Source organism: Stenotrophomonas sp. CFBP 13725 (genome assembly GCF_014841935.1).
GTDB lineage: Bacteria > Pseudomonadota > Gammaproteobacteria > Xanthomonadales > Xanthomonadaceae > Stenotrophomonas.
This window is the reverse complement of the sequence record NZ_JACYUV010000007.1, coordinates 1-114,998: the sequence shown is the minus strand read 5'-3', so window position 1 is coordinate 114,998 and position 114,998 is coordinate 1. Positions and strand designations below refer to the sequence as shown.

At 66.2% G+C, this 114,998-nt stretch carries 96 protein-coding genes, 2 tRNA genes and 1 pseudogene (1 of these 99 running past the window's edge); 51 read left to right on the top strand and 48 right to left on the bottom strand.

All coding sequences use genetic code 11. From position 1 onward, the window contains the following. Both pmbA and IFT65_RS13490 read left to right on the top strand, forming a co-directional pair. Positions 1–1,075, top strand: partial view of a metalloprotease PmbA gene (gene pmbA / locus IFT65_RS13495; protein WP_192081865.1) — the 3' portion only. The gene continues 299 nt to the left of window position 1, outside the view; only the last 1,075 of its 1,374 coding nucleotides appear in the window; its start codon lies beyond the left edge, outside the window; it ends in the stop codon at positions 1,073–1,075. An 85-nt stretch (positions 1,076–1,160) separates the two neighbouring features. Next, positions 1,161–1,544 carry a DUF4870 domain-containing protein gene (locus IFT65_RS13490; protein WP_188326664.1) on the top strand — a complete coding sequence of 128 codons (384 nt, stop codon included), beginning with the start codon at positions 1,161–1,163 and terminating at the stop codon, positions 1,542–1,544. Positions 1,545–1,865: 321 nt separating this feature from the next. Here the strand turns inward: IFT65_RS13490 and IFT65_RS13485 are convergent, their stop codons facing one another. The 5 genes from IFT65_RS13485 to IFT65_RS18885 form a co-directional block, all read right to left on the bottom strand. Continuing rightward, positions 1,866–2,666 carry a MipA/OmpV family protein gene (locus IFT65_RS13485; protein WP_192081864.1) on the bottom strand — a complete coding sequence of 267 codons (801 nt, stop codon included), beginning with the start codon at positions 2,664–2,666 and terminating at the stop codon, positions 1,866–1,868. 123 nt (positions 2,667–2,789) lie between these two features. Continuing rightward, entirely contained in the window at positions 2,790–4,109 is a 1,320-nt protein-coding gene (locus IFT65_RS13480) for a HAMP domain-containing sensor histidine kinase (RefSeq protein WP_192081863.1), read from the bottom strand. After that, a complete protein-coding gene (locus tag IFT65_RS13475; protein ID WP_192081862.1) occupies positions 4,106–4,801 on the bottom strand; it encodes a response regulator transcription factor in 696 nt (231 codons plus the stop codon). Before IFT65_RS13475 ends, IFT65_RS13480 begins: the two co-directional genes overlap by 4 nt. A gap of 6 nt (positions 4,802–4,807) precedes the next feature. Next, entirely contained in the window at positions 4,808–5,803 is a 996-nt protein-coding gene (locus tag IFT65_RS13470; RefSeq protein ID WP_192081861.1) for an aspartyl/asparaginyl beta-hydroxylase domain-containing protein, read from the bottom strand. Beyond that, complete coding sequence (locus IFT65_RS18885) at positions 5,800–6,084, bottom strand: efflux RND transporter permease subunit (RefSeq protein WP_192081860.1); 285 nt, start codon at positions 6,082–6,084, stop codon at positions 5,800–5,802. The genes IFT65_RS13470 and IFT65_RS18885 overlap by 4 nt, the downstream gene beginning before the upstream one ends. A gap of 172 nt (positions 6,085–6,256) precedes the next feature. Here IFT65_RS18885 and IFT65_RS13460 point away from each other — a divergent pair, with 172 nt between their 5' ends. From IFT65_RS13460 to IFT65_RS13450, 3 genes are read left to right on the top strand one after another with little or no spacing between them, the layout of a single operon-like run. Then, positions 6,257–6,889, top strand: coding sequence for a TetR/AcrR family transcriptional regulator C-terminal domain-containing protein (locus tag IFT65_RS13460; RefSeq protein ID WP_188326667.1), 633 nt, complete (start codon positions 6,257–6,259; stop codon positions 6,887–6,889). Between the two features lie 39 nt (positions 6,890–6,928). Then, entirely contained in the window at positions 6,929–8,026 is a 1,098-nt protein-coding gene (locus IFT65_RS13455) for an efflux RND transporter periplasmic adaptor subunit (protein WP_192081859.1), read from the top strand. Then, positions 8,023–11,088: an efflux RND transporter permease subunit gene (locus IFT65_RS13450; protein ID WP_192081858.1), complete on the top strand. Its 3,066-nt coding sequence runs from the start codon at positions 8,023–8,025 to the stop codon at positions 11,086–11,088. Before IFT65_RS13455 ends, IFT65_RS13450 begins: the two co-directional genes overlap by 4 nt. Before the next feature lie 80 nt (positions 11,089–11,168). On the opposite strand, the gene IFT65_RS13445 is transcribed toward IFT65_RS13450, so the two are convergent. Both IFT65_RS13445 and IFT65_RS13440 read right to left on the bottom strand, forming a co-directional pair. Then, on the bottom strand, positions 11,169–11,948 hold the full coding sequence (locus IFT65_RS13445) for a response regulator (RefSeq protein ID WP_192081857.1): 780 nt from the start codon (positions 11,946–11,948) through the stop codon (positions 11,169–11,171). Next, positions 11,945–13,069 (bottom strand): histidine kinase, encoded by a 1,125-nt coding sequence (locus tag IFT65_RS13440; RefSeq protein WP_192081856.1) that lies wholly within the window; start codon positions 13,067–13,069, stop codon positions 11,945–11,947. Before IFT65_RS13440 ends, IFT65_RS13445 begins: the two co-directional genes overlap by 4 nt. Positions 13,070–13,294: 225 nt before the next feature. On the opposite strand from IFT65_RS13440, the gene IFT65_RS13435 reads away from it, so the two are divergent. Further along, positions 13,295–13,651 carry a hypothetical protein gene (locus tag IFT65_RS13435; protein WP_192081855.1) on the top strand — a complete coding sequence of 119 codons (357 nt, stop codon included), beginning with the start codon at positions 13,295–13,297 and terminating at the stop codon, positions 13,649–13,651. Between the two features lie 600 nt (positions 13,652–14,251). Here IFT65_RS13435 and IFT65_RS13430 read toward each other — a convergent pair. From IFT65_RS13430 to IFT65_RS13390, 9 genes are all read right to left on the bottom strand, one after another. After that, positions 14,252–14,698 carry a nuclear transport factor 2 family protein gene (locus IFT65_RS13430; RefSeq protein ID WP_192081854.1) on the bottom strand — a complete coding sequence of 149 codons (447 nt, stop codon included), beginning with the start codon at positions 14,696–14,698 and terminating at the stop codon, positions 14,252–14,254. 48 nt (positions 14,699–14,746) lie between these two features. Then, the gene (locus IFT65_RS13425; protein WP_192081853.1) at positions 14,747–15,865 is read right to left on the bottom strand and encodes a nuclear transport factor 2 family protein; all 1,119 of its coding nucleotides are present in this window, start codon (positions 15,863–15,865) and stop codon (positions 14,747–14,749) included. Between the two features lie 69 nt (positions 15,866–15,934). Beyond that, positions 15,935–16,972, bottom strand: coding sequence for a helix-turn-helix domain-containing protein (locus IFT65_RS13420; protein ID WP_192081852.1), 1,038 nt, complete (start codon positions 16,970–16,972; stop codon positions 15,935–15,937). A 127-nt stretch (positions 16,973–17,099) separates the two neighbouring features. Further along, a complete protein-coding gene (locus tag IFT65_RS13415; protein WP_192081851.1) occupies positions 17,100–17,978 on the bottom strand; it encodes a farnesyl diphosphate synthase in 879 nt (292 codons plus the stop codon). Beyond that, the gene (locus IFT65_RS13410) at positions 17,968–18,228 is read right to left on the bottom strand and encodes an exodeoxyribonuclease VII small subunit (protein ID WP_192081850.1); all 261 of its coding nucleotides are present in this window, start codon (positions 18,226–18,228) and stop codon (positions 17,968–17,970) included. The genes IFT65_RS13415 and IFT65_RS13410 overlap by 11 nt, the downstream gene beginning before the upstream one ends. A gap of 36 nt (positions 18,229–18,264) precedes the next feature. After that, on the bottom strand, positions 18,265–19,554 hold the full coding sequence (tilS, locus tag IFT65_RS13405) for a tRNA lysidine(34) synthetase TilS (RefSeq protein WP_192081849.1): 1,290 nt from the start codon (positions 19,552–19,554) through the stop codon (positions 18,265–18,267). Between the two features lie 2 nt (positions 19,555–19,556). Further along, the gene (locus IFT65_RS13400) at positions 19,557–20,852 is read right to left on the bottom strand and encodes a DNA-processing protein DprA (protein ID WP_192081848.1); all 1,296 of its coding nucleotides are present in this window, start codon (positions 20,850–20,852) and stop codon (positions 19,557–19,559) included. Then, complete coding sequence (locus tag IFT65_RS13395) at positions 20,849–22,927, bottom strand: DEAD/DEAH box helicase (protein WP_192081847.1); 2,079 nt, start codon at positions 22,925–22,927, stop codon at positions 20,849–20,851. Before IFT65_RS13395 ends, IFT65_RS13400 begins: the two co-directional genes overlap by 4 nt. Before the next feature lie 121 nt (positions 22,928–23,048). Continuing rightward, positions 23,049–24,755, bottom strand: coding sequence for an alkaline phosphatase (locus IFT65_RS13390; protein WP_192081846.1), 1,707 nt, complete (start codon positions 24,753–24,755; stop codon positions 23,049–23,051). A gap of 152 nt (positions 24,756–24,907) precedes the next feature. On the opposite strand from IFT65_RS13390, the gene IFT65_RS13385 reads away from it, so the two are divergent. The 7 genes and pseudogenes from IFT65_RS13385 (at position 24,908) to IFT65_RS13355 (ending at position 32,239) form a co-directional block, all read left to right on the top strand. Further along, on the top strand, positions 24,908–26,239 hold the full coding sequence (locus IFT65_RS13385; protein WP_192081845.1) for a dicarboxylate/amino acid:cation symporter: 1,332 nt from the start codon (positions 24,908–24,910) through the stop codon (positions 26,237–26,239). A 344-nt stretch (positions 26,240–26,583) separates the two neighbouring features. Beyond that, entirely contained in the window at positions 26,584–27,081 is a 498-nt protein-coding gene (locus IFT65_RS13380; protein WP_342365894.1) for a hypothetical protein, read from the top strand. Between the two features lie 20 nt (positions 27,082–27,101). Then, complete coding sequence (locus IFT65_RS13375) at positions 27,102–27,701, top strand: hypothetical protein (protein ID WP_249405165.1); 600 nt, start codon at positions 27,102–27,104, stop codon at positions 27,699–27,701. Positions 27,702–27,743: 42 nt separating this feature from the next. Further along, positions 27,744–29,276, top strand: a complete 1,533-nt coding sequence (locus tag IFT65_RS13370) for an adhesin (protein WP_192081842.1) — start codon at positions 27,744–27,746, stop codon at positions 29,274–29,276. Positions 29,277–29,418: 142 nt separating this feature from the next. Next, positions 29,419–30,123: pseudogene (locus tag IFT65_RS13365) on the top strand (C39 family peptidase). A 57-nt stretch (positions 30,124–30,180) separates the two neighbouring features. Continuing rightward, positions 30,181–30,888: a hypothetical protein gene (locus IFT65_RS13360; protein WP_192081913.1), complete on the top strand. Its 708-nt coding sequence runs from the start codon at positions 30,181–30,183 to the stop codon at positions 30,886–30,888. Positions 30,889–30,931: 43 nt separating this feature from the next. Further along, a complete protein-coding gene (locus IFT65_RS13355) occupies positions 30,932–32,239 on the top strand; it encodes a transporter (RefSeq protein ID WP_192081841.1) in 1,308 nt (435 codons plus the stop codon). A 970-nt stretch (positions 32,240–33,209) separates the two neighbouring features. On the opposite strand, the gene IFT65_RS13350 is transcribed toward IFT65_RS13355, so the two are convergent. From IFT65_RS13350 to IFT65_RS13340, 3 genes are all read right to left on the bottom strand, one after another. After that, the gene (locus IFT65_RS13350; protein WP_192081840.1) at positions 33,210–34,547 is read right to left on the bottom strand and encodes a sigma-54 dependent transcriptional regulator; all 1,338 of its coding nucleotides are present in this window, start codon (positions 34,545–34,547) and stop codon (positions 33,210–33,212) included. A 231-nt stretch (positions 34,548–34,778) separates the two neighbouring features. Beyond that, a complete protein-coding gene (locus IFT65_RS13345) occupies positions 34,779–35,555 on the bottom strand; it encodes a C40 family peptidase (RefSeq protein WP_223202999.1) in 777 nt (258 codons plus the stop codon). Between the two features lie 132 nt (positions 35,556–35,687). Then, positions 35,688–36,236: a C40 family peptidase gene (locus IFT65_RS13340; protein ID WP_192081839.1), complete on the bottom strand. Its 549-nt coding sequence runs from the start codon at positions 36,234–36,236 to the stop codon at positions 35,688–35,690. 112 nt (positions 36,237–36,348) lie between these two features. Here IFT65_RS13340 and IFT65_RS13335 point away from each other — a divergent pair, with 112 nt between their 5' ends. From IFT65_RS13335 to IFT65_RS13305, 7 genes are all read left to right on the top strand, one after another. Beyond that, positions 36,349–36,828, top strand: a complete 480-nt coding sequence (locus IFT65_RS13335; RefSeq protein ID WP_188326686.1) for a peptidylprolyl isomerase — start codon at positions 36,349–36,351, stop codon at positions 36,826–36,828. 473 nt (positions 36,829–37,301) lie between these two features. Then, entirely contained in the window at positions 37,302–38,558 is a 1,257-nt protein-coding gene (locus IFT65_RS13330; RefSeq protein ID WP_192081838.1) for a DUF418 domain-containing protein, read from the top strand. 87 nt (positions 38,559–38,645) lie between these two features. Continuing rightward, entirely contained in the window at positions 38,646–40,013 is a 1,368-nt protein-coding gene (gene gorA, locus IFT65_RS13325; protein WP_192081837.1) for a glutathione-disulfide reductase, read from the top strand. Between the two features lie 223 nt (positions 40,014–40,236). Next, complete coding sequence (locus IFT65_RS13320; protein WP_192081836.1) at positions 40,237–41,154, top strand: DMT family transporter; 918 nt, start codon at positions 40,237–40,239, stop codon at positions 41,152–41,154. Continuing rightward, positions 41,118–41,489 (top strand): MGMT family protein, encoded by a 372-nt coding sequence (locus tag IFT65_RS13315; RefSeq protein WP_342365892.1) that lies wholly within the window; start codon positions 41,118–41,120, stop codon positions 41,487–41,489. Before IFT65_RS13320 ends, IFT65_RS13315 begins: the two co-directional genes overlap by 37 nt. A gap of 92 nt (positions 41,490–41,581) precedes the next feature. Further along, positions 41,582–42,250, top strand: a complete 669-nt coding sequence (locus tag IFT65_RS13310) for a rhomboid family intramembrane serine protease (protein ID WP_188326691.1) — start codon at positions 41,582–41,584, stop codon at positions 42,248–42,250. 97 nt (positions 42,251–42,347) lie between these two features. Next, a complete protein-coding gene (locus IFT65_RS13305; protein ID WP_192081834.1) occupies positions 42,348–44,018 on the top strand; it encodes an SDR family oxidoreductase in 1,671 nt (556 codons plus the stop codon). Positions 44,019–44,051: 33 nt separating this feature from the next. On the opposite strand, the gene IFT65_RS13300 is transcribed toward IFT65_RS13305, so the two are convergent. The 4 genes from IFT65_RS13300 to IFT65_RS13285 all read right to left on the bottom strand — a co-directional run bounded on the left by IFT65_RS13300 (position 44,052) and on the right by IFT65_RS13285 (position 53,626). Continuing rightward, complete coding sequence (locus IFT65_RS13300; protein WP_192081833.1) at positions 44,052–46,058, bottom strand: M13 family metallopeptidase; 2,007 nt, start codon at positions 46,056–46,058, stop codon at positions 44,052–44,054. 159 nt (positions 46,059–46,217) lie between these two features. Then, complete coding sequence (locus IFT65_RS13295; protein WP_192081832.1) at positions 46,218–48,323, bottom strand: M13-type metalloendopeptidase; 2,106 nt, start codon at positions 48,321–48,323, stop codon at positions 46,218–46,220. Positions 48,324–48,536: 213 nt separating this feature from the next. After that, a complete protein-coding gene (locus IFT65_RS13290) occupies positions 48,537–51,404 on the bottom strand; it encodes a TonB-dependent receptor (RefSeq protein WP_192081831.1) in 2,868 nt (955 codons plus the stop codon). A gap of 191 nt (positions 51,405–51,595) precedes the next feature. Further along, a complete protein-coding gene (locus IFT65_RS13285; RefSeq protein ID WP_192081830.1) occupies positions 51,596–53,626 on the bottom strand; it encodes a prolyl oligopeptidase family serine peptidase in 2,031 nt (676 codons plus the stop codon). A 188-nt stretch (positions 53,627–53,814) separates the two neighbouring features. Here IFT65_RS13285 and apbC point away from each other — a divergent pair, with 188 nt between their 5' ends. Then, on the top strand, positions 53,815–54,669 hold the full coding sequence (apbC, locus tag IFT65_RS13280) for an iron-sulfur cluster carrier protein ApbC (protein ID WP_188326697.1): 855 nt from the start codon (positions 53,815–53,817) through the stop codon (positions 54,667–54,669). A 111-nt stretch (positions 54,670–54,780) separates the two neighbouring features. Then, positions 54,781–55,353: a dCTP deaminase gene (gene dcd / locus IFT65_RS13275; protein ID WP_188326698.1), complete on the top strand. Its 573-nt coding sequence runs from the start codon at positions 54,781–54,783 to the stop codon at positions 55,351–55,353. 50 nt (positions 55,354–55,403) lie between these two features. Here the strand turns inward: dcd and IFT65_RS13270 are convergent, their stop codons facing one another. From IFT65_RS13270 to IFT65_RS13260, 3 genes are read right to left on the bottom strand one after another with little or no spacing between them, the layout of a single operon-like run. After that, positions 55,404–55,571, bottom strand: a complete 168-nt coding sequence (locus IFT65_RS13270; RefSeq protein WP_188326699.1) for a DUF5668 domain-containing protein — start codon at positions 55,569–55,571, stop codon at positions 55,404–55,406. A gap of 16 nt (positions 55,572–55,587) precedes the next feature. Continuing rightward, on the bottom strand, positions 55,588–56,010 hold the full coding sequence (locus IFT65_RS13265) for an HIT family protein (protein WP_188326700.1): 423 nt from the start codon (positions 56,008–56,010) through the stop codon (positions 55,588–55,590). Beyond that, positions 56,007–56,681: a dienelactone hydrolase family protein gene (locus tag IFT65_RS13260; protein ID WP_192081829.1), complete on the bottom strand. Its 675-nt coding sequence runs from the start codon at positions 56,679–56,681 to the stop codon at positions 56,007–56,009. Before IFT65_RS13260 ends, IFT65_RS13265 begins: the two co-directional genes overlap by 4 nt. Before the next feature lie 197 nt (positions 56,682–56,878). Here IFT65_RS13260 and rimO point away from each other — a divergent pair, with 197 nt between their 5' ends. Both rimO and IFT65_RS13250 read left to right on the top strand, forming a co-directional pair. Next, positions 56,879–58,252, top strand: a complete 1,374-nt coding sequence (gene rimO / locus IFT65_RS13255) for a 30S ribosomal protein S12 methylthiotransferase RimO (RefSeq protein WP_192081828.1) — start codon at positions 56,879–56,881, stop codon at positions 58,250–58,252. A 108-nt stretch (positions 58,253–58,360) separates the two neighbouring features. Next, on the top strand, positions 58,361–59,176 hold the full coding sequence (locus IFT65_RS13250; protein WP_192081827.1) for a DUF3025 domain-containing protein: 816 nt from the start codon (positions 58,361–58,363) through the stop codon (positions 59,174–59,176). A 272-nt stretch (positions 59,177–59,448) separates the two neighbouring features. Here the strand turns inward: IFT65_RS13250 and greB are convergent, their stop codons facing one another. Continuing rightward, positions 59,449–59,955, bottom strand: a complete 507-nt coding sequence (gene greB / locus IFT65_RS13245; RefSeq protein ID WP_192081826.1) for a transcription elongation factor GreB — start codon at positions 59,953–59,955, stop codon at positions 59,449–59,451. Beyond that, the gene (locus IFT65_RS13240) at positions 59,955–61,460 is read right to left on the bottom strand and encodes a helicase HerA-like domain-containing protein (protein ID WP_192081825.1); all 1,506 of its coding nucleotides are present in this window, start codon (positions 61,458–61,460) and stop codon (positions 59,955–59,957) included. Before IFT65_RS13240 ends, greB begins: the two co-directional genes overlap by 1 nt. A 134-nt stretch (positions 61,461–61,594) precedes the next feature. On the opposite strand from IFT65_RS13240, the gene IFT65_RS13235 reads away from it, so the two are divergent. Further along, complete coding sequence (locus IFT65_RS13235) at positions 61,595–63,199, top strand: transglycosylase SLT domain-containing protein (protein ID WP_188326707.1); 1,605 nt, start codon at positions 61,595–61,597, stop codon at positions 63,197–63,199. Between the two features lie 243 nt (positions 63,200–63,442). Here IFT65_RS13235 and IFT65_RS13230 read toward each other — a convergent pair whose 3' ends face one another. The 3 genes from IFT65_RS13230 to cysS are packed head-to-tail and all read right to left on the bottom strand — an operon-like array spanning position 63,443 to position 66,568. Continuing rightward, positions 63,443–64,690: an MFS transporter gene (locus IFT65_RS13230; protein ID WP_192081824.1), complete on the bottom strand. Its 1,248-nt coding sequence runs from the start codon at positions 64,688–64,690 to the stop codon at positions 63,443–63,445. Beyond that, positions 64,687–65,139, bottom strand: coding sequence for a SufE family protein (locus IFT65_RS13225; protein WP_188326709.1), 453 nt, complete (start codon positions 65,137–65,139; stop codon positions 64,687–64,689). Before IFT65_RS13225 ends, IFT65_RS13230 begins: the two co-directional genes overlap by 4 nt. Before the next feature lie 52 nt (positions 65,140–65,191). Further along, a complete protein-coding gene (gene cysS / locus IFT65_RS13220; protein WP_192081912.1) occupies positions 65,192–66,568 on the bottom strand; it encodes a cysteine--tRNA ligase in 1,377 nt (458 codons plus the stop codon). A gap of 174 nt (positions 66,569–66,742) precedes the next feature. Between cysS and IFT65_RS13215 the strand changes: the two genes are divergently transcribed. The 10 genes from IFT65_RS13215 (at position 66,743) to proB (ending at position 76,744) form a co-directional block, all read left to right on the top strand. After that, positions 66,743–67,300 carry a hypothetical protein gene (locus tag IFT65_RS13215; RefSeq protein ID WP_192081823.1) on the top strand — a complete coding sequence of 186 codons (558 nt, stop codon included), beginning with the start codon at positions 66,743–66,745 and terminating at the stop codon, positions 67,298–67,300. Between the two features lie 296 nt (positions 67,301–67,596). Then, positions 67,597–68,607 carry an N-acetylornithine carbamoyltransferase gene (locus IFT65_RS13210; RefSeq protein WP_188326712.1) on the top strand — a complete coding sequence of 337 codons (1,011 nt, stop codon included), beginning with the start codon at positions 67,597–67,599 and terminating at the stop codon, positions 68,605–68,607. A gap of 60 nt (positions 68,608–68,667) precedes the next feature. Continuing rightward, positions 68,668–69,864, top strand: a complete 1,197-nt coding sequence (locus IFT65_RS13205; protein WP_192081822.1) for an argininosuccinate synthase — start codon at positions 68,668–68,670, stop codon at positions 69,862–69,864. 90 nt (positions 69,865–69,954) lie between these two features. Further along, positions 69,955–71,043: an acetylornithine deacetylase gene (locus IFT65_RS13200; RefSeq protein WP_192081821.1), complete on the top strand. Its 1,089-nt coding sequence runs from the start codon at positions 69,955–69,957 to the stop codon at positions 71,041–71,043. A 73-nt stretch (positions 71,044–71,116) separates the two neighbouring features. Then, a complete protein-coding gene (locus IFT65_RS13195) occupies positions 71,117–72,445 on the top strand; it encodes an acetylglutamate kinase (RefSeq protein ID WP_188326715.1) in 1,329 nt (442 codons plus the stop codon). After that, the gene (locus IFT65_RS13190; RefSeq protein ID WP_192081820.1) at positions 72,442–73,044 is read left to right on the top strand and encodes a GNAT family protein; all 603 of its coding nucleotides are present in this window, start codon (positions 72,442–72,444) and stop codon (positions 73,042–73,044) included. The genes IFT65_RS13195 and IFT65_RS13190 overlap by 4 nt, the downstream gene beginning before the upstream one ends. Next, on the top strand, positions 73,041–73,997 hold the full coding sequence (gene argC, locus IFT65_RS13185; protein WP_192081819.1) for an N-acetyl-gamma-glutamyl-phosphate reductase: 957 nt from the start codon (positions 73,041–73,043) through the stop codon (positions 73,995–73,997). The genes IFT65_RS13190 and argC overlap by 4 nt, the downstream gene beginning before the upstream one ends. Positions 73,998–74,038: 41 nt before the next feature. Beyond that, the gene (gene argH, locus IFT65_RS13180) at positions 74,039–75,334 is read left to right on the top strand and encodes an argininosuccinate lyase (protein ID WP_192081818.1); all 1,296 of its coding nucleotides are present in this window, start codon (positions 74,039–74,041) and stop codon (positions 75,332–75,334) included. Next, positions 75,334–75,597 (top strand): YciI family protein, encoded by a 264-nt coding sequence (locus tag IFT65_RS13175; RefSeq protein ID WP_188326719.1) that lies wholly within the window; start codon positions 75,334–75,336, stop codon positions 75,595–75,597. Before argH ends, IFT65_RS13175 begins: the two co-directional genes overlap by 1 nt. Before the next feature lie 7 nt (positions 75,598–75,604). Further along, positions 75,605–76,744, top strand: a complete 1,140-nt coding sequence (gene proB, locus IFT65_RS13170; protein WP_192081817.1) for a glutamate 5-kinase — start codon at positions 75,605–75,607, stop codon at positions 76,742–76,744. 44 nt (positions 76,745–76,788) lie between these two features. On the opposite strand, the gene IFT65_RS13165 is transcribed toward proB, so the two are convergent. Next, the gene (locus IFT65_RS13165; protein ID WP_192081816.1) at positions 76,789–78,225 is read right to left on the bottom strand and encodes a hypothetical protein; all 1,437 of its coding nucleotides are present in this window, start codon (positions 78,223–78,225) and stop codon (positions 76,789–76,791) included. A gap of 319 nt (positions 78,226–78,544) precedes the next feature. Between IFT65_RS13165 and IFT65_RS13160 the strand changes: the two genes are divergently transcribed. Beyond that, on the top strand, positions 78,545–79,792 hold the full coding sequence (locus tag IFT65_RS13160) for a glutamate-5-semialdehyde dehydrogenase (RefSeq protein WP_192081815.1): 1,248 nt from the start codon (positions 78,545–78,547) through the stop codon (positions 79,790–79,792). A gap of 236 nt (positions 79,793–80,028) precedes the next feature. On the opposite strand, the gene pgaD is transcribed toward IFT65_RS13160, so the two are convergent. From pgaD to IFT65_RS13110, 10 genes are all read right to left on the bottom strand, one after another. After that, on the bottom strand, positions 80,029–80,523 hold the full coding sequence (gene pgaD, locus IFT65_RS13155) for a poly-beta-1,6-N-acetyl-D-glucosamine biosynthesis protein PgaD (protein WP_192081814.1): 495 nt from the start codon (positions 80,521–80,523) through the stop codon (positions 80,029–80,031). After that, positions 80,520–81,770 (bottom strand): poly-beta-1,6-N-acetyl-D-glucosamine synthase, encoded by a 1,251-nt coding sequence (gene pgaC / locus IFT65_RS13150; RefSeq protein WP_192081813.1) that lies wholly within the window; start codon positions 81,768–81,770, stop codon positions 80,520–80,522. The genes pgaD and pgaC overlap by 4 nt, the downstream gene beginning before the upstream one ends. Before the next feature lies 1 nt (position 81,771). After that, on the bottom strand, positions 81,772–83,664 hold the full coding sequence (pgaB, locus tag IFT65_RS13145) for a poly-beta-1,6-N-acetyl-D-glucosamine N-deacetylase PgaB (RefSeq protein ID WP_192081812.1): 1,893 nt from the start codon (positions 83,662–83,664) through the stop codon (positions 81,772–81,774). 7 nt (positions 83,665–83,671) lie between these two features. Continuing rightward, complete coding sequence (gene pgaA, locus IFT65_RS13140) at positions 83,672–85,708, bottom strand: poly-beta-1,6 N-acetyl-D-glucosamine export porin PgaA (protein ID WP_192081811.1); 2,037 nt, start codon at positions 85,706–85,708, stop codon at positions 83,672–83,674. A gap of 231 nt (positions 85,709–85,939) precedes the next feature. Continuing rightward, on the bottom strand, positions 85,940–87,175 hold the full coding sequence (locus IFT65_RS13135; RefSeq protein WP_192081810.1) for an MFS transporter: 1,236 nt from the start codon (positions 87,173–87,175) through the stop codon (positions 85,940–85,942). 217 nt (positions 87,176–87,392) lie between these two features. After that, positions 87,393–87,469, bottom strand: a tRNA-Pro gene (locus IFT65_RS13130). Between the two features lie 83 nt (positions 87,470–87,552). Continuing rightward, a tRNA-Pro gene (locus IFT65_RS13125) sits at positions 87,553–87,629 on the bottom strand. A gap of 54 nt (positions 87,630–87,683) precedes the next feature. Continuing rightward, on the bottom strand, positions 87,684–87,800 hold the full coding sequence (gene cydX / locus IFT65_RS13120; protein ID WP_188326728.1) for a cytochrome bd-I oxidase subunit CydX: 117 nt from the start codon (positions 87,798–87,800) through the stop codon (positions 87,684–87,686). 45 nt (positions 87,801–87,845) lie between these two features. After that, positions 87,846–89,000 carry a cytochrome d ubiquinol oxidase subunit II gene (gene cydB / locus IFT65_RS13115; RefSeq protein ID WP_188326729.1) on the bottom strand — a complete coding sequence of 385 codons (1,155 nt, stop codon included), beginning with the start codon at positions 88,998–89,000 and terminating at the stop codon, positions 87,846–87,848. 15 nt (positions 89,001–89,015) lie between these two features. After that, complete coding sequence (locus IFT65_RS13110; protein ID WP_192081809.1) at positions 89,016–90,602, bottom strand: cytochrome ubiquinol oxidase subunit I; 1,587 nt, start codon at positions 90,600–90,602, stop codon at positions 89,016–89,018. Between the two features lie 192 nt (positions 90,603–90,794). Between IFT65_RS13110 and cydD the strand changes: the two genes are divergently transcribed. Both cydD and cydC read left to right on the top strand, forming a co-directional pair. Continuing rightward, the gene (gene cydD, locus IFT65_RS13105) at positions 90,795–92,618 is read left to right on the top strand and encodes a thiol reductant ABC exporter subunit CydD (protein WP_192081808.1); all 1,824 of its coding nucleotides are present in this window, start codon (positions 90,795–90,797) and stop codon (positions 92,616–92,618) included. Next, positions 92,615–94,321 carry a thiol reductant ABC exporter subunit CydC gene (cydC, locus tag IFT65_RS13100; RefSeq protein ID WP_192081807.1) on the top strand — a complete coding sequence of 569 codons (1,707 nt, stop codon included), beginning with the start codon at positions 92,615–92,617 and terminating at the stop codon, positions 94,319–94,321. Before cydD ends, cydC begins: the two co-directional genes overlap by 4 nt. Positions 94,322–94,360: 39 nt before the next feature. On the opposite strand, the gene IFT65_RS13095 is transcribed toward cydC, so the two are convergent. The 4 genes from IFT65_RS13095 to IFT65_RS13080 all read right to left on the bottom strand — a co-directional run bounded on the left by IFT65_RS13095 (position 94,361) and on the right by IFT65_RS13080 (position 97,451). Beyond that, entirely contained in the window at positions 94,361–94,714 is a 354-nt protein-coding gene (locus IFT65_RS13095; RefSeq protein ID WP_192081911.1) for a DUF1294 domain-containing protein, read from the bottom strand. Between the two features lie 53 nt (positions 94,715–94,767). Then, on the bottom strand, positions 94,768–95,880 hold the full coding sequence (locus IFT65_RS13090) for a homoserine O-acetyltransferase (RefSeq protein ID WP_192081806.1): 1,113 nt from the start codon (positions 95,878–95,880) through the stop codon (positions 94,768–94,770). A gap of 81 nt (positions 95,881–95,961) precedes the next feature. Then, positions 95,962–96,804, bottom strand: coding sequence for an archaetidylserine decarboxylase (gene asd, locus IFT65_RS13085; protein WP_192081805.1), 843 nt, complete (start codon positions 96,802–96,804; stop codon positions 95,962–95,964). Continuing rightward, complete coding sequence (locus tag IFT65_RS13080; protein WP_188326735.1) at positions 96,801–97,451, bottom strand: SCO family protein; 651 nt, start codon at positions 97,449–97,451, stop codon at positions 96,801–96,803. Before IFT65_RS13080 ends, asd begins: the two co-directional genes overlap by 4 nt. 127 nt (positions 97,452–97,578) lie before the next feature. On the opposite strand from IFT65_RS13080, the gene prmB reads away from it, so the two are divergent. The 8 genes from prmB to IFT65_RS13040 all read left to right on the top strand — a co-directional run bounded on the left by prmB (position 97,579) and on the right by IFT65_RS13040 (position 105,629). Beyond that, on the top strand, positions 97,579–98,508 hold the full coding sequence (gene prmB / locus IFT65_RS13075) for a 50S ribosomal protein L3 N(5)-glutamine methyltransferase (RefSeq protein ID WP_192081804.1): 930 nt from the start codon (positions 97,579–97,581) through the stop codon (positions 98,506–98,508). Continuing rightward, on the top strand, positions 98,505–99,608 hold the full coding sequence (gene aroC, locus IFT65_RS13070; RefSeq protein ID WP_192081803.1) for a chorismate synthase: 1,104 nt from the start codon (positions 98,505–98,507) through the stop codon (positions 99,606–99,608). Before prmB ends, aroC begins: the two co-directional genes overlap by 4 nt. Beyond that, a complete protein-coding gene (locus IFT65_RS13065) occupies positions 99,601–100,638 on the top strand; it encodes a D-glycerate dehydrogenase (RefSeq protein WP_192081802.1) in 1,038 nt (345 codons plus the stop codon). The genes aroC and IFT65_RS13065 overlap by 8 nt, the downstream gene beginning before the upstream one ends. An 82-nt stretch (positions 100,639–100,720) precedes the next feature. Beyond that, on the top strand, positions 100,721–101,749 hold the full coding sequence (locus tag IFT65_RS13060) for an aspartate-semialdehyde dehydrogenase (RefSeq protein ID WP_192081801.1): 1,029 nt from the start codon (positions 100,721–100,723) through the stop codon (positions 101,747–101,749). A gap of 102 nt (positions 101,750–101,851) precedes the next feature. Then, positions 101,852–103,759: a FimV/HubP family polar landmark protein gene (locus IFT65_RS13055; RefSeq protein ID WP_192081800.1), complete on the top strand. Its 1,908-nt coding sequence runs from the start codon at positions 101,852–101,854 to the stop codon at positions 103,757–103,759. A gap of 31 nt (positions 103,760–103,790) precedes the next feature. Beyond that, positions 103,791–104,153, top strand: a complete 363-nt coding sequence (locus IFT65_RS13050) for a VOC family protein (protein WP_192081799.1) — start codon at positions 103,791–103,793, stop codon at positions 104,151–104,153. Positions 104,154–104,205: 52 nt separating this feature from the next. Beyond that, positions 104,206–104,976, top strand: a complete 771-nt coding sequence (gene truA / locus IFT65_RS13045; RefSeq protein WP_192081798.1) for a tRNA pseudouridine(38-40) synthase TruA — start codon at positions 104,206–104,208, stop codon at positions 104,974–104,976. Continuing rightward, entirely contained in the window at positions 104,973–105,629 is a 657-nt protein-coding gene (locus IFT65_RS13040) for a phosphoribosylanthranilate isomerase (RefSeq protein WP_192081797.1), read from the top strand. The genes truA and IFT65_RS13040 overlap by 4 nt, the downstream gene beginning before the upstream one ends. Positions 105,630–105,767: 138 nt before the next feature. On the opposite strand, the gene IFT65_RS13035 is transcribed toward IFT65_RS13040, so the two are convergent. After that, positions 105,768–106,664, bottom strand: a complete 897-nt coding sequence (locus IFT65_RS13035) for a LysR family transcriptional regulator (protein ID WP_192081796.1) — start codon at positions 106,662–106,664, stop codon at positions 105,768–105,770. A gap of 95 nt (positions 106,665–106,759) precedes the next feature. Between IFT65_RS13035 and trpB the strand changes: the two genes are divergently transcribed. The 4 genes from trpB to glmM all read left to right on the top strand — a co-directional run bounded on the left by trpB (position 106,760) and on the right by glmM (position 111,557). After that, positions 106,760–107,977: a tryptophan synthase subunit beta gene (gene trpB / locus IFT65_RS13030; protein WP_188326745.1), complete on the top strand. Its 1,218-nt coding sequence runs from the start codon at positions 106,760–106,762 to the stop codon at positions 107,975–107,977. 199 nt (positions 107,978–108,176) lie between these two features. Next, a complete protein-coding gene (gene trpA, locus IFT65_RS13025) occupies positions 108,177–108,986 on the top strand; it encodes a tryptophan synthase subunit alpha (RefSeq protein ID WP_192081795.1) in 810 nt (269 codons plus the stop codon). 325 nt (positions 108,987–109,311) lie between these two features. Beyond that, entirely contained in the window at positions 109,312–110,193 is an 882-nt protein-coding gene (gene accD / locus IFT65_RS13020) for an acetyl-CoA carboxylase, carboxyltransferase subunit beta (protein ID WP_188326747.1), read from the top strand. Further along, the gene (glmM, locus tag IFT65_RS13015; RefSeq protein ID WP_192081794.1) at positions 110,193–111,557 is read left to right on the top strand and encodes a phosphoglucosamine mutase; all 1,365 of its coding nucleotides are present in this window, start codon (positions 110,193–110,195) and stop codon (positions 111,555–111,557) included. Before accD ends, glmM begins: the two co-directional genes overlap by 1 nt. Positions 111,558–111,852: 295 nt before the next feature. Here glmM and IFT65_RS13010 read toward each other — a convergent pair whose 3' ends face one another. Continuing rightward, a complete protein-coding gene (locus IFT65_RS13010) occupies positions 111,853–113,712 on the bottom strand; it encodes a sulfatase-like hydrolase/transferase (protein ID WP_192081793.1) in 1,860 nt (619 codons plus the stop codon). 179 nt (positions 113,713–113,891) lie between these two features. Between IFT65_RS13010 and IFT65_RS13005 the strand changes: the two genes are divergently transcribed. After that, entirely contained in the window at positions 113,892–114,827 is a 936-nt protein-coding gene (locus tag IFT65_RS13005) for a 2-oxoglutarate and iron-dependent oxygenase domain-containing protein (protein ID WP_342365890.1), read from the top strand. Positions 114,828–114,998 lie beyond the last annotated feature (171 nt).

The following is a 114,998-nucleotide window of genomic DNA, read 5'->3' as shown; positions in this document are numbered from 1 at the left end:
CTGCGCCATTGCCCGCCACACCGAAGATGACGTCGCGTCCGGTCTGGCTGATGCCGAGCTGATGGCCCGTGAATTCCCGGATCTGGATGGCTGGCACCCGTGGGCGCTGCAGGCCGAGCACGCCATCGACCTGGCGCTGGCCTGCGAAGCGGCTGGCCGCGAGAGCGATGCCCGCATCAGCAATACCGACGGCGCCTCGGTGTCCACCGGCCAGAGCCTGTCGGTGTATGCCAACTCGCACGGTTTCTTTGGCCGCGAGCGCGGCACCCATCATTCCATGAGCGTGGCCCTGATCGCCGGCCACGGCGATGGCATGCAGCGGGACGGCTGGTACACCAGTGCGCTGGCCCGTGAGGACCTGGAGGACGGCGCGGCCGTTGGGCGCAAGGCGGCCGAGCGCACCATCGCCCGATTGCAGCCGCGCTCGTTGGCGACGGCCAGCATGCCGGTACTGTTCGCCCCGGAAGTGGCGCGCAGTCTGATCGGCCACCTGCTGTCGGCGGTGTCCGGTGGGGCGCTGTACCGCGAAGCCAGCTTCCTGCTGGACAGCGTGGGCACGACGCTGTTCCCGTCCTGGATGCAGATCGACGAGCTGCCGCACCTGCGCCGTGGTCGCCGATCGGCCGCGTTCGACGGCGACGGTGTGGCCACCCGCACCTCGGCCATCGTGCGTGATGGCGTGCTGCAGCGTTACATCCTGGGCAGCTATTCGGCACGCAAGCTGGGCCTGCAGACCACCGCCAATGCCGGCGGCGTGCACAACCTGCAGATCGCGCCCAGCGAAGCGGGCCTGGATATGCGGTCGATCGCCCGGCAGATGGGCAATGGCCTGCTGGTGACTGAGCTGATGGGGCAGGGCGTGAATGCCGTGACCGGCGACTACTCGCGCGGCGCCGGTGGCTTCCGCGTGGAGAACGGCGAGATCCTATACCCGGTGGACGGCATCACCATCGCCGGTAACCTGCGGGAAATGTTCCAGTCCATCGAGGCGATCGGCAGTGACATCGACCCCCGCTCGCACGTTTCGATGGGCTCGCTGCTGGTCGGAAAAATGACGGTGGCCGGTAACGATTGATGTCGTGAATGGCGTACTCTTGCCGGGCTGTGACGGCCTGCGGGGAGCGGGCCGCGCTGACCCATTACCTTAAAAGGAGTTTTCCATGAGCGAATTCGACAACGTCACCGCCCCGCCGCCGCCGCCGACCAGCCTCGACCCGGCCCCGGCCGATCAGCGCACCATGGCACTGGCTGCCCACCTGCTGGGTATCTTCACCTGGTTCATCGGCGCGCTGGTCATCTGGCTGATCAACAAGGATGACGCCAGCAAGGCCTTCGTCACCGACCAGGCCAAGGAAGCGCTGAACTTCCAGATCACCATCGCCATCGCCATGGCGATCTGCGTAGTGCTGATGATCGTCTTCATCGGTGCGCTGTTGATGCCGGTGGTCGGCGTGCTGAACGTGGTGTTCTGCATCATCGCTGCAGTGAAGGCCAACAACGGCGAAGCGTACCGCTACCCGTTCACCCTGCGCCTGATCAAGTAATCCTGTTCCGGTGGAGCAGACGACGCCCGGCACTGCCGGGCGTTTTTTTGCCCGCAGCCCCAGCTACACGTACCCCCGGCTACACGCAGCCCCGGTCACCCAGCCCCGGTCATGTACCCTCGGTCACGTACGCCCGGTCACGTACGCCCGGTAACGTATGCCCGGTAGAGCCGACTTCAGTCGGCTGCCGTTGCTGCCGTTGCGTTACCCCCGATGGGCGGCGCTGGTTAGGCGGTGATCTGCAATGAGCAAAGCCCCGCGCATGCGCCGGGACAGCGCCGGCTTGCCGCCAGCGCCGGAGAGAACGCGCGCGGTCCCGCCTCAGAATCCGCGCGAGAACCCCACGAACACGGACGCGGTGCCCTTGGTATCGCGCTCCAGCAAGGGACTGTTCTTTATGCTGCTGGGGAGACGGCTGTACTCCGCGCTGGCCCGCAGCGACCATGTGCGCCCGACGGGACGGAAGTAGCTCAGGCCGATCTGCGGCAGGGTGGCAGCACCCGGCCGGTAGTCGACCACGCCGCGGGCCACTTCGCTGTCCAGCGTGCCGTAATAGTAATTGGCGGTGTCCTTGGACATCCAGGTGATGCCTACGTTCGGCGACAGCGTGCCCTTGCCTACCGGGATGGGATAGCTGTACTGCAGCGTTGCCTGTTGGCCGCCGCTTTTGTCGGTGACGTCGGCCAAGAGCTCCAGTTCCAGCTCGCCCGCTGTACCGGCCCAGCTGACGCCTAGTCCCCCATCAAGTGCGATCTTGCGGTCTTCCAGCAGACGGAGGTCTATTCCATTGCGTCCCAACTCCGCGCGGCCCAGGTCCTTGACCTCGAAACCGTCAAAGCGTGCCTTCAGCAGCGCAGCGACTTCCCAACTGTCGTTCTGCACGAAGCGCCAGCCCGCGGCGATTCCCCGAAAGTAGAAACGCTCGCCCTCGTAGGTGACCAGGGGAACCGGTTGCACGCGTGTGCCCTCACCCGCGTACGGGCTGTCAGAGACGATCGCCGCCAGGCCCACGCTCCAGCGCGGTGGCTCTTGTTCGGCGGCTTCGACCGGGTCAGGGGTGTTCTGCGCAGCGGCGCTGAAGGAGAGGCCGGAAAGCAGAAGGGGCAGGTAGTATTTCGACATGGGGGAGCCTCATCAGGAGTGGGGTGTTCGCCTGCAGGGCCGGTGGATGCCTCCGGTTGCAGTGGTCCGATGCAGGATGGGCGGCGGATGTCGCGGAAATGTCGGGCACCGGCGGCGTTTGGCTCAGCGTTCTTCGATCACGCTGGCCCGCACGTCCAAAGCGGCACGGGTGCCGCCCATCGCGGTGCTGTCGATGGACAGTTTCCAGCCGAAGCGGTCGCAGATGCGTCCGATCAGGAACAGGCCGATGCCCTGTCCACGCGCCGGCGCGCCATGGCGCAGGCTCTCGCGGTAGCGTCGCGCGGCTTCAACCGGATCAAAGCCGCTGCCACTGTCGGTCACGCAGATGATGCCGTCGCGCAGGGACAGCTCCACATACCCGGTATCGGTGTTTTCGATGGCATTGCGGGTCAGGTTGCTCACCGCGATACGCACCATGGCTTCAGGTGCGGCCACGATGGTGGGGTCCAACTGCCCGATACGCAGGGCGGTCGTGGCCTGGCCAAGCAGATGCTGGTGGTCTTCCACGACGCGAGGCAACAGCTCGTGCAGGACTGATACCTCTTCCGGTCCGCTGCCCGCTTCTGACTCACGTGCCAGGAAAAGCAGGGCAACCATGGTTTCAGACAGATCCGAGACGGCCAGTTCCATGCGCTCCAGTACCGCCTGAGCGGGCGTGGGAAGGGATTGCTGCTTCAATACGTCCACGGCGCCGGCAATGACCGCGATGGGAGTGCGGAACTCATGACTGGCCTGATCGAGCAGGCTGCGTTCGCGCTCGACGAAGCGCTCCACCCGTTCCAGGTGCGCATTGCTGGCGTGCGCGATGACCTGGATCTCGGCGTGGCGGTAATTGGTGGGTATCCGGGCGCCACGGGACTGGGGGTCGATCAGCCGCATGTGCGCGGCCAACTCCCGTATCGGTCGAACCAGATTGGCGTGCAGCCAAGCAATCACGCCTGCGATGAGCAGCGCCAGCAGTACGCCGAACAGGGCGGTGATGACCGAATCCCGATTCTGTTGGTCCTCCAGATCGTTGATGTTGATCATCGTGATGACCCGCCCCGGTGGGGCATCCGCCACCAGGGCGTGGTAGCTGTCGCGTGTCGACAAGTGGCCGTGGTCGCCTTCGGATGAGTAGTAGCCAGGGGGAACAGTGCGCAGGTGGGGCGGCACCTGTGATGTGTCCGTGCCCGGTCCCACGTACCACGAACGGATGATGCCGCTGGCCGGCAGCGACGTGCCACGGTCGGCTTGCAGACGCGCTACATGATCGGCCGATACTGCCTGCAGAATGCTCTGCCACGTGCTGTGTTCGACCAGGTCCTGGCTGCGGAAGGCCTGGATGGTCATTGCCATGAGGATCAAGCTGCCGAAGGCAACAAGCGCGATGCTGGTCAGCCAGTGGATGCTTCGCGAGGGCGGTACGGGTGTGCCCGTCATGTCGGCTCACACAGGCGGTAGCCGGCGCCGGACACCGTCTGCAGCAGGGGTTGCTCACCGTCGACCTCGATGGCCCGACGAAGCAGGTACATATGCGAGCGCAGCAGGTCAGTTCCGGGGACGCTGTCACCCCACGCCGCGCGCTCCAGCCGTGCACGGCTCACCACCTTCGGGGTCTCGCGCATCAGCAGTTCCAGCAGGCGCCGACCAGTTCGCGTCAAGGGCACGCGGCGACCCCCGCGATAGGCCACCAGATTGCCCAGATGAAAGCGCAGGTCACCGATGCGCAGCTGTTCGTCTGGCGCGCCGGCATCGCGCAGGCGCCGTACCAGCGACCGCAGTCGTGCCTCGATCTCGGGCAACGCGACCGGCTTCACCAGATAGTCATCGACGCCGGATTCGAAGCCATCCATCTTGTCTGCAAGCTGATCACGTGCCGTCAGCATGATGACGGGCACTTTCTTCTGCGATTCGCCCCGCAGGCGCCGCAGCACAGTCAGGCCGTCAAGACGGGGCAGGTTCCAGTCGAGCACGATGGCGTCGTAATCATTGGCCGTTGCCAGGTGCAGGCCGGACAGTCCATCCGGTGCAGCATCCAGCCGATGGCCGCAGCCCTCCAGGTAGTCGTAGAGGTTCGCTGCAAGCTGGGCATTGTCTTCAACGATGAGGATGCACAACGATTCTCTGTTCATGGGCCCTCAGTTCAACCCGCCCAGAACCGACTGGCCTGCACGTTCGGCGGACTGTAGCACGAGGTACAGAAGACCAAAGGCGGCAGACAGGATGGCGGCATTGAGCAGGTATTTGAGCAGCAGGTAGAGGCGGCGGCGTTGCGCCTTGAGCTTCAGCGCGGTGATCCGCCACGGCGCGACAAGGGCATACAGTGCATTGAGCGCCCCCCTGTTGTCTTCGTGGGTGTTGGGCACGCGCAGCGCACGAGGGAGCACGGAGTACAGCGCGTTGAACGCCCGCCCCAACCGGTTCATCGGTCGCTCCACGTCGCACATCAGGATCAGTCGCAGCGACCCGGTGTCATTTCGTGCGAAATGTGGATAGGTCTCATCGAAAACGAAATCCTGTCCGTCGTGCCACGAGAGAGGGACGCCGTCCACGTTGATGAAGCAGTCGTCCGAACCGGGCACCTGCAGGCCGAGGTGATAGCGCAGCGAGCACGCCATGGGGTCGGCGTGCAGGGTGAGTTCCGCACCGGGTGGAAGAATGGAGAACATCGCGCCGCGAATGGCAGGAACCTGGCCCAGCAGCTGGACCGTGCGCGGGCATGCACGTTGCGCAGAGACATGCGCGGGGCCATACCAGCTCAGGTAGAACTTCCGCCAACCGCGCTTGTAGAACGTACGGAACCCTGCATCGTGGTAGCCGGGAGATCCCGGGATCGCGGTGGCCTCGATCTCGCCCGCATGGTGCAGCGCCAGCGCCTCATCGCGTATTTCCTGCCAGTGCGAGCGGATGAGCGCGATATCGCGCAGGTAATCAGCGCTGATCACGGCCGTGCGTGCAGACGGACGCGTGGTCATGTACAGCACGCAGTTCAGCGGAGCGAATACCGGCCAGCTTTTGCGCAGGTACTGCGAGAAGCGTCGGTAACGTACCCGCCCGCGCAAGCGGTAGACATACAGCACCGAAGCGCTGATGTAGACCAGGGCGAGCAGGAGCATCCACAGGCTCGCGCTCATCGCGTCTGCTCCCCCGCACGGCGGAAGGGCGTCATCGCTGAAGGATCCACTCGCGGACTGCGCCAGCGCCGTAGTGCGTCCATCACATCATCCACCATGCTGTAGGCAACGGGCACGGCAAGCAGGCAGAGCAGGGTCGAGGTCATCAGGCCCCCGATCACCACGATCGCCATCGGTGCACGGAAACTCGCATCGGCACCGAGTCCCGGCACGACGACGAGCAGGACGATCGTCAGTACGCAGACCGACGCGCCGATCAGAGCGATCTGACCCTGTTTCATGTTGGAAATTCCTTCAGCCGTGCGTGCAACGCTGCCGTGGAGCGGAATCATCGGATCGGCATGTCGCGGAAATGTCGCGCGCCCAAGGAAATCGAGGGGGAAAGATCGTCCCTTGCGAGCGCAACCTAACACTGTTAGATTCGCCCCTAACAACGTTAGGTAAGGCTGTCCCATGCGCCAGGCAATCGCCCGGGAACACATCGTCGAGGCCGCCTTCCTGATCCTCGACGAGGCGGGGCTGGAAGGCCTTACCCTGCGCAAAGTGGCCTGCTCGCTGGGCATCCGCGCGCCGTCGCTGTACTGGCACTTCAAGAGCAAGCAGGCGCTGATCGACGCCATGGCCGACGCGATGATCGCCGACGTGGCGCGGGTGATCCCTGACGGCCAGCCCTGGCGGCAGACCCTGCTGCAGATCGCCCGCGAGTTCCGTCTGGCCTTCAAGGCGCGCCGCGATGGTGCGCGCGTCTATGTGGGGACCTTCCTCGCCACTGAGAACATGCTGCGGGTGGCCGAGGCGAGCATTGCCGCGCTGGTCGGCGCGGGCGCGCCAGTGCCTTTCGCTGCAACCACCGGGATGGATCTCGTTTACTACACGATGGGCTTCGTCATCGAAGAACAATCGTGGCCGGGCGACGGCAGCATGGAAGCGCTGGGCGCGACCTTCATGGCATTGGCCGAAGCCCGTTTCCCACGCTGCTGGCAGGCCCGCGACATCTGGCGTGAAGTCGATTTCGACGCCCGCTTTGAACAAGGGCTGGGCCTGATGCTGGATGGCATCGAACTGCGCCTTGCCCGCGCCTCCTGACTGCATCCCTCTCCGCTGCTCTGACCCGGAAATCCCCTCATGCGTGCACCCTTCGTGCGTGTTACCCCTCTGCTCCTGATCGCGATCCTGCTCAGCGCATGCGCTGGCAAGGAGGACACGGCTGCCGAGGCCGCGGCGGAAACCTCGGCGCTGCCGGTTTCGCTGGCTACGGCGGAGCAGCAGGTGATGGCGCGCACCGTGCTGGTGTCCGGCCCGGTCACCGCGTATGAGGAAATGCAGTTGGGCGTGGAGATCAGCGGCCAGCGCGTTACCGCGTTGCCGGTGGATGTCGGCCAGTGGGTAAAGAAGGGGCAGGTGCTGCTGCAACTGGACCATCGCACGCTGGACAGCGAACTGGCGCAGGCCGACGCATCGCTCAAGCAGGCACAGGCCGCGCAGGACCTGGCCCGCCTGAACTTCGATCGCAGCGAGAAGCTGGCTGCCCAGCAACTCATCAGTGCCAGCAGCCTGGATGAACTGCGGGCCAGCCGCATCAATGCCGAAGCGCAGACCGCGACGGCGCGCGCCGCACGCGATGCGGCACGCCTGCGCCGCGAGTTCGCCGACCTGCGTGCCCCGGCCGATGGACTGATCTCCAAGCGGCTGGTGCAGCCGGGCCAGGTGGTGTCGGCCGGCACCGAACTGCTGCGCCTGATCCGTGATGGTCGGTTGGAGTGGCGTGCCGAGCTGCCGGAAAACCAGCTCGCCGATGTGGCGGTCGGCAATGCGATCGAGCTGCCTTACGCAGGGCAGGTGGTCACCGGCCGCATCCGTGCGGTCACTCCGGGGGTGGATGCTCAGACGCGCACCGGCACGTTGTACGCCGACCTGCCCACGCCCGGTCCCCTCAAGCCCGGCGTCTTCGTCGAAGGCCGCATCGTCACCGGCGACGGCGAGGTGCTGACCATTCCGACCGCCGCGATCGTGCAGCGTGATGGCCACAGCTATGTCTTCAGCGTGAGTGACAAGCAGCAGGCAGCGCGCCTGCGGGTACGTACAGGACAGGCCGTGGAAGGCCGCACCGCGATCCTCGACGGCCTGAAGGCGGGTGACAAGGTGGTGGTGGAGGGCGCTGGTTTCCTCGGCGAGGGGGATCGCGTGCGCGTGGTCAGCGCGGCGAAGGCGGCCGCACGATGAACTTCTCTGCATGGGCGATCAAGCGCCCGCTGCCTGCGCTGCTGATCTTCTTCGTGTTGTGTGTGGCGGGTCTGTGGGGCTTCTACCAGTTGCCGGTGGCGCGCTTCCCGGACATCGCCTTCCCGATGACCACCGTGACGGTGACCCAGCCCGGTGCGTCGCCGAGCCAGCTGGAAGCCGAAGTCACCCGCAAAGTGGAAGACTCGGTCGCCACGGTGAACAACGTGAAGCGGGTGATGTCGTCGGTCAGCGAAGGCGTCAGCACCACCACCATCGAGTTCCAGCTTGAGGCCGACCTGGCCACCGCGCTGGACGATACTCGTGATGCCGTCACCCGCATCCGCACGGATCTGCCGCAGGACATCCAGGAACCGGTGATCTCCAAGGTCGACATCGGCGGTTCGCTGATGACCTATGCGCTGGTCGCTCCGCACATGACGCCGGATGAGGCGAGCTGGTTCGTCGACCGCGACATCGCCCGCGCCATGTACGGCGTACCCGGCGTGGCACAGGTGACCCGCGTGGGCGGCGTACAGCGGCAGGTGCGCGTGGACCTGGATCCCAATGCGCTGATCGCGATGGGCATCACCGCCGGCGATGTATCGCAGCAGTTGGCCCGGATCCAGGTAGAGCGTGCGGGCGGGAAGGCGGAAATCGCCGGGGCGCAGCAGACCATCCGCACGCTGGGCACGGTAGGCGATGCGCAGGCGCTGCGCGATTACTCCATTGCCTTGCCGGATGGCCGTGCGGTACGTCTGTCGACATTGGCCACGATCACCGATGCGGCGGCGGATCCGACCGAGGCGGCGCTGCTGGATGGCGGTGAGGTCGTGGCGTTTTCGATGTCGCGCACGCGCGGCTCCAGCGAGGTCAAGGTAGAGGCCGGCGTCCATGCAGCATTGGACCAGATCAAGGCAGCGCATCCAGGGATCGATTTCCGACTGGTCACCACGGCCATCGACGAGACCCACCGCTCCTACGATTCGTCGATGACCATGCTGTGGGAAGGCGCGCTGCTGGCCCTGCTGGTGGTCTGGTTGTTCCTGCGCGACTGGCGTGCGACGTGGGTGGCGGCACTCGCGTTGCCGCTGTCCATCATTCCCACCTTCGCGGTCATGCACTTCTTCGGCTTCACGTTGAACATGATCACGCTGCTGGCGCTGTCAGTGGTGGTCGGCATCCTGGTGGACGATGCGATCGTGGAAATCGAGAACATCGTGCGCCACCTGCGCATGGGCAAGCCGCCGCTGGAGGCGGCGCGCGAGGCCGCGGGTGAAATCGGCAACGCGGTCATTGCGACCTCGCTGACCTTGGCCGCGGTGTTCGTGCCCGTGGCGTTCATGCCCGGCATCGCCGGCAAGTTCTTCCGCGAGTTCGGCTGGACGGCCGCCACGGCGGTGCTGTTTTCCTTGCTGGTGGCGCGCCTGCTGACGCCGATGATGGCCGCCTACCTGCTCAAGCCGCACGGCGAAGAGAAGCCCGACTCCCGTTTGATGGTCTGGTACCTCGGCTGGGTGGACGCCGCGTTGCGTCATCGCGGCCGCACGTTGTGGCTGGCCACCGGGCTGTTCGTGGCATCGCTTGCGCTGGTGCCTTTCATCCCGGCGACCTTCATCCCGCAATCCGATCTGGGCCGCAGCAACCTCAACCTGGAACTGCCGCCGGGCACGCGGCTGCAGGACACCGTCGCGGTGGCCGAGCGCGCCCGCGCGCTGCTGACCGGGATGCCGGAACTCAAGCAGGTGTACACCGCGGTAGGCAGCGTGCTCGACCTCGGCGACCCGGGTGCGACGGGCGTGGGTGAGCCGCGCAAGGCCACCCTCGTGCTGGACTGGGGCACCGCCGATACGCGCGACCGTGGCCAGCAGGAACTCGAACGTGACGCACGCCAGCGGCTGGCCAACCTGCCGGGCGTGCGCGTGAGCTATGTCAGCTCCGAGCCCGGCAACCTGCTGCAGTTGGTGCTGTCCGGCGACGACCCGCAGCGGCTGCAGGATGCGTCCACCGCACTGGAGCGTGACCTGCGGAGCCTGCAGGGCCTGGGCAGCGTGTCGTCCACCGCGTCGCTGCTGCGCCCGGAGCTGCAGATCGTGCCCAACGCGGCCCGCGCAGCCGATCTGGGCGTGGCGACCGCTGATATCGCCGAGGCCGCGCGCATCGCGACCGCCGGTGATTACGAACAGCGGCTGGCCAAGCTCAACCTGCCGGACCGGCAGGTCCCGATCCGGGTGGGCTTCGCTGAGGCCACGCTGGCCAATCCGGCGTTGATCGGACAGCTGCGGGTGCCTGGCCGCAACGGTCCGGTGCCACTGGCGGCGGTGGCCGAGATCCAGCAGGGCAGTGGGCCGTCGCAGATCTCGCGCTACCAGCGCCAGCGTAACGTGACCCTTACCGCCGAACTCAACGGTCGTCCGCTGGGCGAGGTGATGACCGAAGTGCAGGCGCTGCCCAGCGTCAAGCAGCTGCCGCCCGGCGTGAGCTTCCTCAACACCGGCGATGCGGAAGTCTTCGTCGAGCTGTTCATCGGCTTCATGCTGGCGATGGCGGCCGGCCTGGTCTGCATCTACATGGTGCTGTTGCTGCTGTTCAACCATGCGCTGATGCCGATCACCATCCTGGCGGCGGTGCCGCTGTGCGCGGGCGGTGCCTTCGGTGCGCTGTTGATCACCCAGAACATGCTGTCCCTGCCAGCGCTGATCGGGCTGTTGATGCTGATCGGCATCGCCACCAAGAACTCCATCCTGCTGGTGGATTACGCGGTGATCGCCGAGGACGAGCACGGCATGAGCCAGCACGACGCCTTGGTGGATGCCTGCCGCAAGCGTGCGCAGCCGATCATCATGACCACCTTGGCGATGGGCGCGGGCATGATGCCCATCGCGCTGGGGTTTGCCGGTGACTCCAGTTTCCGCGCACCGATGGCGATCGCCGTGATCGGTGGACTGATCACCTCCACGCTGCTCAGCCTGATCGTCATCCCGGCCGCGTTCACCGTGGTCGACGACCTGGGTGAATGGTTGTCGCGGAAGTTCCGCCACCAATCCTCGCATCCGGCTGCGTAACGCGGTAGAGCCGACAGGTAGAGCCGACAGGTAGAGCCGACTTCAGTCGGCTTCCCCTCCAGTCGGCTCCCCTCCGTGTCTCACCGCTCCCCACGCATCGACACCAGCCTCATGAACGCCTCGTTCTGATAACGGCTCATGCGCAGCTGCTGCCCGGTATCCAGCGTCACCACGTGGTGGCCGTTGAACCACGGGTGGATGGACTTCACCCGCCGTACGTTGACGATGGCAGAGCGGTGCACGCGCGCGAAGTGCCGCGGATCCAGCCGGGCGGCGAGGGCGGTCATGGTCTCGCGCAGTTCATGGATACGGTCGGCCACGTGGATCTGCACGACGTTGCGGTCCGCCTTGATCCAGACGATGTCATCCACCGGCACCAGCACCACGTGCTCGTCCACGCGTAGCGGAATCCGCTCCAGGTAGTCCTCACGCGGACGCAGGGCATCGAGTGCCTGCAGGATGCGGGCCGACGCCTCGGGTACCATGCCCGTACGTGCGGAAAGGCGGTCCTTCGCGCGCTGCAGCGTGGCGGCAAAGCGTTCGCGGCTGAAAGGCTTGACCAGATAGTCCACCGCGTTCGCTTCGAACGCCTTCACCGCGTACTGCTCATAGGCGGTAACGAACACCGTAGCGGGCATGCGCTCCGCGCCGATGGTGGCGACCACGTCCAGCCCGGTGATGGCAGGCATCTGGATGTCGAGGAAGACCAGGTCCGGCGAGTGCTCTCGGATCGCTTTCACTGCGGACACGCCGTCGCCGCACTCACCGACGATCTCGATCTGCGGATCATCGCGCAATAACCGGACGATCGCATGCCGCGCGATGGGTTCATCGTCCACCACCAGCGTGGCGATGCTCATGCGGGGGCGAGCCCGGCGCTGAACTCGGGTCCCTCATCCGGCCCTTCGAGCTCGCGGAAGGGCACGCGGATGCGGCAGACCACGCCCTCTGGCCAGATCATGTCCAAGCGCACATCGGCGGCACCGCCGTAGAGCTCCTTCAGGCGCAGGCGCGTGTTGGACAGGCCGATACCGTGGCCGGCGGACGGTTCCGGTTCGGTGGACAGGGTGCTGTTGCGGTTACGCACTTCGATGCACAGCGTGTCCCCCTCGCGACGGCTCTCGATCTCGATGGTGTCGCTGCCCACACGGTTGCCGATGCCATGCCGCACGGCGTTCTCCACGATGGGCTGCAACAACAGGCTGGGCACGGCGCAGTCCAGCGTTTCAGGTGCGATGTAGATGCGGCTCTGCAAACGGTCCTTGAACCGCGTGCGCTGGATGCCGAGATACAGCTCGATCAGCTCCAGCTCCTGGCGCAGGGTGATTTCCTGGCCGTCGTAGTCCTCCAGGAAGGCGCGCAGCAGCTCGCTCAGCCGCAGCAGCATGTCTTCGGCCGATGCCTTGTCTTCGTCAAGCAGGGTAATGATGGCGTGCAGCGTGTTGAACAGGAAATGCGGTTGCAGCTGGGATTTCAGGGCGACCAGTCGTGAATGCGCGAGATCGGTGGCCAGTTGACTGGCCTCCAGCGTGCGCTGCGCCTGCTCGGCATGGAAGTGCATCGCCTGCTGTATCGCAAACAGGGCCCAGTAGGTCAGCATCCCCACCGCGAAATGCTGGGCAAGGAAGTAGCCCAGCTGATCGGCGAAGCCGCTGGGCTCGAACAGCGTGGAGATCAATGCGCCGGTGATCATCGCCATGAAGGTGACGGCGAGGCTGGCGACGAGTTGTGGGCCCAGTCCGAGCAGGTGCCGCCCTGGCTGCAGGGGATAACGCACGGCCAGCCGGAACACCAACGGCGCCAGCGCAGCCCAGCTGTACCACTGGATCATCGACCAGCGCAGGTGATCGAACAGGGCAGCGGCCTCGCCATTGAGCGAGCGGGTGAGTGCGTTCTGCAGGGCGAACACGATGGCCACCGCCGTCCAGATGGCGAGGTAGGGCACCCATCCGATGCGGGTCGTGCCGAGGCGGATCTTCATTGCGGTATCCCGTGCGCCCGACGTTCGGAGCTGGCCCATCCTAGGCCCGGTGGGGAGCGGGCGGAAGCGCTGTGGCGGCCGGCTGCGATTGGTCCGCGCTGGCTGACGATTGGTCCCGGATCGCTTGCGGGGCGAGTGCGTGCAGCGCGTGATGCAGACGCCGGACCGCGCCGCCACGTCGCTGCGACCGGTCCACCGCCACCTACTGGAACCCGTGAGATGCCCATGATCCGATTCGCTGTCCTTTCCCTTCTCTCCGCTGCAGCCACCGTGCACGCAGGTGAGGGCATCCGCTATCTCGAACTGCTCAACCGCGCCCATGACAGCGTCACGGGTGTCGCGGTGGCACCGGCCGGTACCGACCGCTTCCGGCAGGTCGACATCGACCTGCTGCCTGGCGGCGGCGGGGCCACCCGGCTCGCGGTGGCCAACACCGGTTGCCGCTACGATCTGCGCGTTGCGTTCCGCAACGGCCAGCAGGTGGTGTATCCCAACGTGGATGTGTGCAAGGGCGGCAAGCTGGTGATCAGCAGCCAAGCCAAAGATGGACGTTACCCGCTGACGGCATCCACGCCGTTGTAGCGCCGAGCCGTGCTCGGCGGACTGCGTGGTCGTCCAGCCCGCTGCGCTCACCGACCGTGGGTCGGCGCTACCGAACTGCCTCGGCCGTTGTAGCGCCGAGCCGTGCTCGGCGGACTGCGTGGTCGTCCGGCCCGCTGCGCTCGCCGACCGTGGGTCGGCGCTATCGATCTGCTTCGGCCGTTGTAGCGCCGAGCCGTGCTCGGCGGACTGCGTGGTCGCCCGCCCCGCTGCGCTCGCCGACCGTGAGTCGGCGCTACCGATCTGCTTCGGCCGCTGTAGCGCCGAGCCGTGCTCGGCGGACTGCGCGGTCGTCCGGCCCGCTGCGCTCGCCGACCGTGGGTCGGCGCTACCGATCTGCGTCGGCCGTTATAGCGCCGAGCCGTGCTCGGCGGACTGCGTGATCGTCCGGCCCGCTGCGCTCGCCGACCGTGGGTCGGCGCTACCGAACTGCTTCGGCCGTTGTAGCGCCGAGCCGTGCTCGGCGGACTGCGTGATCGAGCGGCCCGCTGCGCTCGCCGACCGTGGGTCGGCGCTACCGATCTGCGTCGGACGTTGTAGCGCCGAGCCGTGCTCGGCGGACTCCATCTGGCCCGCGAACCGTCAGGGCTTGGCCTGTCCGGTCCACGACTTGCTCATGATCATCCACTTGCCGTCGGTCTTCAGCAGCACGACGTAGTCCACGCCATCCCAGCCGGGATAGTCCAGCGTCACTCTGACGGCAGCCAGGTTATGCGCGATGTCGACGATTTCGTAGCTGCGCTTTCGCTGGGCTTCGTTGGCCGCCGGTTTGCCGTTGAAGCCTTCGGCGAACTGCTCTCCGGTGCGCGTGACCAGGCCGCTGCCGCGGGCGGCCGAGTAGCCGATCATCACCCCGTCGCTGCGGAAGACCTGTTTGGCGCGTGCGTTGTCAGCCGTAGTGTAGGCACGCATGAAGGTCTGCATGACCTGGTCGACGGCATCGCGGTCGCTGGCCTGTGCCATGACGTAGGTGGGGATCAGCAGGAGCAGGCTGCCTGCGAGTGCAACGGATCGGATCAGGGTCTTCATGCGGATTCTCGATGGTGGGTGTGTGGCGACGCGCGTTGGTTCAACGAATCAGGATTTAACCTGGCCTGACCAGGATTTGGAGACGACGATCCAGTTACCGTCGATGCGGGAGAGCGCCAGATAGTCCTGCCCTTTCCAGCGGGGGTAATCGAGGATCAGCTTCACCACGGCGGCGTTTTCGCTGACGTCGAGGATTTCGTAGCGGCGGTAGCGCTGGTCTTCGTCAGCGGCCACGCCGGTAAAGCCGGTGGCCCATTCCTCGGCGCTCTGGGTGACCACGCGGCGCTGCCCGGCCGAGTAGCCGAGCACGACGCCGTCGCGTCGCAGGACCTCGAACATCCGGTTGGCGTCACCGGCTTCGAACGCCTGCACGACCTTCTGCATGACCTTCTCCACCTCGGCGCGACCGCCGCGCAGCACCTCCACCACGGCCTTGGCCACCGGCGCGGCCGAGGCGTAGTTCTGGCCGGTGACCACCCGCCCATCGACCTGGATGTACGGCTGTTCGCTGTCGATCGCGCTGAAGGTGCCGCCACGTGCGGTGACCGTCTGGCCGATCAGGAACGGGAACTGCTTGAAGTAGGCCGCGTCCTGCTGTTCGTGCTGCTCCGGATAGCCGGTGATGCGTTTGCCGGCGAGCAGGCGCTGGCCGCTGCTGAGGGTCAGGTCCACGATGCCGGCGGTGCCGTGGCAGACGGCCGACACCACCCCACCGTTGCGCTCGTAGACATGCACGGCGATGCGCTGCAGTTGCGGGTTTTCGGCAACGCCGTACATGGCGTTGCTGCCGCCGACGTAGTACACGGCGCGATAGAGCGACGGATCAACCTGTGCGGGCGTGGTGGTGTTGCGCAGCCCGGTCATGATGCGCGGGTCCTGCTGGCGCGCGGCCACATCGTCGCTGACGTAGGAATCCAGGATCGGCACGGCCCCGCCATCGGGCGAGACGAAGTCCACGGCATACCCGGCTTCGTGGAAGACATCCCATGCGTGGACGACCTCGCCGAAGCTGACGCTGGCCGGCAGCGCGGAGCTGCCGTGGACTTTGCTGCTGGAAAGGACGAACAGGATGCGCTGCGGGGTGGCCGCCTGGACTGTGTAGACCGCGCCCAGGCAGGCGGCCAGCAGCAGCATCAGCAGGGGGCGGATGAAGCGGGATGTGTACATGGTGCGGACTCACGGGAAGGAGTTCGCACGTTAGGTCATCCCTTTCAGATCAATATGTTGCGTCGTGTTTCAGGAGTGCTGGAATGCATTTCCGGAGTCCGTGCGGCGACTGCGGAAGGCGGCGGGGGTGATGCCCTCGTGCTTCTTGAACGCGCTGTGGAAGGTCGACATCGACTGGAAGCCGGCTTCGGTTGCCACGATCTCCAGCGGCTTCATCGGCACCTGCAGCAGCAGCGACTTGGCTTCGGCCACCCGCAGTTGCGCCAGGTACTGCTTGAACGAGGTCTGGTTGTCGGCGTTGAGCAGCTGCGACAGCCGGGTCTGCGGCACGCCCATGCGACGGGCCAGGCGCGGCAGGGTCAGGCCGGGATCCAGGTGCAGGCGCTCGCGGGCCATCAGTTCGGCCAGCGCCTGCAGCTGGGTGGTTGCCTCGTCGGTCGGGATGCGGCGGTCTTGGTAGGGCTCGATGGCGGCCTTCCCGGAGCGCAGCCGCAGGTAGACCAGCACGCTGGACACCAGCACGAACGTGAAGCACAGCGCGCCGACGATGTAGGAGGTGTAGCCGGCGGTGTAGTAGGTGGTCCAGATCAACCAGATGCCGACCAGCGCGCCCAGCAGCAGCGGGCCTGACGGGCTTCGCGCGAGATGCACGCGGTGGCGATAGAGCTCTACCGTGGCCAGCAGCAGGTAGGCCAGCCAGGCGTAATTGATGCCGGGGGTGATGAGGTTTCGCCACAGCAGATCGTTGCCTGCGTAGGGCAGGAACAGGTTCACCGCCAGGGTGATGATGACCAGCGCGGTGATATGCCAGCGGTCCACGCGGCTGGCGCCGGGCGTGTTGCCCTGGGTGGAGCGGATAAGGAAGTACAGGCAGGGCCCGATCAGGAAACAGGCGGTGAGGCCGAGCTGCAGGGCGATGCGCGGGATGTCGGGCCAGAAGTGGAAGACCACGGATTTGCCGGTGCGCACGCCGACCGCCAGCACCAGCAGGGACAGCCAGCGCTGGGTGGGTTCGCCCTTGGCACGCCACCAGAGAAAGCTGGCCAGGCCGAGCCCCATGAACGCGCCAAGCATGGCGAAGAAGAACAGGAAGTGCTGGCTCAGCATGGTCTAGGCGTCCTTTCGCTAGGGCGATACTGGCAGGGGGTGTGGGCGATTATGGACCGGGCGGTGAAGCGTGACGACCAGCGGGCGTCAGTATCGAAGGTTGACGGCCAGCGGCCGTCACTACCGGCTAGTGATTGCGTTCTATGGCCAGGCGGCCGAGGGCGCGCAGCGCATCGGCTTCTTCGCCGTAGTGGGCCAGGGCGTCGTCCATCACTGTGCTCAGCTCGGCCAGCCTGGCCTTGGCGCCGTCCATTCCCAGCAGGGCGGGGAAGGTGGATTTGTCCTGCGCCACGTCCTTGCCGGCGGTCTTGCCGAGCTGCTCGGAGCTGGCTTCCACGTCCAGGATGTCATCACGCACCTGGAAGGCCAGGCCAAGCGCATCGGCGAACTGGTCCAGACGGGCCAGATCGATTGCCGGGGCGTGGCCGCACAACGCGCCCATGCGAACGGCAGCGCGGATCAGCGCACCGGTCTTCAGCGCGTGCATGCGGGTCAGTGCGTCCAGCGACTGCAGTTGGCCGGTCGCATCGATATCCAATGCCTGACCGCCGCACATGCCGGCCGCGCCGGAGGCGTGGGCCAGCGCCTGCAGGCAGGCCACGCGCAGTTCCGCCGGCAGTGCCGCTTCGGCCAGCAGGCTGAAGGCGCGGGTCTGCAACGCATCACCGGCGAGGATGGCGGTGGCTTCGTCGAACGCGATGTGGGTGGTCGGCTTGCCACGGCGCAGGGCGTCGTCGTCCATCGCCGGCAGGTCGTCGTGTACCAGCGAATAAGCGTGTACGAGTTCCACCGCCATCGCCGGGGCATCCAACTGGTGCGGGTCGGTGCCGAACACGTCGCCAGCCGCATAGACCAGCAGAGGACGCATGCGCTTGCCGCCGCCCAGCACCGAATGGCGCATGGCCTGGTGCAGCCGATGCGGGGCGTCGGTGGCCGAGGGCAGGGCGGCGTCGAGCTGGCTTTCGATGCGATCGCGCAGGCGCGCGAACATCGCTTCAACCGTCATGGGACGGCGGGTCGAAGGGCTCGGCGTTTTCCGGCTGGGCCGGATCGGTGAGCAGGCGCACGCGCAGTTCGGCCTGTTCCAGCGCCTGCTGGCACTGGCGGTACAGACCGACGCCGCGTTCGTAGGCGGTGAGCGACGCTTCCAGGCTGAGCTCTCCGGTTTCCATCTGCTCGACGAGCTGCTCCAGCGATTCGAGCGACTGCTCGAACTGGGCTACCGGGGACGCATTTTCGGGGGTTTTCTTAGCCATGCGACAAGTGTGGACGGCCCGCGCGCAGGGGTCAATTCACCAGCCGCCGGGACGCCAGTGCAACTGGGCATCGTGCTGCTGCAGCCAAGCCTGCAGCGGCGCAGACAGCACCACGTCGGCGGCGGCCTGCAGCTGGCCATCGGCGGCGAAGAGCAGCGGCAGCTGGCGGCGTCGCCATGGGGCCAGCTGCTCACGCTGCAGGCAGTCCTTCAGCGCATGCTGGTGGCGGCGGCCGGGCAGCTGGATGCGTTCGCCGCCTTGCCGGCCCGTCACCTGCATCGGCGCATCGAATGCCGCCGCGCCCTGCAGTTGCAGTTGGCCGCCATCGGGCAGGGTCAGCGGTGCGCGGCCATCCCAGTTGGCCTGCCATCCGGCAGGCAGTTGCGGCAGCTCTGCCGGCAACAGGTACCAGTGGCCGCGCCATTGGCGGATGCTGTGATCCTGCCAGCGCACCTGTGCCTCGCGGTCAGGCCCGGCCGGCAGCACTTCGTTTTCCAGCTGCGCGAGGACGCGCGCGGGCAGGGCGGCAGCGCCCTGGGTCGATACCCAGCGACGCAGCACGCGGGCACGGCGCGGCGGTGACACCTGCTGCAGGCGCTCCACCGACACCACGCGCGCGGCGGCCTGCACGTGCTGCAGAAGCTCGTCGTCTTCTTCGTCCAGCATCTCGCGCAGCTGACCGCAGTGCGCGGCGCTCGCGGCCAGCGCGGCGGCAGCGTGCGGCCACCGCTCGCGCAACAGCGGCAGCACGTGCAGCCGCAGGAAGTTGCGATCGGGGCCATCGTCGCTGTTGCTGGGGTCTTCGATCCACTCCAGTCCGTGTTGCTGCGCGTAGCTCAACAACACCGAGCGCGGCGTCTGCAGCAGCGGTCGCCACAGCCGATGTGTACCCAGCGCCGATACGGGCGACATCGCCGCCAGCCCATCCACGCCGGAACCGCGCAGCGCACGCAGCAGGAAGGTTTCGGCCTGGTCATCCTGGTGCTGCGCCAGGGCGAGCGTCTCGCCAGCGCGTAGTTCCGCTGCGAAGGCATCGCGCCGTGCCTGGCGTGCTGCCGCTTCCATGCCGATGCCGGAAGAAAGATCCACCTCTACCCGGCGCACGCTCAGCGGCACGCCCAAGGCATCGCACTGGCGTTGGCAATGCACTGCCCAGTCATCGGCCGCTACCTGCAGTCCGTGATGGACATGGACCGCCCTCAGGGTGAACCCCCACGCCTGCGCCGACTTCAGCAGCCAGTGCAGCAGCACGGTCGAATCCAGCCCGCCGCTGTAGCCGACCAGCAGGGGCGCATCGACAGGCGTGATAACGGAGAGGTCAGGCACGTTCAATGTGTTTCAGGGCTGGATCCATCGACGGAAACTGGAGTGCGCAGCACATAGTGCGCCGACGCCCGCTCATGGTGCAGCACACCCTCATCGACGAGCCACGTCAGCCAGACCTGCGTCTGCGGGAGCGATACCTCCAGCGCCGCTGCGATCTCTGCCGCCTGCAGGGGTTCACGCAACAGCCGTGAGAAGGCGGCACGCACGCCCTGCTGGAGAAGGTCACGTGCACCCTGCGAAGCAGGCTCCGCAGGCACGGCGTAAGGCTCCATGGCGTGGCTGTCCTGGGTCGCATAGGGTGCAGCGGCTTCAGCGACTGCGCGTATGGAATCCCGCCCACGCGATGCGGTGTAGCCGCTCGATTCGCGGAACACCTGTTCCAGCGCGGCGACGTCGAGTGGCGCGGGCCAAGGCGACGCGCCCTTCGCCTGCAGTCCGTCGAGGCCTGCACTGGACTCTCCTGCAGATCGTACGAACAGTGGCACAAAGCGGTGCTTTTCCAGCTGTTCAACCGCGCCTGCCCAGGTTCCCCCCTTGCCGAGATCTGCGTTGACCACCAGCGCCACATCCGCCAATGCGTAGATCAGCTTGTTGCGTTGCATGGCGTGGCCCACGTTGAAGCTGGCAGACGGATCGTACGGAGACACCAAAGTGAGGCGACCCTCCAGCAACGGATCGCGCTGCGCGCGGGTCATGCTGTGCTGTTCCAGGCTGTCTGCCAGAACCCCGCAGACCCGGCCGCCCGCGCTCAGTGCGCCGCCCATGGCCGCTTGATCGACCCCTCGCGCCCCGCCAGACACAACCGGCCTCCCTGCTTCCGCGGCCAGACGTCCAAGGGCGGTGGTGTAGTCGATCAAGCTGTCTGTCACTTTTCTTGATCCCACAACGGCGAGCCCACCCTGCTCCAGATTGTGCGGGTCGCCGCACCCGTAGAGCACGGCGGGTGCGTCTTCGCGAAGGCGTGTCTTGAGACGTCGCGGGTAGCCGGGATCTGCGCGGCTGATAACCCAGATTGCGCGCGCACCCCAGCGCTCCAGGGCTTGGCTGAGCAGGAAACCACGGCCCAGCAGTCTCTGCAGGCGCGCGCGGTCAACAAGGCCAGTGCAGTCGCGCAGCACCGAATCCATGTCAGCTGTGACAAGGTCCGCAGGTTGCCGGTGGATGCTGCGCAGGTGGCGTGCAAGTGCCTTGTACTCACCCGGTGTCAGCGGATCAGAAGATCCGCTCGCCTTCCCGATGATCAGGGGGGCCGTCAGCAGCAGAATGGCCTGGGTGTTCGGCGAGATGGGGGGGGTCATCCGCCATGACCTGTCTTGGCAAGCACCATCGGCCAGACGAGGCCGCTTCCGCTGCGACGAAGCAGCCAGGCGGCCACGGTCAGCGTCCAACGCGAATCCACGATGTCGTCAAGCAGCAGGACCGGCCCATTGGACAACGGCAATCCGGTGACGGTGAGAGCGCCATCCAGGTTCCGCGCCTGCTGCGTGCTGTTTGCCATCGTCTTCTGCTCTGGTCTTTCGTGTGATTCCGCAATGACCACCGAGAAGGGAAGGCCCAATGCATGGGCGACGCGCATCGCAAAGTCTGGCATCAGGTCCGGGCGTCGCGGGGAGGGCACGCAGGTCACCCACGTGGGCGCGGGATGCGGGCTCCAATCTTGCAGCATCTCCACACAAGCGGCAACCAGACGGTCGGGGAAGTGATGGTCGGCATATTTTCCCTCCTGCACAAGGCGGCCGAGACCGGCGTCATTGAGCATGCAGAGGGCCTTTCCAGCCTGCGCCACGTGCGAAATGGAGCTGGCGTTGTGGATTCCGAAGCGGGGCATTCCGCCCACGGGCCACTTCAGCCTGGGGGCAATGGGCAGACAGGTCCGGTTGAGGAAGGCCTGGGCGCGCTGTAGCAGCGTCGTATCGATGTCCGAGGGAAGGGCAGGCAGGCGAGGGGGCATGAGCATATCGCTGTTGCCATCGAGGGCATCAATGAGAAATGCCATGTGGCTGCCAAAGGGCTGAGCGACGTAGGTCCTCATCTGCTGCAGTTCCTGATAGCGGAGTGCCGTCAGGCGTTCGGCCCGCGACCAGAATTCAGGACGCAGCAGGGCGGACGTGAGCTGCCACCGGGTCTGCTGCCGCGCGATCGGTGCGGGTGATTCGAGCGACAGCGCGGTGATCGTCTTCTCGATGCGCCCCTTTCCCAGATTCACCCGTGCCATCAAGTCCGGCACGGAAAGCCCCTCGGGCGCGCTTTCAAGCGCAGCGAGGATCAGGGTGACTTCGTCCCGGCTGGGGAATGCGCTGCGGATGAACCAGTCGAGGGTTGCTTCCTGTTCGTCTCCGCTGAGGAGCACCCCGTATGCAGATTCGAGCGCGCGTCCCGCACGCCCTGCCTGCTGGTAATAGGCGACGACGGAACCCGGCATCTGGTAGTGGATGACGAACGAAAGATCGGGCTTGTCGTAGCCCATTCCCAAGGCAGTCGTTGCGACCAGCGCCTTCACCTTGTTGTCCTGCAGGGCCTGCTCCAGCGCAGGGCGGTGTTCGCCGGACTTGCCGGTGTAGGCGTCGACTGCGAATCCCTGCAGCCGCAGCCACGCTGCGACTTGATTGGCGTCGTCTATAGTGAGGGTGTAAATGATGCCGTGACCGGGCAGTGTGTGCAGTTGCTGCGCCAACCAGGCCAGACGACTTGCCTTGTCGGGCATCTGGAGCGTTTGCAGGGTCAACGAGCTTCGATTCAGATCGCCTCGCATCACCCGCATCCCGGGTCCCAGGACAGCGGTCAGGTCCTGCATGACGCGATCATTCGCGGTGGCCGTCGTAGCCAGCAGGCGAAGGTTCTGCGGCAGTCGCTTCACGACGCGTTCCAACAGGCGATAGTGCGGACGGAAGTCGTGGCCCCAGTCTGATATGCAGTGGGCTTCGTCGATCACCATCAACGCGATGTCAGAGGCGATCGGTGCAAGGATTTCCGCAGTGAAGTACTCACTTCCCAGCTGTTCAGGCGAGATAAGCAGGATGTCGATGTCGTTGCTGTGCAATCGTGCTGTGATGGCATCCCACTCATCGCGGTTTTCCGAGTTCAACGTCGCAGCGCGAAGGCCCATGCGCTCCGCTGCAAGGACCTGATTGCGCATGAGTGCCAGCAAGGGCGATACCAGCAGAGCAGGGCCGGCACCCCTGTCGCGGAGCAGCCGGGTCGCGATGAAGTACACGAAGCTCTTGCCCCAGCCGGTTTTCTGCACAACGAGCAGACGCCCTGCGCCCTCCACGACGTGACGTATGGCGGCTTCCTGGTCTTCCCGGAAATCTGCCATCACGTTGCCTGAGCCGAGCCTCAGAAGTTCAAGCGCACGCGTGTGATCGTAGGTCATGACCTGCTCTCCTCAGTCCTCCATCAGGTCTAACGGATCGGCCTGCCTTTGTCCAAGTGAAAGAAAAGGCGGCAACCCGCAGGGGGCGCCGCCTTCGCTTCACATCCTCCCAGCCAGCACCTTACTCGGCAGCCGGTTTCCGCTCGAACTTCACCGGTGCCGGCAGTTCCACCGGTACGCCGTTACCATCACAGGTGCCGGCTTCGCACAGCCGCTCACGCAGGCGCGGGGTGGCCTGCACGATCATGTGGTAGATCGCGTTCTGCTCCAGCGTGCCGCGGATCGCCTTGCTGCCCGGACCGCGCGCCCAGATGCCCACATCCTCGCCACCGTGCGATTCACTCTTGCCCGGCACCAGCGCTTCCTGCATGTAATCCGGGTGCTCGGTATCCACCGCGGTCAGGTCGGGACGGCCGGTGGACGGGTCGAAGCTGGACGGATTGTGCGGGTAGCGCTTCGGGCCGGCCGGCTGCTGGTTGGTCGCGCCGGTGAAGCCCGGGCCATTGGCGTAGGTCAGCGTGGTGTACGGCTGGCCGCCCCCGTCCCGTGCCAGATCCAGCGCGCCCAACCCGTCTTCGCCGCCCTTGTCCTTCACCTTGCCCAGAATCGGGTTGCCGCGCGCCGGATAGCCGACGAAGTTCAGGGTGTGCGAATGGTCGGCGGTGACGATGATCAGCGTGTCGTCATCCTTCGTCAGTTCGGTCGCCACCCGCACGGCGTCGGACATCGCCACGGTGTCGGTCAGCGCACGGTAGGCGTTGCCGCTGTGGTTGGCGTGGTCGATGCGCGCGCCTTCGATCATCAGGACGTAGCCTTCCTGGTGCCGGGACAGGTTGGTGATGGCGGTGCGGGTCAGCTCGGCGAGGCTGGGCTCGCCGCCCGGATCCTGCGCGCGCTCGTGTTCGTACTGCATGTGGTCCGGCTCGAACAGGCCGAGGATCGCCGGCGCGTTGCCGGCGGCCTTGAGCTGCGCGGCATTCCACACGTAGGCACCCTGCGGATGGGCCTGCTGCCATTCGGTGACCAGGCTGCGCCCGTCCAGGCGCTGGCCGACCTTGTCGTCGTATTCGGGATCCCGTTCTTCCACGGTGGTGAACTCGCCGCGGCCACCGCCCAGGGCGACCAACGGACCGCGGCCGAAGCGTGCAGTGGATAGCAACTGCTGGGCGATGTCCTTGCAGCCGGCGGCCTTGGCCTCTTCGGTCAGGTCGGTGTCGTTTTCCCAGTTGCGCTCGGGCGAATGGGCGTACGTGGCGGCCGGGGTGGCGTGGGTCAGCCGCGCGGTCGACACGATGCCGGTCGCCATGCCGGCGCTGTCGGCCAGCTGCAGCCAGCTCAACAGGCCTTTCTGCAGGCTGTCGGCACAGTCCGGACGCTTGCCCGCACTGACGCCGATGGCGCCCATGTGGGTCTTCACACCGGTGGTGATGGCGGTCATGGTGCCGGCCGAATCCGGGGTCTGCGAGTCGACGTTGTAGGTCTTGCTGAATGCCGTCGCCGGGAAGTGCTCCCAGGACAGCAGGTTTTCTTCACCCGAGCTGCCCTTGCGCTGGCCTTCAAAGATGCGCGCGGCGGCCACGGTGGTCAGGCTCATGCCATCGCCGAGGAACAGAATCACGTTCTTCGCTTTGCCGTTCATGGCGCCATTGCCGGCGGCCTGGGCGGCGCCGCTGCGGTACCACCACTGCGGGGTCTCGCCATCCGGGTGGGTCACGGCAGGCACCGCGACCGTCAGGCCGGCAGGTCCCGCTGCCTGCGGCGTGCTGGAACAGGCGCCCAGCAGCAGCGTGGCGGCGGTGGCGGCGAGCAGGGTGGTGGTACGGATCATGGACAGCGGGCCCTCACGAAACGGAACAGGCGTTCATTATGACGCGTACGACAAGGCACGCCGATGACACGCTGATTTGCCGCTCGGCCTGTCGTACCCGAAGCTGGGTTGGGCTAAGGTGCGATCAGTATTCTCTCCCCCCTGGAATTTCCATGAAGCTGGTCTCTGCCTGGCTGCGCATCCCGTTCTGGCAACGCGTGGTCGCAGGCTTCGTCCTCGGCGCCCTGGCCGGCTGGTTGATGGGCCCCGCTGCCGAAACCTGGTTCGGCCCGTTGGGCGACCTGTACGTGACGCTGATCAAGATGATCGCGGTGCCCCTGGTGTTCTTCGCGGTCATCAATGCCATCTCCTCGCTCAGTGGCCAGAAATCGGTCGCCGCGCTGAGTGGCCGCACGTTCCTGTGGTTCGTCATCACCGCTGCGCTGGCCGTCGGTATCGGCCTGCTGGTCGGCACGGTGATGCAGCCTGGTGCCGGTGGACTGCAGTTGGCGATGCCGCACAACTACGTGCAGCGCGAAGTCCCCAGCGTGATCCAGGTGTTGCTGGATGTGGTGCCGTCGAATGTCTTCTATGCGCTCAGTGGCATCGGCACGCGCGTCAATGCCGCCGGTGAGACCGTGCTGGCCGCCGGACGGGGCTCGATCCTGCCGGTGATCTTCTTCGCCGGGCTGGTCGGCTTCGCCATCGTCAAGCTGGGCGAGAAAGTCACCCAGGCCCGCCTGCTGGTCGGGCAGTTGAGCGAGATCATGATCCAGGTGACCCGCTTCGTGCTGGAAGTCACCCCCATCGGGACGTTTGGCCTGATCGCCGCGCTGGTGGGCAGCTACGGTTTCGAGAAGCTGCTGCCGCTGGGCAATTTCGTGCTGGCGCTGTACATCGCGTGCACTCTGCACATCGTGGTGGTGTACAGCACGTTGCTGCTGGCGCACGGCCTGAACCCGCTGAAGTTCTTCCGCGGGGCCGCGCCGGGTATGCAGGTGGCGTTCGTCAGCTCGTCCAGCTTCGCGGCGATGCCGGTCGCATTGCGTTCGATCACCCACAACCTGGGCGTCAACAAAGATTACGGTTCTTTCGCGGTGCCGCTGGGTGCCAGCATCAAGATGGATGGTTGCGGGGCGATCTATCCGGCGCTGTGTGCAGTGTTCATATCGCAGTACAGCGGTGTGCCGATGTCGGTGGAGCAGTACGTGATCGTGCTGATTGCTTCGGTGCTGGGCAGCTTCGGTACCGCCGGTGTACCGGGCACGGCGGTGGTGATGGCCACGGTGGTGCTGAGTGCGGCCGGATTGCCGCTGGAGACCATCGGCTATCTGTACGCCATCGATCGCATCCTGGACATGATGCGCACCATGACCAATGTCACCGGGCAGATGCTGGTGCCGGTGCTGGTGGCCAAGGAGACCGGCCTGCTGGACCAGGCGGTGTATGACAATCCATCCACCAACGTGGGTATCGACGATCCGGATCCCGCGCCACGCGCGTGAGCACCGTCAGCCTCTGCGCCGGCAGTGACGGCCACTGGCAGCCCATGGGCCGTCACTACCGGCGTACGAACATCGGCAGCTGAAGCGGGGGCGTACGGGGGTGTGTCATCCCCTGTAACAGGGGTGATACACCCGCGCCCGCGCCATGCGGGGCGGTCGCCTTCGCTGATTCATCGAGCGCCCGGCATTCACCCGGGTGTAACGGTCGGCATCCACAACGCCCCGCCCTGAGCCACGAATTCCCTTGCCAGGCGGGCCTTGCGTAGTTGGCACGAATGCTGCGTTCCCCTCTCCATACGTAACGGGAGAGCGGCATGGACAGCAGAACGCGCAATACCTACCTGATGGCCAGCCTGATCGTGCTGACGGCGTGCCCCGCCGTTGCCGGGGCCTCCGGTGCGCGTCAAGGTGTCAACGCGCGTCCAGGTGAGATGGTACTGCTGCGTGACGTGCACGCCCGCACCGCCTACCGTCCGGCGCCTCCGGGCATTGCCCTGATCGCCGATCCCTCGCCACAGCGCGAAGTCAGCGCGGCACTGGGCACCTCCAACGGCATGGCCGAGCTCAGCGACGACGATTTCGCTGGGCTGGGTGCTGGCCAGGGCGCGGCTCCCGCGCATACCGGCAGCACCACCGTGGAGCGGGTCACCACCACGGCGCTCGGCGGCGCGGTAGGCCGGCTGGGCAGCGGCAACGGCGGCATGATTTCCGGCAACCAGATCAGCGGCGCGCTCAGCGGCCCACTGAGTGCGATGGGCAACAGTACCCGCGGCATCGGCGATACGGTGCGCGGCGCGCTGGCCCAGTTCCCGATGGGCAGCGCCCCGGCAGGTGGCAAATGAAGCGGTGCGGCGCATGGCTGATGGCGGGCCTGCTGCTGCCGTGTGCGGCGTTTGCCGACGAGTACGCCGGCATGCTGGGCTACCTCAATCAATCACGCATCGAGGGCCACGCGCTGGCAGGTGCCAACGGCCTCATCGCGATCAACCAGGCCGCCGGTGACCTCAATGCCCAAGCCAACCTGATCGGCATGGCGCAGGGGGGCCAGGCGCACGTGGATATCGATGCGCGGAGCACCTCGGCACGCAACACCGTGCTGCTGGATGGCCCGCTGCATGCCAGCGCGCACATCGACGGCCAGGCGTTGCAGGGCGCCAGTGGCATCGCAACGATCAACCAGGCCAGCGGCATCGCCAACACGATGGTGAACATCGTCAGCGCGACGCTGGCCCGTGAAGGAATACGCGAGTCCGACGACGCGGCACTTGCCGCAGCGCGCGTACCCGCGTCAGCAGGGGGGCAGGGCAATGCCGGTGACGGCGACGCCATGGGCACCCGCAATGTCGGCGTGGCAGCGTCGGCGTTGCAGGGGTTCGATGGTGTCCTGCAACTCAATCAAATCGCGGGAGCAGGAAACGATACGGCCAACATCCTCGGTATGGCCGTGCACGGCACCCCGTGAGTGGTACCCACCCGTTACACCACTGATGAGAGAGAAGGCACCATGAAAGCGATCGTAAAAGGGACTGTACTCGCCATGGCCATTGCAGGCGTCGTGGCAACCGCCTCTGCAGCTGACAACCAGAACCAGAGCGCGAACATCAACCACAACCACAACGTCAATGAAAACTGGACGTTGAACGATACCCGCAACGTCACCCGCAACAACGTGACCAGCAACACCAACACCAACACCGATACCGACAACGACAACTACACGCTGAACGACAGCCGCAACCTGGTGCGCAACACCACGCGCAACACCAATACCACCAACAACACCAGCACCACCAACAACACGGCCAACACCACGTCGAACGTGCGCTACAGCAGCACCACGACCAATACCGCCACCAACCGGTCCAACGTCGATTTCTCCGACGTGGACCACACCCGCGATGTCACGGTCAACGAGACCAGCAACATCTCCGCCGATGAGCGCAAGGAAAAGAACAACCACGGCGTGGACGTGAACCTGGAGAAGGACCTGCGCCTGAGCTCGGACATCAACTTCTCCGGCGACCCGGAGATCACCGGTGCCATCGATCTCGATTCGGCCGCCATCGCCGTCATCGACAACCGCCAGAGCATCACCGCCAACGATGCGTCCAACGAAATGCTGGACAACACCGCCACCATCTCCGACGACGTCGCCTCGGGTGCCTCGGGCAACCTGGGCTTCAACGTCGCCGCCGGTGACAACAACGCGCAGGACAACGCCGCTTCGCTTTCCGCGGCCGATGCCTCCTTCAGCTTCGGCATGGCCGATGCCGAGGTGTTCGTCAACCAGGGCGTGGGCGGCAACACCACCATGAACGAAGGCGTGACCAACGCTGCCGGCCTGGGTGGCAATGCGTTCTCGGGGGCTTCGGGCAACATCGGTGTCAACGTTGCGTCGGGCAACAACAACGCGCAGAAGAACGCGCTTGCCGCCTCCGTAGCGACCGCCGCCATGGCGCAGTCGAGCATCTCCTCCAACCAGGTATCCAGCGGCAACTCGGTGACCAACGCCGGTTACGTGCAGCGCTTCAGTGACACCACTGAAGTCAGCCTGCGTGGTCGTGTGGCCGGCGCCACGCTTGCCATCGGTGCTGGCACCTATCAGGGAACCGGCAACGCCTACCAGCAGGACAACTACTACCTGGACAGCTGGAGCGGCGCACTGCCGCACGCCAGTGGCAACCCCACCGGGCACATCGACCTGGATGACGAAATCCAGAACGCAACCGACAACCCGTACCGTGACGGCGTCGGTGGCATCGCGTTCGACACCGATGAGGAAGGCACCAGCCAGTTCGTCGAACTGGGCGTGGCCGACCTGTATGCCAGCCTGAGCGGCACCGTCCGCACCTCGCGCTGGGTGGCAGTCAATGCCACCAACACCGCTGGCCTCAACGGCAGTGCGTTCTCCAACGCGTCGGGCAACATCGGCGTGAACGTGGCCTCCGGCAGCGGCAACCTGCAGGCCAACAGCCTGGCCTTGGCCGTCGCACAGCCCTCGACCGGTCCGGCACCGGGCGGCGGCGGCGGCGAGTAAGGACCAGGCGTGACCGCTTTCGCAGGCTGACTGCGTTGAGCGCAACAAACCCGGTCATCCGCCAATGACCGGGCTCCCCGGGAGCCCCTGTTCCATCTCCCCCTTTGGGGCAGGGGCTCCTTTCTTGGAAGGAGCCGTTGCAATGCACGTGTCCTGGATCGCAAGCCTGCTGCTGGGCGTGGTCGTGTCGAGCAGCGCCGTTGCGGCGCGGGCCGGCGAAGTGAGGTTCAGTGGCGTGCTGCCCAATGGCGCACTGATCGAACAACGCGTGGAGAGCATGCAGGAACGGCGTTTCCGCAACCTGGTGCGACAGCACACGGACTACAGCTGCGGCGCTGCGGCGCTGGCAACCATCCTCAAGTACGCCTATCACCTGGATGCCGACGAAGCGACGGTGATTGAAGGAATGATGGGGGTGTCCGATCAACAGCTGGTACGTGATCGCGGCTTCTAGTTGCTGGATATCAAGCGTTATGTCGAATCAATGGGCATGCGGGGCCGCGGCTACCGCGTTGATGAAGCCCGCCTACGCAACCTGCGCGTGCCCGGCCTGGTACTGATGGACGTGCGTGGCTTCCGCCATTTCGTGGTGATGAAGCAGGTGCGCGGCGACATCGTCGAAGTCGCCGACCCGATCCTTGGCAACCGCAGCCTGCCCTTGGCTGAATTTCTTGAAGCATGGCCGTCGCGTGCCGTTTTCATCGTCATCGGCAGTGACTTCGATCGCAACAGCGTACTGCTGCAACCCAGCGAACGACCCAGCGCCCGCGCACTGTACGCGCGGCAAGGGCCGATCACCGATGCCGAACTGGTCGACTTCGGCTTCAGCCACGCCGACCTGTTCTGAAGGAGAACCGTCATGGATACCCGTCTTCTGCTACTGGCCACCGCGCTGCTGGGGTTGATGCCCGCTGCGGTACTGGCCGAGCAACCCCGTGGCAATGGACTGACCGAAATACCCGATCCGGAACTCAACCTGATGCGCGGGCGCTACACGGTCGGCGGCAACAACGTGGCCTGGTTCGGCGTCACCATGATTTCGCAGTGGCAGGCCGCCAACGGCACCGCCATGCAGGGCGCGCTGACGCTGGGCATGGACTTCCGCCAGGGCAGGACGCCAAAAGTGAGCTTCACCCCCAGCGTCAACATCACCGCCGTCGACGCGCCGCTGCCGCAGCGCGGCAGCATCGCCAGCGTGGACAGCAGTGGTCTGGCCAACGCATCCGGGCTGGTGCAGAGCGTGCAGGTGGCCGGTGATGGCAACGTCGCGCGCAATGTCACCTCGCTGACCCTGCGCGATGGTGAGGTACCGGCCATGACCGGCAGTGCGGTCGGCACGGCGAGCGCCCAGCAGGGCGGAGCGCGTGCCACGGCGTCCTTCGTCAACAACCAGGCGCGCCTGCTGCTGCAGCTGGACGGCGTCGGCGAAGTGCAGCAGTGGATCCGCAACGGCAGCGTAGGGCAGAGCATCGCCCTGGCCGGCGATGGCCAACAGGTGGGCAATCGCCTGCAGATTGAACTGGTCCGGCAGAACCTGGCCAGCAACACACCGTTGACGCAGAACATCGCGCAGGCAATGGCACTGACGCGCGGGATCGGGCCGGGCCAATAGATCGGTCGGGCAAAGGGGGAATGGCACTCACCGGAAAAGGGACATGCACACCACACACCGCTTCACCCCACTGGCGCTGGCGGCGCTGGTCTACATAGGAAGTACCGCCACGGTCCACGCACAGGCGACGTCAGGCGAACACGCCGACGTGCAGGCTCTGATGGCTCAACTGGAATCACTGAAAGCCAATTACGCGCAGGAAGTGCGCCGGCTGCGCGAGCTCGACATGCAGGTGCAGGCCATGCAGGCGCGCCTGTCGGGCAAGGCCTCGGTCGCCACGGCGGGCCCGCCCGCTCCGCCCCCTCTGCCTGACCAGCCCCCTGCTTCAGTGGGCGGCGGTGAGGGTTACGCCAGCTCTGCAGCCGAAGCACAGCAGGCAAAACAGGCCGCCCGACGCAGCGTGGATGATGTGAAGCAGCAGCAGGCCGCGTTGTTCTCGCGTCGGTTCACGGTGGAAAACAGCATTACCTATGCACGGTATGACCGAAAGCAGCTGACCTTGAATGGCTTCCTCGCACTGGACGCGATTTTCCTGGGCAACATCGGCATCGAGAACGTCGAATCCGATTCGATCACTTACAACCTGGCGGCACGCTGGGGCATCAGTCCTACCCTGACGGTCAACATGGATGTTCCGTGGATCGCACGCAAGACCGTGTACCAGAAGGGGGGCGCAGGAGGCTCGGCTGCGGCGATCGCCGAAGAAGAGACGACCGGCAACGGGATCGGCGACGTCAGTCTGGGGGCCAACTATAAGGTGTTCGGCGAACGCGGCTGGCGGCCCGAGACCGTGCTGACTGCCGGCGTCACCGCCCCCACCGGGCGCGCGCCGTACGGCGTGGACTGGACGGTGCTGGAACGCGATGACGATGACTACATCCGGTTCGCCGTGCCCAAGGACCAGCCCACTGGTAACGGGGTATGGCAAGCCAACATCGGCCTGTCCATCGTCAAGACGGCGGACCCGGCGATCCTGTTCGCGAATGCGGGCTACATCCACTCATTCGAACAGAGTTTCGATGACATCGACGGTAATCCGGATACGGTCAATCCCGGGGACGTGAAGCTGGGGGGCTCGTACTACTTCGGCGCCGGTGTGGCCTTCGCGTTCAACGAGCGCACCAGCCTGAGCATTTCCTTCAGCGACAAGCTCAGTGCGCGTGCGTCCACGCGGTACAGCAACGGGCAGTGGATGAAGGTGATCGGCAGTGATGCGAATGCCGCGACATTCAACCTGGGCGTTACCTATGCACTGAACCAGAAGACCACTCTGGTCAGCCTGCTGGGCATCGGGCTCACCCCGGACGCGCCCGACTTCAGCCTGGCCTTCAAGGTGCCGTACATGCTGTAACCGCGTGCGTTGAATGCCCACGGATCCCGGTAGCGCCGACCCAGGGTCGGCGAGCGCGCAGCGCGGCGCTTTGTTCTCCCGCCGAGCACGGCTCGGCGCTACCAACCGCGCGCGTTGAATGCCCACGGATCCCGGTAGCGCCGACCCATGGTCGGCGAGCGCGCAGCGCGGCGCTTCTGTTCTCCCGCCGAGCACGGCTCGGCGCTACCAACCGCGTGCGTTGAATGGGCACGGACCCCGGTAGCGCCGACCCATGGTCGGCGAGCGCGCAGCGCGGCGCCGTTGTTCTCCCGCCGAGCACGGCTCGGCGCTACCAACCGCGCGCGTTGAATGCCCGCGGATCCCGGTAGCGCCGACCCAGGGTAGGCGAGCGCGCAGCGCGGCGCCTTTGTTCTCCCGCCGAGCACGGCTCGGCGCTACCAATCGCGCGCGTTGAATGGGCACGGATCCCGGTAGCGCCGACCCAGGGTCGGCGAGCGCGCAGCGCGGCGCCTTTGTTCTCCCGCCGAGCACGGCTCGGCGCTACCAACCGCGTGCGTTGAATGGGCACGGACCCCGGTAGCGCCGACCCATGGTCGGCGAGCGCGCAGCGCGGCGCTTCTGTTCTCCCGCCGAGCACGGCTCGGCGCTACCAACCGCGTGCGTTGAATGGGCACGGATCCCGGTAGCGCCGACTCAGGGTCGGCGAGCGCGCAGCGCGGCGCCTTTGTTCTCCCGCCGAGCACGGCTCGGCGCTACCACGCGCGTGCGTTGAATGCCCACCGATCCCGGTAGCGCCGACCCATGGTCGGCGAGCGCGCAGCGCGGCGCCTTTGTTCTCCCGCCGAGCACGGCTCGGGGCTACCAACCGCGCGCGTTGAATGCCCACCGATCCCGGTAGCGCCGACCCAGGGTCGGCGAGCGCGCAGCGCGGCGCTTTTGTTCTTCCGCCGAGCACGGCTCGGCCCTACCGGCGACGACAGACCTGGATTCACCGTATCGCGGGCAACTCCACCTGGTGCTTGCGGCACAGCCGATACACCGTCACCCGCGATACCTGCATGTGCCGTGCGCAGGCAGAGACGTTGAACTCATTCTCGCGCAACGCCTGCACCAGCAGATCGCGCTCCACCTGCTCGCGTGCGTCCTGCAGCAGCGCACGCGCAGCCGCCGGCAGGGTCGCAACCAGATCCAGATCCGACGGCTCGATCAGCTCACCGTCGGCCACGATCGCCGCACGTTGCACGCGGTTGAGCAGCTCGCGCACGTTGCCCGGCCAGTCGAAGCGTTGCATGGCCTGCCGCGCGCAACTGCTGAAGCCCCGTGCACGGCCGGGGTGGCGTGCCCGGAACTGGCGCAGGAAATGCTCCGCCAGCACCAGCACATCCCCGCTGCGTTCACGCAAGGCCGGCATGGCCAGCCGCAGCACGTTGAGGCGGTAGAACAGGTCGCGGCGGAAGCGTCCTTGGGCAACGGCCTGCTCCAGATCGACATGGGTGGCCGCCAGCACGCGCACATCCACCCGCAACGGCTGGCTGCTGCCCACGCGCTCGATGGTGCCTTCCTGCAGCACGCGCAACAGGCTGGTCTGCGCATCCAGAGGCAGGTCGCCGACCTCGTCGAGGAACACCGTGCCACCGCTTGCGCTTTCGAACAGGCCCAGACGTCGCTGCGCCGCGCCGGTGAACGCGCCGCGCTCGTGGCCGAACAGTTCCGACTGCACCAGGTTGGCCGGGATCGCGCCACAGTTGACGGCCATGAACCGATGATCCGCGCGCGCGGACATGGCATGCAGCGCGTGTGCGGCGAGCTCCTTGCCGGTCCCGGTTTCGCCGGTCACCAGGACCGGCAGGTCGACCGGGGCGAATTTGAACAGCGATGCACGGGTGGCCAGCAGCGCGGGGCTGTCGCCGATAAGGCGCTGTGCAGGGCTGTCGGCGTCGGTGCTGGTGCGCTGTGGATGATGCGCAAGCTGCTCAAGCAGTGCCTGCTGTTCCAGCGGCAGGTTGAAGTGACCCTGGCACGCATCAAGAAGCGGCTGCCAACTGGGGGGAGGGCTGCTTACCCCTGAAGGCAGCACGGCCAGCAGCGGCAGGTGATCGTGCCGCTGCGTCCACTCGGTCACCGCCGTCAGCGCGAGAGCGGGAATCTGCCGGAGATCGATCACGCCAACCACCTGGTCCCGGCCACGCAAGCCCACGGCCTGCGGCTGCAGGGGATCTACGCTGCGCACTTGCCAGCCGGCCGCCGCCAGCGCTGCCCGCTCGGTCGCAAGTGGCTGGCCGAACCAGATCGCGCAACGTGCCTGGATATCAGAGACCACCGCCATGCCTCACCTGTCCTTGTAGAGGGGCGGCCCTGGATGAAAAAAGTGCGTACGTGCCGCCCCACGCCGCGCCCCCGGCCGGGCATTGCTGCCACAGCCACCCCTGGATCCAATCCGGGGGATACACCATGCGAACGCGGTCGGCGGTCAGGACCGGCCACGCAGCTCGCAGGTGGGAGGCAAAAAAAAACCGCTGCAGGGCAGCGGCTTTCGGAGCGGGAACGGCGTGACCGGTTACAGGTCGACGCGGCGTGCCTGCATGAACTTGTTGCCCCAGTAGCCGGTCAGCAGGGTGTCCACGCGGACGTCCTTGCCGGTGCTCGGCGCATGCAGGAACCGGCCCTCGCCGACGTAGATCCCGACGTGGTCCACCCGTCCCTTGCGGCCGAAGAAGACCAGATCGCCTTCGCTCAGCGCCGTACGGTCGGCAATCAGTTCGTTCTGGCGGTCGCTGGCCATGTCACGCGACACGCGCGGCAGTTCGATGCCCAGCGCAGTGCGGAAGACGTAGCCGACCAGGCCACTGCAGTCGAAGCCGCTGTCCGGGGTGTTGCCGCCCCAGCGATAGGGCGTGCCCAGCAGGGTCATCGCGCGGCGCAGGACGGACTGGATCTTGCCGTTCTCTTCGGCACCACCGACAACGATCGAACCGGAGGCACTGGTGTCGTAGTTGGCGAGCAGGCGGCTGAGGTCGCCGGCGACCATCGCCGAACGGTCCATCAGCGGAATGCTGTCGTTGGCGGCAAGGTGGGGAAGGAGGGCGGCGAGGGTGGCGCTGGCGGCGGCATCGGCGCGGCTGCGGGTGGCAGCGACCGGCTCGGCCTTGGCAGCAGCCTTCACTGCGGTGATGGCGGTGTCGGTCGGTACGGCGACCGGTGCGCTCTGTGCCCAGGCCGGTGCACTGGTGAGTGCAAGGGTCAGCGAGAGCAGGGCGACGCGCGTGATGCGCTGGGTCAGGCGAGGTGAATTTACGGCGCGCTGGCCTTCACACATCAGTTCGTCGGTCGTCACTCGGCGGTCACAGGGTTGGAAGCGATGGGCAATCATGCCTTGCGAAAGCGTCAAATAAGTACAAATTCCGTTAAAGTTTCGTTGGAATGGGTGTGATGGCCGTCACGTTTTGGGTCATCTGCCCTATTCACGTTAGTGGAGGACGCGTTTGGCTCCTGTGTAGTGGTCCTTCCAATAGTGTCCGCCCAGCGAATCCAGCCGGACCGTGCCGCCGGTGCTGGGGGCATGCACAAAGCGCCCTTCGCCGACATAGATGCCCACGTGGCTGACGTTGCCGCGGCTGCCGAAAAAGACCAGGTCGCCCGTCGCCAAGCGCTGGGGTTCGATCTTCGGGCCCTGCACGGCGGCCAGCTCGCGGGAGGTGCGTGGCAGCTTCAGGTCGACCATTTCACGATAGACATATGTCACCAGGCCGCTGCAGTCGAAGCCCGACTCGGGGGTGTTGCCCCCGTAGAGATACGGTGTGCCGACCAGGCCGATGGCGCGCATCAGCACGGCGTTGGCCACCTGCGGGTTGGCCGGCGACACGCTGGGCCAGACCTGGGTGACGGACGGGGCAGGGGGCGGGGTGGGGCGGGACGCTTTGCCGCCACCGCATCCACTCAGTGTGGCGGAGAGAGCGAGCGTCGCGGCGAGGGAAAAGAAACGGCGCAGGCCGGGCGAAACTGGCGTCATGTCCATGATCTCCGGATAATGCGCGACCTCAGATAGGCCGCCATGATGGCGGCGTACCCGTCGGGCGGCAACCCGCCCCCTCCCGCCTGCCCTCGGCAGCTACCAGACAGAGTTACGCATGAAGATCGAAAAAGACCGCGTCGTCCGTTTCCACTACACCGTTTCCGAAGTCGGCCAGGAGCCGATCGAATCGTCCAAGGACCGTGAGCCGCTGGCCATCCTGTTCGGCCACGGCAACATCATTCCGGGCCTGGAAAAGGCGATGGAAGACAAGGAAGCGGGCGCTACCTTCGGCGTCGACGTTGCCTCGGCCGATGCCTACGGCGAACGCCGCGAGGGCCTGACCCAGCGCGTGCCGAAGAAGCATTTCGGCAAAGAGAAGCTGGTGCCGGGCGCGCAGGTCGTGCTGCAGACGAACTTCGGCGCGCGTGCGGTGACGGTGCAGAAGGTGGGCATGAGCGTGGTCGACGTCGACCTCAACCACCCGATGGCCGGCAAGGATCTGCACTTCGACGTTGAAATCATCGACGTGCGCGAAGCCAGCGAAGAAGAAGTCCAGCACGGCCACGTGCACGGCGACGGCGGCCACCAGCACTGAGTGCCAGTGGTTGCAGTGTTTCGAACGGCCCGTGCAAGCGGGCCGTTTTTTTTTGCGTCAACGTCAACAGCTGCAGGGCGGTGGGTCGCGGGGCGGGGTGGCGGATCGGTAGCGCCGACCCATGGTCGGCGGAATGTTCCCGCCAACGGCCCGCTGCGCTCGCCGACCATGGGTCGGCGCTACCGCGGACCTCGTTGACCCGTCTGGTGGAGGGAGCCCTGAGTCAGGGGCGGGCGGGAGGCGGGGGGGTGTGGGTGCTGGTGAGACGGGGCCCACGGTTTGCGCAGCAAAGCGTGGGAGCGGCAGCGCGAATGCGATGACGTGGACCCCGCCATGGATGGCGCGAAACAAGGCACGCATGGACGCAGTTTTTGCCGTCCCCCGCCCAGCCTCACCGCCCGGCCTCTGGCACGTAGCTTCGAGGCAGCCGCCCGCGAGGGGGTCTAACCCGTTCGATCCACCCTCACCGCATAATGATGCCCCGCCCTCCCGGATTCCCCGTGACCATCGCGACCTCCTCCCTGCCGCCGTTCGCGGACGCCGACCGCATCATGGTGATGGACATCCTGCGTGGCGTGGCCCTGTTCGGCATCCTGCTGATGAACATCGAAGCGTTCAGCGGGCCGCTCGATCTTTCCTTCACCGGCATCGACCCGCACTGGCAAGGGCTCGATTACGCGGCGGACGCGCTGGTCTACGTGCTGGTGCAGGGCAAGTTCTTCCTGTTGTTCTCCTTCCTGTTCGGTGCGGGTTTCGCGGTGATGGCACGACGTGCCGACGAGGCCGGCCGCGCGTTCACGCCGATCTACCTGCGGCGCAGCCTGGTGCTGATGCTGATCGGTGCCTGCCATGCCTTGCTGGTGTGGTCCGGCGACATCCTGATGGTGTACGGCCTGCTGTCTTTCCTGCTGCTGGGCACGCGGCGTTGGCCGGTGCCGGTGCTGCCCGTCGCCGGCGTCCTGGTGTACGCCTTCGCGGTCGGCTTGACCCTGTTGTTCGCCCTGCTGGTCTGGGCGGCCGCGCAGGGCGGCACGGCGTTGGACAGCGCAGGCGGCCTGCGTACGGCGCAGGACATCATTGAAGCGCAGCGCCAGGCCTACGGTCATGGCACGTGGAGGCAGGGCACCGTGCAGCGGTTGGCCGATGTGCGCCACATGGTTGGCGGCATCCTGATCACCGGTCCGGAGATCTTCGGCATGTTCCTGCTGGGCGCATGGTTCACGCGCAGCGGCGCACTGTCCGATCCACAGCGCCATGCGACGCTGTACGCACGCCTGCGCTGGATCGCGATGCCACTTGGTCTGCTGCTGATGGTGATCAGCGCAGTATGGAATCCGTATCTGGCGCCCGGCGAGTTCACCGTACAGACCGGGCTGTCCTATGCACTGGCGGCGGTCGCGAGCCTGCTGATGGCGCTGGGCTACCTGGCGTGGATCGTGCAAGCGCGCCAGGCGCTGGGCTGGTTGGCAGCACCAGGACGCATGGCGCTTACCCACTATCTGCTGCAGTCGTTGCTGTGCACGTGGGTGTTCTACGCGCCCGGCATGGGTTTCTTCGAGCAGATGCCGCGGGTCTGGCAGTTGCCCTTCGCATCGGCGGTGTTCGCCGCGCAGGTGGTGATCAGCCATGCATGGTTGGCGCGTCTCCGCCACGGGCCGATGGAATGGCTGTGGCGCGCGCTCACCTACCTGCGCCTGCCGCCGATGCGCCGCACGGTGGCAGCCCGCTGAGCGGGCGTCGTCACGTCTGCCGCGCAGCGGGACATGGCATGCTCTTGCCCTGTAGCACCCTGATACGTAACGACGCGAGCGATGCCGATGACCACGACTTCCCATGACTACGACCTGATTGTCCTCGGTGGCGGTTCCGGTGGCCTGGCGGCTGCCTTCCGCGCCGCACAGCACGGCAAGCGCGTCGCGATGCTGGAGCCGGATGAGCTCGGCGGCACTTGTGTCAATGTCGGCTGCGTGCCGAAGAAGGCGATGTGGCTGGCCGCCGACCTCGCCGGCCGTATCGGCTTGGCACGTGCGATGGGATTCGACGTGCCGCTGCGTCCCGCGTTGTCCTGGAAAGAACTGATCGTCCATCGCCAGGGGTATATCGAGAACATCCACGTCAGTTATCGCAAGCGGCTGGACGAGACGGGCGTGGTGCGCGTGCCGCGCCGCGGGCGACTGGTGGACACGCACACGGTGGAGTGCAGCGATGGCGTGCGCATCAGTGGCGAGCACATCGTGCTGGCCACCGGTGCTCATCCGCAGCGCCCGGACATTCCCGGTGCGGAACTGGGCCTCGTCTCGGACGACTTCTTCAACCTGTGCGATGCACCGGCGCACGTTGCCATCGTCGGCGGTGGCTACATCGCCGTGGAGTTGGCTGGCCTGCTGCAGGCGCTGGGCAGTCGCGTGACGATGCTGGTGCGCGGTAGTCGCCTGCTGGACCGCTTCGACGGCGAACTCGCCGCGCAATTGGCGGACAATCTCTGCCATCAGGGGGTACGGATCCAGTTCGATTACCGGCTGCGCGAACTCCAGCGCGACAGCGAGGGTGATCGCGTGCGTGTACTGGGCCACGACGGCCCGTTGGACAGTGTGTTCGACAAGGTGTTCTTTGCGATCGGCCGACGTGGCAACTCCCGGGACATGGGGCTGGAGCAGGTTGGCGTGCAGATCGGCGAGCGCGGCGAAGTGAGGGTCGACGAGTGGCAGACGACCTCCGTTCCCAGCGTGCATGCGGTGGGCGACCTGGCCGGCAAGGAAGGCTTGACGCCGGTGGCGATCGCCACGGCGCGCCACCTCATGGACCGCCTGTTCGGCGGCAAGCCGCAGGCGAAGATGGATTTCGACAACATTCCCAGCGTGGTGTTTTCGCACCCACCACTGGGCAAAGTCGGCCTCGGCGAAGAAGAGGCCCGCCAGCAGTTCGACGACGTCCGCATCTACCACAGCAATTTCAGGCCCATGCTGCAGGCACTGGCCGACGGCACCCAGCGCAGCATGTTCAAGCTGGTCTGCGTCGGCCCGGAAGAACGCGTGGTGGGTGTGCACCTGCTCGGTGAAGCCGCAGACGAGATCCTGCAGGGCTTCGCAGTCGCGGTGAAGATGGGCGCGACCAAGGCGCAGTTCGACGCAACGGTGGCGATCCATCCCACATCGGCCGAGGAAATCGTGTTGATGCACCGCTGAGCCCGGCATTGGTAGAGCCGACTTCAGTCGGCTGCACGGCAGTGGTAGAGCCGACTTCAGTCGGCTGCCTGTCAGCGCCAGCCGACTGAAGTCGGCTCTACCCCGGGGCACCACACCACGGCACCACACCAAAGCCACCACACCGAAGCCACCACACCAAAGCACCCCACCAAAGCACCACAGGCCAGGCCCGCCCGCAACCCGTGCGACAATAACCGGCCTCATGAACACCCCTTCGACCTTCCCCACGTCCTCCGCCCGCCTCGCCGTGGGCGGCGTAGGGCTGGCAGCCATCGGCGCCATCGCCGCGTCGGGCAAGGCGATCATCGTCAAGCTGGGTCTGCGTCATGGGGTGGACGCCACGACGCTGCTTGCGCTGCGGATGGCGATGGCCCTGCCGCTGTTTCTGCTGCTGGCCTGGTGGTCGTCGCGCCGCGCCGCGCCCTTGTCCTGGGCCGACCGCGGACGTATCGCGTGGCTCGGCTTCACCGGCTACTACCTGTCCAGCTGGCTGGACTTCCAGGGCCTGCAGTACATCAGCGTGACCTTGGAACGGCTGATCCTGTACCTCAATCCCACCTTGGTATTGTTGATCCATGTCGTGCTGACGCGACAGCGACCAGGCCGCTGGCAACTGGTGGCGCTGGCGCTCAGCTATGCCGGCGTGCTGGTGGCGTTCGGCCATGATCTGCAGCGCGAGGGCGGGCAGATCATCCTCGGCAGCCTGCTGGTGCTGGGCAGTGCCATCAGCTACGCCTTGTACCTGTTCGGCAGCGGCCAGATCGTGGCCCGCATCGGTGCCGTGCGCCTGACCGCGCAGGCCAGTTGCGTGGCCTGCGCGCTGGTGCTGCTGCACTTCGGGCTGACCCATCCGTGGCCTGTGCTATGGCAGGCACCGCACGCGGTGCACTGGTTGTCGCTGATCAATGCCACGGCCTGCACGGTGCTACCGGTGCTGGCGATCATGCTGGCGGTCAAACGCATCGGCTCGTCGTTGGCCGCGCAGGTCGGTATGCTCGGGCCGGTGTCCACCATCGTGATGAGTCTATGGCTGCTCGACGAACCCATGGGCCCGGCGCAGATCGCCGGCACCGTCCTGGTGCTGTGCGGGGTGCTGCTGGTGACCCGGCTCCGGCGCTGACGCCGGAACAGGCGCGTGAGCGCATCCTGGCGGTGATCCGTGCCATCCCGGTCGGCCAGGTAATGGGCTACGGCCAGGTCGCGGCGCGTGCGGGGCTGCCAGGACGCGCGCGCTTGACTGCCCGCGTGCTGGGCATAAATGAAGACCCGGAGCTGCCCTGGCATCGCGTACTGCGTGCCGACGGACGTATCGCCATGCCGGAAGGGTCGACAGGCTGGCGCGAGCAGAGTCGGCGCCTGCGTGCCGAGGGCGTGGCGGTGGAGCGGGGCAGGGTGCGGATGCAGGCCGTCGACCCATCCGCATCGCTGGATGCCGCGCTGTGGGGGCCCGGTTGACCCTGGCCGCGTGCTGAACCTGTCCTCGTCCGGGCGTGCCGACGCGCCGCGGCGCTGCCGCTATGATGGAGGCCGTTCCCGAGGGTACCCCCATGCTTCCGCGACTGCCTACCGTCACCAAGGCGCTGTTGATCGCCAATGCGATCCTGTTCCTCCTGCAGCAACCGTTCCTGCTGGGCGATGCGACGTTCGCGCCGTTCATGCTGCAGCCGTTGCAGGGCAGCTTCGATGCCTTCTCACCCGGCGGTAATTTCCAGCCTTGGCAGCTGCTGACCTACGGCTTCCTGCATGGCAGTTTCAGCCACCTGTTCTTCAACATGTTCGCCGTTTTCATGTTCGGCGCCGCGTTGGAGCAGACCTGGGGCGAGAAGCGCTTCCTGATCTATTACCTGGTGTGCGTGGCCGGTGCCGGCCTGTGCCAGCTGCTGGTGGGCAGCCTGATGGACAACCCGGCGACCGTACTGGGCGCATCCGGTGGTGTGTTCGGGCTGCTGCTGGCCTACGGCATGCTGTTCCCCAACCAGCGGGTGATGCTGCTGTTCCCACCGATCCCGATGAAAGCGCGCACGTTCGTGATCCTGTTCGGCATCGGCGAGCTGGTACTCGGTGCCACAGGATGGCAGCCGGGAGTGGCGCATTTCGCGCACCTCGGGGGCATGCTGTTCGGCTGGCTGCTGATCCGTTACTGGCGCGGCCAACCCCCGTTCAAGCGCCGCCCCCCCGGCCCACCCAAGCGCCCCAACCACCTGCGCAGCGTCTGACAATGAAAAAGGGGACGGAGGGGATTAAGTCGTTTCTGGCCCGCCCGCGATGCAGGGGGGCCAGAAACGACTTAATCCCCTCCGTCCCCTTTTTGTCGTGAAGATCCTGCTGCTGGGGGGGTATGGGGTGTTCGGCGGGCGTCTGGCGCGCTTGCTTGGCGACCTGCCGATGCTGGAGCTGATCATCTGCGGTCGCAGCCTGGCGGCGGCACAGGCGTTCTGCGTGGCGTACGTGGGGCAGGCAAGGGTGACGCCGCTGCAGGTGGATCGGCAGAACATCGCTGTGGCACTGCATACCCATCTGCCCGATCTGCTGATTGATGCCTCCGGGCCTTTCCAGGACTACGGTGCCCACCGCTACCTGGTGATCGAAGCCTGCATCGCCGCCGGCGTGGACTACCTCGACTTCGCCGATGCCGCGGAGTTCGTCGCGGGTGTCGCGCAGTACGATGCGGCGGCCAAGGCGGCCGGGGTGTTCGTGCTGTCGGGCGTCAGCAGCTTTCCCGTGCTCACGGCCGCCGTGCTGCGGCAGATGGCCCAGCAGATGGACATCGTCAGCGTGGAGGCTGGCATTGCGCCGTCACCGTATGCCGGCATTGGCTTGAACGTGATGCGCGCGGTGGTCGGCTATGCGGGTTCGCCGGTGAAGCTGCGTCGAAACGGTCGTGATGGGCACGGTATCGGCTTGGCCGAAAGCCGCCGTTTCACGGTAGCGGTGCCGGGTAAAGTGCCGTTGCGCAACCTGCGTTTTTCGCTGGTGGATGTGCCCGACCTGCAGGTGCTGCCGCCCGAGCATCCCACCCTGACCGATATATGGGTCGGCGCCGGCCCCGTGCCGGAGCTGTTGCACCGCCTGTTGAACCTGCTGGCCAAGGCGCGCCGACATCTGCGGCTCCCGTCGCTGGTGCCGTTCTCGCGATTGTTCTACACGGTGTTGAACTGGATGAAGTTCGGTGCGCACCGCGGTGGCATGATCGTGCGCGTGCTTGGCACGCGTGATGGGGTGCGGGTGGAGCAGAGCTGGCATCTGCTGGCCGAGGGCGACGACGGGCCCTACATACCCTCGATGGCCATCGAAGCGGTGGTCCGCAAGCTCGTGCAGGGAGAACGGCCGGACATCGGCGCGCGCGCCGCCACGCGGGCGTTGGAGCTTGCCGATTACGCGCGACTGTTTGCTGGCCGCGCCATCGCCACGGGCTTCCGCCACGACATGCCCGGTGCCAGCCTGTACCAGCGCCTTCTGGGCTGCGCGTACGCCACGTTGCCCACCCGCGTGCAGGCCTTGCACGCACCCTCGGCACCGGCGTGCTGGACGGGCATCGCGACGGTGGAGCGGGGAACGGGCCTGTTGTCGCGGCTGATCGCCCGCGTGTTTGGATTTCCCGCGGCAGGCGACAACGTACCCGTCAGCGTAAGGTTCACGCCGGAAGCCGGTGGCGAGCGCTGGACGCGCACCTTCGAAGGTCGCCGTTTCTCTTCATTGCAGACGGCCGGCACGGGGCGTGACGAGGCGCTGCTGGTCGAGCGGTTCGGCGCAATCGCCGTAGCGCTGGCCGTAGTGGTAGAGGGAAACAGGCTGCGGCTGCTGCCACGCCGCTGGTCGCTGCTGGGCATTCCCCTGCCCACATCCCTGCTGCCCGGTGGCACTAGTTTTGAAACAGAACGCGACGGTCAGTTCGTCTTCGACGTGGAGATCGCCGCACCGCTGGTCGGCCGCATCGTCGCGTACCGCGGCACCCTCAAAGAAAAAGGGGACGGAGGGAATTAAGCGAACTTAATTCCCTCCGTCCCCATTCTTTGTTCAGCGCCAGATGCGCAGCTGTTCGGCGTCGGTGCGCTGCATCGGCTGGCCCGGCTTGCAGGTGAAGCTGGCCGAGAAGGCCGGCAGGTTGGACAGCGGGCCGTTGGTGCGCCACTTGCCCGGTGCGCGGACGTCCGTGCTCAGGCGTGCAGCCGCTTCATTCGGCGACAACTGCTGGCCCCACAGCGTGGCCCATGCGCTGAAGAAGCCCTGCTGGTCCGCCGGCTTGGCGTTGGCTTCCACGGTGCGGTAGGCGTCCCACGCCAGCTCCAGGCCGGCCAGGTCGGCCAGATTCTCTTCCTGGGTCAGCGTCCCGTTGACCTTGGCACCCTTGACGCCCGGGAACTCGTACGCACCGTACTGCGCGGCCACGCGGCTGCCCAGCAGGGTCCATGCGGTCTTGTCGGCCGGCGTCCACCAGCTGCGCAGTTCGCCCTTGGCATCGATCAGCGAACCCTTCGCATCGATCGCACGGGTCAACTCATGGCCGACCAACGCGCCGTAGCTGCCGAACTTGTCGGCGGCACTGGCCTGAGCGTTGAAGATCGGGCCCTGCAGCGCGGCGGCGGTGACGATCAGGCGGTTCTGCGCCAGGTCATAGGCCAGCGACGGCTGCTGCGGCAGGACGTCCCAGCGACGATCCGCGTTGCCCTTGCCGATACGCTTCATTTCTTCGCGATGGCGCCAGGTGGAGGCGATCAGCATGTTGCCACCGAAGCTGCCGCGGCCCATCGGCTGCACGCTGTAATCCAGATCGCGCCGCGGGGTGCCGATTTCGATCTTCATCGCGCCCAGCTTGGCCTCTGCTTCGGCCTTCGCCTCGGCGCTCAGCCAGGTGCTGCGCTTGACGGCTTCGATCTGCGTTTCGCGCAGCTTGTCGATGATCCAGGCGGCCTGGCGGCGATCTTCCGCCGACAGGTGCTTGGCGGCGTACTCGCGACCGACCATCGGACCGGCGGCGACGTTGATCGCGTCCAGCACCTGCTCCCAGCGCGCGGCCGGCAGGGTCTGTGCGCGCAGCACGCGGCCACGGAACTCAAACTCGGCATCGCGGTAGGCCTTGGACAGGTACGGCGCCATCGCATCGCCCACGCGCCAGCGCAGGTAGGCCTTCCACTGGTCCGGCTTGATGCGCGTGACCATGCCATCCAGCGCGCGGAACAGGGCTTCGTCGGACAGCGACACCAGATCGTCGTTGACGCCCTGTGCCTTCAGGAAGGCATCCAGCTGCAGGTTCTTGTAGCGGCCGTTGAGATCCTTGGTGGAGATCGGCGCGTAGTTGCGGAACGGGTTGTTGAGGTCGGCCAGCGACTGCGCGTTGCGGGCCAGCTCGGTCTCCAGTGCGATGACGGCCTGCGATTCGGCATCCAGCTTGTCCGCCGCGGTGCCGGTCAGTGCCAGGATCTGCTTGACGTAGGCGCGGTAGCGGCCCATCACGGCCACGGTATCGGCGTCGGTGCGGGTATAGAACGCCGGGTCCGGCAGGCCCATGCCGCCCTGCATGAAGTAACCGATGTGGCGGTCGAGCGCCTTCAGGTCCACGTCGGGGCTGAAGTTGAAGGCCACCGGGATGCCGACCTGGTGCAGGGCGGCGATCGATGCCGGTACATCCTTGGCGCGCTTGATCGCGTTGATGCGGGTCAGCAGCGGGGCGATCGGATTGGAGCCGTCGGCTTCAACGGCGGCTTCGTCCAGGCCGCTGGCCCAGAAGTCACCCAGCAGCTTCTGCACGTTGCCCTGCGGGCTGTTCATTGCGGCATCCAGCAGTTCGCGCTGCTGCGCGCGACTGCGGTCGACCAGCTGGCCCATGGCCGTGGTGGCGCCGCTCTGCGGGACCGGGTTGGCCTTCAACCACGTTGCGTTGCTGGCGTCGTAGAAATCCGTGCACTGGGCGCTGACGGCCGGTGCACGCGCCGCCTTCTTCTTCGCCGCCAGGGCATCGGTAGCGGGAACCAGGAAGGCCAGGCTGACGCCCAGTGAAATGGCAAGCGGACGAAGGTTGGGCATGGAAGAGCGAATCCGTCGAGGATTAAGGGCGGGCGAACTATAGCAAGCCCTGCATGTGCAGAGCATGCAGACGCGGCGATACACCGCGATGTACAGGGCTGCCAACGAAAAGGCCCGGGTTTCCCCGGGCCTCCATGGCAACAAGCGGTAAGCCGTGGCTTACCAGATCACCACCTGTGCATCGCCTGCGCGCACCATCGGCGAACCGGCCTTGCACTGGAACGCCGCCGCGAAAGTCGGCAGGTTCGACGGCGCGCCCATCGCGCGGAACTGCGCCGGTGCGTGCGGATCGGTCGCCAGGCGGACCTTGGCGTTTTCCGGGGTGTACTTGGTACGCCACACGGTGGCCCAGTTGAAGTAGAAGCGCTGATCGCGGGTGAAGCCATCGATCTTCGGATCTTCCTTGCCTTCCGATGCCTTCTGCAGCGCATCGTAAGCGGTGGCCAGGCCACCCAGGTCGGCGATGTTCTCACCCAGCGTCAGGCTGCCGTTGACGGCCTGGCCGTCGACCTTGTAGCCATCGAACTGCTTGACCAGCTTGCCGGTCAGGCCCTGGAAGTTCTTCTTGTCGGCGTCGGCCCACCACTCTTCGAAGTTGCCGGTCGGGCCGAAGCGCGCGCCCTGGTCATCGTAGCCGTGGGTCATTTCGTGGCCGATCACCGCACCGATGCCGCCGTAGTTGAGCGCGTCGTCCGCGTTGGGATCGAAGAACGGCGGCTGCAGGATGGCGGCCGGGAACACGATCTCGTTCTGCAGCGGGTTGTAGTAGGCGTTGACCGTCTGCGGGGTCATGCCCCACTCGGTCTTGTCCACCGGCTGGCCGATCTTGGCCAGGTTGAACTTGTAGTTGAAGGCATTGGCCGCACGCACGTTGCCGAGGAAGCTGTCACGGCCGGTGTCCAGGCCCGACCAGTCACGCCACTTGTCCGGGTAACCGATCTTCGGGGTGAAGGTCTCCCACTTGGCAATGGCCTTCGCCTTGGTCTCAGCGCTCATCCAGGACAGGCCCTGGATGCGTTCCTTGAGGGCGGCGGCCAGGTTCTTCACCAGCGTTTCCATCTTCGCCTTGGCTTCCGGCGAGAACGCGACCTTGACGTACAGCTGGCCGAAGGCTTCGCCCGCACCGTTTTCGATGGTGCCGAGCACGCGCTTCCAGCGCGGCTTCTGTTCCTTCTGACCGTTCAGGGTCTTGCCGTAGAACTCGTAGTTCTCGTTGGCGAAGGCATCGCTCAGGTACGGCGAGGCGCTGTCCACGGTATGGAAGCGCAGGTAGGCCTTCCACACGGCCGGATCGGTATCGCCCAGCGCCTTGCTCACTTCCTCGTGGAAGCTCGGGATGGCCAGCGAGAACTTCTCCGGCGCGGCCACGCCCTGCGCCTTGAAGAACTCGGTCCAGCTGAAGTTCGGGGTCAGCGTGTCCGCATCGGCCAAGGTCACCGGGTGATAGAACAGCGAAACATCGCGCGACAGTTCAACGCTGGACTTGGAGGCCTTGGCGAGGCGGGTTTCCAGCGCGACCACGTCCTGTGCCTGCTTGGCGGCGTCGGCCGCCGGCACGCCGGCCAGCTCGAGCACCTTGGCCACGTGGGCCTGGTAGGCCTTCAGCTTGTCGGCCTTGCTGGCTTCGGTATAGAAGGTCTTGTCCGGCAGGCCCAGGCCGCCCTGGCTGGCGTAAGCCATGTTGACCGCGGAGTTCTTGAAGTCCGCTTCGGCGCCGAAGCCGAACAGGACGTTCTCGCCCTTGGCGGCGCTGTCGCGCAGGTAAGCGGCGATGGCGCCCTTGTCGTTCAACGCATCGATGGCAGCAAGGTCGGCCTTCAGCGGTTCGATGCCCTGGGCATTGATCTTCGCTTCGTCCATGCCGGTGGCCCACAGGTCACCGACCACCTTTTCAATGTGGTTCGGGTTCTTGACCTGCGCGACCTGCTCGGCGAGCTGGTGCTGCACGGCCACCGAGCGCTCGTCGAGGATGGTGAAGGCGCCCCAGCTGGTGCGGTCGGCCGGAATTTCATTGGCGGCCAGCCACTTGCTGTTGACGTAGTCGCCGAAGGCCGTGCAGGCGTCCAGCGTGCTGTCCAGGTCGCTGGGCTGGAAGGCGTTGTACGCGGGCAGCTTGGCCTGGTCCAGGGTGTAGGTGGTGGCTTCGGGTGTGGCGGCCGGGGTGGAGGCGGCGCCTTCCGTGGCCGGGGCTTCGCTCTTGCCGCAGCCGACCAGCGCGGCCGAAACGGCCAGGGTCAGCAGGACGATCTTGGGAGTACGGGTCACTTTGTTTGGCCTCCAGGCCGCGTGATAGCTGAGAAAGCCCCCGCAGGGGCCGTAGGGCGGACGATACGCCTCCAGCCCGGCCCGCAAGGGTGTCGAAGGTCATGCCGGGACGCAAGTGGGCGAACGGACAAGGTTGGCAACATGCCGACCCGCGCCCATGAAAAAAGGAGGCGACCGGGGTCGCCTCCTTCGGGTGTCACGTCGTGCGGATTATCAGAACTTGTACTTCAGACGCACGTACGGGGTGCGGCCGTACAGGTCGTACTGCGTAGCGAACGCGGCGGTGTTGCCGTAACGCGTACCGGCACCGGTGGAGATCAGGGCGGGCTTGGTGTTGAACACGTTGGACACACCGACCAGGATTTCCCAATCCGACTGCTCGTAGCTCAGCGACGCGGTGTGGTACAGGCGTGCGTCGGCGGTCAGGTCGCGGTAGGAGTTCGGACGACCCTGGTAGGTGAACACATTGTTCAAGTCCTTGTTCTCGGTGGAGCCGATGTACTGGGTCAGCCAGTTGTAGCTCCAGTCGCCACGGGTCAGGCTCAGACCCAGGTTGGCCACCACGTCCGGCCGGCCGATGTAGCCCAGCTGGTCCGAATCAGACAGGCCGCTGGCTTCGGCGGTGTCGAAGATCTGCGCCACGTCTTCCATCGTGTAGGTGACCTGGGTGTCGACCGCGAAGGTGCCGAAACCGAACTCACGTTCCCAGTTTGCCGTCAGGTCCCAACCACGGGTGCGCTGCTGGTTGATGTTGAGGTACTGGGCGTAGATCTCGCGGATCGAGTTGGCATCCGGACCGGTGGTCGGGTTGCGCACCAGCAGTTCGCAGTAACGGTTCGGGAAGGTGCTGGAGGTATAGCAGCCGTCCACGATGTCGGCCGAACCCAGCGCGGTGATCTGACCCTTGACCTTGTAGTCGAAGTAATCGATCGCGATGCTCAGGTCGGTGAACGACGGGGTGAACACGATACCGGCGCTCTTCGCCCGCGAGGTTTCCGGCGTCAGGTTGCCGGCGCCGCCGCTGGTGAACACCGTGGCGCTGGAACCTGCACCGGTGTAGTCCGCCGGGATGCCCGCCGCGCCGCAGTTGGTCTGCAGGTTGGTGTTGTTGCTCTCGCCCCAGCGGATGCACGGATCGATCGCGGTCTGTGCCTGGAAGCCGGTCTGGTTGCCCAGGTACAGCTCATACAGGCCCGGTGCGCGGTACGACGTACCCAAGGTGCCGCGGACACGGAACGCCGAATTGATCTGCCAGTTCAGGCCGAGCTTCCAGACCGAATCGCTGCCATCGACCGAGTCGTATTCGAAGATACGGCCGGAGGCGTTGGCGCTCAGCGATTCGATGCCGGTGATGCCCTTCAGCAGCGGAACGTCGAACTCGACGAAGGCTTCCTTGACCTTGTCTTCGCCCTTGGTCTGGTCAGCGGTGGACGCGCCCCACAGATCCTTGTACTCGACGCCCGGCTGATCGTTGATCTTGTAGTTGCGGTACTCGAAGCCGATGGCCGTGCCGACCGCGCCGGCCGGCAGGTCGAACAGCTCACCGGTGAACACCGCATTGATGCTGTACTGGTCGTAGGTGGTCTTGCCCGGGGCCCACACGCCCAGGATGTCGACCAGCTCGTCGACCTTGGCACCGCTCAGGTAGCCCGGATCGAAGTAATTGGCAGCCGGCGTTTCGCCTGCGCCTTCGGTGAGCAGGTCACCGGTGATCGAGTTCTTGATGCCCAGCGTGTTGTACTTGCCGCTGGAACGGCTGTAGTTGCCGTTGACTTCCCAGCCCCACGACTCGGTGCCCTTGAACAGGCCATCGAACTTGGTGGCGCCGTAGAAGTAGTCAACCTCGGTGTGGGACTGCGACTTGAACGGCAGCACCGGCTGGGCATAGCCGTTGGTGGTGCCCGGCGCTTCCACGGTCGGGAAGAACTGGCGCCACTGGAAGTTGTCCGTGGTGCGCTTGTTGTACAGGAACTGGGTCTTCCAGTTGAACGAATCGAAGCCGAAATCAGTGGCCAGGTAAGCCGACTTGCGCTCCTGGCGGTTCATGATGTGGCTCTCGCCCCAACGCGAGAAGTTCAGCGGTTCCTGGTAGAACGCAACCGGGTTGCCACCGGCATAGGTCTGGTTGGCGCGCGGGCGATAACCGGCGAACGGACCGACCGTGCTGCCATCGGCAGAGGGCACGTAGCGGATCGGCGAATCGTATTCGTCGATGACGTTGTGCAGCAGGTTGTTGCAGTTCGCCAGCGGAGTGCCGGCATTGATGGAACGATCCTGGCGATCGATACGGTTGCCGTCGGCATCCTTGATCAGATCTTCGCCGCACTTGAGGTAATCGCGGTCACCGCGGGTCAGCTCGTTGTGGCGGTACCACTCGACCGCAGCGACGACGCTGCCGGTTTCGAAGTTCCAGCCATTGGCCAGCGACGCGGCGAACACTTCACCGCCGCCCTGGGTCGGGATGCGCGAGGTCACGGTCAGTTCCGGACGATCGAAGTTCTTCTTGGTGATCAGGTTGACCACGCCGGCAACGGCGTCGGAGCCGTAGATCGAGGACGAACCGTCCTTCACGATCTCAGCGCGCTGCAGCACGGCGGTCGGGATCACGTTCAGATCGAAAGCGCCGACGGCGCCGCGGGTGCCGGCCGGGCCGGGACGCTGGCCGTCAAGCAGCACGAGGGTACGGTTCGCGCCCAGGCCGCGCAGCGAGAACGTCTGCACGCCGGTACCGCCGTCGACGACGAAGCCGCCGAACTGGTGGGTGATCTGCGTTTCAGCGGCGCCGATGGCGGAGCGCTGCAGGAATTCGCCAACGTTCACCTGGCCCTGTGCGGCGTTCTTCTCGGTGTCGATGGTGAACACGGGGGAGGAGGTCTCGTAGTCCGCACGGCGGAGCAGCGAGCCGGTGACAGAGACTCTGTCCAGATCCCGGGTCGTCGGCTCAGCAGAGGCGGCCGTTGACTTGGCGGTGTTGCTCTGATTGCTCTCCTGCGCGAAGGCAGGTGCGGCGGTGAGGCAGGCCAGCACAGCGAGGGTCAGAGGGACACGGCTTGGCGAGAGGTGGCGATTGGCTTTGCGCATTGCGTTGACTTCCCAGTTGTTATGCTCCGGTTAACCGAGTCTATGAGCGCTATTTGCTAAATGCAACGTAAATGTTGCGACATTTTCATCACACTGTCGTAATCACTGATTCAGGTTCGCAGACACGAAAAGAGCTCCGGCGAGGTGATCGCCGGAGCTCTGTGCTGACCGTTGCGTCGCGCTGGATCGATTTACAGACCGCCCGGACCGCACTCCTTGGCGAGGAAGTCGGACATCAGCGGCAACGTCTTCTGATAGTGGCTGGGGTACCACGGCATACTGTGCGGCATGTCGGGGATCAGCTCGAACTTGGCAGGCACCTTGCCCTGCACCGCGTTGTAGAAGCTGCGCGCATGGAACGAGGGCGTGCGTACATCGCGGTCACCCACGTAGAGCAGCACGGGGATGGTGGCCTTGGCGGCGTTCTGCATCGGGTCCATGCCCTTCACTGTCTGCCCCTGCAGGATGCGCTGCAGCCGGTTTTCGCTCCAGGACACGCCCAGTCGTGCCAGGTCGGTCACCGGTGCACCGGCGATGGCGCACTGGTAGGGCGATGGGCTGCGCACGGTGGCTGCCGCCGCCGCGAAGCCACCGTAGGAATAGCCGAAGATCGCGATGCGATCCTTGGCGGCAATGCCCTGCTGCACCATCCAGGCGGCCGCGTCATCGTTGTCGTCCTGCATCTTCTGGCCCCACTCGCGGTCACCGGCAATCCAGTGCTCGCGGCCGAAACCGGTGGAGCCGCGGTACTGCGGGCGGATCACCGCATAGCCACGCGAGGTGAAGTAGGGCACCCAGCCGGAGCGGTCCCAGCCGGTGTAGTCGCGTGCCCACGGGCCGCCGTGCGGATGCACCAGGGTGGGCAGAGCGGTGCTGCCTTCCTTCCAGCCAACCGGCAGGTCGACGATGGCGGGAATCTTGCGGCCATCCCGTGCGGTGTAAGTCACCCAGCGCTGCTCGCCGATCTGCTTGCCATCGATCCACGGACGTTCGCTGCCCAGGGTGGTCACGTTCTTGCGGTCGCGCAGCACGTAATAGCTGACCGGCGACTGCGCGCTGTCGGTGGTGAACAGGACGCGTGACAGATCGTCGTTGTAGCCGGTGATGGTGACATCCAGACCCGGGTACGCCTGCTTCAACCCGTCTTGCAGGGCCTTCATCTGCGGATCGACGTAAATCGTTTCACGGGTGGGGCCATCGACGTGGAAGCCCAGCACCTGGTTGAAGTTGCTCGGGCGCGTACCCAGCACCAGGCCGCCGATCGGATAGGTCGGGTGCGCGGCGAGGGGCTCCGGATCGAAGGCGCGGGTGGTCGGGTCGTACATCCGCGCCTGCACCTGCGGTGAGAAGCGATCGGTCAGGATGTAGAGCTTCTTCGATGCTTCATCGATGCCGACGATGTCCATCGTGTAACGATCGGTGAGCTTGGTGGTCAGCGGATCGTGCTTCTCGAACTGCCCGGAGGCCGGGTTCTTGATCAGGATCTGCTGCTCGTACTCGTTGGCGCCGGCTGGCTCGATCTGCACGCGGGTCAGCAGTTCACCGTTGCGCGGATTGAACAGGCCCGGCGAGGAACGCGCGCCGCCGCGGAACAGGAGTTCGGTCTGCCCGGTGCGCAGGTTGAACAGATAGTAGTTCGCCGACAGGGTGGTCTGGTTGACCTGGGAGATGACGACCTTGTCCGGGTCCAGCGGCAGCGCGTGCACCAGCGACGCGGAACCGGCGATCTCAAGGCAGCGCTGGGTCTGCTCGCTGATACCCAGTTTGCGCGTGTTGTCGGCGAACGCTTCGTCGAACTTCACCTGGCTGGAATCGGTCAGGTAGGCCTTGGTCAGGAAGGTCTTGGTGGAGCCGATCGAATTGCCTTCGCCGCAGCCGGACAGCTGCGCGGTCAGCTCCTGGCGGCTGAGCACCAGGTTCTTGCCGGCCTTCAATGCACTGGCGGCAACGAACTTCATGCGGTCACCGGATGGGGTGATCGCCACCGGACCGGCATCCAGCTTGTCCATGTCCCAGTTGGCAAGAGCGGTGTCGCCGTTGTTGCTGCCCGGGGCGGAGATGATGGCCACCAGCTGCTTGCCGTCGGCGCTCATGGTCACCGACTGGATGGCCGGGATCTTCGAGAAGTCGTCGACCGGCAGGGGGGCGGCCATCGCCTGCGAGACAGAGGCGGCAAGCAGCGACAGCGCGGTGCAGAAGCGAAGCGATCGGGTGAGGTACATGGTGAAAAGCGTCCGTTGCAATGAGGTTGCGAAGATGAACGAAGCGTGAGTGTGAGTCAACTTCGATCACGTTGTTGGCTGTGGGATTCACGTCACGACGGGCGGCCGCGGGCCATGGGGCGGGAACGAAGGCGTGGGGCCACGCGTATCATCTCCATGTCCCGCACTATTTCCCCCGGAGTCCCGAAGTGAACAACCCGCCACGCCGCCCGCACGTCAGCCAGGTCCAGAAAGGGCTGACGCCGCATCCGCGCATCCGCAACGTGGTGGCCGTGGGCTCTGGCAAGGGCGGGGTGGGCAAGAGCACCACGTCGGTCAACCTGGCCGTCGCGCTGCAGCAGTTGGGTGCCCGCGTCGGCCTGCTGGATGCCGACATCTATGGTCCGTCGGTGCCGGCGATGATGGGCCTGTCCGGCCGGCCGGAGAGTCCGGACAACAAGAGCATCGAGCCGCCGCGTGCGTTCGGCGTGGACACCATGTCGATCGGCTACCTGATCGACGATGAGACACCGATGATCTGGCGCGGCCCGATGGCCACCTCGGCGATGACCCAGTTCTTCAACGACACCCTGTGGGACGACCTGGACGTGCTGCTGATCGATCTGCCGCCCGGTACCGGTGACATCCAGCTCACCCTCACCCAGAAGATTCCGCTGGCCGGGGCGGTGATCGTCACCACGCCGCAGGACATCGCCACGCTCGACGCGCGCAAGGCGCTGAAGATGTTCGAGAAGGTCGAAGTGCCCGTGCTGGGTATCGTGGAAAACATGGCCGTGCATACCTGCAGCAACTGTGGTCATGTCGAGCACCTCTTTGGAGCGGGCGGCGGCGAGAAGATGGCCGCGCAGTACGCTGTACCGTTGCTCGGCTCGTTGCCGTTGCAGATCGACATCCGCGAGCAGGGCGATGCCGGCACGCCGATCACCGCCGCGCAGCCGGATTCAACCGCCGCGCAGGCCTACCGCGTCGCCGCGACGCGCCTGCTGGAAGAGCTGGCCAAGCGTCCGCGGGCCTCGATTCCGATCCTGTCCTCGCTGGTCTGACGGCCGATGATCGCCGGAACGCCACGCGAGCGGCCGCTGGTCGTCACCCCGTGGCCGCAGCTGTAGAATCAGGCCCCGGGTTATTGCCTCCCTCCCCAGCCAGGATCAAGCATGAGCATCAAGAGTGACCGTTGGATCCGCCGCATGTCCGAGCAGCACGGCATGATCGAGCCGTTCGAAGCCGGGCAGGTCAAGCAGGCCAACGGCGAGCGCATCGTCAGCTACGGCACCTCGAGCTATGGCTACGACGTGCGCTGCTCGCGCGAGTTCAAGGTGTTCACCAACATCAACTCCACCATCGTCGACCCCAAGCACTTCGATCCGAAGAGCTTCGTCGACGTGGTGGCCGATGAGTGCATCATTCCGCCGAACAGCTTCGCGCTCGCACGTACCGTGGAGTTCTTCCGCATTCCACGCGACACGTTGGTCGTCTGCCTGGGCAAGAGCACGTACGCGCGCTGCGGCATCATCGTCAACGTGACCCCGCTGGAGCCGGAGTGGGAAGGGCACGTGACGCTGGAATTCAGCAACACCACGCCGTTGCCCGCGCGCATCTACGCCAACGAAGGCGTGGCGCAGATGCTGTTCTTCCAGGCCGACCAGGACGATGTCTGCGAGACCTCGTACAAGGATCGCGGCGGCAAGTATCAGGGCCAGACCGGTGTGACGCTGCCGCGCACCTGATCAACGCCGCATGCCGACCGGTCAGGTCGGCATGCGCGCGATCCGCGCAGTTACTTGCCGCGGCCGAACAGCATTCCGATGCCGACCGCCACCAGGCCCACGGGCCACCACGTGGCAAGCAGGCGGGTGAAGTTCATGTTGGTCCAACCGAGGTTGGTGGCGAGCATGAACAGCCCGACCAGGATCAGCAGGATGGCGGCGACTAGATTGAAACGCATCGGGGTCTGCTAACGCTCAAGGGTGGGGCGGGTATCCTAGCTTGTCCTTCCAGTGCAGGACACGTTGTTCCAGCACCTCCGGCGCGAAACGATGTGCTTCGCCGTGGCCCCACACCGGTGCCGGCCATGCCGGATCGCCTTCATGGCGCCCGATCACATGGAAATGCAGCTGCGGCACGATGTTGCCCAGCGCACCGATGTTGATCTTCTGCACCCCGTCTTCGACCTTCAGCGCCTTGGACACCCGGTTGAGCTCGGTGCGCAGCTTGTCCTGCTGCTCGCCATCCAGGTCGATCCATTCGGTGACCCCGGGCAGGCGCGGCACCAACAGCAGCCAGGGGTAACGTTCATCATTCATCAACCGGATCTGCGACAACGGCCCCTCGGCGACCAGTACGCTGTCGTTGGCCAGGCGCGAATGCAGTTCGAAATCACTCATCCAAGATGCTCCTTGAAGAATTTCAGGGTGCGGTCCAGCGCCAGGGCGGCGCTGTCTGGATCATACGCATGTCCGACGTCCCGGTTGAAGCCGTGGTCGGCCGGGTACACGAAGGTCTCCATGTTGGGCAGCTTCTCGCGGTGGGCGGCAATGGCCTCCGGCGGGATGCTCTTGTCCTGTGCGCCGAAGTGGAACATCACCGGTGCCTTGGGGGCTTCATCCAGGAACTGCACGTTGCGGGCGCCGTAGTAGCTGACCGACGGCAGGCCCAGCCGCAGCGCGGCGAGCAGGGCGATGCTGCCACCCCAGCAATAGCCGACCGTGCCCACTTTGCCATGCACGGCCAGCCGGCTGGCAGCGGCGCGGACCAGCACCAGTGACTTCTCCACACCGACGGCGTCCACCTTTTCCAGCCCGGCCTTCACGCCGTCACCGTCGTAGGGCAGCTCGACCGGCGGGGCGTCCGCGTCATCGCTGAGCAGGTCGAAGAACGACGGCGCGAGGACCGCGTAGCCCTCGGCGGCAAAGCGTTCAGCGACCGAGCGCATGTGCGGGTTCACCCCGAAGATTTCCTGGATGACCACCAGGCCGCCACGGGGCGTGCCTTCCGGCAGGACTTCCCAGGCGCGTGCCTTGCCGTGGTGGGTATCAAGGTTGATCCAGTTGCCCATGGTGCGAGGCCTCTTCAATAGGGTTGGCGCACCATTATCCCCTTCGGCGGCGTAAGCGGGCTGTCAGGGAGGCGGTGCGGCACCTCGATCACGCCGTCCTGCTCGCCGTGGTTCAGGGGGCGGCGGCTGGCCCGGTATACTTGCCCGATCCAGGCCCCCAGGCCACGCCCGGCCCAGGCCCCCAGAGTCCCCGATCCATGTCCCAGCTGAACCCCAAAGTCGGCTTCGTCAGCCTTGGCTGCCCGAAGGCCCTCGTCGATTCCGAACGCATCCTCACCCAGTTGCGGGTGGAGGGGTACGACATCGTGCCGACCTACGACGCCGCCGACGTGGTGGTGGTCAATACCTGTGGCTTCATCGATTCGGCAGTGGCCGAGTCGCTCGACGCCATCGGTGAGGCCATGAATGCCAACGGCAAGGTGATCGTCACCGGCTGCCTGGGCAAGCGCCCCGAACAGATCCGCGCGGCGTATCCGGACGTGCTGGCCGTTTCCGGTCCGCAGGACTACCAGAGCGTCATGGAAGCGGTGCATGCGGCGATTCCGCCACGCCACAACCCCTTCGTGGACCTGGTGCCGGATTACGGCATCAAGTTGACGCCGCGCCACTACGCCTATCTGAAGATCTCCGAGGGCTGCAACCACCATTGCAGTTTCTGCATCATTCCGTCGATGCGCGGCAAGCTGGTCTCGCGGCCGGTCGATGACGTGCTGCGCGAAGCCGAGCGGCTGGTGCGGGGTGGCGTGCGCGAACTGCTGGTGGTCTCGCAGGACACCTCGGCCTACGGCGTGGATGTGAAGTACGCCGAGCGGATGTGGCGTGACAAGGCCTACCAGACGCGCATGAAGTCGCTCTGCGAAGGCTTGTCCGAACTCGATGCCTGGGTGCGGATGCACTATGTCTACCCGTATCCGCACGTGGACGACATGGTGCCGCTGATGGCGGAAAACCGCATCCTGCCCTACCTGGACATCCCGTTCCAGCACGCCAGTCCGCGCATCCTGCGCCTGATGAAGCGCCCGGGTGCCGTGGAAAAGACCCTCGAACGCGTGCAGAACTGGCGCCGCATCGCGCCGGACATCACCGTGCGGTCGACCTTCATCGTGGGCTTCCCCGGTGAGACCGAGGCGGAGTTCGAAGAACTGCTGTCCTTCCTGGACGAGGCGCAGCTGGACCGTGTCGGTGCGTTCGCGTACTCGCCGGTGGAAGGCGCGACCGCCAACAACCTGCCTGATCCAGTGCCGGAAGAGGTGAAGCAGGAGCGTCTGGCGCGTTTCATGGAGAAGCAGGCACAGATTTCCGCGTCGCGGCTGGAAGCCAAGATCGGCACCGTGCAGCAATGCCTGGTCGACGCCATTGAAGGCGACATCGCGGTGGCCCGCTCCAAGGCCGATGCACCGGAGATCGATGGACTGGTGCATATCCAGAACGCCGACGAGGTCACCCTGCGGGTGGGCGATTTCGTCGACGTGGAGATCACCGAAAGCGATGAGCATGATCTGTACGGCGACGCGCTGCCGCCGGCGGCCGTGCCTGCCGCACGCAAGTCGCTCGACCTGAAGATGCTGTGACCCTGTCGGGCCCCGGGGGCGTCGTGCGTGGCAACGAGTGACTGTCACGCTGTGGCGCCAGACGGGCCGCGTCGGCGCTTCGTTGCCCCGCAGCGACAGGACGTGGATATGTCCTGCTTTGCGCACCCGCTGTTCGACGCGGTGCGCGCGTACGGCGATCTACTGACCGCACGTGACTGGCCAGCGATCGATGGTCTTGCCAACCGTCTGCTGCTGCCCGGCAAGCATCTTGTCCCGCAGGATGAGAGGCTGCTGGCCGACGGCCTGCATTATGAGTGCCGCATTGCCGAGCGCGGGCAGATCGCGACCCGGGCGGAAAACTGGCATGACCTGTTCAATGCCTTGGTCTGGGCGCGCTACCCGGCCATCAAACTTGCCCTCAACGCGTGCCAGTGCATGCACATTGCGGCCATGGGGGTCAGCCAGCGCAATCGCGCGCAGGCCGCGCTGACCCAGTTCGACGAAACAGGTGTGATCGTCCGGGTGCGCGATGCTGCGGTGATGGCAGCGTGGGATGCGCACGATTGGCAGGGTCTGTTTGTCCAGCACGCGAGATCGTGGCGTAACGGCGACATCAGCGTAGCCGCGGTGATCGGCCATGCGCTGATGGAGCAGGCGCTGCTGCCGGGCCGTCTGCTGGTCGGCAAATGCGTGGTGGTGCAAGGCGAGGAGGATGCGATGTGCGTCGACGCGGTGGCGCAGGCGATCAGGCATCAGGACGTCCTGACAGACCCCCTGCAACTGCGGCCCCTGCCGTTGGCCGGCATTCCCGGATGGCATGCCCCGCAGGACGCCGGATTCTATCGCCAGACAGCGTATTTCCGACCGCTGCGCGACGGCCGTGTCTACCCGCTGCCGGTGGAGCCGGCGGTAGAGCCGACTTCAGTCGGCTGCATTCCGCGCGGTGCAAAGGCAGCCGACTAAAGTCGGCTCTACCGGTGTGCTGCTTTCCGCGCGGTACAAAGACAGCCGCCGGCCGCACTTCGCGCGGTACAAAGGCAGCCGACGGCCGCACTTCGCGCGGTGCAAAGGCAGCCGCCGGTAGAGCCGACTTCAGTCGGCTGCACTTCACGCGGTGCAAAGGCAGCCGACGGTAGAGCCGACTTCAGTCGGCTGCACTTCGCGCGGTGCAAGGGCAGCCGACTGAAGTCGGCTCTACCCATCGGCTCTACCACCACCAGCTCTACCCGCCGGTGTCAGTCGCTGTTGTACGTCACCGATACGATCACGAAGCCGTGCCGGCCCCCGGGCAGGTCGACGTCGAACTCGTCGTCGACGCGCTTCTTCAGCAGGGCGCGGGCCAGGGGCGAATCAATGCTGATCCAGCCGGTGCTGGCGTCGGTTTCGTCCGGGCCGACGATGCGGTGCCGACGCACTTCGCCGCTGTCCACGTTCTCCAGTTCCACCCACGCGCCGAAGAAGACCGCCTGTGGGTCGCTGGGTTCACCGTCGACCACGCGCAGGGCTTCCAGTCGCTTGCTCAGATACCGCACGCGCCGGTCGATCTCGCCGAGCTGCTTCTTGCGGTACGTGTATTCGGCGTTCTCCGAACGATCGCCTTCTGCGGCGGCCGCCGCCAGGGCCCGCACCACCTCCGGGCGGCGTACCCGCCACAGGTCGTCCAGCTCTGCTTTCAGGCGCGCATGGCCGCTGGAGGTGATCAACGCAGTACTTTTCTCTGCCGGTGGACGCCAACGCGACATCAGCGCTTGCCGCCGAAGATGCCACCGAGAATCCCGCGTACGATCTGGTTGCCCAGCTTGGTGCCTACGGTCCGCGTGGTCTGTTTGGCCATGGTCTCGATCATGCCTTGGCGGCGTTTGGTGCCGAAGATGGCGTCCTTGATGGTCTGGCCGAAGCCGCCGCCCTGGGCGTCATCCTGTTCGCGCGTGCGGGCCTTGGGCGCGTCGGTCGTTTCCACGGTTTTCTGCGCCCGCTGTGCCAGCCGTTCCGCCGCCGATTCGCGGTTGATGGCAGTGTCATAGCGCGTCCCGACCGGACTGCCTGCACGCACCTGCGCACGTTCTGTGTCGGTCACCGGCCCCATCCGGCAGCGGGGTGGGGCGATCAGGGTCTGCTGCACCGGCATCGGAATGCCTTTGTCCTGCAACGTGGACACCAGCGCTTCACCGGTGCCAAGCGAGGCAAGGACGCGTGCCACGTCCAGCTTTGGATTGGGGACGAACGTCTCTGCGGCGGTCTTGACCGCCTTCTGGTCGCGCGGGGTGAAGGCGCGCAGCGCATGCTGCACCCGGTTGCCCAGCTGGCCGAGGATGTTGGCGGGCACGTCGTCGGGGAACTGGGAACAGAAATACACACCGACCCCCTTGGAACGGATCAACCGCACCACCTGCTCGATACGCTGCACCAGCGACGACGGTGCGTCGTTGAACAGCAGGTGCGCCTCGTCGAAGATGAAGACCAGCTTCGGCTTCTCCAGGTCGCCCACTTCCGGCAGCGTTTCAAACAGCTCCGACAGCAACCACAGCAGGAAGGTGGAATACAGCTTGGGCTTGAGCACCAGCTGGTCCGCCGCGAGGATGCCGATCACGCCGCGTCCATCATGGTTGACCCGCATGAGGTCAGCCAGTTCCAGTGCCGGTTCGCCGAAGAACGCTTCACCGCCCTCCTGGGACAGGCGCAGCAGCGCGCGTTGGATCGCCGCGACCGACTGCGCGCTGACCAGGCCGTATTCGGTGGAGATGTCCTTGCGTTCTTCAGCAACCAGGCCAAGCAGGGCGCGCAGGTCATCCATGTCCAACAGCAGCAACCCGCGGTCATCGGCCAGCTTGAACACGATATCCATCACGCCGGACTGGGTGTCACTCAGTTCCAGGATCCGTGACAGCAGGGTCGGCCCCATTTCGCTGATGGTGGTGCGTACCGGGTGTCCCAGCTTGCCGTACAGGTCCCAGAAGATGGCCGGACTGGCCGCCGGTGCGTAGTCGGCCACGCCGATCTGCGCCGCGCGCTGCAGCAGGGCATCACCGCCGGCCCCGGCAACCGCCAGGCCGGATACGTCGCCTTTTACGTCCGCCATGAATACCGGAACGCCGATGCGCGAGAAGCCCTCGGCCAGCGTCATCAAGGTGACGGTCTTGCCGGTACCGGTAGCGCCGGCGACCAGGCCATGGCGATTGCCCAGTTTCGGCAACAGGGTGACCGCTATGTCGTCGGTGATGCCGTTGCCGAGCAGAATCGGGTCCATGGTCCAGCCTCTCTGATGAATACGCGCAATGTACGCGCAATGTTAACGGGCCGCGCCGCGCTGTCGTTGCCCGGGTTGCTCCGACCTTGGCGGCACCGCTACTCTGCCCGTCTGATCCGCACACAGTGCCAAAAATGCCCGTTCCTGTCCTGCTTGCTCGTGCCTTGCCCGTCCTGGCGCTCGCCAGCCTGCTGGTTGCTGTCCCCGACGCCCATGCGCAGCGTGTATCCAACCGTGACCGGGCCAAGGCCGATGCGCTGCAGCAGCGCATGGGCGTGGCCGAGAAACGCTACACCGACGCGCTGCTGCGCGTGGCCAATGCCGATCCCAAGGGGGCCGCCGAAGCCGATGCGGCACTGGAAGACATGGAGGACGTGCTGAGCGCATGCGTGGCGCAGAAGGGCTGCCAGATGAGCAACCTGCTGGCGACCTACAAGCGGCTGCTCAAGCGGGATGCCGATGCGGAAGGCGAGGACAGCGTGGCCGACGAGGCGGGTGACACCTTGCAGGCCGACCCTGACCACATCGGGCCGCTGGCCGCCGACGTGCCCGAGGCGGCGCGTGCCGCCGCCCTGCTCAACGACAAGCGCCACGCCTTCGACAGCATGGTGGAGTACAACCCGGCCATCCAGGCCGGCATCCGCCGTTGGCTCACCGACATGCGCCCCGCGTTGCTGACCAGCTACGAAAATTACCAGAACGTGCGCGCGGTGATGTGGCCGGAGTGGGAGAAGCGCGGTCTGCCCGAGGCGCTGCTGTTCGGCATCATGGCCAAGGAATCCAACGGGCGCGTGCATGCGTCATCGCGTGCGGGCGCGGCCGGGCTGATGCAGTTCATGCCGGCTACCGGTCGGCGGTTCGGGCTGGGCCCGGATGGCACCGGCTTCGATACCCGGTTCGATGCGCGCAGCGCGGCTGAAGCCAGCGCGACCTACCTCAACGAGCGCATGCGGCAGCTCAACAACAATATCGAGCTGTCGCTGGCCGGTTACAACGGCGGGGAAGGGCGGGCGCTGCGTGTGTTCCGCCAGGGCGGTGGTCAGAGCTTCTGGGTGGACAGCGTGTACAGCGAGTTCCCGGCAGAAACCAAAGACTACGTGCCGATGGTGATCGCGGCGGCCTGGATCTTCCTGCATCCGCAGCAGTACGGCGTCGAGTTCCCGAAGGTCAACGCACAGCCGGCCACGGTGCGCCTGGCCAAGTCGACGACGATCTACGAGCTGACCATCTGCCTGGGCAGCCAAGGCACGCGTGATGGCTACATGCGGACGCTGCGCAACCTCAACCCGCGCTACGAGGCGGACGGCTGGATCCCGGCCGGTACGCTGATCAATGCCACCACCCGCATCGCCGGTCTGTACACGCGCAACTGCGTCAGCGGCCCGCGTGCCGACCTGGCACGTACGCTGATCACCGCCGATCTCAATGCGGCGATCGTGCGTCCCAGCGCAGCCAGCTTCACCGGCAGCGTGGCGGTGGGGGGCGTGGTGCCGGTGGCGGCTGCGGAAGCGAGCGTGGTCGGCACGGCGCCGGCCGCCCCGGTGGTCGCACCGCGTCCTGCCGCAGCGCGTCCGCAGCCGGTGCGCACCCACAAGGTGGGGAAGGGCGACACGCTTGGCAGGATCGCGGCAAAGTTCCGCTGCGATGTGCCGACGCTGGCCCGCGCGAATGGGCTGAAAGCGCCCGCGTACAGCCTGCGCCAAGGCCAGACGTTGAAGCTGCAGGGCTGTGGCAACTGACGTGCCCCGGTAGTGACGGCCGCTGGCCGTCAACGGACAGAGCCGCCGAGCATGGCTCGGCGCTACCGAAGCGAGGGGCGCGTCCAAGGGCGCGCGTTGGCGGGATACCCGGTAGCGCCGAGCCACGCTCGGCGAGCGCGCAGCGCGGCCTGCATCAGGCGACGCGCGCGGTGCCGGTAGTGACGGCCGCTGGCCGTCAACGGGCAACCGCGCCGAGCATGGCTCGGCGCTGCCAAGGCCGTCTTACTGCAGGTCGCGCAGGTTCAATCGGCGCAGCGTGGGATTCTTCCAGGCGGTGATGCCCGCCACGCTGAGCACGGCGAAGCCGCCCAGTACCACCGCCGGCACCAACCCGAGCCACTTCGCCATCGTGCCCGCGTAGAACGCGCCGAGTTCGTTGGACGAGCTGATGAAGATGCCGTTGATGGACGACACGCGACCGCGCATCTCTTCCGGTGTCGCCAGCTGCAGGATGGTCGAACGCACCACCACCGACACGCCGTCAAACGCGCCGTAGAACAGCAGGATGAGCGCCGACAGCCAGAAGTGGTGGGACAACCCGAAGCTGATCACACAGATGCCGAAGCCGGCCACGGCGAACAGCAGCACGCGGCCGGCATGCTGCTGCAGCGGGTGGCGCGCAAGCCACAGCCCGACCGCGATGGAACCCAATGCCGGGGCCGCACGCAGGATGCCCAGTCCTTCCGGGCCGTAATGCAGAATCTCCTGCAGGAAGGCGGGCAGCATCGCCACCACGCCGCCCAGCAGCACCGAAAACATGTCCAGCGCCATCGCCCCGACCATGATCCGGTTGCCGACCACGAAGCGCGCCCCTTCGGCGATGCTGCGGAAGATCGGCGCGGCCGGCCCGGTGTGCACCGGCTCGGAGACGCGCAGCGAGGCAAGGCAACCCATGGCCACCACCGCAAAGCCGGTCGCCACACCGTACGCCACGCCCTTGCCGCCCCAGCCGACCAGCACGCCGCCCAGCGCGGGGCCGACCACCATGCCGGCCTGGAAGAACACGCTGCCCAGTCCGGCGCCGCGGGCGAACTGATGGCGTTCCAGCACGCGGGCAAACAGGGCGTTGTAGATGGGTGACAGGAAGGCGCGGACCATGCCGGTCAACGCGATGGCCGCATAGATCGGCCAGACGCCGTGGAAGGGGAGCCAACCGAACGTCACCGCGCATAGCACCAGCGCGGTGGCGACCAGGCCGGCACACGCGGCCATGCCCAGCCGGCGCCGCGGCAGGTGGTCGACCAGATAGCCCGCGAACGGCGCCACGCAGAAGAACGGCAGCACTTCGGCCAGGCCGACCAGGCCCAGCGAGAAAGGATTCCGGGTGACCTCGTAGATGTGCCACCCCACGGTGACAGCCACGATCTGGTACGACAGCATCGCGAAAATGCGGTAGGCCAGCAGCTTGGTGAAGCCGGGACGGGCCAGCAGCGTGCGCGCGCTTTCTTCGGTGGGGGCCGGCACGCTCACGGGGCGGGGTGCGGTTGCTGGGCCTGTGCAGTCTCGCGGATGAAGGACAGCATCGCCGCCACGCCATTACTGCGGGTAGGCGAGAGGTGGCGCGACAGACCGATGTCCTGGATGTAGGTCGGTTCGGTGGCGAGTATCTCGCTTGCGCTCCTGCCGGAATACACCCGCAGGGCCAGGAAGATCAGCCCGGACACGATCGCCGAGTCACTGATCGCATGGAAGCGCAGGTTGTCTGCATTGCCCTCGGGCACGATCCACACCATCGACTGGCAGCCGAGCAGGCGATGCTCTTCGGTCTTCCATGCCTCAGGGAAGGTCGGCAGCTTGCGGCCCAGGTCGATCAGGTACTGGTAGCGCTCGGACCAGTCGCTGAAGAACGAGAACTCGTCGGCGATCGTGGTCTGTGCCTCGGCAGCGGTGGCTTCAAGGGGAAAGGGGGAGTCGGTCATTTCAGTCTTCAAAGGGCGGAACAGCCGGCCGCAGCGGCCGACCGAGGGACCATCAGGCGCGCTTGCGTACCCAGCGCACACCCTGGGCGGTGTCTTCCAGCACGATGCCTTCGGCCGCCAGCTGGTCGCGGATGGCGTCGGAACGGGCGAAATCGCGGCTCTGCTTGGCCGCCGCCCGCGCGTCGATCAGCGCCTGGATGCGGGCATCGTCGTCGCTGTCGCCAGCGGCGTTGCCGAACCATGCGCCCGGATCCTGCTGCAACAGGCCCAGCGCGAGGCCGGCGCCGAGCAGCTCCTGCTTCAGCTGCTGGCGTGCGCCGGGATCGACGGCTTTGCGCGCTTCACCGGCGATGCGTGCCAGTTCGGCCAGGGCCAAGGGCGTGTTGAGGTCGTCATCCAGCGCCGCTTCGATGGCTGCCGGAATCAGTGCCTGCGCCTCGACATCGGCCAGATCACGCAGCGTGCCGTACAGGCGGTCCAGGGTGCGTCCTGCCTGCTCGATCACCGCGTCGGACCAGTCCAGCGGCTGCCGGTAATGGGCAGACAGCAGCGCCAGGCGCAGCGCTTCCGGAGGGTGCTGGCGCACCAGATCGTGCACGCGTTCGATGTTGCCGAGCGATTTGCTCATCTTGGCACCGCCGAAATTCAGCATGCCGTTGTGCAGCCAGAAGTGCGCAAAGACCTTCCCGCCATGCGCGCACTCACTCTGCGCGATTTCGTTTTCATGATGCGGGAACTGCAGGTCCACACCGCCGGCGTGGATGTCGATGGTCGGGCCCAGGTGCGCGGCAGCCATTGCCGAACACTCGATGTGCCAGCCGGGGCGGCCACGCCCCCACGGGGACGCCCAGCCCGGGAGGTCGTCGCTCGACGGCTTCCACAGGACGAAGTCACCCGCGGCGCGTTTGTAGGGCGCCACCTCCACGCGGGCACCGGCCAGCATTTCCTCCGGGTCGCGGCGCGACAGCTTGCCGTAGCCCTCGAAGGTGTCCACGGCGAACAGGACGTGGCCTTCCGCCGCGTAGGCATGGCCGTTGGCGATGAGCTGCTCGATCATGGCGATGATCTGCGCCATGTGCGCGGTGACTTCCGGCTCGATATCCGGCGGTACCACGCCCAGTGCGGCCATGTCGTCGCGGTAGGCAGCGGCGAAGCGGTCGGTGATGGCGCTGATCGGCACGCCCTGCTCTCGCGCAGCGGTGTTGATCTTGTCGTCCACGTCGGTGATGTTGCGCGCATAGCGCAGGTTGCCGAAGCGGCGGCGCAGCAGGTCGGCCAGCACGCCGAATACCACCGGTCCGCGCGCGTTGCCGATGTGCACGTAGTTGTAGACAGTAGGGCCGCACACATACAGGGTCGGACAGGCAGGATCGAGCGGGGTGAACGTTTCGAGCTGTCGTGTCAGGTTGTTGTGCAGGCGCAGTGTCATGGCGGGAGGACTGGGGGACAAGCCGTTGATTCTAGCGCCGCAAGGGCCTGCGGGGTACCGCCGGGCACTGCGCGCGACCGCGTGGGGTGGCCCCGCGCGCGACGGACGGGTAATGTTCAGCCCCTTGGCGTCCGTGCTGCCTACACTATTACCGTGCATCTGATCCCCTCGCCAATGAGAACCGCCCTCCTGCCTGCGCTGGCCTGCCTGCTGGCCGGGCCTGCCGTGGCCCAGTCCGAAGAGGGCGAACCGCGCAACCGGGTGGTGATCGTCGAGAACCTGAAGTTCGACTACGCGCAGGTGCTGAACGTAGAGCCGGTGTTCCAGACGCTGCGTGCGACACGCACCGAGGAGCATTGCGAGCCGGTGACCACGCGCAACCTGCCACCGGTGAATGTCACCGGCGAGGAGCCGGTGGAGGACAAGGGGCGGTTTGGACGGCTGTGGGAGTCGGTCCGGTCGATCTTCAAGCCGGGCGAGCAGGATCCGGCGGCCGCGCCGGTCGCGCCGTCCGAGACGCCGTCCAGCAATGCGCCGATGCTTACCCGTGACTGCCGGATCGTCCCGGTGGGGCGCGAGTTCCGCCGGCCCATCGCCTACGATGTGGATTACGTCTACAAGGGCACCAAGTACCGCTCGCGGCTGGCCGAAGACCCGGGCAACCGGTTGAAGATCCGCGTATCGATCACCCCGTGGGTGGGGGCCGAGCAGGGCGCCGCCGCAAATCCCTGATCAGCCTCTTGCACCGCACCATCGGCCATGCCACCATGGGCGGAAATGAACGCAACCGACTTCCAGCACGACACGAGCGCCGCCCGCCAGGCCACCGGCATGACGTCGCGTGCCCGCCGACCGGAATCCCACATTTCCGCTGGGTGACCGGAGCTTCGTGCTGTCTGTTCGGTAAAAAACCCAGCCCCCCGGCTGGGTTTTTTCGTTTCAGCGTCTGAAAAGTTACATCTGCACTCATTCCCAACCCCGCGCACTGGACGCTCCGCCCCGCCCGTGCCCAACGCAAGGATCGATTGATGTCCCTCAAGCATTTCCTGAACACCCAGGACTGGAGCCGCAGCGAGCTTGATGCGCTGCTGACCCAGGCGGCGCTGTTCAAGCGCAACAAGCTCGGCGACCAGCTCAAGGGCAAGTCGATCGCACTGGTGTTCTTCAACCCGTCCATGCGCACCCGCACCAGCTTCGAGCTTGGTGCGTTTCAGCTGGGTGCCCACGCGGTGGTGCTGCAGCCGGGCAAGGATGCATGGCCGATCGAGTTCAACCTCGGCACGGTGATGGATGGCGACACCGAAGAGCACATCGCCGAAGTGGCCAAGGTGCTGGGGCGGTACTGCGACATGATCGCCGTGCGTGCCTTCCCGAAGTTCGTCGACTGGTCGGTCGACCGCGAAGACACCGTGCTGAAGAGCTTTGCGAAGTATTCGCCGGTGCCGGTGATCAACATGGAGACCATCACCCACCCGTGCCAGGAGCTGGCGCACGTGATGGCCCTGCAGGAGCACTTCGGCACGCAGGACCTGCGCGGCAAGAAGTACGTGCTGACCTGGACCTACCATCCCAAGCCGCTGAACACCGCGGTGGCCAATTCCGCGCTGACCATCGCCACCCGCATGGGCATGGACGTGACCCTGCTGTGCCCGACCGAGCAGTACATCCTGGATGAGCGGTACATGGGCTGGGCCGAGCAGAACGTGGCCGAGAACGGTGGCTCGCTGCAGGTGAGCCACGACATCCAGAGTGCCTACGCCGGTGCGGACGTGGTGTATGCCAAGAGCTGGGGCGCGCTGCCGTTCTTTGGCAACTGGGAGCCGGAAAAGCCGATCCGCGAAAACTACAAGCACTTCATCGTCGACGAGCAGAAGATGGCGTTGACCAACAATGGCGTCTTCAGTCATTGCCTGCCGCTCCGCCGCAACGTCAAGGCCACCGATGCGGTAATGGATTCGCCGCAGTGCATCGCCATCAACGAGGCCGAGAACCGACTGCACGTGCAGAAGGCGATCATGGCCGCGCTGGCCGGCCGCTGAGTTCTTTCTGATTGAACCCTTCCGCCGGGCACGGCCCGGCGCTACCAGGATCCTACCCCCATGAGCAACAAAGACGTCGTCCTCGCCTTCTCCGGCGGCCTTGATACCAGCTTCTGCGTGCCCTACCTGCAGGAGCGCGGCTACAACGTGCACACCGTGTTCGCCGATACCGGCGGCGTGGATGATGAAGAGCGCGACTTCATCGAAAAGCGCGCCGCCGAGCTGGGCGTCACCAGCCATGTCACCGTCGACGGTGGCCCGGCGATCTGGGAAGGCTTCGTCAAGCCGTTCGTCTGGGCCGGCGAAGGCTACCAGGGCCAGTACCCGCTGCTGGTGTCGGACCGTTACCTGATCGTCGATGCCGCGCTCAAGCGCGCCGCCGAGCTGGGTACCCACCTCATCGCCCACGGCTGCACCGGCATGGGCAACGACCAGGTGCGTTTCGACCTGGCCGTGAAGGCACTGGGCGACTACCAGATCATCGCCCCGATCCGCGAGATCCAGAAAGAGCACACCCAGACCCGCGCCTACGAGCAGAAGTACCTGGAAGAGCGCGGCTTCGGCGTGCGCGCCAAGCAGCAGGCCTACACCATCAACGAAAACCTGCTGGGCCTGACCATGTCCGGCGGTGAGATCGACCGTTGGGAAGCGCCGGGCGAAGGGGCCCGTGGCTGGTGCGCACCGCGCAGCGAATGGCCGGAGAAGGCGCTGACGGTCACCCTGAAATTCGTTGACGGCGAAGCGGTCGAGCTGGATGGCAAGGCGCTGCCGGGTGAAAAGATCCTGGCCACGTTGAACGCGTTGTTCGCACCGTACGGCGTGGGTCGTGGCGTGTACACCGGCGATACCGTGATCGGCCTGAAGGGCCGCATCGTGTTCGAAGCGCCGGGCCTGGTCTCGCTGCTCGCCGCGCATCGCGCGCTGGAAGATGCCGTGCTGACCAAACAGCAGAACCGCTTCAAGCCGGACGTGGCGCGCAAGTGGGTGGAGCTGGTGTACGAGGGCTTCTACCACGACCCGCTGAAGACCGACATCGAAGCGTTCCTGAAGTCGTCGCAGGCCAAGGTCACCGGTGAAGTCGTGCTGGAAACCCGCGGTGGCCGTGTCGATGCGGTGGCCGTGCGTTCGCCGCACCTGCTCAACACCAAGGGCGCCACGTATGCGCAGTCGGCCGATTGGGGCGTGGAAGAAGCCGAAGGCTTCATCAAGCTGTTCGGCATGAGCTCGACTGTCTATGCGCAGGTTAACCGCGGCTGATTGCTGCTGAGGGACCTGCCGGCAGTTGGCCGGCGGGTCTCGCTGACATCGTTGCCGGCCAGCGGCCGGCACTATTGGGATTGTTGATACATGTTGGAACAGACGCTCGATCACCTGCAGGCCCTGGTGTCTTTCGACACCCGCAATCCACCGCGCGCGATCACCGCGGGGGGGATCTTCGATTACCTGCGTGACCACCTGCCTGGCTTCCAGGTGGAGGTGATCGACCACGGCGACGGAGCGGTCAGCCTGTATGCGGTGCGCGGTACGCCGAAGTATCTGTTCAACGTGCATCTGGATACGGTGCCGGATTCGCCACACTGGAGTGCGGACCCGCACGTGATGCGGCGCCTGGACGATCGCGTGGTGGGGCTTGGTGTGTGTGACATCAAGGGTGCAGCGGCGGCGTTGGTGGCTGCGGCCAATGCCAGCGATGGCGATGCCGCGTTCCTGTTCTCCAGCGATGAAGAAGCCAATGATCCGCGCTGTATCGCGGCGTTCCTGGCGCGCGGCATTCCCTACGAAGCGGTACTGGTCGCCGAGCCGACCATGAGCGAGGCGGTGCTGGCCCACCGTGGTATCAGCTCGGTGCTGATGCAGTTTGCCGGCCGCGCCGGCCACGCATCGGGCAAGCAGGATGCGGCGGCCAGCGCGCTGCACCAGGCCATGCGCTGGGGCAACCGGGCGCTGGACCATGTGGAGTCGCTGTCGTCGGCGCGCTTCGGCGGATTGACGGGCCTGCGCTTCAACATCGGTCGCGTGGAAGGTGGGATCAAGGCCAACATGATCGCGCCGGCTGCGGAAGTGCGTTTCGGTTTCCGGCCGCTGCCGTCGATGGATATCGATGCCTTGCTGGCCACGTTTGCCGGGCTGGCCCAACCGGACGCGGCGCAGTTCACTGAGACCTTCCGTGGCCCCAGCCTGCCGGCCGGCGACATCGCCGATGCGGAGAACCGACGCCTTGCCGCGCGCGACGTGGCCGATGCACTGGACCTGCCGATCGGCAATGCGGTGGACTTCTGGACCGAAGCGTCGCTGTTCTCTGCAGGTGGCTACACCACGATGGTGTTCGGCCCGGGCGACATCGCCCAGGCACACACCGCCGACGAGTTCGTGACGCTGGAGCAACTGCAGCGTTACACCGATGCGGTGCACCGGATCATCAGCGCCGGCGCCTGAGTACTTCCACTGCCGTCGTGCCATTGGTACGGCGGACCTGCAACGCGGCCCAGCCGCCTGTGACGAAACCGAAATGTCCCCAGCCCTCCAGCCTCATCGCCAGACCCGCCAGACCATCGTCCGCCTGCTTTCCAGCATGGCCAGCGCGAAAGAGATCAGCCAGTACCTCAAGCGCTTCTCGCAGCTCGATGCCAAGCGCTTCGCCGTGGTCAAGGTCGGCGGTGCCGTGCTGCGCGATGACCTGGATGCGCTGACGTCTTCGCTGTCGTTCCTGCAGGAAGTCGGCCTGACGCCGATCGTGCTGCACGGCGCCGGCCCGCAGCTGGATGCCGAACTGGCCGCGGCCGGCATCGAGAAGCAGACCGTCAACGGCCTGCGGGTGACCTCGCCGGAGGCCTTGGCGATCGTGCGCCAGGTGTTCCAGCAGTCCAACCTGCGACTGGTCGAGGCGCTGCAGCAGAACGGTGCGCGCGCCACCTCGATCACCGGTGGCGTGTTTGAAGCGGAGTACATGGACCAGGACGTCTACGGTCTGGTCGGTGAAGTCCGCAAGGTCAACCTCGCCCCGATCGAGGCCAGCCTGCGGGCCGGGTCGATCCCGGTCATCACCAGCCTGGGCGAAACGCGCAGTGGGCAGATCCTCAACGTCAACGCGGACTTCGCGGCAAACGAGCTGGTGCAGGAGCTGCAGCCGTACAAGATCATTTTCCTGACAGGCACCGGCGGCCTGCTTGACGAGGACGGGAAGGTGATCGATTCGATCAACCTCTCCACCGAGTACGCCGACCTGATGACCCAGCCTTGGATCCACGGCGGCATGAAGGTGAAGATCGAACAGATCAAGGACCTGCTGGATCGTCTGCCGCTGGAGTCGTCGGTGTCGATCACCCGGCCGGCCGATCTGGCCAAGGAACTGTTCACCCATAAAGGATCGGGCACGCTGGTGCGCAAGGGCGAGAAGGTCCTGCGTGCCACCTCGTGGGACGAACTGGACCTGCCACGCCTGCGCGGCTTGATCGAATCCAGTTTTGGTCGCGTGCTGGTCGCGGATTACTTCGACAGGACCCGGCTGCTGCGTGCCTATGTCAGCGAGAACTACCGGGCGGCGGTGATCCTGACCGACGAAGCGGAAGGCGTGTATCTGGACAAGTTCGCCGTGCTCGATGATGCGCAGGGCGAGGGGCTGGGCCGTGCGGTCTGGAATGTCATGCTGGACGAGACGCCGCAGCTGTTCTGGCGGTCGCGCAACGGCAACCCGATCAACCACTTCTACTACGCCGAATCCGATGGCTGCTACAAGCAGGGCAGCTGGAAGACGTTCTGGTACGGTGCGGATGGCTTTGACCGCATCAGGGCGTATGTCGAGCATTGTGCGCAACGTGCGCCGAGCCTGCAGGGATGAGCAGCGCTGACCACTGGGTGCAGGTGCCCACGCTTCGCGGCCGCCATGTCAGCCTGGAACCGCTGCAGCCGTCGCATGTGCCGGGGCTGCAGCAGGCCGTGCAGGGCAGCGGGTTGGACCAGTTGTGGTTCACCCAGGTGCCAGCGCCGCCCGACGTGGCGGCGTACGTGGACGCAGCATTGCAGGCGCAGGCAGAAGGCCGCGTGCTGCCCTTCGTCATCTGTGACGCGGCCGGCGATATCGTCGGCAGCACCCGTTATTACGGGTTGGATGCCAGCGTTCCCACGCTGAGCATCGGCTATACCTGGCACGCGCCGCGCGTACAACGCACCGGCCTGAATACCGAAGCCAAGCTGCTGTTGCTGCAGCACGCGTTCGAGACGCTGGGCTGCCTGAGCGTGGTGTTCGAAACCAGCTGGTTCAACCACGCATCGCGTACGGCGATTGCGCGCCTGGGTGCCAAACAGGATGGCGTGCTGCGCAATCACCGGCGACATCCCGATGGCACGCCACGCGATACCGTCATCTTTTCCATCATCGATGCGGAATGGACAGGGGTGAAGCGCCACCTGCAGTTCCGCCTGGACAGCCACTCATGAATGACAGCACGACCTTCACCCTTGGCATTGTCGGCGCCCGCGGCCATACCGGCGCGGAGCTGATCAAGCTGGTCGCCGCTCATCCGCGGCTGGCGTTGGCCTTTGTCTCTTCGCGCGAGCGGGCAGGGCAGCGCCTGGCCGATCATCATCCGGAGATCGAAGGCGATCTACAGTACGAAAACCTGGACGCCGACGCGGTGGCCGGCAAGGGCGTGGACGCCGTGATCCTCGCCCTGCCCAATGGCCTGGCGGCGCCCTTCGTGGCCGCGCTTGAGGCGATCAAGCCGGACACGGTCATTGTGGATCTGTCGGCCGATTACCGCTTTGAGGGCAGCTGGTACTACGGCCTGCCTGAGCTCACCCGCAGCGGCTACAACGGCGAGAAGCACATCAGCAATCCGGGCTGCTACGCCACGGCGATGCAGCTGGCGATCCATCCGCTGCTCGACCTGCTGGCCGGCCCGCCGCAGTGTTTCGGCGTATCGGGATATTCCGGTGCCGGCACCACGCCTTCCGACAAGAACGATCCGGCCCTGCTGGCCGACAACCTGATGCCGTATGCACTCACCAACCATGTGCATGAGCGCGAAGTGTCCGCGCATTTGCGCGTGCCGGTGGAGTTCATGCCACATGTGGCGCCCCACTTCCGCGGCATCACCATGACCGTCAACCTGTGGCTCAACCAGCCGCAGACCCGCGAACAGATCGTGGCGCGCTTCACCGACGCCTATGCCGCCGAGCCCTTGATCGAGGTGGTGGATGAAGCGCCATGGGTCAGCCGCATCGCCGGCCGCCATGGCGTGCAGATCGGTGGCTTCACCCTGGCGCCGGGCGGCAAGCGGGTGGTGGTGGTGGCCACGCTGGACAACCTGCTGAAGGGCGCGGCCACCCAGGCCATGCAGAACCTCAACCTCGCGCTGGGCATCGACGAACTCACCTCGATCCCGCACTGACTGACATCGACAGGCGGCCGTGGCCGCCGATGGAGCACAACATGGCAGACCTTCTGTGGCAGAAGCCGGGCGTCGCGGTCGACGCAAAGATCCAGACCTTCCTTGCCGGCGATGACGTGATCCTCGATCGCGAATTCTTCCTGCACGACATCGCCGCCAGTGCGGCGCACGCGCAGGGACTGCAGCACATCGGCATCCTCAGCGCGGACGAGCTGGCCGGTCTGCAACGCGAGCTGGAGGTACTGGCCGACGATTTCCGCAGTGGACGCTTCGTGCTGGACGAGCAGTACGAAGATGGTCATTCGGCCATCGAAGCGCGCCTCACCGAGCGCTTGGGCGACGCAGGCCGCCGGATACACACCGGCCGCAGCCGCAACGATCAGGTGCTGGTGGCCACGCGCCTCTGGCTGAAGGAAAAACTGCTGCGCGTGTCCCAGCTGAGCGCGGAGATCGCCAAGGTGGCGCTGGACCGTGCAGAGGCGGAGAAAGACCTGCCGATTCCCGGCTACACCCATATCCAGCGCGCAGTCGTCTCGTCGGCTGGCATGTGGTGGGCGGGCTGGGCCGAAGCCTTCATCGACAACGCCATCCGCGCCCGCGACACGCATGCGCTGGTGGATGCCAATCCGCTCGGTACCGCAGCCGGCTACGGCGTCAACCTGCCGCTGGACCGGGCGCACACCACGGAGGCGCTGGGCTTTGCGCGCATGCAGATCTCGCCGATCTACGCGCAGCTGTCGCGTGGCAAGTTCGAGATGGCCGCCCTGGAAGCACTGGGCAGCGCCACCCTGGACCTGCGCCGCATCGCCTGGGACCTGTCGCTGTTCACCAGCGCCGAGTTCGGTTTCGTCGCACTGCCTGCGCAGTACACCACCGGCAGTTCGATCATGCCCAACAAGCGCAATCCGGATGTCATCGAGCTGATGCGCGCCACCCATGCCAGCGTGGCCGCCGCGCGTACCGAGATCGAGCAGCTGCTGTCGCTGCCGTCGGGTTACCACCGTGACCTGCAGGGCTCCAAGGGGGCGATTTTCCATGGCTTCGGCCGCGGACTCGCTGCGCTGGAGCTGCTGCCCGCCTTGCTGGCCAATCTGGAATGGCGCAACGACAAGTTGCTGGCGGGCATTGATTCGGGCATGTATGCCACCGACGTGGCGGTGGAGGCAGCGGTGGCCGGTGTGCCGTTCCGCGAAGCCTACAAGGCCGCCGCTGCAGGCGCCGACAGCGCAGGGCAGGGGCGGACACCGGAAGGCAGCCTGGCCGCGCGCGTCTCGCCCGGTGCGGCGGCGGACCTGCAGCTGGATGCCCTGCGCGCGCGCTGGCAGGCGCTGGGCTGATGGCCGGCACCCTGTATCTGGTCGTGGCCCTGCGCCGACCTGATTTCGACGCGCAGGCCATACCGCCGCATGTGGCGTTCCTGGACGCGTTGCGTGACGCGGGGCAACTGCAGCTCACCGGCGGATTCAGTGACAGCAGCGGCGGTGCCTACGTGTTGTGCAATGTGGGCAGCCTGGAGGAAGCGCGCGCCATCGTCGCGCGCGATCCGCTGGTCACGATGGAGACGTCGGACCTGACCGTGCACGAGTGGATCACCCGATGAGCCGCTCATGAGTACATCGCCCTTCGTCGAGCAGCCCCTGCCCCCTTGGCGACGCGCGGTGTTGAAAGTCGGCAGCAGCCTGCTTGCTGCCGATGGTGGCGGGTTGTCGCCGCGCTACGCATTGGGGCTTGCGCAGTTCGTGTCTGCCCACGTGCTGGCAGGTCGAGAGGTGGTCATCGTGTCGTCCGGTGCGGTAGCGGCCGGTCGCGCCATCCTGCCGAAGGTAGAGGCCGCCGGTGCCGCGATGGCCGCCCGCCAGGCACTCGCCGCACTCGGCCAGGCGCAGCTGATCGGCCTGTGGCAGCGGTTCTTCGAACGTCCGGTTGCGCAGGTCCTGCTCACCCACGATGACCTGCGCAATCGGCGTCGCTATCTCAATGCCCGTGCCACGCTGACTGAACTGCTGCGGCTCGGTGCGCTGCCGGTGGTCAACGAAAACGACACCGTGTCGGTGGATGAGCTCAAGCTTGGCGACAACGACAACCTGGCGGCGACCGTCGCCGCGCTGGTCGACGCCGATGTGCTGTTCATCGCGACCGATATCGATGGCCTGTACAGCGCCGACCCGCGCCGCGACCCGGGCGCTCGCCCCATCACCGACGTGCGCGAGATCACCGCCGAGGTGCTGGCGATGGCCGGTGGCAGCGGCAGCAGTGCGGGCACCGGTGGCATGCACACCAAGCTGGAGGCCGCCGCCAAGGCGGCACGGCTGGGCATCGAAACCATTCTGTTCAACGGTCGCGATGGCGATGTGGTGCGTGCCCTTGCGCAGGGCCGGCTGCACGGTACACGCCTGCATGCGTCGCAGAGCCGCGAGGCGGCACGCAAGTACTGGTTGCGCCACGCGCCGGTCGAGCCCGGGGTGATCTGGATCGACGACGGTGCGGCACAGGCCATGCGGGCAAAAGGCGCGTCGCTGTTACCCGGTGGTATCACGGGCGCCGATGGCGATTTCCGCCGGGGTGACATGGTGGAGATACGCAGCCGCTGCGAAGGCGCCGCGTCCCGCGTCGCGCGCGGCGTCAGCCAGTATGCGGCCAGCGATGTCAGGCGTATCGCTGGCCGCCACTCGCGCGATATCGAAACTGCGCTGGGATACAACTACGGTGGCAGCGTGGTCCATCGTGATGACCTGGTCCTGCTCTGATCGCATTGCGGCCTGCCACGCGATGGCACATGCGCCGGGTCAGGTCACGTGTCGTCAGGACCTGGGACGTCTTCGACCAGGAAGGTGCGACGCGTCTGCTCCCGCTTGTGGTTGGCTGCGGCAGATCGCGCGATCACGGTGTGTATGCCGGGTGCAAAGGGACCCAGTACGACCTTCCAGGCGTGCTCCTTGTCCGGCGTGACCCGCTGCTTCACGCCATCGGGCAGTTCGATATCGAACTTCAGTGCTGCAAAGCCGCTGAATTCCACGCTGGGTCCGGTGACGGCGCCTTCCTCTGGCGACGTGATGACGGGCGGTTGCAGTTCTACCGTGTAATCACGAATCAGGGGATCACCTGGGCAGCGGAGATAGAGTCTGCCCATCCGGAAGGGCGGCGGCGGGGGAGGCGGTGCCACGTGTTCGAACCGCCAGCGCAGATCCTCGCCCACCGTTGCCAGGTCGGTCCAAGGCTCCTCGCCGCGCACGCTGTACTGGATCGTGTCCCCTTGCTCGCCGCGTCCTTCGGCAACGGCACCGGCGCGGGTCACCAGTCCGCTTTCGTCAACGATTGGTCCGGCGAACAGGTGGGTGACATCCCACACGGGAAAAGACTCCACGTCCACACTGCGTCGCAGGGCCTCACCCGTGTCCGGGGTTTCCACGAACACGTCCACCAGACCCGGCGTGTCTGAACGCGCCTCGGGCACTTCCCACGCCCCTCCGGGACCCGCCCGCGTGACAGCGACCGGACCGCCGCCCACTGACACCTCTACCCGCGTCTTCGGCCTGGCGGTACCGGTGACGCGGGTGAGCCGGCTTATCTTCCTTCCTTCTTCGGGAAACAACAGCCGCAGGGGAATGGCGGGTGCCTTGGCCACCACCACCTGCACAGAGACCCTGGGTGAATCTGGAAGGGGTCCACCAAGGCACTGGGCGCTGGCCGTGTACGTGCCTGGGGCTGCGTCGATGATGGCGCGCCATGTCCCATCTTTCCCTGCCTCAACCTTGCTGGACGTCTTGTCCAGACGCACCAGTACTTCTCCGTAAGGCAGCGCCCTGCCGGTGCATATGACGTTCAAGCCGCCATCTCGTGCAGAGAATTCCGTGGGGGCTGGCACTGCGGGCAGCACGATATCCACGTAGTTGCTGACGCGTACCGGATCTTCCCGATTCCAGGCGGCGAAGAACCGCATGGTCGTTGCCGTGTGCCGAATGGCGTGAGCCCACCATACGCGCGTCCCGAAGGGCCGCTGGTGCATTTCAGCGTTATCTTTGGTGCTGCTGTGTCGGAAGAAGCCTCCCGATTCGTCTTCACTCCACAGCTGGTAGCCGTCCACGTGGGCTACGTTTGCCTTGGCAGTGATTTTGAAGTCGATCGCGGCATTGCCCTCGGGCGCCACCGTGACCGAATCAATGGTCAGTTCAATCTGGAAATCCGGGTTGGGGGCAGAGGGGGTGTCTGTAACGGGTCTGGTCGTCATCGGTCGTTCCTCTTGGCCTCGTCAGGCAGACAGGTTCTGCCGGTTGCGAGGCTCGTCTGCAAGATTGCATGCACAAAGGCGCTGCGCATTCGATTGAGCCGGTGGCGGAAACAAATGACCATCCGAGAACGTTGGCATCGGATCAGGCAGCAACCAGGCAGGCCGGAAGCGAACGTCACGGTTGCGGGCAAGGCACGCGGATTGACGCGGTAAGCCTTCGCTATACTCGACGCCAGTGTATGCCTACCTCAGTCTTCAGCAGGTTCTGCCATGACGCCGTCGCCCTTTTGCCTTTTCTGCTCTTCTGCGGGGTTCAACCATGTCAGGAATTGAACAGCAGGCACGTGCCTGCCGCAGTGCCGCCACCGTGGTGGCTGGCTTGGATGCGGGTCAGCGTGCGGCCCTGCTGCAGGCGATGGCTGCCGCGCTGGAGAGTCACGCCGGACAGATTCTTGCCGCCAATGCGCGCGACGTCGCGGCGGCACGCGCGAGGGACATTGGCAGTGCGATGCTGGACCGGCTGGCGCTGGATCCTCCGCGTCTGTTCGCCATGGCCGAGGCGCTGCGTGAAGTGGCGGGACTGCCTGATCCGGTCGGTCAGGTCACCCGCGACGAGGTGCGTCCCAACGGTATCCGCGTGCAGAAGGTACGCGTCCCGCTGGGGGTGATTGCGATGATCTACGAAGCGCGCCCCAACGTCACGGCGGAAGCAGCGGCGTTGTGCCTGAAAGCGGGTAACGGTGTGATCCTGCGCGGCGGGTCCGAAGCGATCCATTCCAATACCGCGATTGCTGCGGCCTTGGGCAGCGCCCTGCGCGGGCAGGGAATACCCGAGGCGGCAGTCACCGTGCTGACCGACCTGCGTCGGGAAGCGATGCTGGAACTGCTGCAGTTGCACGAGCTGATCGATCTGGCCATCCCGCGGGGCGGCGAGGGCCTGATCCGCTTCGTCGCCGAACACGCGCGCGTGCCGGTGATCAAGCACTACAAGGGCGTGTGTCATCTCTTCGTGGATGCCAGTGCGGACGTGGCGCAGGCCGTCGAGCTGCTGGTCGACGGGAAGTGCAGCCGGCCCTCCGCGTGCAATTCGCTGGAGACGCTGCTGGTCCACCGCGATATCGCCGATGTGTTCCTGCCGTTGGCCGGCAAGGCGCTGACCGAACGGGGTGTCCAGCTGCGTGCCGACGTGGCGTCGCAGGCGTTGCTGCCAGGCAGCGTGGCGGCGACGGAAGATGACTATGCTGCGGAGTTCCTGGACCTGGTGATTGCGGTCAAGGTAGTCGATGACGTGGACGCGGCCATCGGACATATCCGGCGATTCACCTCCGATCACACGGAAGTCATCGCGACCCGCGACGCCGCGCACGCCGAGCGCTTCATCACGGCATTGCGGTCGGCGGTGGTGATGGTCAATGCGTCGTCGCGGTTCTCGGACGGCGGCCAGCTGGGGCTGGGCAGCGAGATCGGCATCTCCACCACACGCCTGCATGCGTATGGCCCGATGGGCCTTGAGTCGCTGACCGTGGAGCGCTTCGTCGTGCGTGGCGAAGGGCAGGTCCGCGCGTAGGCGCTGCCGGCTGCGCTCACCACGCCGCGCTGCGCGCTCGCCGAGCACGGCTCGGCGCTACCCCGGCATCGGTGGTCCGTGTAGCTCCTCGATGCGGTAGAGCCGACTTCAGTCGGCTGATGTTGGCGCAGTCGGCTGCGCTCACCACGCCGCGCTGCGCGCTCGCCGAGCATGGCTCGGCGCTACCCCGGCATGCGGCCCAGCCCGGAAATCCGCCATGCCCGCAGCAGGGCGCGTCAGGTGGCCTGCAACGGGGTGACCGGCAGCTGCTGCTCGGTCAAACCCACCGGTCGTGCGTCGTCATCCATGTGCAGCATCACGGCTTTGGCGCCCGCCAACTGACGGGCAAGCGCATCGGTGGCGCCGAGGTCACGGGCGATGTCCGCATGCGCTACATCGATGCGCGGCGCACGCCGCTCCTTGCCCGAAAAGCGGAAGCGATTGTATTCCGCCCACACGATCAGCAGCGCCGCGCAGCCCACCAGCAATACCGGCAGTGCGATGATCAGGAAAGGATCCAGCTGCTGCTTGCGCTCGTACAGCTGCACCCAGGCCAGGCGCCCCCCCACCAGCCAGGAAATCAGCGTCAGCACCGGCGCCCATAGATAGAAATAAAAGGCCCAGAACGCGAGGGTGACGAATCCCCACGCGGTGCGTTGCAGACGGGGTTGCTGGCGCGGCTTCTGGATCAGGCGCGAGTCGAAACGGCGGGACGGCTTGTTGGCGTTCATCGTATTCCCCGGTCCGGGCTGACCCAGGTGGCGCGCCTGCGGCCCCGCTTGAGCAGGGTTTTCGGGAAGGCCACCAGGGTGGTGAACAGGCTGATCAACCAGTACGCCATCGGGTACCAGATCACCCAGAAATAATTGCGGCCGATGTGGGTTTCGTAACGACGGTCGATGATCAGGCTGCTGGCGAACTGCAACAGGCAGACCAGCGCGAGGATCACGCCATGCCACTGCGGCAGCAGCGTCTGGATGTACAGCGACGGCGGCAGTTCGACGAACTTGCCGAGCGCCCAGAGCACGATGATGAGCAGCATCACGTAGGCCCACAGCACGCTGAAGATGTACTCCACCAGCACGCCCCACATGCGTCGCTTGCGCCAGTCGAACAGGCTGGCGCCGTGCCGCAGCAGGACTTCCACGCCGCCTTGTGCCCAGCGCAGGCGCTGCTTCCACAGGCCGCCGAGGGTTTCCGGCATCAGGATGAAGCCCAACGCATTGGGCTCATAGCGGATGTCCCAGTGATCCAGCTGCAGGCGCCAGCTGATGTCGATGTCCTCGGTCACCATGTCATCGGCCCAGTAGCCGATGCGGTGCAGGGCGGTGCGTCGGAACCCGGCGATGACCCCGGAGATGGTGAAGATGCGGCCATAGACGCGCTGCGCGCGCTTGATCATGCCGATGATCGAGGAGAACTCGGCGACCTGCAGGCGGCCAAGCAGGGTGGAGCGGTTGCGGATGCGTGGGTTGCCGGTCACCGCACCCACGCGGGGACCACTGTTCAGGTGCCAGACCATCCAGTGCATGGCGTGCTCTTCGAGCATGGCATCGCCGTCGATGCAGATCAGGTACTCCGACTGCGCCGCCAGCGCACCCATGCGCAGTGCGTTGGCCTTGCCCAGGTTGCGGTCCAGGTGCACCACACGCAGTCGCGGGTGTACGGCGGCCAGTGCATCGAGCCGTGCGCCGGTAGCGTCGCTGCTACCGTCGTTGATCGCGATGACTTCGAAATCCGGGTAACGCTGAGCGAGGGCCGCGCCGATGGTGTCGTCCAGGTTGTCCGATTCGTTGTGGCATGGAATCAGCAACGAGGCGAACGGATACTCCGCCATCGGCGGCGGATCATCGCGGTCGCGTGATTTCCGCTCGCGGCGGAAGAAGTAATAGAGCCCCCCGGACATCCAGAAGAACGCCATCACCATCGGGTAGAAGAAGGCGAACTGGAACAGGTAGTAGACCAGGGTGTGTTCCATGTCACCGCTCCGGATAGGGGAAGTTGCGTGCGGACATGGCGGCCCGGGCGTCAGCAGTGGATGGCTTGTCGGCGATGAAGTCATCCGGGTACCACGCCAGGTGACGCACTCCCTGCGCCTGCAGGCGACGCACCTGGGCACGCAGGCGCTCGCCCGGAATAGGCGTCTGCGTGCGCCAGTCCACCGTCTGCAGCTCGAACAGCGTGTGCTTCAGCTCGGGGTCGTGCTCACGCACCGCCGCCACCAGCCGGTCCAGCCAGTGCTCGGGATCTTTGCTTCCCTCCATCCACGGCATCGCCATCAGCGCGGTGCGATCGTAGGCGGCATTGAACAGGTCAAGGCGTTGTGCGAACCAGGCGGCGCTCTGCGGTTCCAGCACCGGCTGGGCATACAGGTTGCGCACGGTGGCCAGCTTGGGCCGCCAGCGCTCCGCACGGTCGCGCAGGGCCAGGGTGAAATCGATCAGCGCCTGGGTACGGTTGCCGTCCGCGCCTTCCTGGTCGAGCGCGGTGAGCTCGGTATCGCGCACGTACGCATCGTCATGGAACAACAAGCCTTCGAAGTACGAATTGATCGCCAGGTCTTCGTAGAGGTCCAGGATGATCTGGCGCGCGGCGGGCTGGGTGAAGTCCATCCGGTACATGCCATCCTTTTCCGGGCTGGCAATGCCCAGCGCCTGCCTCTGTGCGGGGTCGGGCAGCTCGAACCCCAGCACCGGCAGCCACGCATACACCTTCACCCCTGCGCGTGTTTTCAGCTGCCACGCCACCCGGTTGAACAGGTCCGCGCGCATCGGCAGGTGGCGGTTGGGAAAGTACAGCGCATCGGCGGTGTTGTTACCGTCGGGGTCTGCAAAGGCCTGCAGGTAGACGTGGGTCGGGCCGATCTTCTTGACCCGGTCGATGAGCACGTCGAGGTTGCGTGCCAGCTGCGCTGGATCGGCGTCATACACCGCGTCCATGTCGATCTGCAGGGCCCGGGTGCCATCCAGGTTGGTATTGCGACGCAGCTCGAACGCCAGCCCGGTGACGTTGGGATTGCCGGTCACCAGCAGGCGCGCAAGTCCGTGCAGATCGCGCGTGATCGGCGTGCTGCGGCCTTCCAGGTCGAACGACACCGGCATGCCCAGCTGCTCGGCGATCGTGTTGCTGAGCTGGTTGTAGGCCGCATACGGCCAGACGATGGCCTGCGGGCGCACGCCCAGGTGCTTCTCGATGAGATCGGCGCTGCGTGACAGGTCATCGCGCAGGCGCTTCTCGTACGCGTCGGCGGTCTCATAGGTCCCGCTGGCCGGATCGTAGGCACGGGTGATCACCGCCGGGGTCGAGTTGCCCTGTGGGTTGGACTGCACGCCGTGATGCTGGTTGTCGGTATGACTGGCCAGCTCGATCAGGCCACTGTCTTTCATCTCACGCAGCTGGTCCCAGGTGAGGAAGTCATCGCGGCCGAACGGGCGGTAGCCGTAATCGATCGTGCGATCAGGCGCCATGTCCACGTAGTCGGTGATCACGGCCACCAGGGCGGGATAGTTGTAGGCGCGCAGCAACGGGTAGACCTTGCTGTACACGCTGCGCAGGCCATCATCGAAGGTCAGCAGTACCGGCCGCGTCGGCAGCGCAGCTTCCCCACGCGATGCCTTGACCAGCTGGCTGAGCGACACCGGGTGATACCCGTGCGCAGACAGCCAGTCCAGGTGCGCGGCAAAGTTCTGCGTACTCACCGCGTACGCATCCGGGTCGCCCTTGGCGGCGACGTCGTCGCGCACATCGTGGTAGCTCAGGACCAGCAGGCCATTGCCGGCCGCATCCAGTTCCGTGCGTTGCTGCGCCTGCAGCGGCGCGCACAGCGCCAGCAACAGCAGCATCATCAATATCGACAGTCGCTTCGTGATCATCCGCATCTCATTCTCCCCAGCGCAGGCCGGCTTCCAAGCCGACATGCTGCTCGCGTTGGCCGTCATACACCGGGCGCGACCAGCGCACGCCGTACTCGAAAATCCGACCCGCACCGATCTGCCATTCGTGGCGATACTCGGCCGACGGGACCAGGGCGCTGCCGAAGCCTTCCTGCCAGTAGTCGCCGACCGACACGGTCAGCCGATGGCGGAAATGCTTCTCGTAGTGGCGCCACAACTGCTGGTCGATGCGCAGTCCGATTTCCACCGAGCGATCGCGCGCGGGGTTGAAGTAGGGCACATCGTCACGACTGCCACGGCTGGCATACAGGCTGCCCCGGCCGTCGACCAGCACGGTGGGCGTACTGACCAGACGCTGCACCACCGACGTGTTGACGGTATCGCGTCGATTGCCGTCGTCGTAACGGAACTGGCTGGCACCCATGCTCCATTGGGTGCGCTCGTTGCGGGTGTAATCGGCGGTGAGCGCGACGCTGTCGGCGGTGATGCCTGACACACGGGCCTGCATCGATGCATCGGCGTCGTTGCGCGCTGCGCTGACACCTGCATGCCATTGGTCGCTGAACTGCCAGCCCAGGCCGCCGCGCAGCCCGGTATCGCCGAGCTGATCATTGGGGTGCACCACCGTCAGCTCGCCATCGAGTCGATCGAAGCGGTAGTTGACACCCGCGCCGAACCACCACGGATTGATGCGCTGGTCCTGGAAATCCACCGAACGTCGGTCAGCGAAGGCGAGCACGCGCCAGCGGTCCGCGATGATCGGCGAAGCCGCCTGCACGCGGTAGCTGCCATCGTCGTTGCCCAGCGGCGACGCACCGCCTCCGCCACTGCTGCGTCCCACCTCGGCGTTGGCCTGCAGCTGCCAGCCGCGGTGGGCACGCCACGCGCGGTCCATCCGCTGTACCGACGGCTGGTTCGGATAGCGTGCCAACAGGTCGTCGTGCAACGGGCGCGCCAGATCATCGCGCTGCAGCGCGATATGCGATTCGAACATGCCGATGCGGGGGGAAACATCGCGCGGGTCCAGCGTGTAAGCCATCTGGTGGCGCTCCATGGCCCGACGAGGCCAGCCGCGCATCTGGTAGACGCCGCCTAGCGCGGTCTGCAGGCCACCATTGCCCGGACCGATGGCAACCATCTGCTGCAGCTCGCTCTGTGCCGTCGGCAGGTCGTTGCTGTAGGCGCGGATCATCGCCAGGTTGAGGTCTGCTTCATAGCGCGCCCAGTTCGCGTAGGGTGCACGTGCATTCGGACCCCATCGCCACACGGGTTCTTCTTTCTGCCAGCGCTGTAGATAGTCGATGGCGGTCGTTGCCTGTTCGGTTTCCAGGTAGGCGTAAGCGAGCTCGGATCGCGCCTGGAAGCGCGACGGATCGTTCTTCACCGCGCGCTCCAGCACCGGAATGGCTTCTTCCGGATGCTGGGTGGCCATCAGCGAATCGCCGACGGCCGGCAGCACGTAGTCCGGCAGTTCGATGCCATCGGCGATCAGGGCGTGGTACTCCTCGCGCAGCTGTGCATGGCGTGACAGACGGTTCAACAGGATCAGGCGATCCAGCCGGATGCGCTGCGGGGCCTGCGCCAACGGCGTGCCACCGCGCTGCAGGTAGCGCTCCATCAACGCCAGTGTGTCTTCGGCTTCGTCCAGCCGGGTGTCTTCGCTTTCGCCATAGGCCAGGCTCCAGCCCACCAGGCGGGCCAGGTAATCCGCTTCGAAGCGTTGCTTCTGGCCTTCATCGAACAGCGTCGGACGCGCCTGGTACAGCTGCCACGCACGGCTGGCGTTGCCGATGTCGCCCAGCGTCAGCACCTTCAACTTGTAGAGCAGATCATCGTCCGGCGTGGACGCCTGCGCGCGCTCGATGGCCGCCAAGGCATCCAGCCAGTGTGCCTGGTCGCGATGGCGGCTGATCTCGGCCATCTGTTCGGCATGGCGGGGTGGCGCGGTGGCAGCCTGTGACCCCGACGCAAGGACGAGGCAGGCCAGGCCGACGCAGTGCGCCAGCGGACGGTGGAAAGACATGGGACCCCCAATAGCGACGTTCTGGTGTTGCGTTCAGCGCAAAGTGTGACGCACATCATGTGCCAGCAGCGTGCATGCCCGGGCAAAGTACCGTGGGCAGGCCATGTCGATCCTCTCTGTGAGCACGCGCCTCCCCGACAACCCGGTCTGGAAGCGCGCGCAGGGTCACTAGCTGACGCAGTCCGTCACCTGCGATGGATCATGCTGGCCTGGCGGCCATCCCGGTGTCCATCAAACGGGCGACGGACCCCACAGGTCTTCCAGTTTGCGTGGCTTGCAGGCGAACCACGATGCGCAGAGCATCACCAGCGCACAGCAGAACAGGAAGCCGAACGGCACCGTCCAGTTGCCGCTGAGGTCATGCAGCCAGCCGACCACGAACGGGCCCAGGCAGCTGAAGCTGTAGCCGACGCCCTGCATGAATCCGGACAGGGCGGCCGAGCCGGTGGGGGTGCGCGTGCGCAGGTTGATCAGCGTCAGTGCGAGCGGGAACGTGGACGGCCCCACGCCAAGCAGGCAGGCCCACAGCAACGGCGCCTTCATGGGGGCGAGCAGCAGCCCGGCGAACGCGATGGTGAATGCACTGAAGCCGATCAGCACCAGCGGAAACGGATTCTGCATGCGTACCGCCAAGGAGGGAATCACCAGCGACGGCAGCAGGCCCAGGGCGGAAAACATGGCGACCATCAGCCCGCCAAAGGCAGGCGTCGCACCGGCTTCGACGACGATGCGCGGCAGCCAGGTGAACATCGAGTAGGTCATCAGCGAGGTCATGCCGAACATCAGCGTCATGCCCCAGCCCAGCGACGTGCGGGAGACCTTGCCATGGGGTTGCGCGGACGGATCCGGCGCGTCGTTGATCGTGTCGTGCCGTGGCGTGCGCCGGACCAGCATCAGCCACGGCAGCATGGCGGCCAGCGCCAGCAGCGCCCACATGCCCAGCGACACCCGCCAGCCGGCCGCGTTGGCCACCGGCACCGCCAGCAACGCCGGCAGCATCGTGCCCAGTTGCAGCACGCTGATGTACAGCGTACTCATGGCGCCGACCTTGTTGGCGAAGTAGCGCTTCACCAACGGGGGCACCACGACGTTGCCGATGCCCATGCCCGCCAGGGCGATGATCGAACCGGCCAGCAGGCTGCCCACGCCGACGGCACTGGAGCGCAGCAGAAGACCGACGGCGGCCAGGGCCATCGCCAGCAGGGTGGCGCGCTCCAGCCCGATCCGCCGCGCCAGCATCGGCGTACACACACCAAACAAGGCGAACGACGCGGTGGGCAACATGCCCAGCACGCCGGTCATGGTCGTGCCGAAGCCGAAGGCGTTGCCGAGTACGTCCAGCAGCGGAGTGACCGAGGTCACGGCGGTACGCAGGTTGACCGCCGCCAGCAGGACAGCAGCGAATACCAGCGCGCGCCCGTGCAACAGCGAAGGCGCGGGGGACAGCGGAGAGGAGGCGGGGGTCATCATGGATCCTTGCCGGCGGCGCGTGGCAGCGACCGGATGCAGCAGCGGCACCGGGCAGAGGCCGGTGCGGCAGGTGGGGGAGGGCCTCATTGTACGTCGACCGGTCGCCCCCCGCCGATCCTGGCCCGGCGAGCGCGTTGGCGGCTCGATGTCAGGACGGCAGACATGAAAAAGCCCGGAAGACCGTCGTCTTCCAGGCTTTGTCACGACCAACAAGTGGTCGGGGAGACAGGATTCGAACCTGCGACCTCTACGTCCCGAACGTAGCGCTCTACCAGACTGAGCTACACCCCGAAGGGTAGCCGCCTATCATATCGATTTCCGCGAAGGGCGGCAAGGGAAATCGTTTTTTCCTTCGGTCGTTCCGATCACCTGAGTGGTCGGGGAGACAGGATTCGAACCTGCGACCTCTACGTCCCGAACGTAGCGCTCTACCAGACTGAGCTACACCCCGAAGGAGCCGCCTAAGATACCGTGTGAAGGCCAAGGCGGCAACACTTTTGTTACATCAATTGCCGTCTCGATCGTCGATGCTGCCCGACTCACGCGCTTCGAACCACATGCCGTTGAGGATGGCGACGACCGAGGCCAGACCGGTGCCAAGAATCCAGGCGAAATACCACATGGTGTGCTCCTAGGTAGGTGCCGGCCCGCAGGCCGGCAGGGTCAGTCAATACGCGTTGGGGTTGTCGCCCATTTCTTCGGCGCTGGTCTTGCCTTTCATCACCCGGTAGACCCAGGTGGTGTAGGCCAGGATGATCGGCAGGAAGATCGCCGTGGCGACCAGCATGATGCCCAGGGTGAGATGACTGGACGAGCTGTCCCAGACGGTCAGGCTGGAGCCCGGCTGGCTGGAGGAAGGCAGCAGGAACGGGAAGATCGCAAAGCCGACGGTCAGGATGATGCCGGTGATCGATGCGCCCGAGGCGAGGAAGGCCAGCCCGCCGCGGCGAGCGCGCAGCAGTGCTGCACTGGCCAGTGCACCCGCCAGGCCGATGATCGGTGCGAGCAGGGTGGCGGGCATGCTGCCGTAGTTGCGCAGCCACCCCCCGGCTTCGGCCCCCACGGCCGCGGTTTTCAGCAGTGGATTGGTCGGCCCATCGGTGACCACCTGCGAGGTGATCTCATAGCCGGGCAGGCCGAACGCAACCCAGACACCGGCCAGAGCGAACAGGACGAAGGTCAGCAGCGCCGCGACGCTGCCGTAACGGGCCGCGCGCTCGGCGACCGGACCGTCTGTCTTGAGCACCAGCATCGCCGCCCCGTGCGAGACCACCATCGCCACGCTCACCAGGCCGGCCACCAGGGCGAACGGGTTGAGCAGGCCGATCAAGGTGCCGGTGTAGAAGATGCGCATGCTGTCATCGAAGTGGAAGGGCACGCCGAGCAGCACGTTGCCCACCGCCACGCCGGCGATCAGTGCCGGCAGCAGGCCGCCGACGAACAGCGCACGGTCCCAGTTTTCGCGCCAGCGCTTGCCCGGCATCTTGCTGCGGTACTTGAAGGCGACCGGGCGCAGGATCAGCCCGAACAGCATCAGGAACACCGCGAGGTAGAAGCCGGAAAAGCTGACCGCATACAGCGGCGGCCAAGCGGCGAAGATCGCGCCGCCACCGAGCACCAGCCACACCTGGTTGCCTTCCCACACGGGGCCGACGGTGTTGATCACCAGCCGACGTTCGTCATCGGTCCTGGCCACGAAGGGCAGCAGCGTGCCGACGCCGAGGTCGAAGCCATCCATCACGGCCCAGCCGATCAGCAGGATGCCCAGCAGCAGCCACCAGATGATGCGCAGGGTGGTGTAATCAAGTCCAAGGATTTCCATTCGGGTTCTCCTGCCTTATGCCTGGCCTGGGGCCGGGTGGGCGGTATGGGAAACGGACGCACGCGGCGCCTGCAGGGAGGGCAGGATCTCGTCAGGTCCCTTTCTGATCGCCTTCAGCATCAGCTTGACCTCGATCACCAGCAGCACCGTGTAAAGCAGGGTGAACACGGCCAGGGTGGTCAGGATCTCGTGCAGGGCCAGGCCCGATGCGGCGTAGAACGTGGGCAGCACACCATCGACGGCCCAGGGCTGGCGGCCGTACTCGGCGACGAACCAGCCACACTCGATGGCGATCCACGGCGCCGGCAGCGACCACACGGCCAGTGTCAGGAACCAGCGTTTATCCTGGAAGTTGTTGCGGCAGGAGTAGTAGAACGCGAGCGCAAAGAACGCGATCAGATAGAAGCCCAGCCCGGCCATGATGCGGAAGGTCCAGAACAGCGGGGCAACCCGCGGCACGGTATCCATCGCCGCCTTGGCGATCTCGTCCGGGGTGGCGTTGCCGATGTCGTCGCGATAGCGCTTCAGCAGCAGGCCATGCCCAAGGTCCTGCCAGTGGCGATCGAATACCTCGCGTGCTTCCAGGTCGTTCTTGTCGGCGCGCACCCGTTGCAGGGCGCCGTAGGCGATCTGTCCGCCGCGGATGCGGTGCTCGGCACGCTCCACCAGCTCCAGGATGCCCGGGATCGGCTGGTCCAGCGAGCGGGTGGCGATCAGGCCCATCAGGTACGGGATTTTGATCGCGTAGTCGTTTTCCTGCGTGGCCTGGTTGGGGATGCCGAAGGCAGTGAAGTCGGCCGGCGCACGCTCGGTCTCCCACATCGCTTCGATCGCGGCCAGTTTCATCTTCTGGTGTTCACTGGCGGCGTAACCACTTTCATCCCCCAGCACCACCACCGACAGCGAGGACAGCAGGCCGAAGGCGGCGGCAACGGCGAACGAGCGCCGCGCCATGTCCTTGTGCTTGTTGCGCAGCAGGTAGAATGCGCTGATGGACATCACGAAGATCGCGCCGGTCACATAGCCGGCACTGACGGTGTGCACGAACTTGGCCTGCGCCACCGGATTGAGCAGCACGGCGGCGAAATCCACCACTTCCATGCGCATCGTTTCTGGATTGAAGATGGCGCCGGTCGGGTTCTGCATCCAGCCGTTGGCGATCAGGATCCACACAGCCGACAGGTTGGTGCCCAGTGCCATCAGCCAGGTCACGGTGAGGTGCTTGACCGGGGTCAGGCGCTTCCAGCCGAAGAAGAACAGGCCGATGAAGGTCGCCTCCAGGAAGAACGCCATCAAGCCTTCGATGGCCAGGGGCGCACCGAAGATATCACCGACGTAATGGCTGTAGTAGGACCAGTTCATGCCGAACTGGAACTCCATCACCAGGCCGGTGGCCACGCCGATGGCGAAGTTGATGCCGAACAGCGTGCCCCAGAACAGGGTCATCTGCCGCCAGACCGGCTTGCGGGTCATGACGTACACGCTTTCCATGATGGCCACCAGGAACGACAGGCCAAGGGTCAGGGGGACGAAGAGGAAGTGATACATCGCGGTCAGGGCGAACTGCAGCCGCGACAGTTCTACGACTGTCGAATCGATCATGGCCTGGCTACCTCGTGGGATAAAGCCGTGTGGGGTGCGGGAAGGTGGGTCTACGTGGAGTGATGATGTGACCGACGACTTCGAACAGCCTTGATTCAGATCAATGTGCGGATGGATCCCCGGGCCGATCGTATGCCAACACCGCAGGCGATGCGACCGACTGCCGCAGTACCGTCGCGACCACGGCCTACAATGCGCCCAGCTACCGAGGCCAGCGCCCCGCAGGGGGCCGACCCCGGCTTCTTCTTCCCAGCCCAGAATCCAGTGAGCCAGGCCATCGACAACGAACAGCAGCAGGCGCAGCAGCACCAGCGCGAGACCGCACAGCGCAAGGATCGCCAGCAGTGGCTGGAGGGGCTGGCAACGGCAGCGGCGGGCAAGCGGCGGCTTGCGGCGGTGTCGATCAGCCTGTCGGGCATCCTGCTGGTCGCGCAGGCCGCCGCCATCGCCTGGCTGGTCCAGCACGTGCTGTTCGAGCGGGCGCCCCTGGCGGACGGCATGGGGGTGCTGGCCGGCCTGGGCGGGGTACTGCTGCTGCGCACCCTGCTGGGCAGCGTGACCCAGGCCGCTGCGGGGGAGGTCGCCGATGCGGCACGCCTCGCGCTGCGCGAGCGCGCCTACGCCAGCGTGCTGGGCAAGGGGCCGCTCTGGCTGCGGCAGCAGCGCAGCGGCGAGCTGGGTGAGGTGATGCTGGCCCATGCCGATGCCATCGAGAACTACTTCAGCGGATTCCAGCCGGTGCGCATCGAAGTGGTCGTCGTGCCGCTGGTCATCGCGCTGGCCGTCGCCTGGGTGGACTGGGTGGTGGCGGTCATCTTCATCGCCACCGCGCCGCTGGTGCCGTTCTTCATGATGCTGGTGGGCTGGGGCGCGGAGGCGGCAGGGCGCGCGCAGTTGGGCGAGCTGGCGCGCATGAGCGGCCACTTCGCCGACCGCATCAAAGGCCTGGGTCTGCTGCGCCTGTACGGGCGTGGGCAAGCTGAGCTGGATGGCGTGGCGGCCGCTGCGGAGGGGGTGCGCGAGCGCACCATGAAGGTGCTGCGCATCGCGTTCCTGTCGTCCACGGTGCTGGAGTTCTTTGCTTCGGTCAGCGTGGCCATGGTGGCGCTGTACCTGGGCCTCAGCTACCTGGGGATGATGTCCCTGCACGCACAGGTCCCCACCTTGGGAGCGGGCCTGTTCTGCCTGCTGTTGGCGCCGGAATTCTATGCGCCGCTGCGGCGGCTGGCAGCGCACTACCACGATCGCGCCAACGCGTTGGCCGCCGCCGCCGAGATCGAGCGTCTGCTCGGCGGATTGCCGGCAGCGGCCACCGCGCCCGCCGCGCCGCGGGCCACGGTGGTGGCCACCGAGCCGCTGCTGTTGCACGCGCCGCCTCTGCAGGCCCGCGCGTTGGTGCTGCGGCCCTTGGGTGCCGCTCACGATGTTGTGCGCGACATCAGCTTCCAGCTGGAACAGAACCAGCGACTGGCCCTGGTCGGGCCCAGTGGCAGCGGCAAGAGCACCCTGCTGGAGGCACTGGCAGGCTGGCTGCCGCCACGCGGGGGCAGTGTCATCCTGCGCCCGGGTATCGAGGTCGGCTACGCCGGGCAACGGCCCTACCTGTTCCACGGCAGCATCGCCGACAACCTGCGCCTGGCCGATCCCACCGCCAGCATGGCGACGCTGCGCCAGGTGGCGGACGCGGCGCAGGTGCTGGCCTTCGCCGACCGCTTGCCGGCCGGTATGGACACGGTGATCGGAGAGCGCGGATTCGGCTTGTCGGGGGGTGAAGCACGTCGCATCGGCCTGGCCCGGTTGCTGCTGCGCAATCCCGGCATCCTGCTGCTGGACGAACCTACCGCGTTCCTTGATCCGCGTACCGAGGCCGCACTGCTGCATGCACTGGCTATATTCGCCCGCGGCCGCAGCGTGATCGTCGCGACCCACAGCCCGGTCGTGATGGCATGGGCAGACAGCACGCTGGTGCTTCCTCAGGGAAAGCTGCACGAAGGCGCGCCCGAGGTGCCGGCATGAGCGCCGCGCAGCGCGACACGCTGCGGGCGGTGTTCCGCCGGCACACACCGCGGCTGCTGCTGACCGTGCTGCTGTTGTGGACCACCATGCTGGCAGGCAGTGCCCTGCTGGGGCTGTCCGGCGGCTTCCTCACCGCGGCGGCGCTGGCCGGTGCCGCTGGACTGGGCAGTGGCTTCAATTTCTTTTCGCCCTCGGCCGGCATCCGCGGCCTGACCATGGCGCGCATCGCATCGCGTTACTTCGAAAAGCTGGTGGGACACGACGTCACCCTGCGCATCGCACGCGATGCGCGCGTGTGGTTCTTCCGCCGCGCACTGCCCTTGGCACCGGCGCGGCTGGGCACGACACGCACGGCCGAACTACTGGCCCGGCTGCTCGGCGACATCGCCGAGGTGGATGGACTGTGGGTGCGCGCGCTTGGCCCGCTGCTGGCATTGGCGGCACTCAGCGGGGTGGCGATGGCATCGGCGTGGCTGATCCTGCCCAGCGCTGCTGCACTGCTGGCCGCGATGAGCGTGCTGGTTGGCCTGGGCGTGCCGTGGCTGGGCGTGCGTGGGCGCGATGAGGAAGAGCGTGATCGCGCCCAGCATCGGGCGCAGCTGCGCAATCTTTCTTTTGAAGGCATCGAGGGCGCTGCCGATCTGACCGCGCTGGGCGCGGTGGATCACTGGCAGGGCCGGGTGGAGGTCGCGGCGCGGCAACTGCGCGCGCGGGATCGGCGGCGACGCTGGCGGCTGCTGGGGGCGACCACCCTGCATGGCGTAGTGACCGGTGGTGGGTTGCTGGCCATGCTGGCGCTGGTGCTGTCGGCCCATGAGCACGGACGGCTGGATGCACCACTGGCCGCCGGTCTGCTGTTCCTGACCGTGGCGATGATCGAGCTGTGGGCCGGCCTCGGCCTGGCGTGGCAGTCGCTGCAGTCAGGCCAGGTCGCCGTCGCGCGCCTGCAGTCCATCGTTGACCAGCCGCCGATGGTCGATGAGCCTGCCGCGCCTGTTGCGATGCCCGACGTACCCGCCGTAGTGCAGTGGGAAGGCGTTTCGTTCGGCTGGGAGCACGGCGGTCGCACGCTGTTGGAAGGGATCGATCTGACCTTGGAGCCTGGCCGTCGGATCGCCATCCGCGGCGACAGCGGGAGCGGCAAGACCACGCTGTCCAGCCTGCTGCTGCGTCTCTATGACCCAGGTGCGGGCCGCATCACCCATGGTGGCGTTGACCTGCGTGCGTATGCGCAGGAAGACTGGCACCGGCAACTGGCCTGGCTGCCCCAGCATGCCCCGGTGTTTGCCGGCAGCGTCGCCGACAACCTTCTGCTGGGTAATCCCCACGCCAGCGATGCGGTGCTGTGGGCAATGCTGGAGCGGGTCCGGCTGGGGGAGTGGGCGCGTGCCGTCGGCGGACTGGACGGCTGGGTCGGCGAAAACGGCGCCACGCTGTCGGCCGGGCAGGCGCGTCGGCTGGCGCTGGCGCGCGCGCTGCTGCGCGGGGCGCCGATCCTGGTGCTGGACGAGCCGACCGAAGGGCTGGACGTGGACACCGCCCACGCGCTGCTGCGTGATCTGCCGGCATTGCTGGAGGGGCGCAGCCTGATGTTGATCACCCACGACGAATTGCCTGATGGCGTGGTCGATGTTGTGTATCGCGTGCAGGGCGGTCGGATCGCGGAGGAGTCGTTACAAACCGCGAGCAACACGGCCCCTTAGCCGGTATCCGCCGTTACGCTTTTTGCTCCGCGCACTGCTTCAGGTGTATTGGCCAGCAGCGCGCAGCAGCACCGCGACCGAGGCTACGTTGGCCACCACACACACCCAGAACACCTGCTGGAAACTGGCCTTGCGGCTCTTGTGGCGCAGCAGTGACTGCGCGAACAGGGCGCCGGGCCAGCCGCCGGCAAGCGCCAGCATCTGCAGGGTGCGCTCAGGCGTGCGTCGTTGCGTGGCGCGCATGGCGGCACGTTTGTCACGCCAGTACAGACCGAATGTCCACAGGCTTGCGATGAGCAGCCACACCGCCAGCCATCCCGGCAGCCAGCCCACGACCGTGCAGGCCAGCAGTCCACCGGCCACGCACAGCGCCAGCGCGGTACGGGGCGACAGGCGCGGTTCGGGGCGCGGTGCGACAGGCCGACGGCGGGGCGCGGGACGGCGGCTCACAGTGCGTCGAGGAATTCGCGCACGGGGGGGGCAAAGCGCTCGAAATCGACGAGGAACGCGTCGTGGCCCTGCGGTGAATCCAGCCCGATGAAGCGTGCCCGGGCACCGCCTGCCCGCAGCCCGTCCGCGATCTGCTGCTGTTGCTGCACCGGGAACAGGATGTCCGTGTTCGCCCCGATGGCCAACGCCTGTTCCACCTTGATCGAAGACAGGCCGGCCAGCACGTCGCCGTCACCTTCGTCGGCCAGATCGAACCAGTCCATGGACCTGCTGAGATACAGATAGCAGTTCGGATCGAAGAAGCGCACAAAGCGTCGCGCGTGGCCTTCGAGGTAACTCTCGACCTGGAACTCAAGGCCGAACGGGTCGTCGTCGGCCTGATCGGAGTCCAGTCGCACGCGACCGAAACGCCCGTCCCATTCCAGCGCCGAGCGATAGGTGATCACGCCCAGCTTGCGTGCCATGCGCATACCCGATTCCGGGTAATGCGCGTCGTCGTAGTCTCCGTTGTTCCATTGCGGATCCAGCCTGATGGCTTCGCGCTGCAAGGATCGGATGGCGATGGAGAACGGTAGTGCCTGTGCACTGCCCGAGATGTTGATGTGGCTGCGTGCGATGCCGGGGTGCACCATCAGCAGCGCCAGCGCGGTCATGCCGCCCATCGAGTTGCCGATCACGCAGGCCAGTTGCTGCACACCCAGTGCGCGCACCACCTCCACCGACGCACGTGCTCCGTCTTCCACCGACAGTTCCGGGAACGTAAGACGGTAACGCTCACCGGTTTCAGGGTTGATGCTGGCAGGGCCGGTTGAGCCTTTGCAGCTGCCCAGCGAGTTCACGCAGATCACGAACCAGCGGTCGGTGTCGATCGCCTTGCCGGGACCGACCATGGCCTCCCACCAACCCGGGGCCGGATTGGCTGCGTTGGATGCGGCATGCGCGTCCGGCGACAGCCCAGTGACGATCAGGATCGCATTGCCGGCGTCGGCATCCAGCGTTCCCCACGTTTCGAACGCAACACGCGCGCCGTGCAGGGCGCCGCCGCGCTTGAACGCAAACGGGGAGGGGAGGGCGTGGAAGCGGGTGCCGGGCGGGATGAATTCAGTCATGGCGGCATTCTAGCCGCTGCGCTTGCCGAGCATGGCTCGGCGCTACCAGGTGCCAGGCGGGCGCAGCGGCACGCCCCTCGATCAGCGCAGCGTGGCCAGCGCCTGTCCCAGCTGCACGGCATGCTCGGCATCCAGGTGCGCGGCGAAGTCCGCCACGCCCGGGGGCAGCAGCACGATCACCGTGGAGCCGTAATTGAAGCGCGCCATTTCGGCGAAGCGGTCCAGCACGATACCGCGGCCACGATAATCCTTGCGCGTGATGCGATCGCCGTAGTGGGGGATCTCCTCGCCACTCCAGACCGTCTCCACGCCGGACACCAGCAACGCGCCGACCATCACGCTGACCATCGGGCCGAATGACGTGTCGAAATGGCAGACCAGCCGCTCGTTACGGGCGAACAGGCCGGGCACCTTGTTGACCGCGGCCGGGCCCACGCTGAACAAGCGGCCGGGCACATGCACGGTCTCACGCAGCGTGCCGGTCCACGGCATGTGCACCCGGTGGTAATCCTTGGGTGACAGGTACACCGTGGCAAACAGACCCTCGTTGAACGGCTTGGCATCCGCTTCGCTGCCCAGCAGTTCGGCGGCGGTGAATGAATGGCCTTTGGCCTGGAAAATCCGACCGGCGTCGATGCGGCCCAGCTGGCTGATGCGGCCATCGGCGGGCATCACCAGGCTGCGCGGATCGGCATCGGCCACGCGCGCGCCGGGCTTCAATGCACGGGTGAAGAACTGGTTGAAGGTGGGATAGCTGCGCGGGTCGGGGTTGGCCGCCTCGTCCAGGTTCACGCCGAACTTCGCCGTCACCGTGTCGATCAGCCACTGCGATACACGCGGATTGTCCGAGTACGCCAGCGAACGCGCCATCGAGGACAGCAGGCGGTGCGGCAGGGCGTAGCTCAGGGTGGTCATCAGGCTCATGGGGCGGATTTCTCGGTCAGCTTCTGCAGGTCGCGGGCCATGGCCGGCGCGTTGAACGGGGGACGGATGATGCCGGCAAGGCGGCCTTCGGGATCCAGCACCGCCAGGGTGGCCGAATGCTCGACCGAGTAATCTTCCGGGTTCTCGTCGAAATGCGTCCCCGGCACCTTCTGGAACACGAACCCCAGGGCGGTGGCGAACTTCTCCAGCGACGGCACGTCGCCGGTGGCGGCCAAGGTGTCCTTGTGGAAGGCATGGACGTACTCGCCCAGACGGGTGGCGCTGTCGCGTTCCGGGTCGACCGACACGAACAACACGCGCGGGCGCAGGCTCTCCGGCACGGTCTCCCACTGCTTCTGCGCACCGGCCAGCTCGGCCAGCGTGGTCGGGCACACATCGGGGCAGAAGGTGAAGCCCAGGAACACCAGGGTCCAGTGACCTTTCAGCTCGCCGGGGATCAGGCGGGTGCCATCGGATTGGGCGAGGTTGAAGTCAGGCAGCGGGCGGGGTTGCGGGTAGAACGTGATCGATTCGGTGGCCGGCAGCCCGCTGGGGGCCTTCGGCGCGAAGACCTTCTGCGCCACGAGCAGGCCGAGACCGGCTGCCAGGGCGATCAGCAGGATGATGCCGACGTTGCGGTTGAACATGAGGGCCTGCGCTGCCGAGGGATCGGCCCCCATCATAACGGCTGTACGGTGGCGGTTTCCCCTGCAACGGATGCCGAGGCAGGCGCCAGCCCCTATAATCGGGGGCCAATTTCCCCGTCGTACCGCCATGACTGCCGAAACGGCCGCCGAACTCCACACGATCATCGACCTGATCCGCTACGGCACCAGCCGTTTCAATGCTGCTGGCCTGACCTTCGGGCACAGCTACGACAATGCCCTGGACGAGGCGACCCAGCTGGTGCTGCACAGCCTGCACCTGCCGCACGACCTCGGCCCTGCCTATGGCCAGGCCCGCCTGCTGCAGTCGGAGAAGCAGCAGGTGCTGGAACTGTTCCAGCGCCGCATCGATGAGCGCATCCCGGCCGCCTACCTGACCGGTGAGGCATGGTTTGCCGGGCTGAGCTTCAAGAGCGACGCCCGTGCCCTGGTGCCGCGTTCGCCGATCGCCGAACTGATCGAAACCGGCTTCGAGCCTTGGCTGGCCGGCCGCCACGTGCAGCGCGCGCTGGATCTGTGCACCGGCTCGGGCTGCATCGCCATTGCCATGGGCCACTACTACCCGAACTGGGAAGTGGACGGCGTGGACCTGAGCGATGACGCGTTGAGTCTGGCGCATGAGAACAAGGACCGCCTGCAGGCGCACAACGTGACCCTGCTGAAGTCGGACCTGTTCAATGGCCTCGGCGGGCGCCACTACGACCTGATCGTGACCAATCCGCCGTATGTCACCAACGACGAGACCGATGCGCTGCCGCAGGAGTATTCGTACGAGCCGGACATGGGCCTGCGTGCCGGCGACGACGGCCTGGACCTGGTGCTGAAGATCCTGCGTGATGCGCCGCTGCACCTCAGCGAAGATGGCCTGCTGATCTGCGAAGTGGGCGAATCCGAACAGCACCTGATCAAGCTGCTGCCGGAAGTGGATTTCGCCTGGGTGGAGTTCAAGGTCGGCCAGATGGGCATCTTCGCGGTGGAATGCCGCGACCTGATCGCCCACAGCGCCCGCATCACCGAACTGGCGGCGCAGCGACCGTGAGCTCCAATTCGTTCGGCAAGCTGTTCACCGTCACCACCTTCGGCGAGTCGCACGGTCCGGCCATCGGCTGCGTGATCGATGGCTGTCCGCCGGGACTGGCGCTGGATGCAGCCGAGTTCACGCATGACCTGCAGCGTCGGGCCACCGGTAAAAGCCGGCACACCTCGGCGCGGCGCGAAGCTGACGAGGTGGAGATCCTGTCCGGGGTGTACGAGGGGCTGACCACCGGCACGCCGATCGCCCTGCTGATCCGCAACACCGACCAGCGCAGCAAGGATTACACCGCCATCGGCCAGCAGTTCCGTCCGGGGCACGCCGATTACAGTTATTGGCACAAATACGGGATCCGCGATCCGCGCGGTGGCGGGCGCTCTTCGGCGCGCGAAACCACCATGCGCGTGGCCGCTGGCGTGGTCGCCAAGAAGTGGCTGGGCGAGCGCTTCGGCGTGACCGTGCGCGGCTACCTGTCGCAGCTGGGCAGCATCACCCCGCGTGGGTTCGACTGGTCGGCGGTGGAAGACAATCCGTTCTTCTGGCCCGATGCCGCCCAGGTGCCGGAACTGGAAAGCTACATGGATGCTCTGCGCAAATCCGGTGACTCGGTAGGTGCGCGGGTAGACGTGGTGGCCGACAACGTGCCGCCGGGTTGGGGCGAGCCGATCTACGGCAAGCTCGATGGCGAACTGGCCTCCGCGCTGATGAGCATCAACGCGGTGAAGGGCGTGGAGATCGGTGACGGCTTCGCCAGCGCCGCACAGAAGGGCACCGAGCACCGCGACCTGCTGACCCCGGAGGGCTTTGCCAGCAATCATGCCGGCGGGATCCTGGGTGGCATCTCCACCGGCCAGCCGGTAACGGCCTCGATCGTGCTCAAGCCGACCTCCAGCCTGCGCCTGCCCGGTGCGTCGCTCGACAGCGAAGGCAACATCATTGAAGTCGTCACCGTCGGTCGCCACGACCCGTGCGTCGGTATCCGTGCCGCACCGATCGCCGAGGCGATGATGGCCATGGTGCTGATGGACCAGGCCTTGCGTCACCGTGCGCAGTGTGGCGATGTCGGCAGCATCACCCCGCGCATTCCGGGCATGATCGATGGCTGAGCCGCGGCCGCGCGTCTGGGTCAGCCAACCGCTCATCGATGCGGTGATCGAGCCCCTGCGCGCGCAGGTCGAGCTGATCACCACCGATGAGGTCACCGCCTGGACGGCGGAACAGCTGGCTGCGCGTCTGTCCGACGTGGACGGTGCGATCATCACGCTCAACGAGCGGGTGGGGGCGGCGCAGGTCGCCGGTGCCACGCGGTTGCAGGTGATCGCCAATGTCGGCGTGGGCTACAACAACCTGGATGTCGAGGCGCTGAGCGCTGCCGGTATCGTCGCCAGCAATACCCCGGACGTACTGACCGAAACCACGGCGGACCTGGGTTTTGCGTTGCTGATGGCAGCGGCGCGCCGGATCACCGAATCCGAGCGCTGGCTGCGCGAGGGCCAGTGGGGCCAGTGGTCGTTCCAGACCATGCTCGGCGCCGATATCCATGGCAGCACGCTGGGCATCCTCGGCATGGGCCGCATCGGCCAAGGCATCGCGCGCCGCGGTGCACACGGCTTCGGCATGCGCGTGCTGTACCACAACCGATCGCGGTTGCCGGAAGCGGCCGAAGGCGAGGTGGGGGCGCAGTACGCCGACTTCGATACGCTGCTGGCGCAGAGCGATCATCTTGTTCTGGTCCTGCCGTATACCGCTTCCTCGCACCACATCATCGATGCAGCGGCATTGGCGAAAATGAAACCGACCGCGACGCTGGTGAACATCGCCCGCGGTGGCATCGTCGACGAGCTGGCGCTCGCCGATGCGCTGGCCACTGGCCGCCTGGCCGCAGCCGGCCTGGACGTATACGAAGGCGAGCCGGCCGTGCGCCCGGAGCTGCTGGCGCTGCACAACATCGTGCTGACGCCGCATATCGGCAGTGCCTCGCTGGCCACGCGCAAGGCGATGGTGCAGCTGGCGGCGGACAACCTGCTGGCCGCGCTCAATGTGGACGGCGCAGCGGCCCGCATGCCCAGCGCGATCAACGCAGAGGCCGCCTTCGCGGCGCGCACTGCCTCGGGCGACAAAAGCAAAAAACGATAGGGAGCCTCCGCGCCTGCACGAGGAGGTTCCCCGAACCCTGCCGCATTGCGTGAATTCCCCCTTTTTTGTCGAGAAACATCCCATGAGTACCGAACCACGTTCCTTCCATGTCGCCGTCGTGGGTGCCACCGGCGCCGTCGGTGAGGCGATGCTGTCCATCCTGGCCGAGCGCAATTTTCCGATCGCCAGCCTGAGCCTGGTTGCCTCGTCGCGCTCGGCGGGCGGCGAAGTGGAGTTCAACGGCCAGAAGCACACCATCAAGGACCTGGCCGACTTCGATCCGAGGGGCGTGGACATCGCGCTGTTCTCCGCAGGCGGCAGCGTGTCCAAGGAATATGGCCCGAAGTTCGCCGCCGCGGGTGCGGTGGTGATCGACAACTCATCGGCGTTCCGCTACGACGACGACGTGCCGCTGGTGGTGTCGGAGGTCAACCCGGAGCAGGTGGCCAACCGCCCGCGCGGGATCATCGCCAACCCGAACTGCTCGACCATGCAGATGCTGGTGGCACTGGCCCCGCTGCACCGCCGATACGGCATCGAGCGCATCAACGTGGCGACCTACCAGTCGGTGTCCGGCGGCGGTCGTTCTGCGCTGGAGGAGCTCGGCAAGCAGACCGGCCAGCTGCTGAGCTTCCAGGAAATCGACCCGCAGCGCTTCCCCGTGCAGATCGCCTTCAACCTGATCCCGCAGATCGACGATTTCCTTGAGAACGGCTTCACCAAGGAAGAAATGAAGCTGGTCTGGGAGACCCGCAAGATCCTCGGTGACGACAGCATCATGGTCAATCCGACCGCCGTTCGCGTGCCGGTGTTCTACGGCCACTCTGAAGCAGTGGCGATTGAAACCCGCGACAAGGTCACGGCCGAGGCCGCACGCGAGCTGCTGTCGCAGTCGCCGGGCGTGGAAGTGGTGGACCGACGCGAAGCCGGTGGCTATCCGACACCGGTGACCCATGCGTCGGGTACCGATGCGGTGTATGTCGGTCGCATCCGCGAAGACATCTCGCATCCGCGTGGCCTCAACCTGTGGATCGTGTCGGACAACATCCGCAAGGGCGCCGCGCTCAACGCCGTGCAGATTGCCGAACTGGTTGCCGCCGAAGCGCGTTGATCCGGGGGCCGGGTGCCGGCTGCACAGGGCCCGGCCTGGCCGATAGGGAGCGCCGGACCCTGTGCTATCGGTAAGTGGCGGCCAACCGGTATATTGGCCGCCATGAACAAAGGGGCCCGCGGCGTTATTCGACCGCTCACGTATCTGACGACCCTGCTGCTGGCGCTTGCCAGCAGCTCGGCCATGGCCTTGGGGCTGGGTGACATCCGGGTGCTGTCCAAGCCAGGGCAGCCCCTGCTGGCCGAGATCCCGGTGATTTCCGCCGATCCTTCCGAGCTGCAGAACCTGCGCGTAGGACTGGCCTCGCCGGTAACCTTCGAACGGGTGGGACTGCAGCGTCCCTCCGGGCTGGTCAGCGAACTGCAGTTCGAACTCAGCCGCAATGCGCAGGGAAGGGCGGTGGTGCGTGTCACCTCGTCCTCTCCGGTGGAGACGCCGGCGCTGGCCTTCCTGATCGAGGCGGATTGGGGGCAGGGCAGGCTGGTGCGCGAGTACTCCGCCCTGATGGATGCGCCGACCAGTGCCATGGCCGTCAGCGAACCGGAAATCATCGCGCCGGCCGGGGCGATGTCCAATGCCATCATCCGTGAAGCACAGGCACCGTCCGTGCCCGCAGCCAGCGATCGTGCTCCGATGCCGGCGGCTCAGTCCACGTCCGCAGCCGCCGCGCCACGCGCAGAGCGCGCGGCCGCAGCTGCGGAGGGCGCTGCAGTACAGCGGGGCCAGACGTTGTCCGGGATCGCGCAGGCCGTGGCCTCCAGCCAGCAGATCAGTCGCGAACGGGCGATGATTGCCCTGCTGCGCGCCAATCCAGACGCGTTCATCCGCGGCAACATCAACCTGCTCAAGCAGGGGGCGGTGCTGCGCATGCCCGATGCGGCAGCGCTTGCTGCCGTGGATGGCAACGAAGCCGCTGCAATGGTGCGCGAGCATGCCGCGCAGTGGCGCCAGGCCCGTGCTGTTCCGCAGCCGGCCGCCGTTGTAGCCGCCGTGCAGGGGCCTGCCACCGCAACGCCTGCAGTGGCCGCATCGGACAGCGGCGCCCGTCTTGAAATCGCTCCGGCGGTGGCGGCTGCGGCCGCCACGGCGGGCTCAACCACCGGCACCGGTGATGGCAACGAGGGTGACATGCTCGGCAACGAACAGCTGCGTCAGGCCAGGGAAGACGTCGCCACGCGCGATGCCGAAATCGATGAACTCAAGCAACGGGTCGCGGAGCTGGAGAAGCTGCGGACCGATCAGCAGACGCTGGTGCAGATCAAGGACAGCCAGCTGGCCGCGGCCGAACAGCGCCTTGGCCAGGCGCCGCCGCCGGTGCAGGAAGCGGGCGGCCCGTGGTACTGGCTGGGTTTACCCCTTCTGCTGCTGGCCGGCGCAGCCTGGTGGCTTGCCCGGCGCCGCAAGCCGTCGCCGTTGCCGCCGTTGCGACGCGATGACCATGATGACAGTGCGCTGGCGACCAGTCTTCCCGCCGGTGCCGGACTGGACGTACTGGCCGAGCGTGAGGGCTGGAACGACGATGACCTGCACGCGGCGCCCGCGTCGGACGATGCGGGCCCGATGGCAGTGGACGCTGCTGCGGCGCCGCCTGCCGTAGCGACGCTGTCCCCACTGGGGCATGACCCGGCCACGCCGGCCGATGCCTTGTCGCAAGGGGAAGATGTCGGGTCGTCTGTGGTCGCGGTGGACAACGTCGTGGCCGATGCCGGCCCCGATCCGGTGCCTGCCTATGCCCGTCAGGCGGAGCAGCAGGACGACTTCCGCGGTGTGTTCGAGCTGCCGGCAGACGACGTGCACTCCGCGCCCGCGTCTGTCGATGCACCCGTGGCACACGAGACTCCGGCATCGTCGACATCGCACGCCGCGGGCCATGACCGCCTTGAGCTGGCCATCGCCTATCTCGACTTGGGTGATGCGCAGACCGCGCGCGCGTTGCTGGAGGAGGTCGCCGCTGCAGACGATCCGCACCTCCGTGCGCAGGCACGTGAACTGTTGGCCCGCCTGGGTTGATCCATCAGCAAGGACAAACGGAGTTCCCGACATGCACCACGACAATCGCATCGATTATGTCGAGTTCGCCTCGCACGATCCTGCTTCCAGCCGTCGTTTCTTCGAGACGGTATTCGGCTGGACGTTCCAGGACTATGGCCCTGATTACACCGCCTTCGACGATGGTCGGTTGCAGGGGGGATTCTTCAGCGGAGAACCCGGCGGTTCGTCGACGGGGGCGCCCCTGCTGGTGCTGTATGCCGACGACCTGCAGCCAGTGATGGATGCCGTGGTGGCCGCTGGGGGGCACATCCTCAAGCCGGTTTTCTCATTCCCTGGCGGCAGCCGGTTCCAGTTCCGCGAGCCCGGTGGCAATGAACTTGCCGTGTGGTCCGAGCGCGACCCCGCCACGTAGGACGCGTCGGCCGCGTGCCTGCGCGCCCTTTTTCAGATACAGAGGTAGCACCATGCGTTACGCGCTAGGCGTCGAATATGACGGCAGCGGATTCAATGGCTGGCAGACGCTGGGTGATGCCGGTCCAAGCGTGCAGGCCAGCCTGGAAAAGGCCCTTTCCTCTGTTGCCGATGCGCCCGTGCGGGTCACCTGTGCCGGTCGAACCGATACCGGCGTGCACGGTCAATGCCAGGTGGTCCATTTCGATACCGAGGCCCAGAGGGACCCACGCGGCTGGGTGCTTGGCACCACCGCCCGCCTGCCGCATGCGATCGCAGTGCGCTGGTGTGTGCCGGTGGCGGATGATTTTCATGCCCGCTTCTCGGCGCGCGCGCGTCGTTACCGCTATCGCCTGCTGACCCGGCCGGTCCGTCCCGCGCTGCAACGGCAGACCCTGAGCTGGGATCGGCGTGCGATGGATGCGGCGTTGATGCACGAAGCCGGACAGGCGTTGCTGGGCGAGAACGACTTCAGCGCATTCCGCAGCACCCAGTGCGAGGCGCGGCATGCGCGTCGGTCCCTGCACGCGTTGGCAGTGACCCGGCATGAGGACATCATCGAAGTGTCGGTGCAGGCCAATGCATTCCTTCATCACATGGTCCGCAATATCGTGGGCTCGCTGATGCTGGTCGGCACCGGGGATCGGCCAGTGGAATGGATCGGCGAACTGCTGGCCGGCCGCAATCGTTCCGTGGCAGGACCGACGGCCCCACCGCAGGGTCTGGTGTTCCTGGGTCCGCTGTACCCCGATAACTGGCAACTGCCCGCCGAGGTCACTTTATGAGCCGTTCCTACTACCGCACCCGCATCAAGTTCTGTGGCATGACACGCGCCGGCGATGTGCGCCTGGCGGGCGAACTCGGCGTCGACGCGGTGGGTTTCATTTTCGCGCGCGAGAGCAAGCGCCGGGTCGCACCGGCGGAGGCACGCGCGATGCGGCAGGCCATCGCGCCGATGGTGGACGTGGTGGCGCTGTTCCGTGACAACACCCGCGAGGAGGTGCGCGAAGTATTGCGCACGGTGCGTCCGACGCTGCTGCAGTTCCATGGCGACGAAGACGAGAGTTTCTGCCGCGGCTTCAACATGCCGTACCTGAAAGCCATCGCGATGGGCGGGCGCGAGGACGTAAACGCGCGGACGCTGCAGCTGCGTTACCCCAGCGCGGCTGGCTTCCTGTTCGACAGCCACGCCCCCGGTGGTGGTGGTGGAACGGGCGTGGCGTTTGACTGGACACGCATTCCCAGCGGCCTGCATCGCCCCTTCCTGCTGGCCGGCGGGCTGACCCCGGACAACGTCTACGACGCGACGGTGGCGACCCTGCCGTGGGGCGTGGACGTGTCCAGCGGGATCGAATCCGAGCCGGGCATCAAGGACGGATACGCGATGCGCAAGTTCGTCGAAGAAGTCCGCCGCGCCGACTGCGCCAGCCTGGATTGAGTTTCCCGCGATACGCCCAGCGGCCGCATCGCATCACCCCGCCCCGGTAGCGCCGAGCCACGCTCGGCGAGCGCAGCGGCAGCGTCACCCCGCCTCGGTAGCGCCGAGCCGCGCTCGGCGAGCGCAGCGGCCCGGCATTCACGGCGTCCCTGCCAGTTGCCCCTTCAGCCACACCGCCAGCGCATCCACGCGCGCGTCCTCACGTCCCGTCGGGCGGGCCAGCACCCACATGCCGCCCGTGCCGGCGAATCCCCACGGGGCCAGCAAGCGTGAACTCGCCACGTCTTCGGCGACCAGCGGTTCCGGCGCAATCGCAACGCCCAAGCCTGCGACTGCGGCTTCCAGCAGGTAGTACAGATGCTCGAAACCCTGGCCAAGCTGGATGGCACGCGGATCAAGCCCCTGCGCCTCGGCCCATGCGGGCCACGCCTGCGGTCGTGACATCGTGTGCAGCACTGCTTCTGGCAGCAAGGCCGCAGGAGGCTGTCCCTGCAGCCGCTGTGCTGCCGGGTGGCCCGGGGATATCACCGCGCCCACGCGCTCCGCTGCGAGTTCGATGACCTGCCAGCCACTCGGCCACGGTGGCTCGGCCAGCAGCAACACCGCATCCAGTTGCGCCTGTTCCTCGCTGAAGCTGCCATCCAGGGCCGACCAGTGCACGTGCACTGCCGGCAGCGCGGCCTGCAGGCGTGGCAGCCGTGGAATCATCCAGCGCGCCAGCACACTGCTGCTGCAGCCCAGCACCAGCGCGGCCGCCCGGACGGGGCGGCGCACGGCGTCGACCGCCTCGTGCAGCCGGCCAAATGCCTCGCGGCAGGCCGCGTGCAGCACGTGTCCGGCATCGGTCAGCCGCAATCCGCGGCCCTCACGCTGGAACAGCACCGTCGCCACGTCCGCTTCCAGCAGCTTGATCTGTCGACTGACCGCGCCATGGGTGACGTGGAGCTCGTGGGCCGCGCGCCCGACGCCGCCGAGCCGCGCCGCGGCCTCGAAGGCGCGGAGGGCGTTGAGGGGAGGTAGCGGTCTACTGGTCATGTGAGAAATACTGACATGTCACGCCGGAAATATCGATATTCACCCGCTGGAGCGTGCGCTAGAGTATCCATCCACCTGCACCACCGGTTGCCGACATGTCGCTCCCCCCGATCACTGATTTCCACGCCTATCCCGATGCCCGCGGTCATTTCGGCCGTTACGGCGGCAGCTTCGTCGCTGAAACCCTGGTCGGCCCGCTGCAGGAGCTCGCGGCAGCCTACGATCTGGCACGCAAGGACCCGGCATTCATCGCCGAATACGACCATGACCTGGCGCACTACGTGGGGCGACCCAGCCCGATCTATCACGCACGCCGCCTCAGCGACCACGTTGGCGGTGCGCAGATCCTGCTCAAGCGCGAAGACCTGAACCATACCGGCGCGCACAAGATCAACAACACGGTCGGCCAGGCACTGCTCGCCTCGCGCATGGGCAAGAAGCGGATCATCGCCGAGACCGGTGCCGGCCAGCACGGTGTCGCCAGTGCAACGGTAGCCGCGCGGCTCGGACTGGAATGCGTGGTGTACATGGGCGCCACCGATATCGAGCGGCAGAAGATCAACGTCTATCGGATGAAGCTGCTCGGCGCGACGGTGATTCCGGTGACTTCCGGATCGGCGACGCTGAAGGACGCGCTCAACGAAGCGATGCGCGACTGGGTGACCAACGTGCAGGACACGTTCTACATCATCGGCACGGTGGCTGGCCCGGACCCGTATCCGCGCATGGTGCGCGATTTCAACGCCATCGTCGGCCGCGAAGCGCGTGAGCAGATGCTGCTGGAGTACGGCCGGCTTCCCGATGCGATCACCGCCTGCGTCGGCGGTGGCAGCAACGCCATCGGCCTGTTCCACGCCTTCCTCAACGATCCGCAGGTGCAGATCTTCGGCGCCGAAGCGGCCGGTGACGGCATTGAAAGCGGTCGCCACGCGGCCTCGATCGCCGCCGGTCGCCCGGGCGTTCTGCACGGCAACCGCACCTATGTGCTGTGCGACGACGATGGCCAGATCATCGAAACCCACTCGGTATCGGCAGGCCTGGATTACCCCGGGGTCGGGCCGGAGCACGCGTTCCTTGCAGACAGTGGCCGTGCCACCTACCTGGGCATCACCGATGACGAGGCGCTGGAGGCGTTCCATCTGCTGGCGCGTACCGAAGGCATCCTGGCCGCGCTGGAGTCCAGCCATGCGCTTGCGCAGGCGATGAAACTGGCCCGTGAGCGCCCGCGTGACCAGTTGGTGCTGTGCAACCTGTCCGGTCGCGGCGACAAGGACGTACACACCATCGCGGCACGTGACGGCCTGATCCTGTGAATCCCACGGTGTACCAAGGCCGTGCGGTGCTGCGGGGACCGGGCGCCATCCCACCGCGAACGACGAGAAGCTCACCCTGCAGCATCCGGGCTTGGACCTGATGCTGAGGTGGGAGTTGCACCGTGGAAACGTGGAAACGTGACCCGCATGTACTGGGGAACCAGTGACGCTGTTGAACTGATTGAAGGATGTGCCTGATATGCCTGTTTCTCGACTTGACGCCCGTTTCGAGTCCCTGCGCGCGCAGCAGCGCAAGGCGCTGATCCCGTTCATCACTGCCGGCGACCCGTCGCTGGAAGCGACCGTGCCGGTGATGCACGCGCTGGTGGCAGCGGGGGCCGACGTGATCGAGCTCGGCGTGCCGTTCTCCGATCCGATGGCGGACGGTCCCACCATCCAGCGCAGCTCGGAGCGGGCCCTGGCGCGTGGCGCCGGCCTGCGTTACGTGCTGCAGACGGTGGCGGCATTCCGTGAGCAGGATGCACGCACGCCGGTGGTACTGATGGGTTACCTCAATCCGGTGGAGATCCATGGTTACGCGCGATTCGCCACCGAAGCGGTCGCGGCGGGCGTGGATGGCGTCCTGCTGGTCGATCTGCCGCCGGAAGAGGCCGAAGAGGCGAACGTGGCATTTGATGCGGCGGGCCTGGCCCTGGTGCTGCTGGCGTCGCCGACCACCAGCACGGCCCGCGCCGAGACCCTGCTGGGCCTGGCACGTGGCTATCTGTACTACGTCAGCTTCGCCGGGGTGACCGGTGCCTCCGAGCGGCTTGACCACGATGCGGCGGGCACCCGTCTGGCGGCCCTGCGCGCGCGTGCAGGCGTGCCGGTGGTGGCCGGGTTCGGCATCAAAGACGCGGCCAGCGCAGCGGCGATGGCGCGACAGGCCGACGGCGTGGTCGTAGGCAGTGCCCTCGTGGCCGTGCTCGCCGAAGCCGATTCGATCGACGCCGCAGTACAGGCCGCGACCCGGTTCCTGGCACCGCTGCGCCAGGCCCTCGACGGCTGACCGTCCCGCACGCAGGTAGCGCCGAGCCACGCTCGGCGAGCGCAGCGTCCGGCTCCGCCCGGGTAGCGCCGAGCCACGCTCGGCGAGCGCAGCGGCCGCCTCCGCCCGGGTAGCGCCGAGCCACGCTCGGCGAGCGCAGCGGCCGCCTCCGCCCAGGTAGCACCGAGCCACGCTCGGCGAGCGCAGCGGCCGTCCAGCGTACGCAGCAGTAGGGTTTTTCACCCGCCCCATACGCCGTCGCAGGGGTGCACGGGCAGGGAAGGCCTGAGCTAGACTGTCGGCCTTTGCGGCCTTCGGGCCGCCCTGAACGGAAGTAGCATCCCGCATGAGTTGGCTCAGCAAGTTGATGCCGTCGGGCATCCGCACCGACAACGTCCCCAGCAAGAAGCGCAGCGTCCCCGAGGGCCTGTGGGAAAAGTGCAGCAGCTGCGGCAGCGCGCTGTACGGTCCCGAGCTGGAAGAGAACCTGGAAGTCTGCCCCAAGTGCGGCCATCACATGGCGATCCGCGCGCGCGCGCGCCTGGCGGCACTGTTCGATGCGGACAGCACCACCGAAATCGCCGCACGCCTTGGGCCGACCGATCTGCTGAAGTTCAAGGACCAGAAAAAGTACGCCGAGCGCATCAAGGTCGCGCAGAAGAACACCGGCGAGTACGACGCCCTGATCGCCATGCGCGGTCTGCTGAAGGGGCGCCCGTTGGTCGCGTCCTCGTTCGATTTCGCCTTCATGGGCGGCTCGATGGGCTCGGTGGTCGGTGAGCGTTTCGCGCTTGCCGCCGAAACCGCGCTGGAGATCGGCGCACCGTATGTCAGCTTCTCCGCGAGCGGTGGCGCACGCATGCAGGAAGGCCTGTTCTCACTGATGCAGATGGCGAAGACATCGGCCGCGCTGGGCAAGCTGCGCGAAGCCGGGCTCCCCTACATTTCAGTGCTCACCCATCCCACCACCGGTGGCGTCTCGGCATCGTTCGCGATGCTGGGTGACATCAACATCGCCGAGCCGCACGCACTGATCGGCTTTGCCGGTCCACGCGTGATCGAGCAGACCGTGCGCGAGAAACTGCCGGAAGGCTTCCAGCGCTCGGAGTTCCTGCTGGAGCATGGCGCCATCGACCAGATCTGCGATCGCCGCGAACTGCGCGACCGGCTGTCCGACCTGCTGGCGATGCTGCGCAGTGAACCGGCACCCGCAGTCGCCGAATCCTGATGGGCGCGCGCAAGTACTTCGGTACCGACGGCATCCGCGGTCGTGTCGGCCAAGGGGTGATTTCGGCGGATTTCGTGCTGCGGCTCGGCAACGCCTTCGGGCGCGTGCTGGTGGCCCAGCAGCGCAACGAGGGCCGCCGCCCGATCGTCGTGATCGGCAAAGACACCCGTATCTCCGGTTATATGTTTGAAGCGGCGCTGGAAGCTGGATTGGTTGCCGCCGGCGTGGACGTGCAGTTGCTGGGGCCGATGCCGACTCCGGCGGTGGCCTTCCTGACCCTGACCCTGGGTGCCGACGCAGGCATCGTCATCAGTGCGTCGCACAACCCGCACTATGACAACGGCATCAAGTTCTTCTCCGCGCAGGGCGAGAAACTCGACGACGCCACCGAGCTGGCGCTCGAGGCTGGCATCGACGAGCCGTTCAGCACGGCGGAGTCCGAAAAGCTTGGCAAGGCGATGCGCGCGCGCGAAGCGATCGGCCGCTACATCGAGTTCTGCAAGTCCAGCGTTCCGCGCAGTTTCGACCTACGTGGCATGCGCCTGGTGCTGGACTGCGCGCATGGCGCCACGTACCACATCGCACCGCTGCTGTTCCGCGAGCTGGGTGCGGAGGTGATCGCCATCGGCGCGGCGCCAGACGGGCTGAACATCAATGCCGGGGTGGGTTCTACGCACATCGACAGTCTGGCGGCCAAGGTCAGCGAGATGCGCGCGGATCTGGGCATCGCCTTTGATGGCGATGGCGACCGTGTGCTGATGGCCGACGACCAGGGCAACCCGGTTGATGGGGACGACCTGCTCTACATCCTGGCGCGCTCGTGGCAGGCCGAAGGCCGTCTTCGTGGCCCCGTGGTCGGCACGCTGATGACCAACTTCGGTCTCGAGCAGGCGCTGGAAAAACTGGCGATTCCGTTCATCCGCAGCAATGTGGGCGACCGCTACGTACACCAGGCGCTGACCGAACGTGGCGGTGTTCTGGGGGGCGAGGCGTCCGGCCACTTGCTGTGCCTGGACCGGGCGACTACCGGTGATGCGATCGTCAGTGCGCTGCAGGTGCTGGTAGCGCTGCGCCAAAGCGGGCAGACCCTCCGTGAGGCGCTGCAGCCGCTGGTCAAGGTGCCGCAGAAGACCGTCAACGTGCGCTTGGGCAATGTGTCCGCCAAGGCCACGGTGCAGGCGGCGAGCGTGCAGGATGCGCTCGCGCGTGCACAAGAGGCAGTCGCTGGTCGCGGCCGTGCCTTCCTGCGGCCCTCGGGCACTGAGCCGGTCGTCCGGGTAACGGTGGAAGCGGACGAAGCGGGGCTGATGCAGGACACGCTGGACCAGCTGTCCGCCGCGGTGCAGGCGGCCGCCGCCGCCTGACACAGGGCGTCGTCCGCGCCCGACCTTTCCCCGCTTCGGTAGAGCCGACTTCAGTCGGCTGGCGTTTGGCATTTCGGTAGAGCCGACTTCAGTCGGCTGGCCTTTGCCGCGGTGCCGGCTGAAGCCGGCACTACCAGGGCGTGGTTGGCGCGGTGCCGGCTGAAGCCGGCACTACCAGGGCGTGGTTCGCGCGGTGCCGGCTGAAGCCGGCACTACCAGGGCGTGGTTCGTGCGGTGCCGGCTGAAGCCGGCACTACCAGGCGATGCGGGCCACGGCGTGAATGCAATGGCTGCCTTAGTGACGGCGGAAACGCGTCAGCGCATCCCATGCTTCGCGCACGCTGGCCGTGTCGGGTTGCTGCACGGGTAGCGGCAGATAGTTCGCTCCCAGCGCGGTGGCATTGCCAAACTTGTCGAATACATAGATATCGTGGCCACGCCGGATGCCGCGCTGTGACCAGCTTTCCACCAGCAGCGAGCGCGTTCCCGGCGGTGCGGGGGCCAGCAGGTCCTGCCCCGTGCTGAAATCCTCCAGCGGATTCTCACACCCCAGCGCATGGCGCAGCACCGTAGGCACCCAGTCTTCATGCGAGCTCATGCGTGCGTCATGCGCTGCATCGCGCCCCGGCCAATGCAGCACGAACGGCACCTGCAACTGGTAGTCGGAGAAGTTGCCGTTGTGGCCCCAGTAGTTCAGGCCGAGATCGTTGAACTCTTCGGCGTGATCGCCGGTGACCAGCACGATCGTGTTCTCGTCCATGCCCGCATCGCGCAGGCCCTGCAGCAGTTCACCCAGCAGGCTGTCTGCGTAGTGCACTGCCGTGCGGTACCGATTACGTTCGGGCGTGGCGTCGTGGTCGTTGTCCAAGGCAAGGAAATCAATGTCCGGCGCCATCGGGCTGACCAGCGGCGGATAGTCTTTCGGCAGGTGATAGGGCGCGTGGGTGGCGTCCAGGAAGGCAAAGCCGAACCACGGCGCGCCGGGCGGGCTTGCCTTGATCTCCGCTTGCAACGTCTGCACCACATGGCGGTCCCGCTCGGCGACGGACAGTGCCGACGGCGCAGTCTGCAGCAGGTCTCGCACATCGGCAAAGGCGGTACGGTCGAACTCCGGGCTGTACAACGGTGCACTGCCATGGATGTGCAGCGCATACCCCTGTTGTTTCATCACCTGCAGCAGCAGCGAGCCACGCTGCTCGGCCAGCATCGGCTGCCAGTAGGCGCCGGGCAGGCCATACAGCAGGCCGAACAGGCCAAAGCGCGTGGCGTTGCCCGTGCTGTAGTGGTGGTCGAACACCTGCGAGCGCGCAGCCAGTGCCCAGGTGTTGGGCATCGTCTGCGGATCGAGCGCGTCGGCGCGCAGCGATTCCATCACGACCATCAAGATATTCGGGCGTTGATAGCTCTGGCAGCGCAGCGGCGCCAGCGGCCAGTCCAGCTCGCTGAATCGTGGGTCGGGCAGGGCACTGGCGCGCTGGAGCACGGGGACACCGAGTGCGCGCATCTGGCGCTTGGCCGTGATCGGCTGCGCCCACGGAATGTACGCCCACTGGCTGACCACCGCGCGTTCGCCCCGTGCATCGTAGTAGGCCGTTGCCAGCTGGCCGACGCCCATCACCAGGGCTGCCACCAGCAACGTGGCGGTCAGCACGCGCTGCGGCAGGCGGGCCGGCAGCAACCGCCAGCAGCTCCACGCAAGCAGGCCTTGCGCGATGAAGACCGCCATGAGCACGCCGGCCACCTGCAGCCAGTTCGTCCAGGACAGGCTGACCTGATCGTGCAGGGCACCGCCGAAGACCATGTTGAGCACCATGGCATTGAGGTGGAACCGGTAGAGCGCGAACACCTTCGCATCGACGAGCAGCAGGCACAGCCACAGGCCTTGGCAGACAACGGCAGCCACCGTCAGTGCGCGCGTGCGGCGCGGCCACAGTCCGATCAACAGGGCAGGCAGCATCGTCAGCGCGCCGAATGCGAGGAAATGGCCGGGCAGGGCGATAGCCAGGTAGGCCTTGCCGAGGGTTCCGCCCGGATTGGCGGACCACGGCGCGTAGGACGCCACGATGGCGATGGCGATCAGCGCGTTGAGGAGGGTGAACAGCGATGCCCAGGTCACTCGGGCGCGGCGTGTCACAGGGGGTGCGGAGGCGTCCATGTCGGTCGGGGGTATCGTGCTGAATCAGAGGGGGAGTCGACAGGCAGCGCATGCCGGGCGCGCGCATTGTATCGATTTGTATCCTCTGGTTGGCTGGCGGCAGGGGGCCGATCTGTCACAATGGCCAGCCGCGCCAGCGTCTCTGCGCGGACCGTTCAATTGCCAGCCAGGACATGTTCGTGAGCCAGATCCCCACCCTCGACATCACCCGTTTTGACAGCGACCGCGACGCCTTCGTGGCCGAGCTGGGCGCCGCGTACCGCCAGTGGGGCTTCGCCGGCATCCGCAATCACGGCATTCCGCAGGCCGAGATCGATGCGGCCTACGAGGTATTCAAAGCCTTCTTTGCCCTGCCCGACGAAACCAAGCGCCAGTACCACGTGGCCGGTGGCGGTGGTGCGCGGGGCTATACCCAGTTCGGCGTCGAGACGGCGAAGGGTTCGCAGCATTTCGATCTGAAGGAGTTCTGGCATATCGGCCGGGAGATTCCGGATGATTCACCGTACCGTGAGGTGATGCCGCCGAATCTGTGGCCGAGTGAAGTGCCGGGCTTCCGTGAGGCGGGCTATGGCCTGTACCAGGCGCTGGACCACCTCGGTTCGCGCGTGCTGTCCGCGCTCGCGCTGCACATTGGTCTGGCGGAGGACTTCTTTGCCGACAAGACCAACCAGGGCAACTCGATCCTGCGTCCGATCCATTACCCGCCGATCACGACCGACGACGTGCCGAACGTACGCGCCGGCGCGCATGGCGACATCAATTTCATCACCCTGCTGGTGGGTGCCAGTGCCGCCGGCCTGGAAGTGCAGTCGCACGATGGCAAGTGGGTGCCGTTTACGTCGGACGCGGACACCATCGTGGTCAACATCGGCGACATGCTGCAGCGGCTGACCAACCACGTGTATCCGTCGACGATCCACCGTGTGGTGAATCCGCCGGGTGATCTTGCGCGCCAGCCGCGGTACTCGGTGCCGTTCTTCCTGCACCCGAACCCGGATTATCTGATCGACGTGCTGCCCTCGTGCATCACCCCGGAGAATCCGAGCCGGTACCCGGAACCGATCACCGCCCACGGTTTCCTCGAAGAGCGCCTGCGCGAGATCAAGCTGAAGTAGTGGAGTGTCCGGCCTGCGGCCGGACCGCTTTAGGGCAACAGCAACGGCAACGGCAACCTCAGAAGCTGCAGGGCTGCTTGTTGGCGGGGCGGGGTGGGTTGGCGGGGGACGGCAAGGGCCGCATCCATGCGGGCCTCGTTTCGCGCCATCCATGGCGCTCAACGCCCCCGC

What these genes read in the sequence shown, in the direction of transcription:
- IFT65_RS13490 (WP_188326664.1), top strand. Translation starts at nt 1,161, where the DNA reads ATGAGCGAATTCGACAACGTCACCGCCCCGCCGCCGCCGCCGACCAGC.
- IFT65_RS13485 (WP_192081864.1), bottom strand. Translation starts at nt 2,666, where the DNA reads ATGTCGAAATACTACCTGCCCCTTCTGCTTTCCGGCCTCTCCTTCAGC.
- IFT65_RS13480 (WP_192081863.1), bottom strand. Translation starts at nt 4,109, where the DNA reads ATGACGGGCACACCCGTACCGCCCTCGCGAAGCATCCACTGGCTGACC.
- IFT65_RS13475 (WP_192081862.1), bottom strand. Translation starts at nt 4,801, where the DNA reads ATGAACAGAGAATCGTTGTGCATCCTCATCGTTGAAGACAATGCCCAG.
- IFT65_RS13470 (WP_192081861.1), bottom strand. Translation starts at nt 5,803, where the DNA reads ATGAGCGCGAGCCTGTGGATGCTCCTGCTCGCCCTGGTCTACATCAGC.
- IFT65_RS18885 (WP_192081860.1), bottom strand. Translation starts at nt 6,084, where the DNA reads ATGAAACAGGGTCAGATCGCTCTGATCGGCGCGTCGGTCTGCGTACTG.
- IFT65_RS13460 (WP_188326667.1), top strand. Translation starts at nt 6,257, where the DNA reads ATGCGCCAGGCAATCGCCCGGGAACACATCGTCGAGGCCGCCTTCCTG.
- IFT65_RS13455 (WP_192081859.1), top strand. Translation starts at nt 6,929, where the DNA reads ATGCGTGCACCCTTCGTGCGTGTTACCCCTCTGCTCCTGATCGCGATC.
- IFT65_RS13450 (WP_192081858.1), top strand. Translation starts at nt 8,023, where the DNA reads ATGAACTTCTCTGCATGGGCGATCAAGCGCCCGCTGCCTGCGCTGCTG.
- IFT65_RS13445 (WP_192081857.1), bottom strand. Translation starts at nt 11,948, where the DNA reads ATGAGCATCGCCACGCTGGTGGTGGACGATGAACCCATCGCGCGGCAT.
- IFT65_RS13440 (WP_192081856.1), bottom strand. Translation starts at nt 13,069, where the DNA reads ATGAAGATCCGCCTCGGCACGACCCGCATCGGATGGGTGCCCTACCTC.
- IFT65_RS13435 (WP_192081855.1), top strand. Translation starts at nt 13,295, where the DNA reads ATGATCCGATTCGCTGTCCTTTCCCTTCTCTCCGCTGCAGCCACCGTG.
- IFT65_RS13430 (WP_192081854.1), bottom strand. Translation starts at nt 14,698, where the DNA reads ATGAAGACCCTGATCCGATCCGTTGCACTCGCAGGCAGCCTGCTCCTG.
- IFT65_RS13425 (WP_192081853.1), bottom strand. Translation starts at nt 15,865, where the DNA reads ATGTACACATCCCGCTTCATCCGCCCCCTGCTGATGCTGCTGCTGGCC.
- IFT65_RS13420 (WP_192081852.1), bottom strand. Translation starts at nt 16,972, where the DNA reads ATGCTGAGCCAGCACTTCCTGTTCTTCTTCGCCATGCTTGGCGCGTTC.
- IFT65_RS13415 (WP_192081851.1), bottom strand. Translation starts at nt 17,978, where the DNA reads ATGACGGTTGAAGCGATGTTCGCGCGCCTGCGCGATCGCATCGAAAGC.
- IFT65_RS13410 (WP_192081850.1), bottom strand. Translation starts at nt 18,228, where the DNA reads ATGGCTAAGAAAACCCCCGAAAATGCGTCCCCGGTAGCCCAGTTCGAG.
- IFT65_RS13400 (WP_192081848.1), bottom strand. Translation starts at nt 20,852, where the DNA reads ATGACCCCCCCCATCTCGCCGAACACCCAGGCCATTCTGCTGCTGACG.
- IFT65_RS13395 (WP_192081847.1), bottom strand. Translation starts at nt 22,927, where the DNA reads ATGACCTACGATCACACGCGTGCGCTTGAACTTCTGAGGCTCGGCTCA.
- IFT65_RS13390 (WP_192081846.1), bottom strand. Translation starts at nt 24,755, where the DNA reads ATGATCCGTACCACCACCCTGCTCGCCGCCACCGCCGCCACGCTGCTG.
- IFT65_RS13385 (WP_192081845.1), top strand. Translation starts at nt 24,908, where the DNA reads ATGAAGCTGGTCTCTGCCTGGCTGCGCATCCCGTTCTGGCAACGCGTG.
- IFT65_RS13380 (WP_342365894.1), top strand. Translation starts at nt 26,584, where the DNA reads ATGGCCAGCCTGATCGTGCTGACGGCGTGCCCCGCCGTTGCCGGGGCC.
- IFT65_RS13375 (WP_249405165.1), top strand. Translation starts at nt 27,102, where the DNA reads ATGGCGGGCCTGCTGCTGCCGTGTGCGGCGTTTGCCGACGAGTACGCC.
- IFT65_RS13370 (WP_192081842.1), top strand. Translation starts at nt 27,744, where the DNA reads ATGAAAGCGATCGTAAAAGGGACTGTACTCGCCATGGCCATTGCAGGC.
- IFT65_RS13360 (WP_192081913.1), top strand. Translation starts at nt 30,181, where the DNA reads ATGCCCGCTGCGGTACTGGCCGAGCAACCCCGTGGCAATGGACTGACC.
- IFT65_RS13355 (WP_192081841.1), top strand. Translation starts at nt 30,932, where the DNA reads ATGCACACCACACACCGCTTCACCCCACTGGCGCTGGCGGCGCTGGTC.
- IFT65_RS13350 (WP_192081840.1), bottom strand. Translation starts at nt 34,547, where the DNA reads ATGGCGGTGGTCTCTGATATCCAGGCACGTTGCGCGATCTGGTTCGGC.
- IFT65_RS13340 (WP_192081839.1), bottom strand. Translation starts at nt 36,236, where the DNA reads ATGGACATGACGCCAGTTTCGCCCGGCCTGCGCCGTTTCTTTTCCCTC.
- IFT65_RS13335 (WP_188326686.1), top strand. Translation starts at nt 36,349, where the DNA reads ATGAAGATCGAAAAAGACCGCGTCGTCCGTTTCCACTACACCGTTTCC.
- IFT65_RS13330 (WP_192081838.1), top strand. Translation starts at nt 37,302, where the DNA reads ATGATGCCCCGCCCTCCCGGATTCCCCGTGACCATCGCGACCTCCTCC.
- gorA (WP_192081837.1), top strand. Translation starts at nt 38,646, where the DNA reads ATGACCACGACTTCCCATGACTACGACCTGATTGTCCTCGGTGGCGGT.
- IFT65_RS13320 (WP_192081836.1), top strand. Translation starts at nt 40,237, where the DNA reads ATGAACACCCCTTCGACCTTCCCCACGTCCTCCGCCCGCCTCGCCGTG.
- IFT65_RS13310 (WP_188326691.1), top strand. Translation starts at nt 41,582, where the DNA reads ATGCTTCCGCGACTGCCTACCGTCACCAAGGCGCTGTTGATCGCCAAT.
- IFT65_RS13300 (WP_192081833.1), bottom strand. Translation starts at nt 46,058, where the DNA reads ATGCCCAACCTTCGTCCGCTTGCCATTTCACTGGGCGTCAGCCTGGCC.
- IFT65_RS13290 (WP_192081831.1), bottom strand. Translation starts at nt 51,404, where the DNA reads ATGCGCAAAGCCAATCGCCACCTCTCGCCAAGCCGTGTCCCTCTGACC.
- IFT65_RS13285 (WP_192081830.1), bottom strand. Translation starts at nt 53,626, where the DNA reads ATGTACCTCACCCGATCGCTTCGCTTCTGCACCGCGCTGTCGCTGCTT.
- dcd (WP_188326698.1), top strand. Translation starts at nt 54,781, where the DNA reads ATGAGCATCAAGAGTGACCGTTGGATCCGCCGCATGTCCGAGCAGCAC.
- IFT65_RS13270 (WP_188326699.1), bottom strand. Translation starts at nt 55,571, where the DNA reads ATGCGTTTCAATCTAGTCGCCGCCATCCTGCTGATCCTGGTCGGGCTG.
- IFT65_RS13265 (WP_188326700.1), bottom strand. Translation starts at nt 56,010, where the DNA reads ATGAGTGATTTCGAACTGCATTCGCGCCTGGCCAACGACAGCGTACTG.
- IFT65_RS13260 (WP_192081829.1), bottom strand. Translation starts at nt 56,681, where the DNA reads ATGGGCAACTGGATCAACCTTGATACCCACCACGGCAAGGCACGCGCC.
- rimO (WP_192081828.1), top strand. Translation starts at nt 56,879, where the DNA reads ATGTCCCAGCTGAACCCCAAAGTCGGCTTCGTCAGCCTTGGCTGCCCG.
- IFT65_RS13250 (WP_192081827.1), top strand. Translation starts at nt 58,361, where the DNA reads ATGTCCTGCTTTGCGCACCCGCTGTTCGACGCGGTGCGCGCGTACGGC.
- greB (WP_192081826.1), bottom strand. Translation starts at nt 59,955, where the DNA reads ATGTCGCGTTGGCGTCCACCGGCAGAGAAAAGTACTGCGTTGATCACC.
- IFT65_RS13240 (WP_192081825.1), bottom strand. Translation starts at nt 61,460, where the DNA reads ATGGACCCGATTCTGCTCGGCAACGGCATCACCGACGACATAGCGGTC.
- IFT65_RS13235 (WP_188326707.1), top strand. Translation starts at nt 61,595, where the DNA reads ATGCCCGTTCCTGTCCTGCTTGCTCGTGCCTTGCCCGTCCTGGCGCTC.
- IFT65_RS13225 (WP_188326709.1), bottom strand. Translation starts at nt 65,139, where the DNA reads ATGACCGACTCCCCCTTTCCCCTTGAAGCCACCGCTGCCGAGGCACAG.
- cysS (WP_192081912.1), bottom strand. Translation starts at nt 66,568, where the DNA reads ATGACACTGCGCCTGCACAACAACCTGACACGACAGCTCGAAACGTTC.
- IFT65_RS13215 (WP_192081823.1), top strand. Translation starts at nt 66,743, where the DNA reads ATGAGAACCGCCCTCCTGCCTGCGCTGGCCTGCCTGCTGGCCGGGCCT.
- IFT65_RS13210 (WP_188326712.1), top strand. Translation starts at nt 67,597, where the DNA reads ATGTCCCTCAAGCATTTCCTGAACACCCAGGACTGGAGCCGCAGCGAG.
- IFT65_RS13205 (WP_192081822.1), top strand. Translation starts at nt 68,668, where the DNA reads ATGAGCAACAAAGACGTCGTCCTCGCCTTCTCCGGCGGCCTTGATACC.
- IFT65_RS13200 (WP_192081821.1), top strand. Translation starts at nt 69,955, where the DNA reads ATGTTGGAACAGACGCTCGATCACCTGCAGGCCCTGGTGTCTTTCGAC.
- IFT65_RS13195 (WP_188326715.1), top strand. Translation starts at nt 71,117, where the DNA reads ATGTCCCCAGCCCTCCAGCCTCATCGCCAGACCCGCCAGACCATCGTC.
- IFT65_RS13190 (WP_192081820.1), top strand. Translation starts at nt 72,442, where the DNA reads ATGAGCAGCGCTGACCACTGGGTGCAGGTGCCCACGCTTCGCGGCCGC.
- argC (WP_192081819.1), top strand. Translation starts at nt 73,041, where the DNA reads ATGAATGACAGCACGACCTTCACCCTTGGCATTGTCGGCGCCCGCGGC.
- argH (WP_192081818.1), top strand. Translation starts at nt 74,039, where the DNA reads ATGGCAGACCTTCTGTGGCAGAAGCCGGGCGTCGCGGTCGACGCAAAG.
- IFT65_RS13175 (WP_188326719.1), top strand. Translation starts at nt 75,334, where the DNA reads ATGGCCGGCACCCTGTATCTGGTCGTGGCCCTGCGCCGACCTGATTTC.
- proB (WP_192081817.1), top strand. Translation starts at nt 75,605, where the DNA reads ATGAGTACATCGCCCTTCGTCGAGCAGCCCCTGCCCCCTTGGCGACGC.
- IFT65_RS13165 (WP_192081816.1), bottom strand. Translation starts at nt 78,225, where the DNA reads ATGACGACCAGACCCGTTACAGACACCCCCTCTGCCCCCAACCCGGAT.
- IFT65_RS13160 (WP_192081815.1), top strand. Translation starts at nt 78,545, where the DNA reads ATGTCAGGAATTGAACAGCAGGCACGTGCCTGCCGCAGTGCCGCCACC.
- pgaD (WP_192081814.1), bottom strand. Translation starts at nt 80,523, where the DNA reads ATGAACGCCAACAAGCCGTCCCGCCGTTTCGACTCGCGCCTGATCCAG.
- pgaC (WP_192081813.1), bottom strand. Translation starts at nt 81,770, where the DNA reads ATGGAACACACCCTGGTCTACTACCTGTTCCAGTTCGCCTTCTTCTAC.
- pgaB (WP_192081812.1), bottom strand. Translation starts at nt 83,664, where the DNA reads ATGATCACGAAGCGACTGTCGATATTGATGATGCTGCTGTTGCTGGCG.
- pgaA (WP_192081811.1), bottom strand. Translation starts at nt 85,708, where the DNA reads ATGTCTTTCCACCGTCCGCTGGCGCACTGCGTCGGCCTGGCCTGCCTC.
- IFT65_RS13135 (WP_192081810.1), bottom strand. Translation starts at nt 87,175, where the DNA reads ATGACCCCCGCCTCCTCTCCGCTGTCCCCCGCGCCTTCGCTGTTGCAC.
- cydX (WP_188326728.1), bottom strand. Translation starts at nt 87,800, where the DNA reads ATGTGGTATTTCGCCTGGATTCTTGGCACCGGTCTGGCCTCGGTCGTC.
- cydB (WP_188326729.1), bottom strand. Translation starts at nt 89,000, where the DNA reads ATGGAAATCCTTGGACTTGATTACACCACCCTGCGCATCATCTGGTGG.
- IFT65_RS13110 (WP_192081809.1), bottom strand. Translation starts at nt 90,602, where the DNA reads ATGATCGATTCGACAGTCGTAGAACTGTCGCGGCTGCAGTTCGCCCTG.
- cydD (WP_192081808.1), top strand. Translation starts at nt 90,795, where the DNA reads ATGCGCCCAGCTACCGAGGCCAGCGCCCCGCAGGGGGCCGACCCCGGC.
- cydC (WP_192081807.1), top strand. Translation starts at nt 92,615, where the DNA reads ATGAGCGCCGCGCAGCGCGACACGCTGCGGGCGGTGTTCCGCCGGCAC.
- IFT65_RS13090 (WP_192081806.1), bottom strand. Translation starts at nt 95,880, where the DNA reads ATGACTGAATTCATCCCGCCCGGCACCCGCTTCCACGCCCTCCCCTCC.
- asd (WP_192081805.1), bottom strand. Translation starts at nt 96,804, where the DNA reads ATGAGCCTGATGACCACCCTGAGCTACGCCCTGCCGCACCGCCTGCTG.
- IFT65_RS13080 (WP_188326735.1), bottom strand. Translation starts at nt 97,451, where the DNA reads ATGTTCAACCGCAACGTCGGCATCATCCTGCTGATCGCCCTGGCAGCC.
- prmB (WP_192081804.1), top strand. Translation starts at nt 97,579, where the DNA reads ATGACTGCCGAAACGGCCGCCGAACTCCACACGATCATCGACCTGATC.
- IFT65_RS13065 (WP_192081802.1), top strand. Translation starts at nt 99,601, where the DNA reads ATGGCTGAGCCGCGGCCGCGCGTCTGGGTCAGCCAACCGCTCATCGAT.
- IFT65_RS13060 (WP_192081801.1), top strand. Translation starts at nt 100,721, where the DNA reads ATGAGTACCGAACCACGTTCCTTCCATGTCGCCGTCGTGGGTGCCACC.
- IFT65_RS13055 (WP_192081800.1), top strand. Translation starts at nt 101,852, where the DNA reads ATGAACAAAGGGGCCCGCGGCGTTATTCGACCGCTCACGTATCTGACG.
- IFT65_RS13050 (WP_192081799.1), top strand. Translation starts at nt 103,791, where the DNA reads ATGCACCACGACAATCGCATCGATTATGTCGAGTTCGCCTCGCACGAT.
- truA (WP_192081798.1), top strand. Translation starts at nt 104,206, where the DNA reads ATGCGTTACGCGCTAGGCGTCGAATATGACGGCAGCGGATTCAATGGC.
- IFT65_RS13040 (WP_192081797.1), top strand. Translation starts at nt 104,973, where the DNA reads ATGAGCCGTTCCTACTACCGCACCCGCATCAAGTTCTGTGGCATGACA.
- IFT65_RS13035 (WP_192081796.1), bottom strand. Translation starts at nt 106,664, where the DNA reads ATGACCAGTAGACCGCTACCTCCCCTCAACGCCCTCCGCGCCTTCGAG.
- trpB (WP_188326745.1), top strand. Translation starts at nt 106,760, where the DNA reads ATGTCGCTCCCCCCGATCACTGATTTCCACGCCTATCCCGATGCCCGC.
- trpA (WP_192081795.1), top strand. Translation starts at nt 108,177, where the DNA reads ATGCCTGTTTCTCGACTTGACGCCCGTTTCGAGTCCCTGCGCGCGCAG.
- accD (WP_188326747.1), top strand. Translation starts at nt 109,312, where the DNA reads ATGAGTTGGCTCAGCAAGTTGATGCCGTCGGGCATCCGCACCGACAAC.
- glmM (WP_192081794.1), top strand. Translation starts at nt 110,193, where the DNA reads ATGGGCGCGCGCAAGTACTTCGGTACCGACGGCATCCGCGGTCGTGTC.
- IFT65_RS13010 (WP_192081793.1), bottom strand. Translation starts at nt 113,712, where the DNA reads ATGGACGCCTCCGCACCCCCTGTGACACGCCGCGCCCGAGTGACCTGG.